Origin of the sequence: Acinetobacter higginsii, assembly GCF_000369525.1 — a bacterium.
GTDB lineage: Bacteria > Pseudomonadota > Gammaproteobacteria > Pseudomonadales > Moraxellaceae > Acinetobacter > Acinetobacter higginsii.
In genome coordinates this window covers 1,652,173-1,767,515 of sequence record NZ_KB850072.1, presented here as the reverse complement: position 1 = coordinate 1,767,515, position 115,343 = coordinate 1,652,173, and the positions used below count along the sequence as shown (strand labels likewise).

The following is a 115,343-nucleotide window of genomic DNA, read 5'->3' as shown; positions in this document are numbered from 1 at the left end:
TAAGACCCGTTTATTTGTACCGTTAACTCGTAATTTTGACACCACTGGCGATTTACAGGCTGTGTATGATTTTAATGCGCAGATTTTTGCCGAAGATCAAGAGATGGTAGAGGCGCAAAAGCCAGAAGAATTACCTTTAGATATTAGTATGGAAGCACATTTTGAAGCAGATCGTTCTTCGACCATGTATCGCCGTATCTTGGCTGAATGGGGTTTAAGCAAACGCTATACGGTTTAGCTTGAATCAATTTGGGATATTTAAGAGATTAAATCAGAGTTATTTATCTTCTATTAAGCCTAAATTGTTTATTTGTATAGGCTTGTATATACAATTGCGCTAAATTCAATATACAATGACTTATAGTATTTAGTATGAGTTTTAGCCAATGTCAAGAGCGACAAAGCAAAACGATTTAGATTTGTCCCTAGAAGAAGATAGTCCTGTTCCTTTGTATTTGCGTGTGAAACAAATGATTTCGCAAAAAATCTATGAAGGAACATGGACCGTCAATAAAAAAATTCCATCAGAAAGTGAATTGGTCAATTTACTCGGCTGCAGCCGCATGACCGTGAATCGTGCCTTGCGCGAACTCACCAGTGAAGGTCTGTTGGTGCGTATCCAAGGTGTTGGTTCTTTTGTTGCAGAAGGACAAGGGCGTACTGCTTTGTTTCATGTCAATAATATTGCCGAAGAAATCATTGCCCGAAATCATAAACATCATGCCGAAGTTTTGGTACTGGAACAGATTGAGGCCAATGCTGAACAAAGTATGCTGATGCAGATTCGAGAAGGGCAAAAGCTATTTCACTCAATCATCGTGCATTATGAAAATGATGTACCTGTTCAGATTGAAGATCGACTGGTCGATCCGATGTTGATCCCAGATTACTTGGCACAAGACTTTAAAAGCATTACACCCAATGCATATTTAATGTCTAAAGCACCGGTGACTGAAGGGGAACATGTGGTGACAGCAATTCTTGCATCAGCACAAGAATGCAAATGGCTGAAAATCAATAAGACCGAACCATGTCTATTGATTCGTCGCAGGACATGGTCGAATAAACAACTCATTTCAAGTGCACGTTTGATTTATCCGGGTAGTCGTTATTATCTGGAAGGTAAGTTTACTCAATGATTCAACACTTAGACATGGCTGACTATAAACAGATGCTGTGGAAGAATGGTGCAGGTTATACCATTGAGCTTGCCCGAAGTGACGGTGACAGTTTGGATACGTTTGATTGGCGTATATCCATGGCGGATGTCAAAACTTCGGGGGATTTTTCCAAGTTTAATGGCATGCAACGCATCCTCACGGTATTGGAAGGTGCTGGCATCGTATTGAATATTGATGATGATTCCGAGCATCTAAAAACCTTAGAATCCGCTCAATTCAGTGGGGATAGCACAACCAGTTGTGAACTAAGTGATGGGCCGATTCGGGACTTTAATCTGATTTATCATCCTGAAAAATGGTGTTCTCACTATCAATGGGTGTGTGAGCCGACTAGTACTGAGATTTTTAGTTCAGCCAATCTGATTTTTATTTTTAATCAGAGTCCAGAACCATTAGAAATTGAAGTGGATCGGCAGGTTTTTTGTTTAGCACACCAGCAAAGTCTTAAAATCGAGCAGCAAAAAGCATTGAAAAAACTGGTTTTAAAATCTGAGCGTTTTAAGCAAGCTTGTCTGATCGAACTCACAAAAATCTAATTTTTTGCAAATTTCACGAAACACATATGACTTCAGGTTGTATGTGTTTTTTATTGCCGATCAAAAAATAAATCTATTTATTTCATAAGTTTGTAATTTATTTTCATAAAAGAATTGAAAAGCATCTTTTCAATATAAAAGTTTTGTGTAGTATATGGATGTATATACAAGTTAATACATTGCTATACAGTAAAGCAGGTTAATTTGCTGATTCAAACTCAATGGAAGGAGTCCGATTGTGACAACAACGACAACAAAATTTCGTGATGTAGAAATTCGCGCACCACGTGGTACAAAGCTCAATGCAAAAAGCTGGTTAACAGAAGCGCCTTTACGCATGCTGATGAACAATCTTGACCCTGATGTTGCAGAGAATCCAAAAGAGCTTGTTGTTTACGGTGGCATTGGTCGTGCTGCACGTAACTGGGAATGTTTTGACAAGATCGTTGAAACGCTAAAGAATTTAGAAACTGATGAAACCTTGTTGGTTCAATCTGGTAAGCCAGTGGGTGTATTTAAAACCCATAAAGACGCACCGCGTGTTTTGATTGCAAACTCGAATCTTGTTCCACATTGGGGAACGTGGGAGCATTTCAATGAATTGGATGCGAAAGGTTTGGCAATGTATGGTCAGATGACAGCGGGTTCTTGGATTTATATTGGTAGCCAAGGCATTGTACAAGGTACCTATGAAACGTTTGTAGAAGCAGGTCGCCAACACTATAACGGTGATTTGACAGGTCGTTGGGTGTTGACTGCTGGTTTAGGTGGTATGGGCGGTGCACAACCTTTAGCTGCAACACTTGCAGGCGCATGCTCACTCAATATCGAATGCCAACAAACCAGTATCGATTTCCGTTTACGTACGCGTTATGTCGATGAGCAAGCAACTGATTTAGATGATGCTTTGGCGCGTATTGAAAAATATACCAAAGAAGGTAAGGCGGTTTCGATTGCACTACATGGCAATGCAGCTGAAATTTTACCTGAATTGGTTCGTCGCGGTGTACATCCAGATATGGTGACTGACCAAACCAGCGCACATGACCCATTAAATGGTTATTTACCAATTGGCTGGACATGGGAAGAGTACCGTCAGCGCGCTAAAACTGAGCCAGAAGTTGTAGTTAAAGCGGCTAAACAATCGATGGCACAGCACGTTCAAGCGATGTTGGATTTCCAAAAAATGGGTGTTCCAACCTTTGACTATGGCAACAACATCCGTCAAATGGCACAAGATGAAGGCGTAGCAAATGCCTTTGATTTCCCTGGCTTCGTTCCTGCCTATATCCGTCCATTGTTCTGTCGTGGTGTTGGTCCATTCCGTTGGGCTGCACTTTCAGGTGATCCAGAAGATATCTATAAGACAGATGCCAAAGTAAAAGAACTCATTCCAGATGATGAACATTTACATCGCTGGTTAGATATGGCGCGTGAACGTATTAGCTTCCAAGGTTTACCAGCGCGTATTTGCTGGGTCGGCTTAGGTTTACGTGCAAAACTCGGTTTGGCATTTAATGAAATGGTGCGTAGTGGTGAACTTTCAGCACCTATCGTGATTGGTCGTGACCATCTGGATTCAGGTTCAGTGTCTAGTCCAAACCGTGAAACAGAATCGATGAAAGATGGTTCAGATGCCGTATCTGACTGGCCGTTATTGAATGCCTTGTTGAATACTGCTGGCGGTGCGACTTGGGTGTCATTACATCACGGTGGTGGTGTAGGTATGGGCTTCTCTCAACACTCAGGTGTAGTGATCGTGTGTGATGGTACAGATGAGGCAGCAGCACGTATTGCACGTGTATTGACCAATGACCCGGCAACAGGGGTAATGCGTCATGCTGATGCAGGTTATGACATTGCGATTGATTGTGCCAAAGAGCAAGGCTTGAACTTGCCGATGATCACACAATAAACAGACAAGGACATTACGATGCTTTTTGCAATTGTGTAAGCGGCATCGTAAGCGAACAATAGAGTGCAAAACAGGACGCCAATAATGGAACTTCTAATTCAACCCGGCAAACTTAGCTTAGCAGATCTGCGCCACGCTTATTTAAATCCAATCAAAGTGAAACTCGATGACAGCGCTTCTGCTGGCATCAATGCGAGTGTTGCTTGTGTCGAACAAATCGTCAACGAAGGCCGTACTGCTTACGGGATCAATACGGGTTTTGGTTTACTTGCATCAACTAAAATTGCACCAGAAGACCTAGAGCAATTACAGCGTTCTTTGGTGCTATCACACGCTGCTGGCGTGGGCGAGCCGCTTGACGATGCGATGGTTCGTCTGATTATGTTGCTCAAAGCAAATAGTTTGGCACGTGGCTTTTCGGGGATTCGCCGTAAAGTAATTGATGCCATTTTGGCGTTGATCAATGCAGAAGTTTATCCGCATATTCCATTAAAAGGTTCTGTTGGTGCTTCAGGTGACTTGGCACCACTGGCACACATGTCTTTGGTGTTATTAGGCGAAAGCAAAGCGCGTTATAAAGGTGAATGGTTACCAGCGGTTGAAGCACTTAAAATTGCGGGTTTAGAGCCAATTTCTTTAGCTGCGAAAGAAGGTTTAGCACTTTTAAACGGGACACAAGTTTCTACAGCATACGCATTACGTGGTTTGTTTGAGGCAGAAGATTTATTTGCTGCTGCAACGGTGTGTGGTGGTTTAAGTGTTGAAGCCATGCTGGGTTCTCGGGCACCATTCGATGCACGTATTCATGAAGTTCGTGGTCAACGTGGCCAAATTGATGTTGCTGCTGCATATCGTGACTTACTGACTGAATCGAGTGAAATTTCACATTCACATGAGGACTGTAGCAAGGTTCAAGACCCATACTCACTGCGTTGCCAACCACAGGTGATGGGTGCTTGCTTGACTCAAATTCGTCAAGCTGCCGAAGTATTAGCAATTGAATCAAATGCGGTATCTGATAACCCATTGGTCTTTGCTGCTGAAGGTGATGTGATTTCAGGTGGTAACTTCCACGCTGAACCAGTGGCAATGGCTGCGGACAACCTTGCATTGGCAATTGCCGAAATTGGTTCACTGTCAGAACGCCGTATTTCGATGATGATGGACCGTCATATGTCACAGCTGCCGCCATTCTTGGTCGCCAATGGTGGAGTCAACTCAGGCTTCATGATTGCTCAAGTAACAGCCGCTGCGTTAGCAAGTGACAATAAAGCACTTGCACATCCTGCCAGTGTTGATAGTTTACCGACCTCTGCAAATCAGGAAGACCATGTTTCTATGGCGCCGAATGCGGGCAAACGTTTGTGGTATATGGCTGACAACGTTCGCGGCATTCTTGCAGTTGAGTGGTTAGGGGCATGTCAGGGTCTTGATTTCCGTGAAGGTTTGAAGAGTTCTCCAAAACTTGAGCGTGCGCGTAAAGTGCTGCGTGACCAAGTGCCTTATTACAGTGAAGATCGTTTCTTTGCGCCAGATATTGAGCAAGCGAGTGAATTGCTTGCAAGTGGCTGCTTGAACGAATTACTCATTCCACAGCTATTACCGAGTTTGTCTGAAGTGTGATCAATAAATCGGTCACATGGAGTGGCCGAATCTAACTAAATTTCCTCAAGGATTGGAGATTATAATGTCACAACACTCCACATTACAGCGGGGGTTAAACACCCGCCATATTCGTTTTTTGGCATTGGGTTCAGCCATTGGGACAGGACTCTTTTACGGTTCGGCAACAGCCATCAAAATGGCAGGTCCGTCTGTATTAATCGCATATATCGTTGCAGGGATTGCAATTTATATCGTGATGCGCGCATTGGGTGAGATGGCTGTACATAATCCAGTATCGGGTTCATTCAGTCACTATGCCTCACAATATATTGGTCCACTTGCAGGTTTTACTACAGGGTGGACCTACGTTTTTGAAATGATCATTGTAGCTTTGGCCGACGTCACTGCTTTCGGGATTTATATGGGGTTTTGGTACCCCGATGTGCCGCGCTGGATCTGGATTCTGTCACTGATCATGTTCCTTGGGGCAATTAACCTGATTCATGTCAAAGTCTTTGGTGAACTGGAATTCTGGCTTTCGATTGTCAAAGTGACGGCGATTGTTGCGATGATTGTCGGTGGTTTAGGTTTAATGTTCTATGGCTTCCATGCGGATCATAGTGGTTTTACCACAGGCATTCAAAACTTATGGATTCACGATGGCTTTATGCCAAATGGTATTGCCGGTTTAGTTGCTTGTTTATCTGTGGTGGTATTCGCGTTTGGTGGGATTGAAATTATCGGGATTACCGCAGGTGAGTCACAAGACCCGAAAACCTCGATTCCTAAAGCAATTAATGCGGTGCCAGTACGTATTCTGTTGTTCTATGTAATGACGATTTTTGTACTGATGTCGATTTTCCCATGGAATCAAATTGGTAGCCAAGGTAGCCCATTTGTACAGATCTTTGAAAATCTTGGGATTGGATCTGCGGCGACTGTTCTCAATATCGTAGTGATTACTGCGGCGATCTCTGCGATCAATAGTGATGTATTTGGTGCTGGGCGTATGCTGTATGGTATGTCGAATCGTGGACAAGCGCCGCAAGTATTCCAAAAAATCTCCAAAAATGGTGTGCCTTGGATGACGGTTGTGGTGATGGCAGGGGTGTTATTGATCGGCGTATTGCTGAACTATCTGATTCCTGAAAATGTATTCATTATCATTGCTTCAATTGCGACCTTTGCTACGGTTTGGGTGTGGTTGATGATTTTACTTGCTCAAGTTGCGATGCGTCGTAAGTTGTCTAAAGCAGAAATCAAAGCCCTCGATTTTCCAGTGATTGGCTGGCCATATGCCCCTGCATTTGCAATTGCATTCATGTTGTTTATTTTGGCGATGATGGGCTATTTCCCAGACTCACGACCTGCAATTTATGTTGGCGCAACCTGGTTAGTTTTACTTTGGATTGCTTATACCATTTGGGTGAAGCCCAAGCAAAACACGGTAAAAGAAAATCAAAGCATGCAACAAAATATCGAAATGGAAAGTTAAATATCAAGCTGCTCAGGTGTTATTCCGCCTGAGCAGTGAGAGGAACTGTGAATGAAAAAGCTTTGGAAAAACTGTCATATCGCCACCATGCAAAATGGGCAATATTCCAGTATTGAACATGCTGCGATGGTCACTTCAGGGCAGCATATCCACTGGATTGGAACATTTGAAGATCTTCCTGCCGATGCTTATTCCGAAACCATTGATTTGAATGGCGCATGGGTCACACCAGGTTTGATTGATTGTCATACCCATAGTGTATTTGGTGGCAACCGTAGTGTTGAGTTTGAAAAACGCCTGCAAGGTGTCAGCTATGCTGAGATCGCAGCCAGCGGTGGTGGGATCGCCAGTACGGTTCGTGCCACGCGTGAAGCCAGTGAACAAGAGTTGCTTGCATCAGCATTGAAACGAGTTCGCTGCTTGCTTAAAGATGGTGTCACTACCATTGAGATTAAGTCAGGTTACGGTCTGGATTATGCCAATGAACGAAAAATGCTGCGTGTGATTCGTCAAATTTCAGATACCTTGCCAATGACCGTTCGTAGTACTTGCTTGGCAGCGCATGCTTTGCCGCCTGAGTACAAAGATCAAAGTGATGCTTATATCGAGCATATCTGCAATGAGATGCTGCCTAAACTGCATCAAGAAGGTTTAGTTGATGCAGTGGATGCCTTTTGTGAATATTTGGCATTTTCGCCAGCTCAAGTCGAACGTCTATTTAAAACAGCCCAGTCTTTAAATCTTCCGATCAAGTTACATGCTGAGCAGCTATCTGCATTGGGTGGATCGAGTTTGGCGGCACGTTATCATGCCTTATCGGCAGATCATTTAGAGTTTATGACTGAGGATGATGTCAAGGCGATGGCCGCTGCTGGAACGGTGGCGGTGTTATTACCGGGCGCATTCTATTTCTTGAGAGAAACCAAATATCCACCTTTAGACAGTTTGCATCAACATGGCGTACGCATTGCGCTATCCAGTGACTTAAATCCAGGCACATCACCAGCCTTATCTTTACGGTTAATGATGAATATGGGGAGTACCTTATTCCGTCTAACACCTGAACAGACTTTGGCGGGTGTGACGACGCATGCGGCACATGCATTGGGTTTACAAGAGACTCACGGCACTTTAGAGACTGGTAAAGTTGCAGACTTTATTGCGTGGGATATTGAGCATCCATCCGAGATTGTTTACTGGTTGGGTGGCGATTTACCGAAGCGGATTATTCAGCATGGCAATGAAATCTCAATCTAACAGCGAAGCTCATTTTTAAAGGACGCTAGACATAATGAATCATTCATTTACATGGCAGGGGCGTAAAGATGGTGAGGGTGCTGAACACTTAAGGATTCACCAAGTCGTCAATACCACACCACGAGCTGATTATGCCTTGATTGGCTTTAGCTCGGATGAGGGCGTTAAGCGTAACAAAGGGCGCTTGGGTGCAGCAGATGCACCTGACAGTATTCGTGCGCAATTGGCTAATTTACCTGTGCATCAACCAGTCACGATTACCGATATTGGCACTGTGGTATGTGACGGCTCCAAACTGGAACAAGCACAGGCTGAATTGGCTGAACAAGTTGAAAGAAGCCTCAAACAGGGCATGAAGCCGATTGTGTTAGGCGGTGGCCATGAGGTGGCTTTTGGTAGCTTCTCAGGTCTGTTTCAATATCTGCAAAATCATGAGCCGAATAAGAAGATCGGCATCATCAATTTCGATGCACATTTCGACTTGCGTGAAGCTGAACAGGTGACTTCTGGCACACCTTTTTTAAATGCAGCAAAACTGTCTGAACAGCATCAACAAGAATTTAATTATTTGTGCATTGGCGTAGCGAAACATTCAAACACCAAGGTTTTATTTGAAACCGCAGATCGGCTGAATTGTACTTATATTTACGATTATGAGTTGCAGCAACAAAATGTTGAAACTTTAATCGAAAAGTTGACAGCTTTTACCGGAAAAGTTGACTATTTGTATATTACAGTTGATCTTGATGTATTTAGTGCTAGCATTGCGCCAGGTGTAAGCGCACCTGCGGTTAAAGGGATTGATTTATCCGTCTTTGACCCATTACTAGAGGCCATTAAGGAAACCGGAAAGATTAAAGTTTTTGATGTGGCGGAATGTAATCCACGGTTTGATTTGGATAGTAGAACTGCCAAATTAGCCGCTTATATAATTTTTAACTACATATTTGATTGATGGATCATGTGAATTCATCAAAAGGTTAAAACATGTCTAATTTATCTTATGTCTCTCAAAATGACGGTCCATGGGCAACTTATCTTGAACAGATCGAGCGTGTTGCTCCATATCTAGATGGTTTAGAAGACTATGTGGACACATTGAAGCGCCCAAAACGTGCTTTGATTGTCGACGTGCCAATTGTTATGGACGATGGCACAATTCGTCATTTTGAAGGTTATCGTGTACAACACAACTTGTCACGTGGTCCGGGTAAAGGCGGTATTCGCTATCACCCAGATGTAGATTTAAATGAAGTAATGGCTCTTTCAGCATGGATGACAATTAAAACTGCGGTGGTAAATTTACCATTCGGCGGTGCAAAAGGTGGCATTCGTGTTGATCCGCGTCAACTTTCACCACGTGAATTAGAACGTTTAACACGTCGCTATACCAGCGAAATCAGCCATATCATTGGCCCACAAAAAGATATTCCTGCACCAGACGTGGGTACCAATCCAAACGTGATGGGTTGGATCATGGATACTTATTCATCTGGTCAAGGTCATACGGTGACGGGTGTTGTAACAGGTAAACCGGTACACCTCGGTGGTTCTCTTGGTCGTATTAAAGCAACAGGCCGTGGTGTATTTATCACAGGTCAACAAGTTGCTGAAAAAATCAAATTACCTTTAGACGGTGCGAAAATTGCGGTTCAAGGTTTTGGTAACGTCGGTAGCGAAGCTGCATATTTGTTTGCAGACTCGAAATCGATCATCGTGACGATTCAAGATCACACAGGTACGATTTTCAACCCTGAAGGGATCGATCTTGCTGCATTAAAAACTCACATGGAAACTCACCAAGGTGTGGGTGGCTTTGCTGGTGCGCAAGTGATTAGTGATGAAGAGTTCTGGAATGTAGAGATGGATATTTTGATTCCTGCTGCATTGGAAAGCCAAATCACAGTTGAACGTGCTCAAAAATTAACTGCAAAGTTAGTGCTTGAAGGTGCGAACGGCCCAACATTCCCTGAAGCAGATGATGTTTTGGTTCAACGTGGTATTACGGTTGTTCCTGATGTAATCTGTAACGCAGGTGGTGTAACCGTATCTTACTTTGAATGGGTTCAAGATATGTCGAGCTACTTCTGGTCTGAAGAAGAAATTAATGAAAGACTGGACAAGTTGATGATTCAAGCCATTAACGATGTATGGCACAAATCAAGCGAAAAAGAATGTACTTTACGTACAGCAGCCTTCATTTTAGGTTGTGAGCGTATCTTAAAAGCACGTAAAGAGCGTGGTATTTTCCCAGGCTAATTTTAGCTGTGCTTTTGAAACGACCTTAAGGTGTAAACTTTAAGGTCGTTTTTTATTGCTGAATCAATCCAGAAAGAAATCTTTTTGTAGCTGGGTGTTGCCACTGACACAGGCATACTGAGCGAAATCAGTGATCCCGATCCGTGCCAGTGCTTGTTCATCTGTGAGGCTTTGTCCCGTTAGTTCACCTTTGACCGTACTGTAAATTGCAAAAGCAGCGTCCGCCATGATCTCCGGTTTACGACTCAATTGACGCGTATTTTCCTCACCTAAGTTCTTCGACACTGCTGCTGTAGCGATATAGGTTTCAGGCCATAGCGTATTACATGAAATACCATAGTGACGAAATTCTTCTGCCATACCCAAAGTTAGGATTGTCATACCATATTTAGACAAGGCATAAGGCGAGAGCATCCCCAACCATTTTGGTGACATATTCACAGGTGGCGATAAGCTTAAAATATGCGGATGTTCAGCTTGTTTGAGATAGGGTAAGACAGCCTGCGTACAAATAAAGGTTGCACGGTGATTAATGCTTTGGATCAGGTCATATTGTTTTAATGAAGTGGCTTCGACACCCGTGAGCGCAATCGCCCCCGCATTATTAATCAGTACATCAATACCACCAAAGTTCTTGGCTGCTTGTTGCATGGCAGCAAGGATCTGCTGTTCATCTCGTACATCTAAAAGTAAGGGCAGTGCTTTGCCACCAGCAGCTTCAATCTCTTCGGCGACGCTATAAATTGTGCCTGTTAATTTGGCTGTTTCCACTTCAGTTTTTGCAGCAATGACAACATTTGCCCCAGCTTGTGCTGCTTTCAGCGCAATGGCTCGGCCAATTCCGCGACTGCCACCAGTAATAAAAATGGTTTTTCCTTGCATATTACTCATGTCGATGTCCTATATTTAATTTTTATCAATATGTCGTTAAATCATAAAAGGATGTGCAAATTTTTCTGGATTGTAGAGCTGTCGTTGTTTGGCAATCTCAACAATGCGATGGCGCAATTGACGTTTGATTACGGCATAGGTTAGGCGATGCTTTTGTGACATTTCTTCTGCAAGCTTAAAGACTTCAGCATTTAATGATTCAGCAGGATGAATCTGATGAACCACATGTGCGTCTAAGCACTCGATTCCTGTCATGGATTTACCTGTTAAGGACATTTCCCAGATCGCATGTTGATTGGGAAGGAGTTGCACAATTTCTGCAATACAGTCGGTAAAAGGAATAGTCAGTTTGACTTCTGGAAAGCAAAAACGTCCTTTGTCTGCCCGCATCAAGCGAAAATCACATGCAGATGCCAAAATTGCACCACCTGCATAAGCATTGCCATTAATTTCCGCAATGACAGGGAGGTTAAGCAAGGCCAAGCGTAGCAGCATATTTTCTAGTTGTGTGGTAAAAGCTTTTTTATCTTGCATGGATTGCTGCATTAACCAAGCAAGGTCTAAGCCATTGCAAAATGTTTTAGGATGGTCGCTTTGAATGACTAGGCAAGCATTATGCGAAGGGCGCTCGATCTCATCAAAGATCTCGATATATTCATTCAGTACATCTTGATTTAAGACATTGTCCTGATCGCCATTGGTTAAGGTGAGAACATAAATAGACTGCTGTTGATCAAGCGTCATGGTGGTCATTGAAGCGCTTCCTCATTCTGCGATGGTTGATTGATTGCAGTCATTATTTCGAATAAAACACTCGCACAATAGGTGTGACTATGCCATATTGATGATCATTTTAGGACAGTGGATGTGCGATGCGAGATCCTTTTGGATTGTTTCAAGAAACCATCTCGGTTTCTTATGCACATCTATTATTAGAAATTGTGCATAATTATGCGATTGATATTGAAATAGTTTTATCTGGCACAGGATTAGTGCTGGCAGAAATGAAACAAGCCGATGCCAAAATGAGTGCACATCAATGGTCAAAACTGGTGGTCAATGCTTTAAGGCTGACGGGAAATCCGCGTTTGGGCATTGAATATGGCTTTAAATTACGCCCCACTTCGCATGGAGCCTTAGGTTTTGCATTTTTGAGCTGCACTGATGTTGAAACTGCATTAACGCTGTGCCAACAGTATTTCTGTACACGAATCCAGAACTTTACCCCTGAATCGTATATTGATGAAGACTTTGTCTATGTCTATTTGGATGGTGTACATCCTGTTAAATTTGGCAATGAGCAGCAATCTGATCAATTACGGCAGTTTATGATTGAAAGTTTGTTATTTGGCGCAATACATTTTTTAGCTTTGTTTTCTGAAAACATTGTTGAACGTTGTGAGGTCTTTGTTGATTGGGCCGATGCACAAAATTATAAACGTATCGATTTATCTCAGATCAAGATTCATTTTAATCAGCAACGCAATGGCCTGCGCTTCCCCAAGCAATATCTGCATTGTAAAAATCCAAATGCTGATCAAGTCGCATTCCAGCAGGCATTATTGTATTGCGAAAATGACAAATTGAAATTACTCAAAGAATCGACGCGTGACCTGCAGAAAAGCATTCGTTCTGAGTTGTTGTATAAAGCTGGCAATACTTATCCGACATTAGCGTTGATTGCACAGCGATTGAATATGTCTGAACGAACCATCAAGCGACATTTGCAGGCACAAGGAACGACGTTCTTGCAGATTTTGGCTGAGGTTCGTTTTAGTCAAGCCAAGAAGTTACTGCAACAACCACAATATAGTATTCAAGATGTTGCAACTCTGGTGGGGTATGAAGAAGCCACTAATTTTATTCGCGCTTTTAAAAAGATGTTTGGGGAAACACCGAGTCAGTATCGGAAAAGCTATTTGTCCAAGGCCGATTCATCCGACATCGCCAACTGAACCGTTTCAATAAAGCGTTTTAACGAATGCTGAATCTGTTCTGTCCATTCGAAGGAACAATTCATACGAATAAAATGTTGATGTGAGGGCAACACATTAAATAAAGGGCTTGGCGCAACACCTACTTGTTGTTGAATCAGCTGTTCATAGACTTGCATACTACTGACTTTATCAGGCAGTTGAATCCAGAGAAAATAGCCACTTGGATAGTTATATACCTTACAGTCTTTCGGTAGATGTTGTTTGAGATATTGAAAGAATTGTTTTTTATTCTTTTCCAAAGCCCGTCTAAGCGTTCTTAAATGCTTTTCATAATGATGATGGGAGAGAAACTCAACCAGTGCATTCTGGATCAGCGCATTGGCTGAAATGGTACTCATCAATTGCAAATGCTGAATATGTTCGGAAAATTTGCCAGCATAGACCCATCCCATACGGAACCCTGAACCCAAGGTTTTGGAAAAAGAAGAGCAGTGCAACACCAGATTCTGCTGATCGAAATACTTCATGGGCAGCGGCTTTTGATTGCCATAAAACAGTTCTTCATAAACATCATCTTCGATCAAATGAATTTGATGTTCATGCAACAGCTTGGCAATTTTATATTTGATCTCATCGCTGACGGTAAAGCCAATCGGGTTATGTGCATTTAACATAAACCAGCACACTTTGATCGGATAGTTTTTAATGACCTGTTCAAAAGCTTCAATATCAAAGCCATGTTGTGGATGTTCTGGGAGGGTAATCACCTTGAGTCCCAAACGTTCAGCTGCCTGCCATGCGCCATAGAAGATGGTTTGCTGCAATAAAATATAATCGCCCGGTTGAGTAATCGCTTGCAGGGAAAGATTCAACGCTTCTAAACCACCAGATGTAATGACAATGTCATTTGCATCGGTTGGAATCCCTTGCATACAATAGCGTTGCGCGATGAGTTTCCTGAGTGCTAAATTCCCAGGCGGTAGGTTGGTGGTCTGATCATAACTATGACGATTACGGGAAAGTTGCCCCATGATCTGAATCAGTTTGGGCGGATAGAGTAACTGACTATCTGGAAATGCAGAGCCTAGTGGGCTGACCTGTTTGGATTGGATCGATTTCAGGTATTTAAACACCAAAGAGTTAATTTCAATTTTGGGGTTTAATGAGACCACCGAATAAGCTTGTGGAATTTGGATATTATTTTGCTCTGCTACAAAATAACCTGACTTTTCTTTTGAATAAATCAATCCTTGCGCTTCCAGTTCTTGGTAAGCGTTCATTACGGTAATTAAGCTAAACCCTGATCGTTGCACTTGCTCACGTAAAGAAGGAAGTTTGCTGTGCGGCTGCCATGATCCATTTTCAATGAGAAGTTTCAGGTTGTGCGCTAATTGTTCTGATTTATACATAAAGTAAAGTGAATCCATCTTGATGGAACAGCTTGGTATGCAAGCTGTTCCATCTCTTTTTTAATAAGCAAACATCAATAGCAGTCTAAAGAGACCTGCAATGATGGCGAGTGCAAAAAATCCAAGTAACCACAGTATTATAAACCATTGCGTTTGGCTTAAATGCAGAGATTTAATTTTCATGCCAAGCTGCTCCTTAGTGATAACCCGTATCTCCAACCCGTACTTTATCTCGAAATACCCAGTACGACAGGATGGTATAGGCGATAATGATTGGGATCAGAATTACCGCACCAACCAATGCAAATTTCTGACTAGAATGCGGTGCCGCTGCTTCCCAAATCGTGACCGATGGTGGAATGATATTCGGCCAGAGGCTGATCACAAATCCAGTAAAGGCCAAGAACACGAGTGCCAAGGTATAAATAAAAGGTTTAAAGTCCTGACGCTCTTTACATGCTTTTAAAATCAAGAATGTAAATAGCAGTACTAAGATGGGTACAGGGCTAAAATACAGCAGATTCGGCAAAGCAAACCAACGCGCTGCAATTTCAGGATGGGTCAGTGGGGTATAGAGACTGACACCTGCAAAAACCACAAATAGCAGCATGATCAGTTTAGGCATCAGTGCATACATCTGATCTCGTAGCTCATGGTCGGTTTTCATAATCAACCAGCCACAACCGAGCGCTGCATACATGGCAACCACACCCAGTCCGGTAAATAAGGCGAAAGGAGTGAACCAATCTAAACCTGAACCTGAGAAAATACCATTGGTGGTTTGGATGCCCTGAATATAAGCGCCTAAAATTACGCCTTGCAGGAAGCTGGATAGAATTGAACCCCAGATAAAGGCTTGATCCCATAAATGTTTGGTGCGATTGGCCTTAAAACGGAATTCAAAGGCAACGCCACGGAAAATCAATGCAATCACCATCAAGGTAATCGGCATATATAAGGCTGAAAGAACGGTTGAATAGACCAATGGGAAGGCCGCAAACAAACCTGCACCACCAAGCACCATCCATGTTTCATTACCATCCCAGACCGGTGCGACAGTATTCATCATCACATCACGTTCTTCACGGCTTTTGATGAAAGGGAACAGAATGCCAATACCGAGATCAAAACCATCCAAAATGACATAGATCAATACACCAAGACCGATAATGCCGACCCAAATCAGAGATAAATCAATCATGGCGGTTCTCCTCTTTGGTCTGGTCTTGTTGGTCAATGCTTTCATCGACCGCACTTAATGGACGCATTGGGGTCTTGAAGTGACCATGGCCAGCTGGCTCAAGATCAATCGCTTCAATAAATTCAGGACCTTTTTTCAATAGTTTCAGCATGTAGTAAATACCGCTACCAAACACGATGGCATAGACCACCACGAAAATGATCAAACTGATACCGACTTGATCGGCAGTCACGGTATGCGACAAACCATCTTTGGTACGCATCACCCCATAAATCACCCAAGGTTGACGGCCAACTTCAGTCGTCACCCATCCCGCCAGTAAGGCAATATAGCCTGTAGGCCCCATGACAAAAGCGAATTTATGAAACCAAGATGATCCATAAAGCTTGCCTTTTTTACGCAGCCATAAGGCAACGAAAGAGAGCAGCACCATTAACATGCCAAGTCCGACCATGACACGGAAACTCCAAAACACAATGGTTGAGTTTGGTCGGTCTTCTGGGGCGAAGTCTTTTAAGCCTTTGACTGTACCATCCATAGAATGAGTCAAAATCAGACTGCCTAGATTTGGAATCGCAATTGCATATTTGGTACGTTCTTCTTGCATATCTGGAATGCCAAATAAGTACAGTGGCATTCCTTCATCATAATTGGTCTCCCAATGACCTTCCATTGCGGCCAATTTTGCCGGCTGATGCTTCAAGGTATTTAAGCCATGATTATCACCAATCACCACTTGCAAGCAGGAAGTGACCAGCACCATCCAAAGCCCCATTGAAAATGATTTTTTGATCAGTTCATCACGACGGCCTTTGATCAGATGCCATGCTGCAGTACCCACCACAAGTAAGGAAGACACTAAAAATGCAGCAGCGGCCATATGGGCAAAGCGATAAGGGAAGGAGGGATTAAATACGATCGCCCACCAATCGGTTGGAATAATGATGCCATTCTCGATCGTAAAACCTTGCGGTGTCTGCATCCAACTGTTGGAGGAGAGAATCCAGAACATGGAAATACAGGTGCCGATGGCAACCATCAAGGTGGCAAAGAAATGGGCTTTGGGGCTAACTCGTCCCCAACCAAACAGCATGATGCCCAAGAAGCCCGCTTCCAAGAAGAAAGCACTCAATACTTCATAAGTGAGCAAAGGGCCAGTCACGCTTCCCGCAATACGGGAAAATTCACTCCAGTTGGTACCAAACTGGTAGCTCATCACTACGCCAGATACCACACCCATCCCAAAGGCAACCGCAAAGATTTTGATCCAGAATTTGAATAAATCTTTATAAATGGGGTTTTGAGTACGCAGCCATTTCCATTCCAACATGGCAAGAAAACAGGCGAGACCAATCGAGGTGGCGGGAAAGATAATGTGAAATGAAACAGTAAACGCAAACTGTATTCGGGCTAATTCTAAAGCAGTGAGACCGAGATCCATATATCCTCTCCTATAACAGACCAGCAAAAGCAGTCGCTAGGAAAATGTGAAAGAACGGACTTAAATGTTTGAAAATAAGCAGAACCTGAAAAAGCTGTGGCTTGGATATTTAAAAGCGATTTAAGTTTTATTCATCATCCAATATTCTGTTGTATATGAGTAGGTACAATTTCTTTTTGTTTTTTTATAACAGATGGGGTGTCCATAAATGATCTGTTATATTTTTTTAGCGAAACTCTGTAGCTATTCAGTTGTTTGTACCTGATTCAAAATAGCATCAAGCAACGATGCAGTGTGTTAAATATTGATCAAGCATTGTAAGTCGTTTGAATGACACTAATTCGGACTGAATGGCGTATGACTATGTTTATCACTAAAGAACTTAATGCGTTGACTCAGCTTTTTCAAAGCAAAGTGCCTTCGCAAGCAGTACAACAACAGCTAAGTCTTGAATATGTAAATCTTGAAGCAACCTTATTAAGAGGCAAGGTACTGAGAGATTTTTCTAAGGAGAAGGTCGCTTATATTGCTCAAGCTGAAATAGTGGAAAATGACAATAATCTCGCCTATTTATTTGCACCATTTATGATTGCCAATTTAAATCAGCCGGTGATTTATACCACGCCAGTCTCGTCCTCTGTACTTAAGATATTGAATCAATACTATCAAGCCGATAAAAGCGTCAATCTTAAAATCGAAGATGTGATTCATAGCCTAAAACTGTATATCGAGCTGGTCGATGATGCAAAAGCAGAGCAAGATTTTCTGTTCCGTTGTTTAGTCAAGGCACTGTGTCGTACAGATGTTTTTCATATTTTTTTGGTCACGCATTTATCCTTAGATCAGCAACAGATTCAGATCCTAGAAGAGTATTTTGATGTAAAAATTGATGTGATTGATGCTGATCGTAGGCCAAGCATGCTCAATGATGAATTGATTAATACGCGCAAACTGCTATTTAAAAACAAAGATGAAGCACATAAAAACCTGTGTACTTTGTTTTCCAGTCTTAATGCAAATCTAGTCGCGAAGATTGGTCAGTTTAGCCCAGCCCAAGCGGCTCATTTAATCGAGGATATGTTCTATTCGGAACATATTTTTGAAAAGTTATCGGTCTATGCCGAATACATGCAAACCCGTATTCAAAATGGCGCTAGTTTTAAGGCTTTATCCACCATGTAATTGTTATGAATTAAGTTTTAGTCTTTCAATAGGAGCAGAGCTCATGTCTCAACAGCAATCAAAATTCCCATACCTTGCGGTTGGAATCAGTATTTTATTGGGTTGTTTATTCTTAGTCTTTTTCTTTCTGGCTGTGAGCAACCAACCTGATTATATGCCATCGCAACAGAAGCAAAATGCTGCTCATGTACAATCAACAGTTCAATCAAATAAATAACTATTTTTTAATCCGAAGCTTGTTTTTTCTCTCTTACTGGTGATTTTGAGCACTTGCCAGTAAGTTTTTTTTGTTTTGGGCTTGGTTGTAATTGTTAAAATCAAGAGAGATTTTAACGCTCTAATTGATCGAATGAGACAAATCAAGAATAGAAAAGAAGCACAATTCATGTTAATCCTATCTGTAGCAAATGTTAAAAAATAGCTCAGATGAGGGCAACATGATGGATAACTCAGAACAAACCATTCATAAGCAAGAAAATACCAGTTTTGCCAGAATTGAACCCTATACCCAACCCGCAGGTGGATGGGGCGCATTACTGAGTGTCGCCCGAAACCTAAAAAGACAAGATATTTTAAAAAAAGGTTCAATCACCTTACTCAATATTAATCAGCCGACTGGTTTTGACTGTCCGGGCTGTGCATGGCCTGAGAAGAAAGATGCGCATGCCTTTAACTTCTGTGAAAACGGTGCCAAGGCTGTGGCTTTCGAAGCAACCAGTAAAACGGTAACACCTGAATTTTTTGCACAGCATACCGTGAGCTGGCTCGCTGAACAGAATGATTTCTATCTGGAAGATTTGGGTCGTTTAACTGACCCGATGCGTTATGACCCAGTCTCGGATAAATATGTACCGATTTCTTGGGATGAAGCTTTTCAGTTAATTGCCAAACATCTACAGGCGCTTGATCATCCTGATCAAGCTGCATTTTATACCTCTGGTCGTGCCAGCAATGAAGCGGCTTTTTTGTACCAATTATTTGTCCGCAGCTTCGGGACCAATAATTTTCCAGACTGTTCCAATATGTGCCACGAAACCACCAGTGTTGGCTTAAAAGATGCGATTGGTTTAGGTAAGGGCACGGTCATTTTGGATGATTTCGATCAGGCAGATGCCATTTTTAGCTTTGGGCATAATCCAGGCACCAACCATCCACGGATGTTGGCAACCTTAAGAGAGGTTTCGCGTCGTGGTGGTAATATTGTTGCCATTAATCCTATTAAAGAGCGTGGTTTAGAGCGTTTTCAAGACCCACAAGCGCCGCTAGAAATGATGACCAATGGCAGTACTCCAATCAGCCGTTATTATTTCCAGCCCAAAATTGGGGGGGACTATGCGCTGATGTTTGGGGTGATGAAGCATTTACTGGAATGGGATAAAAAGGCGCTTGCGAAAGGAAAAGCAAGCGTTTTTGATCGTAGCTTCATTGAAATGAATACCATTGGTTTTGATGAGATGCTGGCGGAGATAGATCGTACTGAATGGTCTGAAATTCATAAACATACTGGACTTTCACCTGAGCATTTAGAATCGATTGCCAAGATGTATATGGATGCAAAAACTGCTATTTTTTGTTGGGGGATGGGTATTACCCAACACCGTCATGGTACAGCCAATATTCATATGTTGGCGAACTTGATGCTGGCACGAGGACATATTGGTCGTCCAGGGGCTGGTCTTTGTCCAGTGCGTGGGCACAGTAATGTGCAAGGCGACCGAACCATGGGAATTAATGAAAACCCAAGTGATGCCTTGCTAGATAGTATTGATCGGGTATTTGGCATCAAGTCACCGCGTAAACATGGTTTTGGTGTGGTCGATACCATTAAGGCTATGTATGAAGGTGATGTAAAAGTCTTTATTGGTTTGGGCGGAAACTTTGCGGTCGCAACGCCTGATACACCTTATACCCAAGAAGCATTACGCCGTTGTAACTTAACCGTTAACATTACTACCAAGTTGAATCGTAGCCATCTGGTCTGTGGCAAAGATGCGTTGATGCTACCTTGCTTAGGGCGTACCGAAATAGATATGCAAGTGCATGGCGCACAAGCAATTTCGGTGGAAGATTCGATGTCGAATGTGCATCTTTCAGCAGGACGTAATCCACCGATCTCTGAAAATATCTTGTCTGAACCCGATATTGTGGCGCGTATGGCAGAAGCAGCATTGCCTGAAAGTAAGGTGAAATGGCGTTGGTATATCGAAAGTTATGACCGTATCCGTGATTCGATTGCCGATGTTTTTGATGAATTTCATGATTTCAATCAACGGGTCTATCAACCAAGTGGTTTCCATTTGGAGCATCCTGCCAATCAGCATGTCTGGAATACACCAAGTGGTAAAGCCCAGTTTTTGATTACACCACTGGCCGAAGTTTACGAAGATAAAGAAAATCAATATGCGGCTGCTTATAGTGAACAGCAGGTGTATACCTTGATGACCACTCGTTCGCATGACCAGTACAACACCACGTTATATGGTTTGGATGACCGTTATCGCGGTGTATTCGGGCAACGCCGTGTGTTGTTTATGAATCAAACCGATATTGATGCAGCAGGCTTTGAAGCAGACCAATGGGTTGATATTGAGAGTGTATTCTCGGATGGTGTGAAACGGATTGTACATAGTTTCCGTATCGTACCGTATAACATTCCACAAGGTAGTCTGGCGGCTTATTATCCAGAAACCAATCCCTTAGTGGCTTTGGGTAGCCATGACAAATACGCCAAAATTCCAGCGTCTAAAAGCATCCCTGTGATTTTGCATGCAGGTAATGCACCAGCACATTTTAATTTGAATGTTGAAGTTGACCCTGAGCATGCCAATGAACGCGTGAGTAACGCATAGCTGATTGGAAATCTATTTTTTCGAATCAGTGATGCAAATGAGGTAAGTGTGGACACAAAAACACGAGGTTATGAAACGATGCAAGTGCATCGTTTCCATCGCGAGATTTCTGAAAATGAACTGGATTATATTGTTCAGGAGTATCCTGTTGCCTTAATTTATAATGGTATTTCGCATGCCGTCATGATGGCAACACCATCGGATCTAGAGGTCTTTGCCAAAGGCTTTAGTCTCTCGGAAGGAATATTACAAAATTTAAGCGAGTTGTATTCACTCGATATTCGTCAAAATGAATTGGGGGTTGAAGTGGACATGACCATTTCATCCCGTGCTTTCATGGCTTTAAAAGCGCATCGACGTATGATGGTCGGGCGTACAGGTTGTGGTTTATGTGGTATTGAAAGTCTAAAGCAACTCTATGCAAATCTACCTGCGGTCAGTACCCATGTTTCTTCAACATGGTTAAGCCAAATTCCAAATGCAATTGCACAATTAAAAGTCAGACAAAAAATTACTGAACTGACCGGTGGAGCACACGCCGCAGCATGGGTCGTGAAAGGTCAGATCGTAGCGTTATTTGAAGATGTTGGTCGGCATAATGCTCTAGATAAATTATTGGGGTACTTGGCTGAACAGAAAATGGATGTTGCGGAGGGTTTTGTGGTGATGACCAGTCGTGCCAGTTATGAGTTGATCCGCAAATGTGTGCAATCCAATATTGCTCTATTGGCGACCATTTCTGCACCCACCAGTATGGCGATTGAAATGGCAAAACAATTAAATCTCACCTTAGCCAGTTTTTGCCGCGGTGAGAGCTTTGTTTTATATACTGAATAATGGTAAAAATTTGTGATTTGGCTGATCTCTAATGCATTGATTTGTGTAGGATATGAGCATTAAGTTTTTTTATTCCCAAATATTATGAATACACCTTTAAGACCTCAGCCTGTGATCAATAATCTTTCAGGTGAAAATGCTTTATTTATCGTACTCGGAATCAATAGTAATCCTGATCATTCAGGGGTAATTGATTTTCTTGCGAATTTTTCCGCATTGGTACGCAGTCTGACCAATCGTTTTCCGAATAGTAATTTTAGTGCCTCTGTAGGGATTGGTTCGAATGCCTGGGACTTACTGTTTCCTGAGTTAAATAAACCGAAAGAGCTTGCGCCATTTCAGGAAATCAAAGGGCCAAAATATACCGCCGTTGCAACAGCTGGGGATTTGTTTTTTCATATTCGCGCCAATCAAATGGCGATCTGCTATGAACTTGCCTCGATTTTGCATGAGCAACTCAAAGAGGATACCTATCCAATTAGCGAGACCAAAGGCTTTCGTTACTTTGATGGTCGTGCCATTCTTGGTTTTGTGGATGGTACAGAGAATCCTGAGCATGAAATTGCCAAAGAAATCGCCTATGTTGGTTCGGAAGATGCTGAATTTCTTGGCGGCAGTTATGTGTTTATCCAAAAATACCTGCATAACATGGAGATGTGGAAAGGGCTGACCACAGAACAGCAGGAGAAAGTGATTGGTCGTAAAAAGTATGATGATGTGGAGCTAGGGGATGATGTCAAGCCGCTCAATGCCCATAACGTTGTCAGTAAAGCCCATGATGCAGAGGGCAATGAGTTGAAAATTCTCAGAGCCAATATGCCGTTTTCAAATCCGTCTGAGGGGGAATACGGTACCTTCTTTATCGGTTATTCACGCTCTTTTAATATCACCAAAACCATGCTTGAAAATATGTTCCTTGGCAAGGAAAATGGTCATGTCGACCGCCTACTTGATTTTAGTACCGCTGTTTCAGGTAGCCTATTCTTTGTACCGACCTTTGATTTTCTCGAAGATTTAGGCGAATAAGTTTAATCCGCTGAAATCAATCGGTTTATTTCAGCGGAAAATCTTTATTGGCTTATCAGATATTGTTGCAACGGGTCACGGAATTGATCTGGAATACGACCTGATTTTTGCGTGCTGAAATCAAAATACACCTGAACCGCTTTGCCACGTGCAACGCAGTGCTCATTTTGCCAAGCTTCATGCGCCACAATAAAAGAAGAATTGCCGATATGTTCAATCCATGTTTTGATTTCGATATCCGCGCCGTAATAGATTTGTGCAACAAAATCAACTTCAACCCGAGCGAGAATCAAAGGTAGATTTTTGATTTCCATACTTGGGTTGAATAAGCGAAAAACAGGTTCACGTGCAGTTTCAAACCAGCCTGTAATGACAGTATTGTTGATATGTCCAAAAGCATCGGTTTCATAGAATCTGGGTGTAATCGAAAGTGTAAACATAGATCAACTGTTATTTTTCATTTAAAGCTCAATACTATAAGGGCTGAATATGTAAAAATCAGCCCCAATAACAGACTTAAGCGTTTATGAATGCTGGGATAGCCCACCGCCTAAAGCTTTATACAATTCAATCTGATTATTTAACTTGCTTTGTTCAAGCATCAGTAAGCCTTGTTGGGCTGCATAAGCAGAACGTTGTGCATCCAACACGGTTAGATAACTGTCAATCCCTGCTCTAAATCGGGCGGTGGATAATTTATAAGTGGTATCGGTTGCAGCAACCAAACGGCGTTGTGCCGCTAAACGCTCGTCAATATGGGCATGTGCAGCCAACGCATCATTGACCTCACGAAAAGCGGATTGAATGGCTTTTTCATAATCTGCCAGTGCAATTTGTTGTTCAGTTTCTGAAATTTTAATATTGGCTTTACGCGTCCCCCAATCGAAAATAGGCAGGTCGATACTTGGTCCAACTGACCAAGCAAAGCCACCTGATTTAAATAAATCTTTAAGTTCGGTTGAGGCATAGCCAGCTGAACCTGTCAGGCTAATCGTAGGGAACATACGTGCTTTGGCTGCGCCAATATTGGCTCCAGCAGCACGTAATTGATATTCAGTCGCTTTGAGGTCGGGGCGGTTATTCAGTAAGTCACTGCTTAAGCCAGTTGCAAATGTGGTTTCAGTACTAATCATTTTTACGGCTTGATTCGGCAAGAGATTTTGAGGAACTGATTGACCAGCCAATAGATCCAGTAAGTTTTGTGCTTGTGCCACTTGAGTTTTATAGGCGGCAACATCATTTCGTGCAGTCTCAACTGAAATTTGTGCCTGACGCAGTGGAACCTCGCTATCAATACCGACATCAAAACGTTTTTTGTTCAGGTTATAGGAATCAAGTTGTGCTTTTAAGGTTTGTTCTGCAAGATTAAGGTTGGCCTGAGCAAAGGCATAATCTAACCAAGCTTGTGAGACTTGACTGACTAAACTGATCTGTGTGGCTTCTCTGGCACTTTGGGTCGCAAAGTAATTATTTAAGGCCACATCTTTTAAGCTTTTGACTCGGCCCCAAAAATCCAGTTCATAAGCCGTCATTCCTAGTCCAACTTGAAAAGTTGAATAAGGATTGTTTGGGTTCGCAGATGGATTCACCTGTCGAACAGCACTGCCATTTGCTCCAATAGTAGGTAACTGGTCATTTTTACTGATCTGATATTGCTGTTGGGCACGCTGAATATTGAGTGTTGCAGTACGTAAATCACGGTTGTTATTTAAGCTGATTTCAATCACTTGTAATAAACGTGGGTCAGAAAAAAATTGTTGATAACCTTGATTGGCAATCGAATTTCCAGTTGTGGTTTGAGAAAAATTTTGTGGAATATCCGATTTGATCACAGGTTTTGGTGCCTGCAGATTCATACATGCAGTTAAGGCAATCGAAAGCGTAGAGACAAGCAGGCCACGAGATAAGACAGTCGCTTTAGACATGGTCTTCTCCAAATAAGATGAGGATAGATACTGAGGAGGAGTCAGAGGAAACCCATTGATTCCCTCTGCTCTATGTCATTTAAGATGGATTTTTTTGTTTCGATGAAAACAGCTTTTCAACTGTACCCAGAATGAAAATAAAGAACACTGGGACAAAGAAAATTGCCAGAATCGTCGCTGAAATCATGCCGCCAAATACACCTGTACCTAAGGCATGCTGTGTTTCTGAACTTGCCCCTGAGGCGATGACCAATGGAATGACACCACAAGTAAAGGCTAAGGAGGTCATCAGAATCGGGCGTAAACGAAGTTTTGCTGCGGCAACGGTGGCCTCGACTAAACTCATGCCTTCTTCTTTCAGCATCTTGGCAAATTCAACAATCAGAATCGCGTTCTTGGCAGATAAACCAATAATGGTAATCAGACCAATTTTAAAGAACACATCATTCATCAAGCCTCGAGACATAATCGCAACCACTGCGCCAAAAATACCTAAAGGGACGACCAGCATCACTGAAAGCGGAATTGCCCAACTTTCATAAAGTGCAGCCAGAACAAGGAATACCACGAGCATTGATAGCGCCAGCAGGAAGGCCATTTGTGATTCAGATTGCTTTTCCTGTAAGGAAATACCCGTCCATTCATAGCCGATGCCTTTTGGCAATTTGGCAATCAGGTTTTCCATTTCGCGCATGGCATCGCCTGATGACGTATCGAAGTTTGGGATACCTGCAATACTCAACGATGGGCGACCGTTATAGCGGTTATATTGCTGTGGCGCTTTATTCCACTGCGGTGTGACCACTTCAGATAGCGAGACCAATTGACCATTTGAGCCCATCACTTTCAGATTCAAAATATCTTTGAGTTGCATTCGTGATTTGGCATCGACCTGTACAATGACTTGTTGCATACGTCCCTGATTTGGGAAGTCATTGATATACATCGAACCCATTGACGTTGAAATGATGTCAGAAACGTCAGAGAATTTCACACCAAGAACATTCAATTTCGCACGGTCAATTTTTAAAGAAATATTGTCACCTTGCGGTAAGCCTTCATTCCAAACCATATAGAACTTTTTGTTCTTGGCAGCCATTTCCATGAGCTGGTCTTGTGCAGCTAAAAGTGCAGGCATGCCCAAGTTGGCACGGTCTTGCAAGCGTAAGCTAAAGCCAGAAAAAGTCCCAAGTTCATCAATGGCAGGTGGTAATACCGCCATTGTTGCACCTTCTTTACTGTGCGCCATGCTGGCATTAACGGCATTGGTCATTTCAGTTGCTGTTGACGTACGGTCTTTAAAGTCGGTTAATGTGGTAAAAGCAACAGCTACGTTTTGGCCCGCGCCACTAAAGCCCCAACCCATGATGGTCGTGTTACTTTTAACATTTGGATTGTCTTTTAGACTGCTTTCAAACTCATTGACGACGCCTCGCGTTCTTTCAGCCGTGGCATCAGAAGGCAACTGGAACGAAGTCAGGAACCAGCCTTGGTCTTCTTCTGGCATAAAGGCGGTTGGCCAGTATTTCATGCCTGCAAAAGTAAGACCTGTAATGACCACAAAGATCACCATCATTGGAATACTATGTTTAATCACTTTAAGCAGGATCAATTCATACTTTTTAGTGACTTTATCGAAGCTGCGATCAAACCATGCAAAAAAGCCTTTCTTCTGATGGTGGCCATCAATTGGTTTAAGAATCGTGGCACACAATGCAGGCGTTAAGATTAATGCCAATAATGCTGAGAACAGAATTGAGACTGACATGGTTAAGGTAAATTGTTGATAGATAATACCGACCGAACCACTGGCAAAGGCCATCGGTAAGAACACTGCTGCCAAGACTAAGGTAATCCCAATAATCGGACTGGTAATTTCCTTCATTGCCTTGGACGTTGCTTCTTTTGGAGACAGTCCTTCAGTCGCCATAATTCGTTCAACGTTTTCGACCACCACAATTGCATCATCGACGATGATACCAATCGCAAGCACCATACCAAACATGGTCAGTACGTTAATCGAGAAACCTGCCAGTAGCATCACCGCAAATGTACCGAGTAGTGCAATCGGTGCAACAATGGCTGGAATCAGGGTATAACGAACATTATGCAAGAATAAATACATCACAATGAAAACCAGTACCATGGCTTCAAGTAAGGTATGAATCACTTTTTCAATCGAAATTTTTACAAAAGGTGCGGTGTCATAAGGAATACTGAACTGCATACCTTCAGGTAAATTGAGTTTTAATTCTTCAATCTTGGCTCTGACACCTTCCGCTGTTTTGACAGCATTGGCACCAGGACTGAGCTGAATCGCAGCAGCCGTTGCAGGTTTGCCATCTTCTAAAATGGCAAAGTTATAGGCCTGTGAACCCATTTCAACTTCAGCCACATCAGAAAGTTTAATCACGCTACCGCTGGTTTTACTTTTTAGGCTGATATTTTTAAATTGTTCAACATCGCCTAATTGACCTTGTGCCGATAGTGGGACGGTAATCAATTGACCTTTTGCTGCAGGGAGATCACCTAATCGTCCTGGTGCGATCTCGACGTTATTTTCACGGATGGCATTATTAACGTCACTGATCGATAAACCATATGACACCAATTTATTGGGATCAACCCAAATACGCATGGCTTTTTCAGCACCGAAGGATTGAACTTTACCAACGCCTTCAACACGTTTAAGTTCTTCGACTACGTTACGAACTAGATAATCACTGAGATCAACTTCGGAATACTGTCCATTGGGTGAATTGATTCCGACCAACATCAAGAATCCCGATGACGATGCCTCAACTTGCAAGCCTTGTTGACGAACCACTTGCGGTAACCGTGCTTCAATGGCTTTGATTTTGTTTTGTACATCAACCTGTGCCATATCCACATCTGTACCCGGTTTAAAGGTCGCAGAAATCTCCGCAGTACCTGAGGTATCTGTAGTTGAGCTATAATACAGCAGGTTTTTTACCCCTGACATTTCACGCTCAATTAAGGTAACTACGCTGTCATTAATGGTCTTGGGTGTAGCACCTGGATAAGTCGCACTAATATTGACTTGTGGTGGTGCAACACTTGGAAAGCGGGCAATCGGCAATTTCGGAATACTGAGTACCCCAAATAAAATAATGAAAATCGCAATCACCCATGCGAAAACAGGGCGGCGAATGAAGAATTGTGACATCATCATTGAGCTCCTTGTGGTGCAGGTACTTTCCACGTGCTTATTTCAAGTTTTTGATTGGGCTGAATACGATCAACACCTTCCACAACGATTTTGTCGCCTGTTTTAAGGCCTTTATTGGCGATGTAGAACTGATCATATTGTTGTCCCAGTTCAATCGGGCGAATATCAGCGGAACCTTTGGCATTGATCACATAGACTTGCGGGTCGCCATTGATATTGCGTTGAATTGCTTGAGCAGGGACAAGCAAAGCTTGAGGTACTGAAGCCCGGTCGATATTGACGCGGACATACATGCCTGGGAGAAGTTTTCGTTCAGGATTCTGAACTTCGATACGGATGGTGACATCACCTGTTTCAGGGTCAACATTAATGTCCTCAAATAGCATTTTGGCAGTGACGTTATACGCTTGACCATGGCTATTAGAAATACGTACAGTTTTTTCATTATTGGCAGACAACTCACCACTTTGTAGCGCAGCTTGCAAACGTTCGTATTCACTAATCGACTGTTTTACATCAACATAGACTTTATCGATCTGCTGTACCGTTGCCATAGTATTGGCATCACCTTGGCTGACCAATGCACCTTCAGTCACAAAAGATTGCCCAATACGGCCCGAAATCGGGGCACGAACAGTGGCATATTGAAGGTTCAGGTTTTGACGGGTAAGTAAGGCTTTCATTTGCGCAACATCTGCTAAGGCCTGACGATATTGAGCTTGTGCATTACTGACTTCTTGCTTACTGATCGCATTACTTGGAAGTAATTGCTCATAGCGCTCTAGCTGAACTTTTAAACGAACCACTTCAGCTTCGGCCTTATTGAGGGAGGCCTGATTACTATTCACATCAGCCTGAAAAGTTTCCGCGTTAATTTTATAAAGTGCTTGACCTGCTTTAACTTCACTGCCTTGTTTAAATAGCACTTTTTCAATAATGCCACCGACTTGTGGGCGAATTTCAGCAGTTCGGAAAGCCTGTACCCGTGCTGGCAAATTTTCGCTAAAGTTCACCGATTGCGGCTGAATATTTAAAACGCTCACTTTAGCAGGGGGTGTTTCTGCTGGCTTTGCCTCCTCAGAACCACAGCCTTGTAGCACAAGTCCGATAGATAAAAATAATGGAAGTAATAGATGCTTTTGCATTCTGTCCAAACCTTGGGAGTTTTTGATGCTGGCATTATTTTCGAACTTTGTGTAACGATCATCGCTGAAGTGTGGAAAAAGTGTGGAGATCAACAGATAAATCATCGTATGATGAATCGATTGTTTTATTGATCTAAATCCTTATGTTTGAGCACTCTTTTTCTTTCGATTGCCATGACAAACTTATTCTTGTGGTAGAGGATGAGTATGATATTGGGGACATCATTGAGCACTATCTTAAGCGTGAAGGGATGCGCGTGATTCGGGCAATGAATGGTAAACAGGCGATTGAAATCCATGCTACACAAACAATCGATCTGATAGTGTTGGATATTAAATTACCTGAACTGAATGGCTGGGAAGTATTAAGCAAAATTCGGCAAAAGGCGCAAACCCCCGTGATTATGCTCACCGCATTGGATCAGGAAATTGATAAAGTCATGGCATTACGGATCGGTGCCGATGATTTTGTCGTCAAACCATTCAATCCGAATGAGGTGGTGGCGCGTGTTCAAGCGGTGCTGCGACGCGCTCAGCAAAGCCAGCAGGCACCCAATAAAAATCTAAGTTATAAAAATATTGAAATTAATACCGATATTCATAGTGTCTATATTCATCAGCAGCATAAGAAGGTGATGGTGAATTTAACCCTGACTGAATATAAAATCTTGCTACAAATGATTGATCATCCTCATAAAGTCTTTACCCGAAGTGAACTGCTGAATCATTGCCTACCTGATAGTGATGCCTTGGAGCGCACCGTTGATAGTCATGTCAGTAAGCTGAGAAAAAAACTGGAAGAACACGGCTTGCAACAGATGTTGATTAACGTGCGTGGGGTCGGTTATCGCCTCGATCATCCTGTGGAATGAGCATGTTTTGAATGTTGATGGCTTTAATTTAAGTTATCAGATTTGCTCTTCTGTGATCTGAAGGAAGTAAATAAATGTTTGAATCCATTTTTAATCTTTGTCCAATATTCTTTACCCAATAAGGCAATTACGATTAACAGCAGAATTTCACCCCCAATCGCCATTGCTGTCATGATCAACGCTTTATGGGGAATGTCTAAGAATGGAATAATGGGAAAGGCAAGCCAGTAAGCGATGACAATGCTCAACAGAACGAAGCCAATTTTTTTACGTAGATTGAGTTTTGGTTTTTGCATTTTGGTCACATCAATAAAATTTTGATGCTGCTATTTTTGGAAAGGTTTGATGATGAATGATCTTGAATGTGTGGAAAAAGTGTGTAAATCACTAAAAAAATCAGCGTATCATGTGAAAAATTTAGGTTAATTGATTGGAAAAATCCAATGAAGAATAAGTCAGGTATTAGTAAACAGTTGTTTATCGCATTAAGTATCGTGAACTTAAGTGTGACGCTGTTTTCTATTTTGCTTGGCTATTTTATTTATAACTATGCGATTGATGTGGGTTGGATCACGTTGAGTTCCTTGCAGGAAGATTGGACCGAATTTCATTTTGTCGACTGGATTTGGCTATCTACAGTGATTTTTTGTGGGGGTGTCATTTCCATTATTATCGGAATGCATTTGGCCCAGCGTTTTATTAAGCCGATTAATTTCTTGGCAGATGCAGCAAAGAAAATCAGTCAGGGTGATCTGTCCGCACGGGCAGATGATAGTCAAATTCACTCCACTGAAATCGCTGAGTTGATGCAGAATTTTAATCATATGGCGCAGCAACTAGAAAGCTCGGTTGAAAATGCACAGGTCTGGAATGCCGCAATTGCACATGAATTGAGAACACCAATCACGATTTTGCAAGGCCGCTTACAAGGCGTTTTAGATGGGGTGTTTCAACCTGATGAAGCATTGTTTAAAAGCTTGCTCAATCAGGTGGAGGGATTATCACATTTGGTTGAAGACCTGCGGACACTCAGTTTGGTGGAAAATCAGCAGCTGAGATTAAATTATGAAAAGATTGATTTTAAATTGCATGCGGAGAAAGTTTTAAAGCTGTTCGAAGATCGCTTGGCAAAAGCTCAACTTATTCCTGTATTGGAGGTCAGCGCCACATTTATAAATTGTGATCGTCGGCGTATCGAGCAGGTTCTGATTGCCTTGATTGAAAATGCAATTCGCTATGCCAATGCAGGCACATTAAAAATTTCCTCAAAGCAAGTCTCGGATGAATGGATCTTACAAATCGAGGATGAAGGCCCAGGTATTGCTGAAGAATATCAACAGGATTTATTCAATCCTTTCTTTAGATTGGAACAGTCTAGAAATAAAGAGTTTGGTGGGACTGGCTTAGGTTTGGCAGTTGTACATGCGATTGTCATTGCGCATAAAGGTGCAATCGAATATAGCAACCCGAATCACAATAGTGTGTTTACGATTTATCTGCCTGTTCACGTTTAATCTAAGTGATTTAGGCGATTGTTAGTGTTCGACTATGCTCATAAATATCTGCTATGAATAAAAGAAGAGGTGTTGATTTAGCACCACCTGCTCAACAGAATCGTGCTGTTGCTGAAACATTGATAAAATTAATAATTTTTAATTGATTGATATTTATAAATAAAAAACATGGCATTCAATTTGTATTAACCACAGTGAAAGATAAATTGTGTTTAACAACAAATTTGGAGCAAAACATGAGTAGAAAAATTCGATTAGGTGCATTTATTCCCGCTACTGGACAACATGTCGCTGCATGGCGACATCCTGAATCGCAACCGACCAAAGCAGTGGATTTTGATTTTATTAAAGAGCAGGTACAACTTGCTGAAAAAGGCTTATTTGATGCCTATTTCTTGGCAGATGGTCTCGCCGTTAATTTCGGACAAGCTGAGAAAACAGGCTATAGCGATAAAGTAGCGGGCTTTGAACCTGTCACCTTGTTCGCAGCTTTATCAACGGTGACCAAACATATTGGTTTTATTGCAACTGCATCAACCACCTATGAAGAACCGTATTTATTGGCGCGTAAATTTGCTTCTTTGGACCATCTCAGCCATGGTCGAGCAGGATGGAATGTGGTGACCTCTGCTTCGGAAGCTGCCGCGGCTAACTTCGGTTATGAACAACAAATTCCACATGCAGAGCGTTATGAGCGCGCACAGGAATATGTTGATCTGATTAAAAAACTGTGGGACAGCTGGGAAGATGATGCTTTTATTCATGATAAGGCATCAGGTGTATTTTATGATCCTGAGAAAGTTCATAATCCGAATCACAAAGGTAAATACTATGCGGTGAAAGGTGCCTTGAATGTACCTCGTACACCACAAGGTTATCCAGTGATTGTACAAGCGGGACAGTCAGGGCCAGGACGTGATCTTGCAGCGCGTTATGCCGAAGTCATTTTTACCGCCAATCAAAAGCTGGAAGATGCGCAAGAGTTTTATCGTGATGTAAAAAGTCGTTTGGCCAAATATGGACGTTCAGCCGATGAACTTTTAATTTTACCAGGCGTTTCTGCGTTTGTAGGTCGTACTGAAGAAGAAGCGCGTGCCAAATACCAACAGCTTACGGATTTGATTCATCCAGAAGCAGGGCTTGCCTTGTTGAGTGGCTTAAGTGGCGGCTTTGATTTTTCAGGCTATGATTTGGATGGTCCATTTCCTGAATTGGGTGAAGGCCAAGGCATGGTGAGTCGTCCTGCTCTAATTGCAGATATTGCCAAGAAAAACAATTTCAGTATCCGTCAACTGTATGAATGGGTGGCGGGTGCACGTGGCCATTGGCAACTGATTGGCACACCTGAACAGATTGTAGATCAATTACAACAATGGTTTGAAAATGAAGCCGCGGATGGTTTTAATATTTTGCCACCAAGTACACCTGCTGGGTTAAACGATTTTGTTGAATTGATTGTGCCAGAGCTACAACGCCGTGGCCTGTTCCGTACTGAATATGAAGGCACGACCTTACGTGAAAACCTAGGTTTGGCACGTCCAGAAAATCAATATGTCATTGCTCGACAGGCTGAAAAAAACAAAGCCAGTTAAAATCATGTTAAAACTAAATCATGAATCAAAGTAACAAGAGTGACTTTTAAGCGGTCACTCTTGTGTCATCAAAATTGAATTGAGTGAAAAATGCAATATAGAAAATTAGGTCAAACTGATATTGATGTTAGTGTCATCGCCCTCGGCACCATGACTTGGGGCGAGCAGAATTCTGAATCCGAAGCGCATGAGCAGTTGGATTATGCAGTGGAGTGTGGCGTAAATCTGATTGATACGGCTGAAATGTATCCTGTACCACCGAAACCAGAAACCCAAGGCTTAACTGAACAATATATTGGGACATGGTTAAAGCAGTCACAGAAACGAGACCAAGTGCTGATCGCAACCAAAGTGGTAGGCCGTTCAGGGAAATTAACCCAAGCCTCGCATTTTCGTTCAGGTCAAACTAAGTTAGATCGAGCCAATATTGAAACTGCACTACATGATAGTCTGAAACGTTTACAGACGGATTATGTTGATCTATATCAGCTTCATTGGCCTGATCGCAGTACCAATCATTTTGGTGAATTGGGCTATACGCATGTTGAAAATGAAGAAACGGTTCCAATTGTAGAAACCTTGACAGTTTTGTCCGATTTGATTCGAGCAGGCAAGATCCGACATATTGGCTTATCCAATGAAACACCCTGGGGCGTGAGTCAGTTTTTAAAGTATTCCGAAACATTGGACTTAGCGCGGGTTGTTTCCATCCAAAATCCATATAACTTATTGAACCGTAGTTTTGAAATTGGCAATGCCGAAATCGCCATACGAGAACAGGTCGGATTACTGGCTTACTCACCTTTGGCTTTTGGTGCTTTGACCGGTAAATACTTAGATGGTGCACAACCAGCAGGCGCACGTTTAAGCTTATGGGAACGCTTTGCCCGTTATAAAGGGCAAGCCTCTGAAGATGCAATTCGTCGTTATGTAGCATTGGCCAAACAATATGATTTAGATCCTGCCCAATTGGCTTTAGCCTATGTAAATAGTCGCCGTTTTGTCACCAGTAATATTATTGGGGCGACCAATTTAACTCAGCTTAAAACCAATATTGAAAGTATTGACCTACAGTTAACTGATGAGGTCATTCAGGGAATTGAGCAAATCCATCAAGCCCATCCTAATCCCGCACCTTAAGGCATAGATAATCTCCTATAATTTAACTTTGGTTTTGTTCAGGACAGTTGAGTCAATCCAACTGTCTTTTTTTATTTTTAGAACAAAGCGACTGAGTCTCTATATCAAAAAATAAGAAATAGAAACCTTGAAATGTGCTGTTTTGGTATAAGCAGGGTGTTGGAAAATCAACAGTGCTTCAACAGAGAGAAGTGGATGTGTTTTTATAAATATCAATATAAAACAATTGCTTAATAATTGGCATGCTGCTTGCAAAGATCAAAGTATATAAATCAAAGATTGATTTTATGCAGGCTGAGGAGCACAGGATGAAGATGTTGCGTTGTTGTATGGAAAGTTAATTTCTCTCTCATTTTTTAATTCATTTAGTTCGAATCTTTTTCGGTGTGATTGCTTATTCAGTCACACATAGGATTTTTTTACTCAAATTTTATGGTTTTAGTTTTAGGGGTTTTATTGGTGAAAAAACATTATCTCTCTTTATCGATTGCTTTGAGCATTGCAACACTGTTGGGAAGCGGCACAGCTCAAGCAGCAGAAGATATTGATACAACATTAGCGCAATTACAGGCGCAATTGACTGCTCTACAGCAGCAGCTCAATGCATTAAAGCAAAAGAAGCAAGCTTCAACGGAGCTGAGTGAGACAGCGCAACTTACAGCCCAAGATGATGCATCGGCAGAGGCTCAGGAAGAAAATACGGAGCATAGTTTTGCGACTCAAAGTGAGCTGGCAGGTTTCCGAAGTGATTTAGAAAACTATAAATATGATCAATCACGCCAATATGAGCGGACTTCGGTGAAGTCGACACGAGATGCAACTTTATATGGAACTGTGCAAGTTCGGGCACAGGCTCAGAGTCAAGACACGGCTTCTGGAAATCCAGCGCCCGTTACCCCACGTCGCAATACTTTTGATGTACCAACCGCTTTATTCGGGGTCAGAGGAAATTTATATAAAGACTATAAGGAGGGGAAAAATCTCGATTACCAACTTTCTTTTAGTTATGGCAAACGTGTCGGGACAGCAGGCAGTGCCAGTGATCTGAATCTGGCAGATGCATTCTTGCGCTATAACTTCACCTCGACCAATGGGGGACCAGAAGTTCCGCGTTTGAATGTGACTTTTGGTCAGCAATTGATTCCATTTGGTCTAGATCCGCAATCACCTGAGGATTTACGACCGACCATTAATGTTGCAACAGGATTGGCGCAATTGGGTCTATTCAATCGCCAGACTGGTCTGATTGTGCGTGGTGATGTCAAACCATTTGTTGATTATTCATCAAACTATCGTGCACCGTTATTTGAGTATGCTTTGGGTGTGGTCAATGGCAATGGCACCAATAAAGTCGATGACAATGACAAGAAAGATTATATCGGACGGGTCGCATTTACCTTACCTGTTGATTATGCCAGTTGGTTCCGTGAGTTGAAATTTGGTGCTTCCTATCTCAAAGGCAGTAAAAACGTTATCGCAGGCAGTAATGTTCTCGATGGTAACGGTCGCAATGATCGTCTGGGCTTCGATATCTACTATAACCACGCACCGTTTGGCGTGACTTATGAATATGTCAAAGGACTCAGTGATTATGCAACTGCAACAGGTTCAACCTCAGAAGTAAAGTCTGAAGGGCATACCGCAACCTTGTTTTATACCTTTGGTGATCAATTTTATAACAGCGTGAAATCCGTCGCCAAGTTTGATGATTTCTGGCCGAAATCAATTCAGAGCTTCTATCGCTATGACAGCTACAACCCAAATAAAGGCGCAGATGTCGTTTGGATTTCAGGTCATGGCTTAGGCAAAGTCGATATTCATACCTTGGGGCTAAATTTCTTCTTCGCACAAACCACCAAATTCCAATTAGGGCTGAATCGCTGGAGCTATGACCACGAGACAACTGCGCAGAAAGACTTCTCGGAAGTACAAGCGCAATTCCAATACACCTTTTAATTTTCCAATATGAGTAATGACACAATGAAATTTTTGACGAAACATTTATTTATTGGTGCAGCGGCAGGTTTGCTGGTTGCCACCAGTTTCTCAGCTTTTGCTGAAACCAATCCCACAGAAATCCGACTGGGAGTTCCCGGTGCAGGCGTAGGCGGAAAACCTAAAGTCGGAGGAAGTGCTTATGCAAGTGCCAATCTACGCGGCATTTTGGAAAAAGAATTTGCCAAAGATGGCATCAAGGTGAAATGGTCATTTTTTCCGGGTGCAGGACCCGCGCTAAATGAAGCTTTAGCCAATAAAAAGGTCGATTTTGGGATTGGACATGGTGATCTACCTTCGATTGTCGGACGTTCAACGGGTTTGAAATCCAAACTTTTATTTGTGACTGGGCGTTTTGGACCTGTGTATTTTGCAGTTCCATCTGATTCAGGTGCGAAAAGTCTGGCGGATTTAAAAGGCAAAACCATTTCTGTCTTTAAGGGCACTAACCAACAGCTAATCCTCGGCCGTTTATTACGGAAATATGGTTTCACTGAAAAAGATTTCCGTGTGATTAGTCAGGACTTTTATTCAGCTCAAACCTCACTGTCTACAGGTGATATTGATGGTTTGATTACCAGTCCTTGGACATTAGAAGCACGTGGTGTGGCAAAGCGTATTTTAGAAGTACGTAAAGATCCAAATCTGAATGGCCCATTGGTGGCATGGGTGAGCGAGGATTTTGAGAAGAAATACCCACAAATTGTGCAACGCGTTGTGACCACATTTATTAAAGATAACGTGTGGAGTTCCGATGAAAAGAATCGTGATACCCAGTACAAGTTATGGGCTCAAAGTGGCGTGCCTTATCTAGACTATAAAAAAGACTGGGATGATTACTCGCTGAAAGACCGTAACTCACCATATTTTGATGATTATGCAGTGAATTCTTTAAAGAAATCGGTTCAGCAATCAATTGATTACAAGCTGATTCGCCGTCCAGTGGATGTGGATTCTTGGATTGAACCGAAGTATCTGAACACCGCGATTCAAGAACTCAAACTAGAAAACTTCTGGCCAAAATTTGATGTAAATGGCAACCGTAAAAAGTAATTGTGATTTGGGTTAGGCCAAGGGCGTGTATGCCTTTGGCAAGCCAGTTTATTTGTCCACCATTTTAGGAATGACCTATGCGTCAGGAATCGGTTGCTCAGGTTGAACTGGGTCAAGGGCACTTTGTATGGGGCTTTATTGGCTTGGCATTGTGTGCAGGCTTGGGCATTGGAATTGCGAAAATCGTCACTTCTTTATATGCGGTGCAGCTAGCTGCGAATGAGTTTGAAATGGGACTGATTGCCGCAGTACAGAGTTTAGGTATTTTGCTGATCGGATTGCCAATTGGCCTGTTAGTACAACGCTATGGACCTAAGACAATGTTTGTATTAGGAAGTTTTCTCGCAGCGCTGGTGTATGTCACGGTGCCATTTTATCCAGCGGTTTGGTCTCTGATTTTAGCTACTTTCTTGGTTGGGTTATGCATGCCGATGCGGTTTGTTTCACTCAATACAGTCTATATGCAGCATTTAAAAAGCATAGGGGCTGCTCGGGCGGGATGGTTTAGAGGCACGCATATGATGGGGTTCTTTCTGGTTGGCCCTTTACTGGCAGTGAGCTTAGTAACTGCGGTGGGATTCTCAGGTGCGTTTTGGTGGATTGCTGGACTTTTTCTTTTACCGATATTGTTTGCACCCTTGGCCTTTGGCGCAAGCCCAACAGGAATTAGTCAGGCAGAGCAAGATGAGGCATTTAGCCTTGCTGTTATTGCCAAGCAATTGGTTTTATTAAAGCAAGATCAGGCTTTACGCCGCACCAGTTTGATTGAAATGGCGAGCAATGCGGTGATGGCGTACTACGGCTTTTTCATTATTGTTATTGCAATCAAGGATTTTGGCTTGAGTGAAACGATTGCTGCCAGTTTGGTAACGCTACAAGGAGCTGTGTTTGTCGTAGCCTTATTTACGACGGGAGCTTTGCTGACACGATGGGGAATAAAACGCTTTTATCAAACGGGTTTTGCTTTTGTTGCGGTGGCATCTGTGATGCTGGGCATACCTAAAATTTCCGTGCTGCTTTGGGTGGGTGCTGTGATTCTGGGCTTGGGTCTCGCGATGCTGCATATCGTCAATTTCACCATGTTTGCCAATGTGGGTGAACGCTTGGGAATGGCAAAGGTTTCAGGATTAACCGCGATGGCAGGACCCGCAGGTGCGTTATTGGGAAGTATTGTGGGAGGCTGGTTTGGTCACTATTGGGGCTTACAGTCGATGTTTCTTATTTCAGCGGTTTTATTTGGCGGGCTGATCGGTTTTTCTCAGAAACTTACACAAGTTTTTATAGCACCGCCGCTAGAGATTGAAATGTATTCGGAAATAGAGGGTCAATAAAATGAGTAGTATCGAAACTCAATTAGAAAATGAACACACTTGGCAGCGAATCAATTTAGCCCCTTATTTCAAGCAAATTGGCCTATGGGCAGTTCGTATTGTATTGGCTTTGGTTTTACCTGCGATTGCATTGGCGGTTTGGCATTATGCCTTTCAGAAGCAATGGTTACCTGAACAAATTTTGCCTAGCCCAGCCTTAGTTTGGCAAACCACGTTGGAGCTCATAGATACGCATGAGTTACAGGATAATTTATGGATCAGCTTAAAACGGGTTGCTTGGAGTGTCTTGGTCGGGGGCAGCATCGGTTTGTTCTTAGGTTTCCTGATCGGATTATCACGTATAGCACACAAGTTTATTTACCCCACTTTTAATCTGATTGCGCAATTTCCAGTGATCGGCTGGATTCCATTACTGATGATTTTTCTGGGGATTGATGAAAGTCTAAAAATTGCAGCGATTTCACTGGCGGTATTTGTTCCTGTGCTCGTTGCGACCTATCGCAGTGTCTTGAATGTACCTCCGCATTTATTAGAAGTCTCTCAGGTGTATCGCTTTAGTGCGTGGCAGCGATTTCGCCGTGTCATTTTGCCTTCTGCTTTGCCCAATATTGTCAGTGGTTTACGCCAAGGGATTATGCAGGCATGGCTGTCACTGGTTTTTGTCGAGCTATTAGCCAGTAGTGAAGGGATTGGTTACTTGATTGTGTGGGGACGGCAGTTGATCCAACCCGATATTATTTTCATGGCTGTCATTGTGATCGGGATTGTTGGTTTTGTTTTAGATCATATTTTGGGCTGGGTTGAACGCTGGTTTAGCCATTGGCAACGCAGTGCATTTTAAAGGGGGATTGAATATGTCTACTAGGTCTACATCAAAACCAAGATTTAATTTTAATTATTTAAACGTTTACGGCTTGGTGCTCCCGATTGCGTTCATTGTATTGTGGGCGATCGCATCCAAGTTGAATTGGGTCAATCCTAAACTCATTCCAGCACCATTTGAGGTGGTGCAGATTGCAATTCATCAATTTCAGCAGCAAGAGTTTTGGACAGGTTTAGGTGCAAGTCTGTTACGTGATCTGACGGGTTTTGTCTTGGGCAGTATTCTAGCCATTACTTTTGGCATTATCGTAGGGGTCTCACGCTGGGCCAATTATTTATTTTTACCTAGTTTTAATGTATTACGACAGGTTTCTTTGTTTGCTTGGTTACCGTTAATCACCACCTTTTTAGATTATGGCAATAGCGCAAAAATCTTATTTATTGTGCTTTCCGTCTTTTATACAGTGGCCTTACATACCATCGATGGGGTAAGACAAATTCCATTGCATCAATACGAAGTTGCCAAAGTCTATCAATTCAATGCTTGGCAGACCTTGAGCAAATTGATTTTACCTGCGGCAGCCAGCCAAATCTTTTTAGGATTACAACTGGGGTTGATTTTCGCTTGGGTGGCGACCATCGGGGCAGAGTTTCTGTTAGCTAACTATGGTGTTGGACTAGGAAATATTGTGATTCGTGGGCGGGCTGCTTTAGATGTTGGTCTGATTGTATTTGGTTTAATTGTGATTGGTTTTATCGGTGTGGCGTGGAATAGCTTAGCCAATTTAGCTGAGCGTCGTATTTTGGTTTGGCGACGTTAGGAGAATAATAAAATGAAACAACAGAATTTTCGGCAGTTTTTCAAACGTCGCTTTAAATCGCTTGGGCAGCTCAGTGTATTCAGTTTAATGGCACTCAGTCTCATTGCATGTAGTAAACAATCTGACACTCCAGCCAATCAGGTACATGAACTCCGCTATCAATCCTTAACCAGTGTGGTGTCATTGCCTGAGCTGGCTGAAGACTTGGGTTATTTAGGTGACTTAAAGTTGAAATATGTGGGGAGCGTGCAAGGTGGTCCGCAGGACTTACAAGCATTAACCACGGGTGATGTAGATGTGGCAACTGCTTTTGATGGTGCAATCATTAAGCTTGCTGCGGCAGGGATTAAGATCAAAGCAGTGGTTGCCTCCTATGGCAGTGATGACAAAAGCTGGGTGGGCTATTACGTCCCGAATAATAGTCAGATTCATTCAGCGCGTGATTTGATCGGCAAAAAAGTGGCAGTAAACACTTTGGGTGCACATTATGAATTTGTTTTAAAAGACTATTTAGCTCGCCAAGGTTTAAGTAATGATGAAATCAATCAAGTTGAATTCGTAGTGTTGCCTCCCACCAATACCGAACAGGCTTTACGTGCTGGACAGGTAGATGCTGCAGCACTGGTTTCTATTTTCCAAGACAAGGCCTTGGAACGCGGTGGTCTCAGAAAACTGGTCTCAGATACGGATCTGTATGGCAGTTTTACCGCAGGCAGTTATGTCTTTACCGAGAAATTTATTCAACAACATCCTGAAGTGGTCAAGCAATTTGTCACAGGTGTTGCCAAAGCTGTGGAATGGACTAAGCAAACACCTCGTGAACAAATCTTAGCCCGCTTTAAAAGCATTATTGAAAAAAGAAAACGCAATGAAAGCGATGTATTGATGCAGTACTGGCGCAGCTATGGCGTAGTGAGCCAAAGTGGATTGTTAAACGCAGCGCAATATCAACGTTGGATTGACCTATTTGAGAAACGTGGAGAGTTCAAACCTAATCAGGTCAAGGCAGATGCCTTATTTACCAACCAATTTAATCCCTACGCCAGTGAAAATAAAAATCTAGCTGACGATCAGCGCAGTAAGGAGCATAGCCAATGAGCACAAAATTAAAAATTGAAAATGTTTATAAGTCTTTTGCTGCCAAAAAAGTCAAAGGAGCAAAAGTCCAAGCAGAAGATTTTGTAGCGGTTGAAAATCTGTCTTTAGACGTGAAGGCGGGTGAGTTTGTCGCCATTGTTGGTCCTAGTGGATGCGGCAAATCAACTTTGCTGGATCTTTTGGCCGGTTTAACTACACCAAGTTCAGGTCAAATCACTATTGATGGGCAAGCGATTAAAAAACCGGGGTTGGATCGCGGTATCGTCTTTCAGCAATACGCTTTATTTCCGTGGTTAACGGCCCTAGAAAATATTGAGTTTGGCTTGGATGCAAAAGGTGTTGATAAACAACAGCGTTATCAAACGGCAAAGTATTTCCTAAATTTAGTGGGGCTTGCGGAGTTTGAACATCATTATCCCAATGAACTTTCAGGTGGCATGAAGCAGCGGGTCGCAATTGCACGTAGTCTGGCCTATGACCCAGACATTCTATTGATGGATGAACCTTTTGCCGCACTCGATGCACAGACCCGTGAAACCTTACAGGCTGAATTGGTCAAAATCTGGCAACAGACTCAGAAGACCATCATTTTTATCACCCATAGTATTGATGAAGCCATTTATTTGGGGCAGCGCATTGCCATCATGACCTCACGTCCGGGGCGAATCAAACAGGTGATTGAAGTTCCTGCTGAGCTACGAAGCGATCAGGAGGATGTACGTTCCAGCCCAGAATTCAGCCAACTGCGTCATCAGATTTGGAGCTTGTTACGTGAAGAAGTATTGAAAGCCCAAGAGCAGGAAAAACAGAAGCAGTTGGTTGCTTAAGCACAGTGTATTTTAAAAATTAACAAGAAGTAGAGGTGATTATGTCGAGTACAAAAGAGACATTAACGTTTCCAAAAACAATTCAGTCTAGTTCAATTTCTTCTCCACCTAAGATCAGTTCTTTGGGGGATGGTTTTAATCTAAGTTGGCTTTCCACAAGTTTTAAACGATCAGCTGCGATTTTACTCTTTTTAGCCATCTGGGAAATCGTACCGCGGATTGGTTTGGTCGATTCCGCTTTCTTGCCAGCATTTTCTACCGTGTTGCTCAGTGGTTGGGGCTTGATTCAAAATGGTCAATTATTAACACATTTGCAAGCCAGTTTGATTCGTTCACTCAGTGGCTTTATTTTTGCGATCATTGTCGCGATTCCTTTGGGGCTGGCAATTGGTTGGTACACACGCTTTTCCGAATTTCTGAGCCCTTTATTGGAAGTGTTCCGCAACACGGCTGCATTAGCTTTATTGCCTGTGTTTATTCTTTTTCTTGGGATTGGTGAAAGTTCGAAAATTGCATTGGTGACCTATGCCTGCACATGGCCAATTTTGCTGAACACGATTAGTGGTGTTCGAAATGTCGATCCATTGTTGATCAAGTCTGCACGAACCATGGGGCTGAGTTCGATTCAGTTATTCCGTAAAGTGATTTTACCCGCAGCGATTCCAACGATTTTTGTAGGTGTACGTTTGGCAGGTTCATTCTCGGTGCTGATGTTAATTGCCGCAGAAATGGTTGGGGCAAAAGCAGGTCTGGGTTATCTGATTAATTATGCGCAATATAACTTCCAGATCCCCGAAATGTTCTTTGGCATCATTAGTATTACCACCATTGGCTTGCTGTTTAATTACAGCCTGCTTGCGATTGAAAAACGTTTAACCGCGTGGAAAATCGAACGCTAGTCAGGAGTACATTGACATGTTGAAGCAAGGCTGGGGAAAGCATCTATGTGATCTGAGTTGTATGGTGACAATGTCACTCATCTTATTGGGATGTACAAAACCAGCATCGAAACTGACTACAGTGGATGGACTCGAATCTTTAGAGTTTAAATACCTCGGTTCGCCAGGCATCGTTACTCCCTTAGAGCTGGCCGAAGATTTGGGTTATCTTGAGCCAATTAAATTGAGCTATCAGGGCGTTTCTACAGGCGGGCCGCAGGGCATTCAATCTGCTTTGTCAGGTGATAGTGATATTAGTAGTCCAAGTTTTGCAGGCTCCGCCGTTAAAATGGTCGCCAGTGGCGTGCCCGGCACTGTTGTGATTGCTGCCTATGGTACTTTCGATGATCCTTTTGCTGGCTATTATGTTCTTGAAAATAGTCCAATTCATTCAGCCAGAGACTTAATTGGTAAAAAGGTCGGCACTAATATTCTAGGCGCACAAGTGGAATATATGCTCAAGACGTACTTAAAAAAAGGAGGACTCAGCCCTGAGGAAATCAATCAGGTCACGCTGGTGGTATTGCCTCCAGGTTCTTCAGAGCAAGCACTAAGAAATGGTCATGTAGATTTAGCACCATTGACAGGCCCATCAATTGAACGAGGTGGTGTACGTCGTCTTTATCGTGATTATGACCTCGTTTGCGATCTGACGACTGGAACTTATGTTATGGCAAATCGCTATGTAGCTGAACATCCGAATACTACCCGTAAAGTGGTCACAGGCATTGCCAAAGCGATTGAATGGTCTAGGCAACAACCGAGGGATCAGGTGATCGCACGCTTCGAGCAGATTTTGGAGAGGCGTAAACGCCCTGAAAATAATGCCATGTTAAAATATTGGACACAGTGGGGAATTCCAAGTACTGCTGGAAAATTTAAAAATGATGATTTTAAAATATGGGTGGATAATTTAATTGAAGAAGGTCAGTTAAAACAAAATCAGATTGATTATAAAAAGATATATAGCAATCAATATAATGAATATAGCCAAAATTAATTATCTTTGTGGTTTGATTAACTGACGTTTGTTTCTATTTTAATAAATGGAAATAACAAAGGTGAATTACTGATTTCTATTTGAGCAAATAGTCATGCAAGATAACTTCTCTTTTAGAACAATAGGGAAGTAAATGCATGTCATTCATTACTTATCCACAAAATCAGACTTTAACGCGTACTGAGCGTGCCACAGCAATGGTTTTTGAAGATCAAAAATCAAGAGATTTGCTGGATCGTATTGAACAGATTGCACCAAGCGAGGCCAGCGTCCTGATTATTGGCAATACTGGGACGGGGAAAGAACTGGTTGCCCGTCAGGTGCATATGATGAGCCAGCGTAGTCGTGGTCCTTTTGTGGCAGTAAATTGTGGTGCATTTACAGAATCATTGGCGGAAAGTGAACTTTTCGGACATGAAAAAGGTGCATTTACTGGTGCGATCAATAGCAAGGCGGGTTGGTTTGAAGCGGCGAATCACGGCACATTGTTTTTGGATGAAGTCGGTGATTTATCTCCTGCGATGCAGGTGAAATTGTTACGGGTCTTGCAAGAGCGTGAAATTGTTCGCGTCGGTTCACTCAAGCCAATTAAGCTGAATGTACGTGTCATTGCCGCAACCAATGTCCATCTCGATGAGGCAGTTCAAGCTGGTAAGTTTCGTGAAGATTTATTCTATCGTCTGAATGTGGCATTGCTGAAAGTGTCACCCTTGGCAGAACGTCCAGGGGACATTCTGCCGTTGGCTAATTTTTTTATTGCCCAATATTGCAAGCGTTTGGGTTATCCCATTGCGACACTGAGTCCAAGCGCAGTTCAGAAACTATTGACCTATGGCTATCCCGGTAATATTCGAGAATTGGAAAATGCTATTCATCATGCCTTACTGGTCTGCAAGAACCATCAAATTCAACCTACGGATTTCTGCTTTGCATCCTTATCCAGTAGCCTGAATTTACGACAAATTTCTGACTTGGAAAAAAGTACGCAAACCATTCCACGAACAGATTTATTGCCTAAACAAATGTTGCAGCATGCACTTCTGAATTTATTTGAGTCCTCCCATGCCTTGAAAAATGAAAATCTTGATCGCTTGATTGAGGAAGCCACGATTCGTATTGCTTATGAATATTGCCATCGTAATCAGGTGCAAACGGCAAAGCTTTTAGGGATTAGTCGCAATATCGTGCGTGCACGATTGGTCAAATACGGCTTAGTGGGAAACGATAAAGTAGTCAATATTATGTTGGAAGAGTTATTGGGCTAGTTGTATTCAATAATCAGGTGACAGAAGTTCACCTTTTTATTGGTTGGAAATTACTTTTCTAAAAAAATAATAATCAATGATTGAAAATAAATATAATTTTTTAATCAAAAAATATTCAAAAATAATAGTTCTAAATATTTATGCTTTGCCTAATATGGTGGTACACAATTTAATAAACAGATGCAAAGTGGTGAAAGATGAGTATTCCTCAAATTAATGTGCGTAATCAATTTCGTGGTGTGGTTAAAGAGATTATTGAAGGAAGTGTAGTTTCTGAGGTGGATGTAGAAACACCTGCGGGAGTTTTTACTTCAGTGATTACGACACGATCAGTGAAAAATCTAAATTTAGAATTAGGTAGTGAAGTCATTGTTTTAATTAAGTCTACAGAAGTTGCTTTGGCAAAACTATAGGAAGTTATATCGAAAATATAGTAAAGATTGATCTTATTATATTTTTGATTTCTATTTTAGGGGGCTAAAATGACATCATTAAATGTTGGTTCAGTAAAAATTAATCATCTCAATAAATCATATGGACAGTACCAAGAACATGCCTTAACCGTATTGGATGATATTTCTTTAGAGATTAAAGCGGGGGAATTTGTCAGTATCGTTGGCAGTAGTGGCTGCGGGAAATCAACTTTATTACGTTTACTCGTCGGCTTGGATGATCAATTTGAAGGTAAGATTCTAGTCGATGGACAACCGATTCAAGGCACCAGTCTAGAGCGAGGTATTGTCTTTCAAGATCATCGATTATTTCCTTGGTTGAACGTACAAGATAACATTCGGGTTGCATTGTTAAATCGTAAATTAACGGTTGCTGAACAGAATCAGTTGATTGATGAACATATTGAATTGGTCGGTTTGACTAAGTTTAAAGACGCTTATCCAGCACAGCTTTCAGGGGGCATGAGTCAACGTGTTGCGATTGCGAGAAGTCTGATTAATCGACCTAAAATTTTGTTGCTAGATGAACCTTTTGGCGCACTAGATGCACTGACACGTGCCAATCTACAAAAGGAATTACAACGGATCTGGCAAACCGAAAAAATTACCATGATTATCGTGACGCATGATGTGGAAGAGGCGGTTTTCCTCGGTGATCGTGTTGTGGTGATGCAACCGAATCCAGGTCGAATCAAACGAATTGTTCCTGTTCATTTACCACACCCACGTGTTCGTGAAGATGTCCGACTTGCTGCGATTAGAAATGATATTTTGACTGATTTTAGTCATGCAGTCGAAGATCATTTAGTTATTCCTGTTGTTAACGATTTTAATCAGTTTCAGTTTGCTTGGTAATCCCAGGAAAGCTGAATTTTATAATCATAAAAATAAATAAATTAATATAAAAATATTGGTTCTTATATTTCACGGTTTGCATATATTTAACTAGATCACTAATTTTTGTGATTGGGGAATCATGAATAAAGCTTGATGCTTTGAAAAATATAATGAATGATCTATAGGAAAGAAAATGACCGTACTCACACAGCTTTCAGCCGCGATCGAAAATGCACCACGTTGGCATGAATACAAGAAACATAGTTTAGATACCGTGCAAATCACACCAATCGAAGGCGCATTGGGAGCAATTGTGACTGGATTAGATGCTAGCAAGCCACAAAGTGGAGAAGTGATTCTCAAGCTGAAAAAAGCGTTGCATGAACATTTAATTCTGGTTTTCAAGGCGCAAGACTTGCAAGACAATGACTTACTTGCTTTTGCCAGTTACTTTGGTGGAATTTTCCGTCCACCAACAGATGTACCTGTATTGGCAACGCGCAACGATACCAATGCACCACCTGATATAGTGCCGGTATCCAATGCGGTTGGAGAAGGTGATTATACCGGTCATGGCGAACTCACCCCGCATAGTGACCATCACTGGACACCACAGCCTTCTAGTGGATCCTTGCTTTACGCAATTGAACTTCCAAAAGATGGCGGTGCAACCAGTTGGTATAATACGGTACAAGCCTATGAAGACCTTGATCAGGAAACTAAAGATGAGATCGAAGGGCTGCAACTGATTACGTATAATCCATTTTTACGCTTAAAGGATAAAAGCCCGATTCCAAAATATCGCTTTTCTGATCAACCGATATTAGGCGCTGCATTCCCGCATCCATTAGTTCGTACCCATTCTGAAAGTGGCCGTCGTGGTATTTATCTGGATGCACAGACTGAAGTTGAAGTTGTAGGCTATGACGATCAAAAGGGTGCTGCACTGATTGAACGCTTAAGAGCGCACATTGTGCAACCTCAATATCGTTATGAACATCAGTGGGAAATTGGGGATATTGTCTATTGGGACAATCAGTTGACCTTGCACTCACGTACTGCATTTCCTGCAGAACAGCGTCGTTTATTGAAACGAGTCAGTCTAGCGGGTGCAAGACCCTTTTAAGATTTGAGCAGCCAGCATACGCTGGCTTTTTTATGGCTCTGCTTTGGCCAACTCGGCTTCAATATAACTAATAATCATGGTACTTAAACCTTTAACCATTTCATCAAAGCTAATTTGTGGATTGGGTAAGATCAAATGACGAGCGACATTGAAAATACTACTATTAATACTGATATAAGCTGTCACGCTAAGATTATTGACCTTTAGGTAACGAGGGTGGCGAATCATATACTTCATCAAGACTTCCATCAGTGCCATCTCAATTTGGCCTATATATTTTTCATATTTGAGTTCTGTCGCATAGCGTAGGCAGATCAGATAGCGGTCATCATCACGTGTAAGCAGATCACGGAAGGTATAGAAAATCATCTCAAATAAGGGCTCTAGCTCTTGTTCGATCATGATTGGTGTCAGTTCTTTTACCATGTCCAAAACTTCTTTGACGAAGGTTCTTGCCATGGCGTCATAAATTTCTTCTTTATTTTTAAAATACTCATATAAAGAGCCAACACTGACCCCTGCAATATCTGCAATATGCCGAGTGGTGGTGCCGCTGGTCCCGTTGGTTGCAACGGCAATAAAGCCTGCTTCAATAATCGTATCTACAGTCACTTTAGAACGTGACTGACGTGGTTTGCGAGTTGCCATAATGCTTTATTATTAAAATCCGAACATAACGTCAGATTAGCATGTCACTGAAAGTGAGGAAAGTGGCAATAAATTAATCCGAACAAATAAAATTACTCTCGTCGTCATATTCTTTTTTGATTTGTAATAATTCTACTTATCAGGCAGATGTTTTATATATAAACAAGGCATTTATTAAGAATTTAATTTATTTATGTTTTTGATATATATGGTTAAATTTAATTAAAAAGTGGTATTGATACACACTTAAAAATAAGAAAATTGATCTTGTATTGATCTCTTAAAGTTAAAAAATAGTTGCATAAATTACCCGAATTGAATCCGAACATAAGATCGGTTTAAAGTAATTTCATATCAGGATCAGGTTCAAAAAAATCTCCCGAATATTTTTTCAGACTTCTCAAATGAGGAGAAGGATGAAAAGAGATGAACCCGATGCAACGCATGTCAAAGGGCAAATGACGCTCAAGTGAAGTAGGTAGGTGTAGCCATGATTAGCAGCACATTAAAGAAAGGTTTAAGTTTATTTAAATCTAACCCAATAACTGAGCAAATTGATTTTGCGAGTAAAAAAAGTATTCCAATTCGTCACTTGGCCATCGGATTTGAAGGGAAACAAGTTGATCTCTCATTCTATATGAATAATCAATTCGCTACGATTTTCTTCGCGACCCTGTCAGTATTTTTAACTTATGGCGAAGACTTGGTGATTGAAACAGCACGTCACCACCGTGATCAATTGAAAGACCCGATCTTAAGACAGCGTGTGACTTCATTAATTGGTCAGGAAGCAATTCACTCCAAACTACATAATGAGTTTAATGATGCAATTGTTGAACTGGATTATCCAGTAAGACTCTATCGTTTCTTGGGTGAACAATTTTTTGATCACATTTTCTTGAAATTCCCTCAACCTTTGAAGCTGTCATTGATGGCTGGGATTGAGCATTTTACCGCTGTACTGGCAGAGTACATGATGGCGCATGAGCAGAATTTCTATTTCTCTGATGATGCGAAAACACGTGCACTATGGATGTGGCATATGCTTGAAGAATCAGAGCATAAAGATGTTGCCTATGATGTCTATCAAACACTGAATGGTAACTATGCCTTACGGATATCAGGTTTCTTGCTTGCTTATTTCACCATTCTTGGATTGATCCCATTTTCGGCAACCATGGTACCTATCTTACGTAAGCCACAAGAAATGTTGACTTCGAAATTCTGGAAAGATGCACGACGTGGTGTCAAGCTGATCTTTAGTCCGAATGATGGCGTTTTTGGAAGTACTCAGGGTCGTATTTTTGATTATTTACGCACTGATTTTCATCCAAATGATCATGATGCGACAGCTTATTTTGAATACTACGAAAAGAAACTTTTATCCGAGGGCGGTGCATTGCATCCATTCTTTGTGAAAGAGTTTACGCCTAAGGTACAAGCGGCTTAATTGTTGAATCATAGGTAAGCAATATGTTGTGAAATAAAGCTAATAAGTTGGCAAAAAAGCTCAATGTCTTATGAGCAGTTTGGTTCTTGTTGCCGTTATTTTGCTCATGCACTATGCAAATAACTATTCTCAGCTGACCCGTGTATGGGGGCATCCCAACTTAAAGTTGAAGAATTGAAGTTGTTAAAGTTGCAGAAATAATCTTATAGACAACTTTACGATTTTTGATGGATGCATTGCTGTCTGATTTTATTTTTACTCTCTCTATGGGAATTAAGACATGGTCGCTCAAGTTCTTCGAAATGTCTTCTCAGACAAACTCAGTACCAAATATCAGGGCATTATTCAAAATCTTGCGAATAAGTCACCGATTCCAATTCGCCATTTTGATTTCAAATTCAACCCAGCAGAATTGGATGAAAGATTCTTTTTAAATAAAGAGCTTGCCACCTCTTATTTTCATGCTTTATCCATCTTTCTCACTTTTGGTGAAGATGTAGTAATTGATACTGCACGTCATCATCGTGATTTTATTGAAGATCCGATTTTAAAACAACGACTCACATCTTTGATTGGACAAGAAGCGATTCATTCAAAAATCCACAATCAGTTTAATGATGAAGTCTTGAAAGAAAATGGTTATCCAGTTGAGTTGCTGCGTGCTATCGCAGGGAAAGTTTTCGAATACGGCATCTATAAACTTCCACAGTCGTTACAGCTTTCATTGATGGCAGGCATTGAACATTACACCGCTGTACTTGCCGAATTCATGATGCAGCACGAAGAATACCTGTTGGGTTCTCAAGACGAAAGACAGCGTGCCATGTGGATGTGGCACATGTTAGAAGAGTCTGAGCATAAAGATATTGCGTACGATGTCTTCCTTGAACTTTCAGGCAATTACTGGCTCAGAATCACAGGCTTCTTGTTGGCAAGCTTAACGATTCTTGGCGGGGTGTCATTGGGTGGTTATCTAATGCCGTTTGTACGTAAGCCAAGTAACCTGATTAATCCTCGTTATATGAAAGATATTGTGGAAAGCACAGCTTTACTGTTCGGTAGCGAGCGTGGCGTATTTGGAAGTAGCTTTATGCACATTCTTGAATATTTACGTCCAAGTTTTCATCCCAATGACCATGATACCACTGCGTATATGGCGTATTACAAAGAACGTTTATTAAACCCTGAAACAGGTTTATTAAGTCCTTATTTCCTTAAAGAGTTTGTACCCCCTGTACGTGTAGCAACTGCATAACTTGGTCCATATCAATACGAAAAATTGGAAAACAAAGATGAAATTATTCGGGAAAAAATCCAAGCCAAGCCAAAAAGCATTTGCTGTGGTAACTGGTGCAGGAAGTGGGATTGGTCGTAGTTTTGCACTTGAACTGGCAAAACGTGGCGGCACAGTGGTGTGTTCGGACATTAACCTTGATGCAGCAAAAGAAACGGTTAGTTTAGTTGAGGCCCTTGGAGCCAAAGCCTTTGCTGTGCAATGTGATGTGGCCAAAGAAGAGCAAGTTAATCAATTGGCAGAACAGGCCGAACAATTGATGCAGAATCCAGTCACCTTGGTGATTAATAATGCAGGGATTGGTCTAGGCGGCAAGTTTGATGAAATGTCTTCTGAAGATTGGCATTGGTGCATGAATATTAATTTATGGGGTGTGATCCACGGCTGCCGTGCTTTTGTACCGAAGTTTAAACAACTTGGACATGGTGCCATTATTAATGTGGCTTCCGCTGCATCTTATACTGCAGCACCAGAAATGACCGTCTATAACGTATCTAAAGCAGGTGTTCGCGCCTTGTCAGAAACACTTTCGGCTGAACTGCGAAAATCGAATATCAAGGTCAATGTGCTTTGTCCAACCTTAGTACCGACCAATATCATTAAAAATGGCAAAGTCCCGCATAAAGGGCTTTTGGATTATGCCTTAACTAATTTGGCTTTTACCACCAGTGACAAGGTGGCCAAACTGACCTTGGATCGTTTGGATAAAGGTGAGCTTTATACCATTCCACAAATCGATGCCAAGTTATTTTGGCTAATGAAACGTACTGCGCCGAATTTGTATGCAAAATTCTTAGGCACATCGTACCGATTTATGAAGTAATTGCCTCGGATAAAAGATTTTAAATACTGAAATAAGATGAAATTCGATTAGCAGTAGGCTTATTTCAGTTGTATGAATAAAGGATATTTTTAAATGACAGCTCAAGCAAAAAAATTAAACTCAGCTGAAGGAAAGGCTTTACCACAACACATCTATGATAGTTTTATCGTAGGCGCGGGGATTTCGGGTATTGCAACTGCAATTCGTCTTGATCAAGTGGGTTATAGCAACTACAAGATCATTGAGAAAGCGACACGCGTAGGGGGAACTTGGCGCGAAAATACCTATCCAGGTTGTGGCTGTGATGTACCATCGGCGTTGTATTCATATTCATTTGCACCAAGTGCAAAATGGAGTCATTTGTTCGCTCGTCAGCCAGAGATTCTGAGCTATTTAGAAGAAGTGAGCGAAAACTTTAACATCAGCTCAAAAATTGAATTTGGTACAGAGCTATTGAATGCAGCATGGGATAAAGAGTGTAATCTATGGGTGATTGATACCAATAAAGGTCAAAACTTATCCAGAACTGTGGTTTTTGCAACGGGTCCAATTACCGAGGCGCAAATTCCAAAACTTGAAGGGTTGGAAACCTTTAAAGGTGAAATGTTCCATTCTGCGAAATGGAACCATGATTACGATCTAACTGGCAAGCGTATTGCTGTGATTGGAACAGGAGCTTCTGCGATTCAGTTTGTTCCTCAGATTCAGCCTTTGGCGAAAGAATTGTATGTCTATCAACGTACAGCTCCTTGGGTGGTACCAAAGCCCGACACTGATTTAGGTGATGTTAGTAAAGCCTTGATTGAAAAATTCCCATTGATTCAAAAGACATGGCGTCAAACGGTTGCTCAGTCTTTAAATGCGATCAATTTTGGTTTACGTAACCCAGCAGTACTCAAGCCTGTTGGAGAGTTGGCGAAATTGATTTTACGTTTCCAAATTGAAGATCCTGAATTACGTAAAAACGTAACTCCGAACTTTACTATTGGTTGTAAACGTCTTTTATTCGCTAACAACTACTATCCAGCCTTACAGCAGCCGAATACCAAACTGATTCCACATGGATTGGTGAAAGTAGAAGGTAATACTGTGGTGTCTGCGAATGGTGAACGTCATGAAGTCGATGTGATTATTTGGGGAACAGGCTTCGAAGTATCGCATCCACCGATTGGTAAACGCGTATCAAATGAGAAAGGTGAATGTCTGAATGATCTTTGGAAAAGTAGTTCACCAGAAGCTTATTTGGGTACCAGCATTGAAAATGTCCCGAATGCTTTCTTGGTTTTAGGACCAAATGTCTTGGTGTATGACTCCTTCATTGGTTTGGCTGAAGCACAACTTGATTATATTGTGGATGGTCTACTCAAAATTAGAGACAAAGGCATCGCCAAGCTGAACATCAAGCCTGAAGTGATCAAGCATCATAATGAGCTCGTGCAAAAACATCTTAAAACTACCGTGTTTAATGCCGGTGGATGTAAGAGTTACTACTTAGATGCCAATGGCCGTAACTTTGCTGCATGGCCGTGGTCATTGAAAAAGTTAAAGCAACGTTTGAAACGTATGGACTTAAATGATTATCAAGTGACGTATCAAACTGAAAAAACTAAATAATTTTTAATTTGGTCATTAATAAGCAGTAAATTTTGTCTAGCGATGGAATTTGCTGCTTATTTTTTGCAAGATAGTAATAAAAATGGGGAATCAAAATGAAAGAAGGACAATCGAGTCGTACGGCTGAAGCAGCTGCAGCATTACGTGCCAATCATTTTCAAAATGCTGAAAATCCAGTCTTTTCCGACCCTTTTGCTTTTGAGTTAACCAGTACGGGCTGGAAGAAACTGTTAACCACTTCGTTAACTGTGAAAGTGATAAATTCATCGGTGTTTAACCGTACTTTTGGCTTATTGACTGGACAGGTGGTTGGGCGTTCACGCTACGCCGAAGATCAGCTCCAGGCAGCGATTGAGCGGGGCGTAACACAATATGTATTGATCGGGGCAGGATTAGATTCATTTATCCTGCGACAATCACAGCAGTATCCGCAGCTGAAGATTTATGAAGTTGACCATCCAGATACCCAAGCAGCAAAACAACGCAAATTACGCCAATATGGCACACTTCCAGCGAATGTTGAATTTGTTGCAATCGATTTTGAAAAAGAATCGATTGCAGATGCTTTAACAAGAAGTACCTTTAAGCAGGATCAAGCTGCATTTTTCTCATGGTTAGGGACGACTCATTATCTAGAACCAGCAACGACCTTAAATACTTTGGCAAGTATTTGTCAGATAGCAGCAGAGGGAAGTGAAGTGGTCTTGGATTACTCGGTTGACTATCGAGAGTTGGAGGGCATAGAGCGTTTAGGCACCTTGTTTGTGTCGCAATTTACTCGGTTTTTAAAAGAACCCTTAAAAGGGCAATTTAGACCAAAGACACTGCATCAGGCAGTAGAACAAATGGGGTATATCGTTACTGAGGATTTATCAGGTGATGGTTTAAGTGATCGTTATTTTCATGCACGGTCAGATCATATCCGCCATACTGTTGCAACGCATATGCTGCACTTGCGATTAATGTGAGCTTGGTTCAGTAATAAATGAGTTGATACGAAAAACCCCTTAAATCCGAACTTAAGAATTTAAGGGGCTGTTGATTAACGGCGTTGGTTATAAACAGCCAAAGCTGCAGGTAAGTTTTTACGCATATCACCAATACGTTGAGTATTTGATGGGTGAGTTGATAAGAATGAACCACCACCAGCGCCATCTAAACGATTCATTTTTTCCCATAGACTAATTGCTGCATTCGGGTTATAGCCTGCTTTCGCCATGAGCATTAAACCACCATAATCGGCACGGCTCTCTAAATTACGTGAGTATGGTAAGCCGATCCCCACTTGACTGCCTAAATCGATTGCTGCGCTGCCTAGATCACCTATGCTGCTACCTGCATACGATTTACCAATGCCAATCGCAAGATTTGTTAAAGCTTGAGCACCAATTTTACTTTTGGCATGTTCTTCGAGCGCATGGGTCATTTCATGGCCCATTACCGCAGCAATTTCATCATTGGTTAAATTAAGCTTGTTCACAATCCCTGTATAGAAAACAACTTTACCACCTGGTGCTACATAGGCATTAACAGTATCCGATTTGAGTACTGCAAGTTGCCATTGAAAACGTTGACCAGTCTGGTTCATTTGATCAGCATACGGTTTTAAGCGATTAAATACAGTATTGATACGCTGATAAGTACTTGAACTACTATCCAGTTGGTTCTTAGCACGTGCTTCTTGCGTCATTTTTGCGAAGCTCTGTGCAGATTGAGCATTTAAAGTTGCGCTATCTGCGCCAGCCATGTCCGCGAAAGATGCGCAGCCAGAAATTGTCATTACGGTCATAGCACAAAGGCTTAAAGCTAATTTCTTCATACTTATTCTCTCCAAATCAGTATCTTATGAATATAGTCTTGATTAGGGTGGATTATAGAAAATGTTGGCAGCAGTTAATATTCTGAATATCTCTATAATCATTGTAATTATGTAATCAGTAAGGCTTATTCTTTGTTAAAAAATGAAAGCCAGTGACGAGCACTGGCTTTGTTTAAGAGTTAATTCGATCTTAGATCAAATTAGTCTTCGTCATCGTATTCTTCTTCTGTAAAATTATTTTCTTCTAAAGAAGCATCAAAAATTAAGATAGCTTTACCATCAGTTTGAATCATACCTTGATCTTCAAGTGTCTTGAGGACACGTCCAACCATTTCGCGAGAGCAACCCACGATACGACCAATCTCTTGGCGGGTGATACGAATCTGACGACCATTTGGCAAAATCATTGCTTCAGGTTGAGCCGATAAGTCAATTAAACAACGCGCAATACGACCTGATACATCAATGAAGGCTAGATCAGTGACTTTACGTGTTGTATTTTTAAGACGACGGACCAGTTGAGCAAACACAGCGTAACTTAGATCTGGGTATTGTTTACTTAACTCGTGGAAATTGTCGTAAGAGATTTCTGCAATTTCACAGACATCTCGTGTACGTACTTCTGCAGTACGTTGAGGGTTCTTTTCAAAAAGCCCCATTTCACCAAAAAAATCGCCTGGGTTTAGGTAGGCAACTACAATTTCACGTTCGTCATCTTCACGTAAGATAATTGACACTGAACCTTTTAATATTAAATACAGTGATTTTGATTCCGTTCCAGCGTCAACAATCGTGGTGCGTTTAGGGTATCTATTAATATGAGCACGTTTTAGCAAAGCTTTAACTGATTCAGGTAGTTGACCTGGAGATAAAGCATCAGTGCTAAGTTGTGAAAAATTTGAAGTCATGCTTAAAATTTCCGAATTTGGATAAAACCGATCGCACAGGCCCTTGGTAGAGCCTTTTCTACACAGAAGAGATGAAATTCCTTATCAACTCATTTTATGTTAGTGTACAAGAACAGAGTAAATTTATAACGTTTTTCGGGTAGTTGCAATGCAAACAAGTGTACATTGGTTAGAGAATGTTGCTTTTGAGGCAAAATCAGAAAGTGGCCACACTTTGGTGATGGATGGTTCTGCTGAATATGGGGGTGAAAACCGTGGTCCACGTCCTATGGAATTGATTTTAATGGGACTTGGTGGGTGTGCTTCGTTTGATATTGTGACCATTTTAAAGAAATCTCGCCAAGATGTGACGGATGTTGTATGTCAGCTCAAAGCTGAAAGAGCAGACTCCATTCCTGCAGTGTTCACTAAAATCCATTTGCATTTCGTGGTGACAGGTAAAGCAGTGAAAAGTAAGCAAGTTGAAAAAGCTGTTGAACTCTCTGCAGAAAAATATTGTTCAGCCAGTAAAATGCTTTCAGATGGCGGTGTTGAAATTACTCATGATTTTGAAATTGTTGAAGCTGCTTAAACAATAAATTATTAAGTTTTTCTAAAAAGTGATCTATTTTTATAGATCACTTTTCTTTATAAGCTTTTCTTTTTATTTTAGAAATAATTGTGGATCTACTCGCGCATTATTCAGGCTCATTCCCCAGTGTAAATGTGGTCCAGTGACTCGACCGGTTTTACCAACCAATCCCAGTGTTTCACCCTGATGAATCTGCTGTCCCTTTACGACATTAATTTTACTCAAATGACAGAACATACTGATTAAGCCTTGGCCATGATCAATCAGTACCGTATTGCCATTAAAGAAATAGTTTCCTGTTTGTACGACGACCCCATCAGCAGGCGCTACTACTTTTTGTCCAACAGGCGCAGGAATGTCTAAACCGGAGTGAGGAGCTCGTTCTTCGCCATTGAAAAAGCGTTTTCTGCCAAATGAATTACTAAATTTACCTGCCGTAGGTCGAATAAAGTTAGGAAACTGGGTCCAGTGGCTTTGGGAAAAAGAGCTATAAATATCATTTTGCTCTTTTGCTTCTTGAGCATAACGGTCGAGTTGATCTTGACTAGGATTGACATAGTCTTGGTTTTTAACCGTTAAACGTTGTTCGGCATATTGATAAGGCTTTACTTCGATTTGAATTGGTGTGGTATTGCTTGTTAAGGTCAAGCCACCTAAGGGAGCGGAAAGTGGAATGCCAAACACGGCATAGCGTTGTGTCCCTTGTTGTGTAATCAAGACGGGTTTTTGTTCATAAAAAACTTGTGTGGTGTTTGCTGGAAGCGGGATCACAGCAACACCACCAGCACGTCTTGAGTCCTGTGGTAGTTGTGCAAAAGTAGCATGAAGTGGAAGCAGGGAAGCAACACTGAGCAAAATTGTTTTTAGAGACATGATGGGCATTTTTAATTGAAGCAAAGGGTTAAACTAAAAGGTTCACCTTAAAATCACAATAAGGATTTTGTGCAAAACCGAATAGACAGAAAAATTATACAAAATATACTTGAAATGGATCGTTTATACACCCATATTAATACTGAGTTTTATTTCTTTAATTTTTTATAAAATATTGAAAAATATATAAATTTTATTTGAAATTTTAAAAAGCGTTCCCATCTAAGTGATAAGTTAAGAATTTGTTGTGAGGAATAACAAGAATGCGATTTGAAAAATTTACAAACCGTTTACAGCAAGCACTCTCAGACGCGCAATCATTGGCAATGGGTCAGGATCATACTGCGATTGCAGGGATTCATATTTTGTCGACTCTTTTGAAAGAACCTGCCAATCTGAGTTTATTGCAACAAGCGGGCGCACGTTTACCAGAGTTAAAGCAAAAACTTGAACAAGCGTTAGAGAATGCACCAACGTTGGCGAATCCTACTGGTGATATCAATTTGAATCCTGAAGCGGTAAAGGCACTGAATTTAGCTGACCGCTATGCACAAAAAGCAGGTGATGAATTTTTATCAACCGATTGGGTGTTGTTGGGGCTGACAGAAACAGGTGAAACCAAAAGCATTTTAAATAGTGTTGGTGTAACACCAGAAAGCTTACGCAAAGTAATTGAAAATATTCGAGGAAATGACAAAGTTATGAGCAATAATCACGAAGATCAACGTGACTCACTCAATAAATATACCATTGACTTAACTGAGCGTGCTTTAGCGGGCAAGCTCGATCCTGTGATTGGTCGTGATGATGAAATTCGTCGTACCATTCAGGTTTTATCACGTCGTACCAAAAACAATCCTGTCCTGATTGGTGAACCAGGGGTAGGTAAAACCGCAATTGTGGAAGGTTTAGCACAACGTATCGTCAATGGTGAAGTGCCTGAAGGCTTGAAGAATAAGCGTGTACTGTCATTAGACTTGGGCTCATTGCTTGCAGGTGCAAAATATCGTGGTGAGTTTGAAGAGCGTTTAAAAGCGGTTCTCAAAGACCTTGCTAAACATGAAGGTGAGATCATCCTGTTTATTGATGAGTTACATACTCTCGTCGGTGCTGGTAAGGGTGATGGCGCAATGGATGCAGGTAATATGTTGAAACCTGCTTTAGCGCGTGGTGAATTGCGCTGTGTGGGTGCAACAACATTGGATGAATATCGTCAATACATCGAGAAAGATGCCGCACTTGAACGCCGTTTCCAAAAAGTGCTCGTTGATGAGCCGAGTGTAGAAGATACTATTGCGATCTTACGTGGTCTAAAAGAAAAATATGCAACCCATCATGGGGTGCAAATTTTAGACTCAGCCATTATTGCTGCGGCGAAAATGTCACATCGTTATATCACGGATCGTCAATTACCTGACAAGGCTATTGATCTGATTGATGAAGCGGCATCGCGGATCAAAATGGAAATCGACTCCAAACCTGAAGCTCTGGATAAACTTGATCGTCGATTAATCCAACTGAAAATGCAATTGGAAGCGGTGAAAAAAGATGAAGATGCTGGTAGTAAAGCCGAGGTCAATCATCTTGAACATCAAATTGCTGAAAAGCAAAAAGAGTACAACGATCTAGAAGAGATCTGGAAAGCTGAAAAAACGCTGGTTGAAGGTGATAAAAAAGCACAAGTTGAACTGGATCAAGCACGTGTTGCTTTAGAAAAAGCAAAACGAGAAGGTGATTTGGCGGAAGCTGCACGTTTGCAATATGGCGTGATTCCAGAGTTACAGAAACGCTTGGAACAAGCCGAGGTTGCTGAGGAAAATGAAGAGCCGAAACTGATTCGTACCAAAGTGACTGAGAATGAAATTGCTGAAGTGGTCAGTGCGGCAACTGGTATCCCAGTGGCGAAAATGTTGCAGGGTGAACGTGAAAAACTGCTGAATATGGAAGAGTTCTTGCATAACCGTGTGGTTGGACAAGATGAAGCAGTGGTTGCTGTTTCCAATGCGGTCCGTCGTTCACGTGCGGGCTTATCTGACCCGAATCGTCCAAGTGGCTCATTCTTGTTCCTTGGACCAACAGGTGTGGGTAAAACTGAGTTGACTAAAGCATTGGCAAACTTCTTGTTTGACAGTGATGACGCGATGATCCGTATTGATATGTCTGAGTTCATGGAAAAACATTCGGTCAGTCGTTTGGTCGGTGCGCCTCCGGGCTATGTTGGTTATGAAGAAGGTGGTGTGCTCACTGAAGCTGTACGCCGTAAACCTTACAGTGTGGTGTTATTTGATGAGGTGGAAAAAGCGCATCCAGATGTATTTAACATCCTGCTACAGGTGTTAGATGATGGGCGCTTAACCGACTCGCAAGGTCGTGTGATCGACTTTAAAAATACGGTGATTGTGATGACCTCGAACCTTGGTTCACAAGATGTGCGTGAACTGGGTGAAGGCGCAACCGATGACGAGGTTCGTGCTGTGGTTATGAATGCTGTTACACAGCATTTCCGTCCAGAGTTTATTAACCGTATTGATGAGTTGGTGGTTTTCCATTCACTGCAAAAGGCACAAATTCGTGGTATTGCGGATATTCAGTTAGATCGTTTACGTTCACGTTTGAGCGATCGTGATATGGGCTTAACTGTGGATGATAGCGCTTTTGATCTATTGATCGATGCTGGTTTTGACCCTGTATACGGTGCACGTCCATTAAAACGTGCGATTCAGCAACAAGTGGAGAATAACTTGGCTCAGAAAATCTTATCTGGGGAATTCCAGCCGGGGGATAACATTTTAATCAAAGGTGAAAGTGGTCATCTGGTCTTTGATAAAATGAAACTGAGTTAAGCGAAATTTGAACGTTTGGCTAAAAAGATGGTGATGAAAATCACCATCTTTTTTTGTATCAGTGCAACTGGTCAGATTTTTGCAGGAATATTACCAATAACATTGCGACTTTGTGAAAAACTTGATAGTTTCGGAACAAATAAGAAAAAAATTCAGGATGAATTGCAATGGAAAAGAACAGACATCATTGCACAAATGCTTGTGTAATTTTGTTGATGACTGCCTTATCTTCAATGGTGCATGCCGCACAACCATTGAGTGAAGGGACGCTCGCCTTACAAACTGCTATGCTGAATAATGCACTTCCCAGTATTCTCATTAAAGCGCAACAAGATGCCTTAAAGCCTGAAGAAGAACGTTGGCGTTCACAACGGATCTTGAGTGATAAATACTTGGGTGATATTCGTGTCAGTACGATCTTAGGAGGCGTTTTATCACCTCATGAAGAGCAGAAGAAAGTGTTGGCTGTTGATAATCGAGATAAGCGGGCTGCGACCATCAAACCACATGAACAGCCACCTGATCGCTACATGATTTATGAGTTCGAGTCAGGCAATGTTCATGTGACTTATAACGATGACGTAAAAGCCGAGCTAGTGATTAAATAGCAGGGTGTTGAATTTTCCAAGCACGATGAATTTTTTGATTCCGTTTAAAATCTGGACCAATCGTTTCAGAGGTGATTTCTTCAACCTGATACATCGCCTCAATTTCTTCATCTAACTCAAATCCACGATAGTTATTTGAGAAGTATAGGGTTCCATCACTGGTTAAGCGATTCATGGCACGTTTAAGAAGTGAAACGTGGTCACGTTGTACGTCGAAGGTTCCATAGAACTTCTTTGAGTTCGAGAAGGTTGGTGGGTCAATGAAAATCAAGTCATATTGCTCATGACCTTCTTTTAGCCATTCAAAGCAATCACTTGCAAAGAACATATGCTGTTCATCTGCATGATCGACAGTCAAACCATTGAGTACAAAGTTTTCTTTCGACCAATTTAAGTAAGTATTGGATAAATCGACACTGGTCGTACTTGCTGCACCACCTAAAGCGGCATGTAGACTTGCTGTAGAAGTGTAGCTATAAAGATTTAAGAAATGCTTGCCTCGCGCTTCTTTGGCAATTCTTAAACGCATCTGACGATGGTCCAAGAATAACCCCGTATCCAAATAATCAGTCAAATTTACCAAGATACGTGCTTTGCCTTCCTGAACGATAAAACGTTTAGAGGCAGTACTCTGTTTCGTGTATTGGTTTGCACCTGCTTGTTTTGCACGTGTTTTAATAAAGATGGCATCACGACCTAAACCGGTCACAGCACGGATGGCAGCAAGAGCAAGGTTGAAACGTTTTTTTGCTTTTTCTGGATCAATGGTTTTTGGTGGCGCGTATTCTTGAACATGCAAACGATCGCCATATAAGTCGACTGCGACGTTAAAGTCAGGCAAATCGGCATCATATAAACGTAAACAGAAGACATTTTCTTTGACTGCCCATTTTTTCAATGTTTGCATATTTTTTTGCAAGCGATTGGTAAAGTCTTCGGCACCTTCAATTTTTTCAAACTGTTGTGGCTGCCAAGTGGCAAGGAAAGGTTGTGTCACTGTTGCAGGTTTAACGGTACCAAAACGGATATAAATTGGTAATTTACCATTCATTAAACGTAAGGTTTGAGGATCGTTAATAGCAAGTACATCTGCTTGTTCAATTTGTGCCGCAATGACAGCCACAGACTGATTTGGGAAATTCTTTTGTAACAGTCCAGATAAACCTAGATAAAATGCACGACTAGAGGCTTTATCACCTAAACGTTCGCCATAAGGAGGATTTGTAACGATAAATGCTTTTTTACCTTCGGCATGGAAGTTATCCCAATCGGCCAAGGTACGTTCTTCAATCTGAATTTGATCAAGTAATTTTTCGAAACCAGCCGCAATGATGTTTTGACGCGTTGCTTTTACGGCTTCCCAATCAGCATCATAAGCATAGAATTTAGGTAGTGGCTGTTCTAAAGCCTTTTCATGACGTTCAGCAGCTTCAGCTTTTAATCTTAACCAAAGTTCATGGTCATGACCATGCCAACCATTAAAGCCAAAACGACGCACTAAGCCTGGTGCACGGTCTGTTAAAATGAGTAGAGATTCGATAATAAATGTGCCTGAACCACACATTGGGTCAAGAATAATATCTGGTTGGTATTTTGATAATTGGGCTTTTTGTAGAATCGCTGCTGCCAAGTTTTCTTTAATGGGTGCATCGGTCATATAGCGTCGGTAGCCGCGCTTATGTAAAGAATCACCAGATAAGTCTAAGCAATAAGTATGTTCAGTTTTACCTGCTAGAGCGTATAGGGTAATTTCAGGCTGCTTGATATCAATGCTCGGACGCTTACCAACGGCTTCCATAAAGGAATCCACTACACCATCTTTAACTCGTAGGGTCGCGAACTGTGTATTGACCTTGATTTCACGTTCAACATGTAAGCGGACTGCAAAGGTACTTTGTGGTGCAAAAATCAGTGACCAGTCAAAGCTAATCGCGCCTTCATAGAGTTCTTCAGCTACATCACGTGCATCATGGGTATGTTCAAGTTCATGGGTATGAATCGGTAAAAGCACGCGAGAGGCAAGGCGTGACCACATACAAACCCGATATGCATTTTCAAGTGTGCCTTTAAACACTAAACGCCCAGCAAAACGTTGGATATTTTGAATGCCTAAATCTTCAAGCTCTTGTTGTAATAAGGTTTCAAGCCCGTCTGCACAGGTCACCCAATAGTCTGTTAGACGTTGTTTAGCATTCATTCAAATTTCCAAAAACATTTTTAGCAATCGCATATTTTAACTGATTTTTGCTTGCTCTGTCGGTGCATATTTGTGTGATTGTCAGCTTTATTCTGCATTAATCGATATTTTTTGAATAATTTTATCTGTGTTTGGGTGATTCAAAAATGTGATCAAGTGCATTTTTATTTTTTATTTTAATAGTTGGTACAGCTTTTGCTTTTCTCTTGATGAATTATCAGTAAATATTTCTCCCAATGATGTGAGGACTTTATGAAAGAAAGCATGAATAACGAAGTATTGGTCAATGCTGAAGCTTTTACGATTGCAACTCAAATGTATGTCCGTTTAAGACGTGTCTGTGGTCGTGTGATCGATGTAATGTATCTCGTTAACAATAAAGATTATGCCAAGCATGTGCTGGATATCGCCTTAACAACTCAGGACCCAGAGTTGGAACGTTTTGTACATCGTTTAAGCCCATTGATTGATTTATATCCTGAGCCAAATCCATTGGTGGTGGAGACAAAAACTGCGACTGAGAAACAACCGGCTGAGATTTTGGAAACTTATTCCATGGAAGTTACCGATGAAGAAATTTATCAAGCACAGGTACATCATCACTATATTGGTGCATTAAGGTAAATTATAAGTCATTAAAAAATAGAATATTAAAAGGATGTAGAGATGATGCTTACATCCTTATCTTTATTTTGGAGTATTTGTATTGGATCAATATTCAGAATCTATGTTCTGATATTGAATAAAAATAAGATCATGGAAAAGATCTAAAAGATTTTTACTTAAGTGCTGAAAAGTTCAACTGCGAATGAAATCCAAAGTCTGTATAATGCGTTAACTTAACGTGTTAGGAATCTCTTATGCACTTGGCGGCATTGCATACTTTGAGTCAGATCCAGCTCAATCAACAAGGAAATCTCAAGCACTTTTTAACAATTGAAGGTCTTTCTAAAGAAACCTTAACCAAGATTCTAGATACAGCGCAAAGCTTTTTAGATGAAAATAATAACTTGATCAATCGTCCGTTGCTTGAAGGACTGACGGTGATGAATCTTTTCTTTGAAAACTCCACTCGTACCCGTACTACGTTTGAGGCTGCAGCAAAGCGTTTGTCTGCCAATGTCTTAAATATTGATATTGCACGTTCAAGCACCTCTAAAGGTGAAACGCTACGTGATACGCTTTGGAATTTGGAAGCGATGGCAGCAGATATCTTCGTGGTACGTCATTCATCTTCTGGTGCAGCACACTTTATTGCCAAAGATGTGTGCCCTAAAGTTGCCATTATCAATGCAGGTGATGGTCGTCATGCGCATCCTACCCAAGCCATGCTGGATATGTTGACCATCCGTCGTGAGACCAAAAAGCCTTTTGAAGAATTAACGGTTGCGATTATTGGGGACATTAAACATTCGCGTGTTGCGCGCTCGAATGTGGCGGCATTGCAAACATTGGGTTGTAAAGACATTCGTGTGATTGCGCCAAATACCTTATTGCCAGTGGCCTTTGATGAATATGGCGAACATGTACGTCTGTTTAACAAAATGGATGAAGGCGTAAAAGACTGTGATGTGATTATTGCCTTACGTATTCAAAATGAACGTATTGATTCACCTGCATTATCTTCACAAGCTGAATTCTATAAAATGTACGGCTTAAACAAAGAGCGTTTAGCTTTGGCTAAGCCTGATTGCATCGTGATGCATCCGGGGCCAATGAACCGTGGAGTTGAAATTGATTCAAGCGTTGCTGATGGTGATCAATCTGTTATTTTGAAGCAAGTCACCAATGGTATTGCAGTTCGTATGGCAGTGTTGGCACTTGCGATGCAAGGGCAGTTACAAGAACAAGGTTTAATTGAAGCGGTTGCGCTGTAAAGGATAGATCACATGAGTATTGTAAAAATTGAAAATGTCCGTGTGCTCGATCCAATTCAAAAAACTGATCAAGTCAAAACGGTATATATCGAAAACGGTAAGTTGGTTGATGCAATAGATCAAGTCGATGAAACGATTGATGGCCAAGGCAAATGGTTAATGCCAACCATGGTTGATCTTTGTGCACGTCTACGTGAACCAGGGCAACAACAGCATGGAACCTTAAAGTCAGAAGGTAAAGCGGCGCGTGCCAATGGTATTTTGCATGTGATAACACCACCTGATTCAAAACCAATTGTTCAAGATAATGGCGCTTTAATTCATGGCTTGATTGAAAAAGCACAATTGGATGGCGGCATTTATCTACAAATTATCGGTGCGCAGACTCAAGGTCTGAATGGCAAACAACCTGCCAATATGGCGGGATTGAAGAAGGGTGGATGTACAGCGGTTTCAAATGCCAATGCAAGCTTTGAAAATGATGATGTGGTCATTCGTACTCTGGAATATGCAGCAGGTTTGGGCTTGACGGTCGTGTTCTATGCAGAAGAACCACAAATTGCCAAAGATGGCTGTGCACACGAAGGCTTTATTGCTTCTCGTCAAGGTTTACCCATGATTCCTGCGATTGCTGAAACTGTTGCGATTGCCAAATACTTGATCATGATTGAAGCAACTGGCGTGAAAGCACACTTTGGTTTGTTGTCTTGTGGTGCTTCGGTTGATTTGATCCGTGCAGCAAAAGCCAAAGGTTTACCTGTCACTGCCGATGTTGCAATGCATCAGTTACATCTAACTGAGCAACTGACCGATGGTTTTAACTCACTTGCCCATGTACGCCCACCGTTACGTTCTGAGCAAGATAAAGCATTATTGCGCCAAGGTGTGAAAGAAGGCGTGATTGATGCAATCTGTACCCATCATGAACCCCTTAGTAGCTCAGCGAAAATGGCTCCATTTGCTGAAACACAGCCAGGGATTACTGCTTTTGATACCTATGTCGGTTTAGGTGTGCAGTTGATTCAAGAAGGTGTGTTTGAACCTTTGGAATGGGTGGAGAAAGTCACCTCTATTCCAGCACAAGTGGCCAATATGACGGATCGTTGGTTGCAAGAAGCCGGTTGGGTTTTGATTGATCCAGAACTACAGTGGACGGTGTCTAAAGACAGCATCCTGTCTCAAGGTAAAAATACGCCATTACTTGGTCAACAGCTGACAGGTAAGGTGATGACGACCTTCGCATAAATGATATGCAAACGGCAGAATAGGGCGATCAAGTCTTATTCTGCTTTGTAAAGTGTGATGTAGATATTGTATTTAAATTTTACAAAGCTGATAAAAATAAAAAAATTAGATTAAAGTAAGAAAATAAATGAGATGTGCTTTACATAAAATTATAAAAAATGAGAATTAAACAATTGAAATAATTGGAGCTAAATCATATGGCTATTCACCCAATGGAGCTGCTTAAGCAAAAAGTATCCTCTATTATTGTCAATGATCAAACATGTCTAGTAAATGAAAAAAATGATGTTTTATCAAGATTTTATCCTATTTTTTTGCATCGTTTTTTACAGAAACCAGAACTTGTTGATCAGTTAAAAGAGAAGCTGACACCTTCTGTTTTTGACCTGATGGAAGAAAATGAAAAAGTAAAAAATGCATTACTGTTAAGGTTGGCAGCAGGTAAAGTTTCGGTTGCAGAGGTAGAAATCACATTAAATCGAGCGATCCCGAAGAGTCTAGCAGTACTTTCAAATGAAATCGGAAATGATGCAATTAGCATTATTCATTACCTTCGTGAACATCAAGAATCGATAAATGGACTGTTGCCAAATTGGTCGGAGGAGGTGCTTGCTCTATTAGATGAAGTTCCAAGCGTAGCAGTGTCATTAGAAGAAATTACTGAGCCGGTTGAGATAGCGCCTGAAAAGAAATCTTATCGTTTATTTCCGTTTCTTACACTCATTTTTGCGAGTTTTTCCTTGCTGTTTCTATATCAATTAAGCAAGTAAAATGCCTTATTATGAAGATGAAATTATTCCTTATCGCACAATTTATAACTCAACTGAATGATGATCTAAAGCGATTTGGCTTTTTCTCGGTTTTGTAAAGTGTGATGTAAGTATTGTATTTAAATGATATAAAAACGAATAAAAAACACACAAATGATTAGAATGAAAAAGCTTCAGTTTGCTTGTACTTCGCATTTTTCTTAAGCGATCTGAATATTATAAATTTAATGTGTTGGAGAGAATAACAATGTCAATAAACCCAATAGAACTGTTAAAGCAGAAAGTGACCTCTGTGCTTGTGAGTGGTCAAGATGGATTGGCGAACGAAAAAAGTGCGCTGTTATCTAAGTTTTACCCGATTTTTCTTTCGATTTTAGCTGCAAAACCTGAATTAATTCAGAAACTAAAAGAGTCAATTTCACCTTCCTTATTCGATTTATTTGGTCATAATGATCAAGTTAAAAATGCATTATTATCCAACCTCGCAGGTGGTCAGCTTCCCATAGCTGAAGCAGAGCAAACATTAAACCAAGCGCTTCCAGTCAGCCTTGCTGCTTTAACCAGTGAAGCGGGTAATGATACCCAAAGCATTGTTAATTATTTAAAACAGCATGCTGATTCAATTCGTGCGCTGTTACCTGCATGGGCGGTAGGTTTGCTTGCACCTTTAGGTCTCGTTTCGAGTGCTACAGCCTCCACAACGAGCTTAGCCAGTGCGACCGCGACGACAGGAAGTAAGTCACGTGCTTGGCTACCGATTGTCGCACTGATTATTTTGGCATTGTTGGTCGCATGGTTGTGGAAGTCATGTCAACATAAACAAATGGAAGTACCTGTAAGTAATGAGGATTCACCGGCATCACAAGTCGGTACGATGATTGCGCCGGCGAGCTTGGCATTAACCACCGATGCTAATGGTCATGTTGCACAGTGTCAGGTCATGGTTGGTGATCAAGGGTTCCTTGCCAGTATTCAGGCCAAAGTCAAAGAAGTTTTTTCTTCTAATCAGGACTGTACGGTAGATACAGCAGGTACGGCTGCAACACATGCAGGCTCGTTTACTGATCAAGCAGGACTGGCAGGTGTTTTGGGATTACTTAAAGGGGTTCCAAATGTTTCCTTGGAATGGGTAGGTGATAAGATCACCTTAAAAGGTGCAGATGCAGCTAAACTCAATGAGCTGCTTGGCAAGATTAAAGGATTAGTACCAAATACCGAGGTGGTTGTCGAAGCACCTGTTAGTGCTGCTGATTCGGTAAGTAATAGTCTAAATGCAGCACAGGATGCATTGGCAAGCATTGATGCCAACCAGGTTGATATTAACGCCGTGATTAAAGCACTCAATCTACAGATTATTAATTTCTCAACGGGATCCAACCAGATTCCAGATGAAAACAAAGCAATCTTGGATAAAGCCGCTGGCTTAATGAAAAATACCAAAGATGCAAAACTGACCGTTGCGGGTTATACCGATTCAACAGGTAATGCCAATAGCAATAAAACGCTATCACAAAAACGTGCACAGGCGGTGGTTGATTATTTAGTTAGTCAAGGCGTGGATGTGGCACAACTCACAGCAGTGGGACATGGTGCAGATAACCCTGTTGCAGATAATACAACTGAGGAAGGGCGTTTTAAAAATCGTCGTATTGAGTTTTCAATTACTCCTTAATTGATGGTTTGTTGAAGTTCTAAAGGAGTTATTGAGAAAATAACTCCTTTTATTTTAATTGTTTATTTGAGTGAATATGATTTTAAATGCGAACACCTAAATAAAGTCAAATAAAAGACTCGAAAGTATGGATTTAAATTGAGTAGAATACGCGCGAAAAACAAGATAACAGAGCACTAATATGAATAAGTTTTTTATATTCACAACATTAACCGCAGCAGTGTTATTAACAGGGTGTGATAAGTTCAAACCGAAAGATAAAGTTGAAAATACGGATGCGGCAGTCGCTGAGTGGAGTTGTACTAATCAAGATAACTTGAATAATATTCAAGCGGCACTCAAAAAAGATTATTTAAAACAAATCGAGCGTAGTCTAAGAGAAAGTCAGTATCAGGCAGACTATGATGTTCTGGACAAAATCAATAAAGGTCTGAAATTCGAAATTAAAAATGTGCGTACCTTAGATGCAGCAGAAGGCGAGCAAGCATCAAAAACACAATTGAGCTGTGAAAGTCAGTTAATTGTTCAATTCCCGAAAGGCTTACAAAAGCGTGCGGAGAATGCTTATGCTGAGCAGCAAAAAAATTGTGAAGAGTGTGAAGGCGATTATAGCGCCAGTACTTTAGGTGATTATTTTGCCGATAATGAATATTCTCTGACTTTAGAAGATGACAAGCTCAAAGGTAGCTTTTTCTATGACATCACCAAGACCGACAAAGATGGTTTAGTGTTTAATATTCCTGATCAAAATGCAGTGATTGATGGTGTGGTCTTTATGGCGACCAAAGCTGTGCAATATGTGGCTTATTTAAAAGAAAACCGCTTGATTGAACAAAGCAATGAGCAAGCTCAGCAGCAATATGATGCAGAAGAGTCGGCACAAATGGGCTTGGCTCAAAAAGCAATGGATATTCGCAAGAAAGAGTTGGATGCTGAAAAAGCACAGCAGGTTGAACGCTTAAATCAAACTTGGGACAAGTTTAGTCCAGAGCAAAAAGCACAGTTGCAGCAAGACCAGTCTGATTGGTTTGAAAAACGTGATGTTGATTGTAAGGTACTTGCTCAAAAGCATGTATCTGATATTCCTGAAAAAGACTTGGAAACTTATCAAAAGCAATCACGCTATTGGAATGATGCAATGCGTCAACAAGATCAAGATATGCAGTACACCAAGTGCTTCACCCAACGTACCATTGAGCGCATTGTCTATCTCAATAATGTCAATTAAGTAAGCAACAGCAAGAAGGACGAATTGATTCGTCCTTTTTTTATTGGCATGCTTAGCACAGCGATGGTTTTAAGATAAATATTATGCGAATTACATTGATTGGAGCAGGTCGTGTTGCAACCCATTTGGCCAAAGTATTGCAGTTGCAGCATCAGGTTGTACAAATCTTTAGTCGGAATCTACAACATGCTCAGACCCTTGCAGACCAAGTCAATGCCCAAGCAATTGACGATGTGCAACAGTTGGATGCGCAAACCGATTTGGTGATTATTGCAGTCAGTGATCAGGCGATTCGCAACGTGATTGATTCGATTGCGCCCCATCTTGCTGAAAATCTGATTGTACATACTTCGGGAAGTACTGCTTTATCGATACTGGAACAAAGACATCCACGCGTGGGTGTGTTCTATCCTCTGCAAACCTTTAGTATGGAAAGGGATGTGAATTGGGCAGATACCCCTTTATTTGTGGAGGCAGTACAGCAACAGGACTTAACCTTATTAACCGAATTAGCCAACAGTTTAAGCCAACGTGTCTACCAATATAGTTCTACACAACGTTTGACCTTGCATTTAGCGGCGGTATTTGCTTGCAATTTTAGTAATTATTGTTATGACATGGCGAAGCAGATCGTTGATGCAGAGCAGGTTGATTTTAGTTTGCTCTACCCACTGATTTTAGAGACCGCAAATAAAGCCACAGCCAATCATCCCAAGGATATGCAGACAGGCCCAGCGATGCGCGGTGACCAAAATATATTAAGTATGCATAGCCAATTATTGGCAGATTCTAATCGCTCAGACTTGCAGAATATCTATGGTCTTATCAGTCAATCTATTTTAAAACGCCATCATTAAATCGATTTAACAATAATTATACAAAATAGACAAATCAGTCTGTTTTGTATACCATGGCTAAAATTTGATTTAATTTTATATAAAAAGATGTTGGTTAATATATTTCAAGCTTTAGACAATTTAGGTTTGACTGCACAAAAACGTGCAATTCATATTCAATTTTCCAATCAAAATTTAAATACTCAAGTCTTTCTACAACGTATTGATGGTCAGCATCAACTGAATGACGGATTTAAGGCAGAACTGATTTGCCTGTCGACCAATGCGACCATTCCTCTGAAACAATTTATTGGTAGCCAAGCAGCAATTGATAGCGTGACCGATCAAGGTCAACTCACTCGCGTCACAGGGATTATTACTCAAGCCTTACAAGGGCAATCAGACGGTAGCCTGACCGTATATAAGCTAACCTTAGAAGATCCAACTGCACTGTGGAAGCAACGCCGTAACAGCCGCGTGTTTATGAACAAGAGCGTGCGTGATGTGGTGGAAATCATCTTCAAAGAGTGGCAACAAAAAAGTCCCTTATTTGCCTCCAGCTTAACGCTTGATTTAAGCGGATTGAGCCAAGATTACGATGTTCGTCCCTTTATCATGCAACATTCGGAAGTTGATTACGACTTCCTGACGCGTTTGCTACGTAGTGAATCGATTAACTGGCTCATTGATGAAGCTGAACGAACAGTTCCGCAAAGCAGTGCCGCGATTCAGCCGCAAAAACTGCGTCTGATTGATGATAATAGCCAATACCAAGCTTTAGAGCGTCGACAGATCCGTTACCACCGTAGCAGTGCCACGGAACAATACGACAGCATGACCAGTTTGGTCGGACAACGTTCATTACAACCGAGCAGCGTGCATGTACAACGCTGGCAAGCCGATGCACTGGAACAAGAAGATGGAGCAGGCAGTGTACAGAGCACGCATAAACACAGCGAACAACATGACAATGCCAGTCTTGGTCTAGAACAGGCATGGCACTTTTCACCCGCATGGATGCAAGACCTGAATGGGGAAGATGGTGCAACCCCATCGGGCAATACACAGATCGAAAAACTGAATCGGAACTTGGGTCAATACTACGACTTACAATCCAAACAATTTACAGCCCATAGCACCGTGCGAGATACCCATGTCGGTTACTGGTTTGAATTGGCTGAACATCCTGAAATTGATCAACACGATGGCGCAGACAAAGAATTCTTGATCACAGGTAAAAACTTCTATAACCAAAATAATTTGCCTAAAGATTTGCAGCAACAGATCCAACAGCTATTAGCACAAAGTAACTGGCAAGTAAAAGAGAGTGACGAACGCCAAGCCAATCAACTGACATTGCAACGCCGCAGCATTAAAACCGTTCCTGAATTTAACCCATTACAACACCGCTCAACAGCGTCACCACAACGTGCCAAAGTGGTTGGGCCAAGCGGCGAAGAAATCTATGTGGATGAATGGGGACGAATTAAAGTCCGTTTCCTGTTTACCCGCAATGACGACCATAGCCATGATGGTGGTGCAGGTGCCAATGACAACGACACCGATTCTGCTTGGGTGGATGTACTGACCCCTTGGGCAGGTGAAGGCTATGGCGCACGCTTCCTGCCGCGTATTGATGAAATCGTAGTCATCGACTTCTTTGATGGCAATATCGACCGTCCATTTGTGGTGGGAAGAATTCATGAAGGCCATCGTAGCCCAACCAAATTCGACCATGCAGGCAAGCTGCCTGACACCAAGAAACTAGCAGGGATCAAATCGAAAGAATATCAGGGCGAAGGTTTTAACCAACTACGCTTTGATGACACCACAGGTCAGATCAGTGCCCAGTTGCAAAGCAGTCATGCAGCCAGTCAACTCAATCTCGGCAAACTGAGTCACCCTAAAGCAACCGCAGAAAGTGAAGATCGGGGTGAAGGCTTTGAACTGCGTACTGACCAATGGGGAGCCGTGCGTGCTGGCGAAGGTTTACTATTTTCCACGCATAAACAGGATCAAGCCCAAGGTGAACATCTGGATGCCCAAGTTGCTAAACAGCAGCTAGAGGGCAATCAAAACAATGCCAAAGCCTTAAGTGAAGTGGCTAAGAATCAGCAGACTGATGAAATAGAATCGCTGGATCAGTTGAAAGCTTTTGCAGAAGAAATTGAATCTGATATTGCCAAGTTTAATAAGGCAATGTTGTTACTCAGTTCGCCAGAGGGCATTGCTCTGAGTACCAATGAAGATATTCATTTATCTGCCGATGGGCAAATCAATCAGTTTGCAGGTGACAGTATCAATCTGAGTACGCAAAAGAACATGATTAGTCATGCTCAAGACAGAATCAGTCTTTTTGCCGCACAGAATGGGATTAAACAGGTGGCGGCCAAAGGCAAGTATGAGGTGCAGGCACAGTCGGATGGCATGGATTTACTTGCCAAGCAAGGGATTCAGATTATTTCAACTGAAGATCGTATTGAGATCAGCAGTCCGAAAGAGATTGTGATTACTGCGGGTGGTTCTCAAATTAAGCTGGATGGTTCGGGTATTTTTCCAACCACAGGTGGCAAGTTTGAAGTGAAGGCAGGGCAGCATTTATTTATGGGAGGAGCGAAGGTTAATTCTGAAATTATCAGTTTTCCTGAAGCAATTACAAAAAAATTTACAAAAAAATTTGTCGCAAGAAATGAGGTAGGTTCCCCAATGTCGAATATAAAATATATGGCATTTTTTGAAGATGGCAATATTGAGCTGGGCCAAACAAATAGTAAGGGTGAAACGAAAGTATTTCAGACTGAAACCCAACAAAAAATTTATATACATTTTGATACAGATTTTGATTCAAACGTAGACTTTAGAGAAGAATAGTAGATATGAGTTATTCAGCTAAATTTATTGTTAGATATAGACACCAATCTGGTCATTGGGCAAATTTTGATGGTGCTAAATATAGAATAGTGTCTAGTAATGGAAAAGTTTTACATGATGGCTTAACAACGAACTCAGATGGGGAGACTATTGTAGTTCAAACCTTTAAAAAAGAACTTATACGAATAGAGTTATTCAACCTAAAGAAAAATGAATATGAATTACCAGCAGATGAGGTTAGGAATTGTTCAGTTGAAACAAAAGAAAGAATGGCAACAGGAGTGGTTAATGTTGTTAAAGGATACTTTCAAGTTAAATTTAAATCACCTCATGGGATTAATTTAGAAAAAAATATAAAATATTCTTTCGAATTTAAACCAACTGGATATAAATCTGTATCTACTTCTTTGTGGGGACTAAACAATGGATTGACTAAATCTTACGATACGGATGGGCCAGGAATGCTAGAAGGGGGATATCCAAGATTAATAAAAAGCCATTTTAAAAAATTATTCGAAGATACAAATCCGTTGGTAAGAATACATCTAACTGTGAATAAAGCAGGAGATAAAGTCGCTACATCTTTTTCTCAAAGAGTGATTCCACTTGGTTCAAAATTTGAACATAGAGAAATAGATTTAGGGAAGGTTTTTTGGGAAGACAAAACACAAGATGCAAGTAAAAATAGCCAAACTATAGCAAACAGACTGAAAGATTATAGAAAGGTTGTTCTTAACATTATAAAACAAGCTGGTGTTACTTATGTGGTTGAGCGATTGGATAAAGGTGAAATAATAGCACCCTCTTTACAACCTCAAAATGCAATTACATGGCAAGATGGCAGAGAGGTTACAATTCAGATTCCTAAAAAATTTAAAGGAACATTAATAATCAGAAATCTTAAAAATAAAAATTTGATTGGGAAAATAAATGTTGGTAAGTTTGGTAATGAGAATGAGCCAATTATTTTTGGAATCAATAAATTTGCATTACCTAAAAAGAGTGAGGCATCTGGTACTAAAAAACTGAAAGAAGACGCAAAGCAAGGTGCTAACGATATAGGACGACAGAAGGAAGAATTCTTTACTTATATGATTTCAACAAATTGTAAAGATCAAGTTTTTAAAAACAACTATGATTTAGACGATTTAAGGAAGTGTTCTGATCGGGAATTTTCTATCATCGTAAATGCTATCTTTACAAATTTTGTTTGGGATAATGGGGTCGTTCCAATTTTTGCTTCAATAAGTTCAGGATCAAAAGATATAGCAAATAATGTTTATTCACAAGCAATGAGAGATCAATACATTGATAAATATCTCATCCCATTTTTTAGAAATATAGGTGTGGCAGCAAAAGATATTTTAATAGCAATTAAAATAAGAAATGGCAGTGTAATGATTTTTTTCTTGGGTTTAGCTCATTTAAGATATCAAATGAATATGACTGCAATAAGACAGTTTAATAAAAAAATTGTAATGAATAGTATTCCTGTTAAAGAACCCATAACTTGGAAATCAATTAAGGCAGGTGCTATAGTTGGAGTAGTCATTACTTCAACTTCAGAAATAATAGAATATTTTTCTACAGATAGTATGCATCGAGATTTTACAAATTTGTTAGCTACTTTGACAGGCATTGCAATTAAAGCAATTGTTGGGACTGTTATAACGACTTTATTAACATCAGCAGCATTAGCATTCTTTGTTGGTGCAACAGCTCCATTTCTTGCTGTGGTCGGAGTAGGACTAGTGATAGGGTTTGTGATAGGTTTTATGCTAGATTCGTTGGACTCATATTATTTGAATATGACGGGGACGATAAAAGATGTATTTAATAGAGTTCAGAATAATATTTCAAACTGTGCTAAGTTTTTGATTGAAGCAATTAGTAAGGCTAGTGGCATAAATTATACAGTTCCAAGTTGGATTTTAAACTAGGTGTTAAATGAAAAAATATGAATTAATTAACAAGTCTTTCCTTGCTTTATTAATATTTATTGTCCCTTTAAGTTTGATTTATATTTCCTCTAATTCAATTTTTTATTTATTTTTCTTCTTGTTTTTTGGAGTGGTTTTTACTTTTTTAGGAAGAGCTTCTTTAGATAGGAGTGGGCAGGAATACTTTATGTATGTCATATTGAATGCAGCTGTCTTGCTGTTTTTCTGTGTCTTTACGCTTATTTTGTCTTTGAAAAATTATGCAATATTTATTTTTCTCCCTTTGTTTGTATATTTTATTTTGGATTACATTTTCTTTGAAATTAAACTGAAAAAAATTTTAATGGACTTTTTAAAGGAGGATTGTTTGGTTTCTGATAATAATTATGATGATTTTTCAAGTGACTTTGAACTTAAGCATGGAAAGGTTTGGGGTGTGGGGCTTGGAATGTTTACTATAGTTTATGTCATATATATGTTCGTGGTTGGACCATACTTCTTTATTTTTAAATTTAAAAATTATTTTGATGTGGATAATATTGTAATGGGGTGGAAGGTTGGCTTTATTGTATATGCTTTAGTTCTTTTACTTTTAATATTGTGGGAATATACATTTAAAAGATTGATTTTTTTTAAAAGACTGCTTTCAGATTAAATTTTAAATGACAAAAAAAATAAAGGAACAGCACGGGTTGCTTCTTTTGTCATGGCACTCGAAGCAATTAATTTAATGTTCCAGCTCAGCAAACCAATGACAACTTTAGATCAGAAGCTACAAATATGGGGAGGAGCATGTGGCTTAATCACTGCCAGTTTGGAATTGGTTGGCGTTGTTACTGCAACAACGAAAAATGCAACACATCACGCAATCAAATTCGCTGCTAACAGTTTTGCAATTGTAGGGAGTGTTTTATTTGCAATTTATGATTTTAAATGAGCATTTGAAAATTGGAAAAAAGATAAATTTCTAGCCTTTATTTATGGTGGACGTAGTCTGGCATATTTTGGTTTAGCGCTTAATTACACTAAAATTTCTATAGATTTCTTACAGAAAATTGGAACATTAACAAATCGGGCTGCCTTGATTCGTTTTTCAGGAGTACTTGTACGTCTACCAGTTTATCGTTTTTTAGCATTTTTCGGTACTGTAGTTTGGTTAGCTCGATTCAATATTGCTATTTTAGGTTTAACGGCAGTTGAAATTATTTATAAAGCATACTTTTCAGATAATGCCTTAGAGAGTTGGTGTAGAAAATCATCTTTTGGTATTGATGTAGTGAATTTTGAGAATGAAGCAAAAGAGCTAGAAGTTTTTAATCAGGCATTTGTAGAGGTTGTTGGATTATAAATATGAAAGTGAAATATGGCATAGTAAGAGAGCTCCAATTTGTTGATGCAATAGTTGGTGAGTTACCAAAGTTGAGATCGCAAGCAACAGCTTTAGTGTCGATGTTCGCTGAATCTGGGGGAATGGGTGCAGCAGCAACATTGGCAGGTGTAAATGGTCTACCTGGATATTATCTTCATTTCTATATTGATGATAATGAATTTTATGCAGCTTTTACAGGGGTTTTTTTTCAAGAGGGCGAAAACGTTTATGTAGTTTATGATGAAGTGGTTAAACAGAATTTTAATGTTTTAGCGATTATGAATAAAAATAATCATTTGCTAGGTATGGTAGTTCCATTTGGACATACTGTGGTTATGTCAGATAAAGCCCATAATCGAAATACAATTTTTATGGCAGTTGGTAGTATTACATTGTTTTTTATTACTTCACTTTTTTTTGATATCGAAGATTGTTCATTTTATTTTTTATGGTAGTAATATCGATAATATGGGGTGGCGTGATTTGGTTAATGGGTCAAAGCATTAAAAAACAATTTAGAGGTTATGCAGAAGAATCAGAACGGATTTATAAAATATTAGGTGTTACAGATTTAACCGCCTTGGAAAAAACAGGCATGCAGGCTTATATAGACTCAAATAACCGTATGTATGACGATGTTTATAATTATACACAGTTTTTAGATTACGATCCTCAGCCATTAGTAGATGTAAGATCTGATGAAAGTCATCTACGGTAAAGTTCAAAAACTCCAATGTATTGATGCAATTGTTGGTGAATTACCAAAGCTGAGATCACAAGCAACTACCACAGCTTTAGTGTCAATGTTTGCTGAATCTGGAGGAATGGGTGCAGCAGCAACTTTAGCCGGGGTAAATGGATTTCCAGGTTACTATATTCATTTTTATATTGATGATATTGAATTTTACGCAGCCTTTACGGGCATCTTTTTTAACGAAGGTGAAAGCATTTATGTTGTTTATGATGAAGGAGTTAAACAAAATTTTAATGTTTTAGCGATTATGAATAAAAATAACCATTTATTAGGCATGGTTGTTCCTTTTGGTCATACAGTAGCAATGTCGAATAAGGCTCATAATAAAAGCAATTTAATAATGGCAATACTAACTGCTTTAATTAGTATAATTATAATTTTTCTTTTAGGCGCAAAAGACATAGATATATATATGTATATAATATTTTGCTCAATAACAGTAATATCGTTTATTGGTTATGCTGTTAAGAAAAAATTTAGAGGGTATGCAGAGGAGTCAGAACGAATTTATAAAATATTAGGTATTAATGATATTGATGCTTTAAATGCAGAAATTAATAAGAATCATCTGAAGCCATACGAAGATAAAGAAACTAATCGTATCTATGATGATGTTCATAATTATACTGAATTTTTAAACTATGATCCTCAGCCACTAGTAGATGTAAGAACTGATGAAAGTCATCTACGGTAAAGTCCAAAAACTCCAATGTGTTGACGCAATTATTGGCCAATTACCTAAACTGAGATCACAGGCAACTACGGCACTAGTATCAATTTTTGCTGAATCTGGAGGAATGGGTGCAGCAGCAACTTTAGCTGGGGTGAATGGATTTCCAGGTTACTATATTCATTTCTATATTGATGATGTTGAGTTTTATGCGGCATTTACAGGCATCTTTTTCCAAGAGGGAGAAGATATCTATGTAGTTTATGACGAGGATGTTAAACAGAATTTTAATGTTCTGGCGATTCTGAATAAGAATAATCATTTATTGGGTATGGTCGTTCCTTTTGGGCATACTACCGAAATGTCAGATAAAGCCCATAATAAGAATGCATTAATGATGGGAGGGATTACAGCAATAGGAATGTCAATTGTCTTCTTTTCCCTAGGAGCAAGAGAAATCTATATATATACAATTACTATTATTATTTCTCTAGTTATGATGTTGTTAATTGGACATAGCGTTAAAAAACAATTTAGAGGCTATGCAGAGGAATCTGAACGAATTTATAAAGTATTAGGTATTAATGATGTTGATGCTTTAAATGCAGAGATTAATAAGAATCATCTGAAGCCATACAAAGATAAAGAAACTGATCGTATCTATGATGATGTTCATAATTATACTGAATTTTTAAATTATGATCCTCAGCCGCTAGTAGATGTAGATATAAAGAAATAAAATTTGAAATAATTAATATTTTATTTCTTTTCTGATGTCTAAATTTTTTTGTAATTGAGCCATGTTTTTATTTTTAAATTTGGAAGTGATTTTGATGTAAGTAATATGTTAATTGGATAGAAAGTTATTTTTGTTGTTTATGCTTTGGCTTTTTATTTTTAATATTTGGTCTTACACATATAAAAGACTTATTTTTCAATATGTTGTTATCTAATTGATTTTTTTTAATGCAATAATGTGATGGATTTAGATGAAAGTTGTTTACGGTAAAATTAAAAATCTTCAGTATGTTGATGCAATTATAAGTGAGCTCCCTAAACCAAAAAAAGTTAGAGCACAAGCTGGAGCTACAGCATTGGTATCGATTTTTTCTGAGTCTGGAGGGATGGGTGCTGCTGCTACCTTGGGTGGAGCAAATGGCGAACCAGGTTATTATATTTATTTCTGTATTGATCATATCAATTTTTATGCCGCGCTTACTTCTGTCTTCTTTAAAGAAGATGAAGACGTATATGTCGTTTATGATGAAAATGTGGAAGGTGACATTAATGTCTTAGCAGTTATGAATAAAAATAATAATTTATTAGGCATATCTTTGCCTTTTGGAGAAACGGTGGAAATGGTAACAAATAGCCACAGCCCCAAGAATTTGGCTGTTGTTGCATCGGGAATGTCAATATTCATGCTTATAATATCATTGTTCTTGACTGATAACGGCACTATTAATGTAGACATAATGGATTATGTCTTTTTATATGCATGTATTTTAGTTTTACCATTTGTTGTGATATTTGGGATAGGGGCGAGTGCGAAAAAAGAGTTACTCCGTTATGCTCTCATATCGGATCAAATTTATAAGTTGTTAGGAGTAAAAGACTTAAAAGTATTTGAGAAAAGGGATCTTACATTAGCTTATCATGATGTTGAGAATAGACAGTTATGTAAGGATATACATGATTACACCCAGTTTTTAGATTACGATCCTCAGCCACTAGTAGATGTAAAGACTAATTGAGTCATATAAAATCTATAAATAAATGAGAAGAAGTAAAAAGCCACTAAAAAATTAGTGGCTTTTGTGAAACTAAATCAACTTATTTAATTTTCTTAAAGATAAAGTCATTAATTTTATGACCAGATTCAAGACCGCGACGCTCGAATTTGGTGACTGGACGCCATTCTGGGCGAGGGTAGCTATTACCTTTACCTGCCAAGTTTTCCATATCTGGACGGTTATCTAGGATATCAAGCATCCATTCTGCATATGGTTCCCAGTCAGTTGCTGAGTGGAATGTACCACCAAGCTCAAGCTTCTGTTCAACCAGCTGCATACGTTCATGAATCACGAAACGGCGTTTAAAGTGACGCTTCTTCTGCCAAGGATCTGGGAAATAAAGCTGTACACAGTTAATGCTGTTGTCTGGCATTTCACGTAATACTTGGATTGCATCAGCATCCAGTACAAACAGGTTCTTTAAGCCCGCCATACCGGCTTCGTAAACACACTGTGCAATACCAGGTACGTGCACTTCGATACCGACAAAGTTACGTTCAGGATTAGCTTTCGCCATTAACACCAAAGAGCGACCCATACCAAAACCGATTTCAACGGTTAATGGGCGTTCAGGATGTTCAAAATGCTGGCGTAAATCACCAACAGGGTATTCCAAAATTAAATCACGATAATCTTCTAAAGCAGTACGTTGTGAAGTATTGAGCGGAGCTGAACGACGCATAAACGTCACAATTTCACGGTGCTCAGGCAAATTGTCGAGTTCCGTAATTTGCGTTTCTAACTGATCGTTTGACATGATTCTGGAGATATAAATATAGAAATGCCGTATTTTAAGTGTTCAGGTGGTCAAGTCAAACTTTAAGTGATTTTATTTAGCCGATCATTTCTAAAATTGCTTAAAATTTGTCAAAAAATCTTCATGTAGCTGTCACAGAAATTGCATAGCCTAATTACAATTTTAACACTAAGTAAAAAACCATGAACAATTTTAAATACCATTCGATCGCCATTTGTTTAGGCCTGTTAGGTGCATCTTCACTCTTTTCTGCTGCACATGCACAACTGATGTTTAGCCAGTATGTCGATGGCAGCAGCAATAAAAAGGGACTGGAAATTTATAACCCCGATGCCACAACGGTGAATTTAGCCGATTATGAAATCCAGCAGTTCAACAATGGCGGTACAGTTAAAACCGCGGCTTTTCCTTTACAAGGTAGCTTGGCCAGTAAACAAAGATTCCTGATTGGTCGTTCAGAATTACAAGCGCAATTGGGGGATAAAGTTAATCAAGTAGCAGGATTATCTTTTAATGGTGACGATGCGATTGTGTTGCTTTATCGCGGTACGTCAGTAGATCGTTTTGGTCGTATTGGTGAGCGTCCAACGGCAGGTTGGGGTACAACGGTATTCAGTACTGCGAATAGCTTTAAACGCATTCAAACAGATAATCCTGTAGTGAGTGTTGATCCGACCAGTCCATTTGATCTCGACCAATCTTGGCAGGCATGGACAGATCGAAATGATTTTTCGAATTTAACAGGTTCAACGACCACACCGCCTGTAGATGCAGTCAGCTGTAGCAGTAGCGATACACCGATTGCCAGTCTTACGCAATCGACTCAAAATCAAAATTATACTATTCGTGGTGTAATCACGGCGGACTATCGTTATAGCAATGGTTTCTCAGGTTTCTATGTACAAACCCCTGATAGCAAAGCTACGCCAAATGTCAGCAATGCGATTTTTGTCTATATTCCTGCAAGCAGTGTAGTCAAAGGTGGGCAGGTTGGTGATGAAGTCATCCTACGTGGTCGTTTAACCAGTTATCAAAACCAACTTCAATTGGATCAATTGCAGCAGGATATTAAGACCTGTAACCAGAACATGGCATCGCTGATCCAACCACTGGACTTGAACTTGCCATTTAGCAGTTTGACCGATACCGCAGGGAATTCACCTAAGCGTTACCAAGGGATGTTGGTGAAATTACCGCAAACGTTGACGGTAAGTGAAAACTATAATTTTGGTCGTTATGGCGAACTTTCTCTAAGCCTTGGCCGTTTATTTATTCCGACCAATCTTTATCCTGCACTTTCAAATGAAGCCAAGGCTTTAGCGCAACAAAATCTACTTTCTAAGATTATCTTTGATGATGGTTATAACAATCAAAACCGTGCACCGTGGTTGCCACAAAACTTTAGTGCGTTGAATACGCTACGTTCGGGCTATCAGTTAAAGAACGCACAAGGTATTTTAGAATATCGTTTTAATGCTTGGCGTGTACAACCGATTGCAGGGGCAAACTTGCCAGAAGTAGTGACTACGACCAATCCGCGTCCAACAATTACCGCTAAACAAAGCAAACATATTCGTGCTGCGGCATTTAACGTGCTGAACTATGACAATGGCAAGAATGGTTTCCCAACGGAACGTGGTGCCAACAGTCAGGCTGAATTTGATAAGCAACATGCCAAAATCGTCAATGCATTAAAATCAATCGATGCAGATGTGTATGGTTTGATGGAAATTGCCAATAATGGTTATGGCAGTGATAGTGCAGTTGCTAACTTGACTAAAGCTTTAGGGCCAGACTGGAAATATGTGATTCCAGAAGGACTCAATCAGCTCGGTACTGATGTGATTGCGGTTGCCATTATCTATAACAGTAAACGTGTTCAGCCAGTGAATAAGCCTGCGGTATTGGATTTAGGGGATAAAAGCCGTTCGACCATCGCACAATCCTTCAAACCTGTACAGGGCGGACAAATCTTTACAGTGATTCCAAATCATCTTAAATCGAAGAGCTGTCGAGGTGTCGATGAAAACTCTCTGGATGCAGATCAACGCGATGGTCAGGGCTGCTGGAACCCGACCCGAGTGAAAGCGGTTGAGCAACTCACCCAATGGATTGCCAAGAATCCAACCCAAGTGAAGAATCCGAATATCTTACTGTTAGGTGATATGAACAGTTATGCCAAAGAAGATCCAATCTTAAGTTTTGAGAAAGCCAACTATAAAGTTTTGCTCAATGACAGCAAAGTCGGTGAGGGTAATAAAGCTTATAGCTATGTCTTTGGTGTGGCGAGTGATGCAGATGGTTATGGTGGTGCAGGTAACCTTGATCATGCCATTGCCGATGCCAATCTGTATAAACGTGTAATCAAGACTTTTGCATGGCATATCAATGCCGATGAGCCAACAGTATTGGACTATAACGAAGAATATAAAACCGATGAGCAAAAGGCCTTGTTCTTCTCGGCAGATGCTTATCGTTCTTCAGATCATGACCCTGTGATTGTTGATTTGGATATGAAAAGTTCGGATTCTCAACTTGAACCAAATAATCCGAAGAATATCATCGTTGAATTTTTAAACTCATTATTTGAATGGTTAGGCAAACTTTTTGGTCGAGCGTAATCTGATTTCCGTGATATTGTTTGGTTTGTTTTTTCATAAATTAATCAATCGTCACGGAATATAACTTGCAAGGCAGAAAAAAATTCATTAATAGTAGTGGTGTAGATGTTCTTAGCATGAAAGCTATTATAAATTTTGGTTATTTCTGTTCTCGAGTTTCGTAGGAACGTTCTAGGGCATAAGTTGTTAGATAACAAGGATCAATTATGAAGTTGTATTATTCACCTGGTGCATGCTCATTGGCAGCCCATATTATTTTAAATGAAATAAATGTCGATTTTGATTTAGAACGAGTTGATCTAAAAACACATAAAACTTCAAAAGGTGCAGATTATTACGAGATTAATCCAAAAGGCTATGTACCTGCTTTGGAAATTAATCCAGGTTTAATTTTAACTGAAAATGTGGCAATTTTACCGTTTTTAGCACAGCATGATCCAAAACAGGATTTAATCCCACCATCGGGGATGGGGCGTGCTAAAGTCCTAGAGTGGTTAGGCTATTTGAACTCAGAATTGCATGATGCTTATTCTGTATTCTTTAGCGGTAAACTCACTGATGATGAGAAAACCAAAGCCTATGCAGAAGTTGATCGTTTGCTTAAGTATATCGACAACTATTTAGCTGAATCGGATTGTGATTATTTGGTCGATGATAACTTTGGTCCTGCGGATGCGTATTTATTCGTGCTCACTAACTGGTCAAATCACATTGAGCATGACTTAACGCCTTATATCAATATTATTGCATTGCGTAATAAAGTGGCTGAACGTCAGTCTGTACAAATTGCGATGCGTGATGAAGGTTTATTAAGTTAATTCAGACCAATAAAAAAGCCTCTGTAAACAGAGGCTTTTTTATTTCAACTCAATTATTGCTGAGCTTTTTCTTTCACATCAGCAGCAGTTGATTCTACAGCGCCTGCAACTTTAGCTGTTGCATCACGTGCCGCAGCCTCAGTTTTAGCAGCAGCTTCAGCCGTTGCAGTTGCAGTGTGATCAGCAGCAGCATCAATTTGATCACCAGCAGTATCTACAGCAGTTGCAACATTGCTCGCAGCCGCATCAGCCGCATTTTGAACGTCAGCGCCAGCTTGATCAGCAGCATGCTCTAAATGCTCACCCGTGGTTGCACCAGTTTCAGGTGCTTTATCTTTATTACAGCCTACAAGCGCAACAGTAGCAGCAAGACCTAATGCAACAAGTAATTTATTCATTGTCTATTTCCTTTTCTTTGTGGCATCCAATCGGATATGGATACCGAAAATATAAACATAAACTTGATGAATAATAAAGTTGAAAATTTGTTGATAACTTGTAAAAACACGCACTTACATCGGAAAATGTAAGTGCGTGCACATGTTCTGAGTAGACTTATACGCCAGAACGGATCATATAATCAAAAGCAGACAGCGATGCTTTGGCGCCTTCACCTGTGGCAATGATGATTTGCTTGTACGGTACTGTCGTACAGTCACCTGCGGCAAAGACACCTTTGACATTGGTTTCGTTGCGATCATTAATCACAATCTCACCACGGTTGCTGAGTTCAACTGCGCTGTTCTTTAAGAAATCCGTGTTTGGCAATAAACCAATTTGTACGAAGATCCCTGCAAGTTCAACGGTGTGTTCAACATCAGTGGTACGATCTTTATATTTCAATGCTGTCACTTGAGCACCATCACCCACTACTTCAGTACTGAGTGCATTTAAGATGACAGTGGTATTTGGCAAGCTATTTAATTTGTCTTGCAATACTTGGTCTGCACGAAGTTTGATATCAAATTCAACCAAAGTCACATGCTCAACAATCCCTGCAAGGTCAATCGCTGCTTCGACACCAGAGTTACCTCCACCAATCACCGCAACGCGTTTGCCTTTGAATAATGGACCATCACAGTGTGGGCAGTAAGCCACACCACGAGTACGGTATTCAGCTTCACCTGGTACATTCATTTCTCTCCAACGTGCACCTGTAGACAGGATGATGGTTTTCGATTCAAGCTTGGCACCATTTTCCAGTTCAACCTCAACCAAACCATTAGCAGTTTGATCTGCACCAGTGATCTTGCTGACACGTTGCAAGTTCATGATATCGACACCGTATTCACGGACATGGGCTTCCATGTCTTGAGCGAACTGAGGACCTACAGTTTTTTGTACTGTGGTGAAGTTCTCAATGTCCATGGTATCCATCACTTGACCGCCAAAACGTTCAGCCACGATACCCGTTTTGATGCCTTTACGTGCTGCATAGATCGCCGCTGTACCACCTGCAGGCCCACCACCAATCACCAACACATCAAATGCATCTTTGGCATTGATTGCGGCTGCATCTTTCTCAGCTGAATTGCTATCCAACTTGGCAACGATTTCTTCCAAAGTCATACGACCTTGACCAATATGTTGGTTGTCTTGGAACACCATAGGTACAGCTAAGATTTTGCGTTCTTCAACTTCGTCTTGGAAGAAAGCACCATCAATCATGGTTGCTGTAGTATTTGGATTGTTAATCGCAATCAAGTTTAAAGCTTGAACCACATCTGGACAGTTATGGCAGCTGAGCGATACAAACACATCAAAGTTCGCTGTTAAGTTTAAGCCTTTGATCTGAGTGAGTACTTCATCAGAGACTTTAGGCGCATAACCTGATACTTGTAATAATGCCAAGATCAAAGAAGTAAACTCATGTCCCATCGGTAAGCCAGCAAAGAACACACGTGGTTGTTCACCAGCTTTGGCCACACCGAAACTAGGACGGCGAGCGTTTGAACCGTCAAAACGCGCCGTAACTTGGTCAGAAAGTTCAGCAATTTCAGTCACGAGTTCTTTAATTTTTTCTGCTTTGTCGGAGTCATCTAAAGCAGCAACCAACTCGATTGGACTTTCTAAACGTTCTAAGTAAGCTTTTAATTGAGTTTTAATATTTTGATCTAACATGTATTTCTCCAAACGCTAAGACTTTTAAATCAGCTAAATTCATTCAATGAGGCTATAGTACGCAAAAGTACTGAATAGGTAAAACAGTATGTTTTTATGAGTTTGATCGGTTTTTTGAATTTTTAATAAATTTACTATTTTTTGAACATTTCTTTCACAAAAAATTTGAGTACAATCAAAGTTGTTATATAACTGCAATCATTTCGTGGCATAAATTAAGGGTAAGTAATATGACCTTACAACGTGGCATTTATCAACACTATAAAGGTCAGCTGTATCAAGTGTTTAATGTGGCTCGTCATAGTGAAACCGAAGAGGAATTGGTGGTCTATCAATGCTTATATGGTGATTACTCAATGTGGGTACGTCCATTGGCAATGTTTAGCGAAACCGTTCAGCTCGATGATGGTCAAATTCTGCCACGCTTTAAACTAATACAAACGACTTAAATTAAATACACTTTGCATAAGCGTAGTTGGGGGATCAGATATGACCAGCACTGTATTTTTAAAACGTATCTCTGATTTATATGATGAGTTTAAACAACATGATGCTCGACAGTCTGATCGTTTAAGACGCTACCGAAATATTGAAGCTGAGTCAGCTAAGCTACTTGCGATGTTGGTTCGTACTCAACGATCAAAACGGATTCTAGAAATTGGGACATCTACAGGCTATTCAACACTTTGGCTGGCGGAAGCAGGTAAAAGCGTCGGTGGGGCTGTACAAACCCTAGAAATTAATGCCTTTCGCAGTGCGCAAGCAAAAAAATATGCGGAAGAATTTGGCTTGGAGCCGTTTATTGATTTTTGGGTGGGAGATGCTGCTGATTATCTGGCCCAAGCGGTTGAACCTTATGATTTGATTCTACTGGATGCTGAACGTGGTAGTTATGTGAGCTACTGGCAAGACTTAAAGCGTTTATTGCAGTCTTCGGGAAGTACTTTAATTGTTGATAATGTCATTTCTCATGCAGCAGAGGTGAAGGAATTCCTCGAACTGATTAAAGATGATGAAGATTACATGAGTACCATTCTGCCGATTGGTGCAGGTTTATGTATGGTGGTGTTGAAGTGAATTGATTTTACTGTGATGGTGTAGTCGATATGCTTGAGGGCTACAGCCAATCACTTTATTAAATGCACGGGTGAAATTGGCAGGATTAGAATAACCCAGCTCATAGGCAATATGGGTAATGGTAAAGCTAGAATTTTCTAATAACTCAATCGCACGTTCAGTGCTGATCAGCTGTTTTAACGCTTGAAATTCAACCCCTTGTTGCTGCAAATAGCGTTGCAAGGTTTTAGTGGAAATATTTAAGACTTTGGCACATTCCATGAGTGTTGGGACTTGATTGGCTTGTCGTAACATCATGCTGACCCATTCAACAATTTCTCCTTGATGATAGATCTTCTGGATTTGTTCCTGACAGCGTTGTTCAACTATTTTTAAACTATGTGCATCTGCCAAAGGTAAGGGTAGTGCTAATTGTTGCTGATCAATCACTACGCGGATACCTGCAAGCCAGGTATAGTTAAAATGGAAATTGGCTTTCACCAAGGATAAATAACGCTCTTGATAGCTCGGCTCTGGAACACTCAAATAGACTTGGTAGCGTTGTAATTGCTGGCCTGCCAATTCTAATAGGCTGTAGTAGAACGCTACGGCAATCGCTTCAATATGAAAGGCCAAACATTGCTTATTCATCTGCAAAATTGGTTCAAATAACAGTTCAACTTTTTGTGAGCCTGTTGGAAACTGAATACTCAGCTTAAAACTGGGCATAATCAGTCTAAAATATTGTGCAATCAGCCTAAGTGCATGTTCTAGATTAGGACTGGTCATCAGTGCATAGCCGACGAGACTATGTGAGCTGAGCTTTATATTTTTACCCAGTTCAAAGGCCAAGTCTTGGGTATTGGGCAGACTTAAACCAATCTCAATGAATTGTTCAATTTGCCGAATCGATAATAATTCTGTTTTTGCCAGTTCTCGCTGCACAGCTATCAACAAATCATTATCGTATTGATGCGTACCGATTAAAATTTCAATCAGTCGTAAATAATAACGTGATGGAATAACTGGGATCTGCTGCTTTTGCACAAGAAAAACTCAGTAAAGTCTTAAAATGATAATAGCAAGTCTTAAAATGATAATATAGAGGACCGGTGAAGGGGCACAATCAATTCAAGCAAAACATTTTGTGTTTGATTGAGGAATTTCTAATGAATATGCATACTCAACTGGATGTCGAGCAAGCGACAACAACATTTAAGGATAAGAAACGTCATTTATGGCTATTGGGTTTGGCTGTACCGACCATTGCAATGGGTGGTTTGGCGGGTTATCAATTTGGCCCTAAAAAAACGAAAAAGTTCTTCGCTTCATTTGGGCCATTATTTATTCATGGCGTGATTCCAACATTAGATAAATTGATTGGTGAAGACACCGAAAACCCGCCATTAGATGCAATCGCAGATTTAGAAGCTGATCCCTATTACGCTAGAATTGTTAAACTTTTTATTCCTTTACAATACGCGACCAATATTTATGGGGCCTATTTAGCCAGTCGTAAAGACACCCCAGTTGCAGATCAAGTGTTATTGGGAACTTTGGTGGGCATGGTCAATGGAATTGCCATTAATACTGCACATGAACTGAGCCATAAGAGCGGACGTTTAGAGCATTATCTTTCGCATTTGGCTTTAGCACCCTCGGGTTATAACCATTTCCGTATTGAACACCCGTATGGACACCACCGTCGCGTTGCAACACCTGAAGATCCAGCATCTTCACAATTTGGCGAAAGCTTTTGGAGGTTTTTACCGCGTACTGTGATTGGCAGCTTTAAATCGGCGATCGAAATTGAGAAAAACCGTTTAGAACGTAAGAAACTGCCTTTCCTCTGTAAGGAAAATGAGTTAATTCATGGCTGGGCGATGTCTGCTGTATATCATGCCGCCATGTTTAGCAAGTTTGGTATGCATTCAGTCCCGTTCCAAGTCACGCAAGCAGCTTATGCGATTACCTTGTTTGAATCAGTAAATTATATTGAACATTATGGTTTAAAGCGTGCAAAGAAAGAAAATGGCCAATATGAACGGACTTTGCCAGAACATAGCTGGAATAATAATAATGTCGTGACCAATTTGTTCTTGTATCAATTACAACGTCATTCGGATCATCACGCCAATCCGACTCGAAGCTTTCAAACCTTACGTCACTTTCAAGATGCGCCGCAGTTACCCGCAGGTTATGGTGCCATGATTCTGCCAGCATTTATTCCATCTTGGTGGTCAAAAATTATGGATGATCGAGTGGTGCAACACTATAAAGGTAATTTGGACAGAATAAATGTCCATCCTGAAGCCAAACAGAAGATGTTAGAGAAATATGCTGAACAGCAAGATGCTGCTTAAAGCTGAAGTGAGATACAACGAAAATCAGCCCAATCGGGCTGATTTTTTGTTTTTTAAGCTGAAATACAGAGTCGTTTAAAATGCAGATCAAATTCTAGATATTTATGCACAAAGGCAGTTTTATCATTGGTGCGAAGTAAATTATTGTAGATAAACTCTGGAACGGGATGATAAAGCTCACCTGAGCCATTGCTATAGAAAATTTTTAAATAGCGTGAAGAAACATCATATTTCCAAGAGGTTACAACAACTGGTTTTTCCATATATTTGTCCCCATTTTGATTTGATCTTTTAGTACATGGTTAATAACTCTGGTGTTCTATTCTTTGACAGTACTCCAACTGTAACCGTCTGACAATTCATAAATGAAGCTTGCTATAAATTTATAAGTATAAGAATTGTAAAAAAATAGCTATAAATTTTGGGTGTGAAATAGGGCTTGGATTGATAAAAATAATCAATAAAAAACCACCCTAAAAAGGGTGGTTTCAAACCAATTGGTCTAATCTAAATAATTAGATTTTACCAACTAAGTCGATAGATGGAGCAAGCGTAGCTTCGCCTTCTTTCCATTTAGCTGGGCAAACTTCACCTGGGTGAGCGTGAACATATTGAGCAGCTTTAACTTTACGAAGAAGTTCAGAAGCATCACGACCGATACCACCAGCGTTGATTTCAACGATTTGGATTTTGCCTTCTGGATCGATTACGAAAGTACCACGGTCAGCAAGACCAGCAGCTTCGATTAATACGTCGAAGTTTTTAGAAAGTGTCCAAGTTGGGTCACCGATCAATGGGTATTGGATTTTACCAATAACTTCTGAAGTGTCGTGCCAAGCTTTGTGCGTGAAGTGAGTGTCAGTAGACACGCCATAGATTTCAACGCCTAATTTTTGGAATTCAGCATAGTTGTCAGCAAGGTCGCCTAACTCAGTTGGACATACGAAAGTGAAGTCAGCTGGGTAGAAGAATACAACAGACCATTTGCCTTTAAGATCAGCTTCAGATACGTCAACAAATTGACCGTTGTGGTACGCAGTTGCTTTAAATGGTTTAACTTCAGTATTAATTAAGCTCATCATTGTCTCCATGATTGAGGTTTTATTGAGAGGCTAACGCCTTACTTGTTTACGTGGTCAAGAATAAATAATTTTTAGTTATTGGGGAAATAGTATTTTTACATGACTAAAATCGGAAAATTGAATAACTCAATAAAAACGACTTTCACCCAAGAATATCTGTCCTATTTGACTGCATCGAGATGAAGCAAACATGACAAAAGATCCAGAACTAATGTGCATAACAACATGAAGTCTACGCCATCAAAATTCAAGGGTAAAATTGAAAAAATCTAAAATTATATAAAAAACGGAGATATACGATTAAATATTCGACGTGTATCTGTTTCATTTAGAAAGCTATCTGGTCGTGATCCTGAGTTGTTGAGATAGATTTACAAAAGAAAAAACTCGAATGCGATAAGGAGAATAGTAATTAGTTTGATGAGATTATTGATTTGTTGCTATAAAAATACAGGGTTTATTTGGCAGGAGTGAAGGAATGGAATCATATAACGGTCTAGTCAATGTTACACAAGCAAAAAATTATCTCCCAAAAGAGGGCGCAATATTTATTCCAAATTGTCAGGCAGTTGATTTATTCTCATGTTTGATGATTGTATTGGATGCAAAACAAAGTCAGCACGAAATAAGAGAAGGCGCTATTTTCGTCCCCAAAGTATTAAAAGGAAAAGGTTATCAGCACTGGTTACAGGTCTCGACTTTTCTTAATCTTGTCGTTGATATTGATCCAAACCAAGTCAGTGAATCAAAATTAAGGTCTATTTTTATTGTTTCAGCCTCGGATGAGTAATGATTTAACTTAATTCAAGACCTGAATTTTTACTGATAAGCCTCAGTGGTGGCTAATGTCTAGAAAAGCTTTCTTTGCATAGCAAGGGTTTAAGGCGTAAAATAGTCGATTATTTAATTTTTCAGGAAAGCTGTTCAGTGCAGAGTCATTTAAATGTAGATCAATTGGTTATGGCTCGTGACCGTCACCGTTTAAATCGACTGCGCAAAGATAAAAAAACAGAAACAGCGGAAATTGAAAAACTATTTGAACAGTCTAACCATAAAGTCAAAAAACGCTTAGCGCGTATTCCCAAGATCAAGCTGAATCAAGACCTGCCTGTCACTCAATACGCAGATCGTTTAATTGAGGCGATTCAAAAGCATCAGGTGATTATTGTTGCTGGTGAAACGGGTTCAGGTAAAACCACACAGCTTCCACAAATCGTGATGCTGGCAGGTCGTGGACTCACGGGGATGATTGGTCATACTCAGCCACGTCGATTGGCTGCTCGAAGTGTCTCACAACGTATTGCGGAAGAAGTGGGCGAGAAGCTTGGTGAATCAATTGGCTTTAAGATTCGTTTTAATGAACAAGGCTCGCAAGACTCAATCGTCCGTTTGATGACCGATGGTATTTTATTGGCTGAATTGACCAATGACCGTTTTTTATCAAAATACGATACCATCATTATTGATGAAGCACATGAACGTTCACTCAATATTGACTTCATTATGGGCTATCTCAAGCAGCTTTTGCCAAAACGCCCTGATTTAAAAGTCATCGTGACCTCGGCGACTCTGGATGTAAACCGTTTTAGCCAGTATTTTTATGACGCGCCTATTTTTGAAGTAGAAGGCCGTAGTTTTCCTGTTGAACTACGTTATCGTCCAATCTCTGAGCTAAGTATTGTCGGTAGTGATGACGACGAGTTTGATGATTTTGAAGAAAATCTACCACGTGCAGTGGTGCAGGCAGTAGAAGAGTGTTTTGCCGATGCTGAAGCAAAAGGTCATCCTGAATATGCGGATATTTTAATTTTTGCCAGTACCGAGCAGGAAATCCGTGAATTACAGGAAACGCTGCAAAAATATGGTCCTCGTCATACTGAGGTATTGCCTTTATATGCGCGTTTGGCTCTAGCAGAACAGCAAAAGATTTTTAGTCCAAGTGGCAAAGGTCGACGCATTATTATTGCGACCAACGTGGCTGAAACTGCATTGACGGTTCCGAATATTCGCTATGTGATTGACAGCGGTTTTGCTCGTATCTCGCGTTATAACTACCGTTCTCGGGTACAGCGCTTACCGATTGAAGCGATTTCACAAGCTGCAGCCAACCAGCGTAAAGGCCGCTGTGGTCGTATTGCTGCGGGTGTATGTATTCGTCTATACAGTGAAGAAGACTTTTTAAGTCGTCCTGAGTTTACTGAACCTGAAATTAAACGGACCAACTTAGCCTCTGTTATTTTGCAAATGCAAAGCTTGGGTTTAGGTAATCTAGAAGATTTTGATTTTATTGAGCCACCTGATTTCCGTTTGGTGAATGACGGACGTAAGCTCTTGGTTGAGTTAGGTGCATTAACAGAGAAAAAAGCCCCTCTTTCTCAAAGAGGGGTTGGGGGAGATTCATCTATAGATAATCCCCCTCAATCCCCCTTTACTAAAGGGGGAAGTCGAGATAGCTTAACCAAAGTCGGTCAAATGATGGCGCGTATGCCAATTGACCCACGTTTAGCACGTATGTTGGTTGGCGGGGCTCATTTTGGTGTGCTCAAAGAAACTCTGATTATTGTCAGTGCCTTAGCCATTCAAGATCCACGTGAACGTCCTGCGGATAAGCAAATGCAGGCCGATCAAAAACATGCCTTGTTTAAAGAAGCAGACTCAGATTTTTTATTCTATTTAAAACTTTGGAATACGCTGCAAACCAGTCCCGAAACACAAACTGAAAATAAGCGTCGTCAATTTGCACGTCAGCACTTTTTAAGTTGGTTACGCCTTCGTGAGTGGAAGCAAACCCATCAGCAATTGGTTGAATTGGCAGAGGGTTTAAAACTTAGTTTTAATGAAAAATCAGCCAACTATGAAAACCTACATCGTGCCTTACTCACGGGCTTACTTTCATTTATTGCAAATAAAACCGATGAACGTAATACCTTTATGGCAGTGCGCCAACAGAAGGCTAAAGTTTTTCCTGCCAGTACCTTACACAAGACCAATACCGCTTGGGTCATGGCATTTGAGATGGTGGAAACCTCACAAGTGTATTTACGGACTTTGGCAAAAATTGATCCTGAATGGATTCTATTGGCTGCGCGTGATTTATTGAAATATCACTATTTTGAACCACATTGGTCGAAAAAAGCGGGTATTGTTAATGCTTATGCGCAGATCTCTCTGTTTGGTTTGATTATTGAGCCGAAAAGATTAATCAATTTTGAAAAAGTGGACCAACCTGCGGCACATGAAATCTTTTTACGTGATGCATTAACAACTGGTAATTTAGGTATTACGCCGCCATTTTTAAAACATAACTTACTCAAACTTGAAGAAGTTGAACGGGTTGAAGATAAATTACGTCGCCGTGATTTGGTGGTGGATGAAGAGACCATTTACCAGTTCTATGCAGAGAAAGTGCCAGAAGAAATTGCCAGTCGCAGCAGTTTTGAAGATTGGCGTGCAACCATTGAGTCAGAGCATCCGCGCTATTTATTTGTAGATGATGATGCGTTATGGATGAATGATCGTCCAACGACGCAACAATTCCCAGATTATTTGCATAATGGACAACTGCGACTTGCTGCCAGCTATCGTTTTGACCCGAGCCATGATGAAGATGGTGCAACCGTTAAAATTCCAGTGCAGGCTTTACCGCAAGTGGATGAAAATCAGTGGTCATGGGGCATTCCAGGGTGGCGTCAGGATTTAATTGAAGCCTTATTAAAAGCATTACCAAAAGACAAGCGTCGCAATTTGGTGCCGATCCCAGATACAGCGAAAAAGCTCATGCAGGGGATTGATGCAGTTCATCTGCGTGAACATTTATTTAGCTATTTGGCGTTTGCTTTACGCGGTGAGCAGATTACGGAAAAAGATTTTTCTTTTGAGCGCATTGATCAGTATCTGATACCGTTTATCAAAGTGGTAGATGAAAAAGGCAAGTTGATCGCACAAGGGCGTGATCTGGATGAGTTGAAAGCACGTTGTCGGGTAGAAACTCATCGTCCAGTGAAACAGCAACAAGGTGAGTTCCAGATCTTCCCTGAAAATTTTGTATTCGAAGCATCGCAAAAAGTAACAGGTGTTGTGATCAAGCAGTATCAAGCTTTGGTACCAACCAAGTCATTTGCTGAGCTTGAAGCCAAAGATGAATCTGGCGTGGTGATTCAAACCTTTAATGATCAGGATGAAGCGATTAAGCAACATCGAGAAGGGGTGATTCGCTTGGTGCATATGCAGCTAGGGGATTTAATCCGTCAATTGAAAAAGCAGATTTCTAAACCTTTGGCTCTCGCTTATTCACCGTTGGGTGATCGTGCCAAGCTAGAACAAATGCTGGTCTATGCAACCTTACAAGTTTCAATTCAAGAGCTACCAAAAAATGCGGCCGAGTTTCAACAGTTACTCACTGAAACTAAAAAGCAATTTTTAGCAAATGGTCAACAGACATTAAGTGATTTAACTGAAATATTTACTCAATGGCAGCAGATTCGCCGTGAGTTATTGGTGTTGGATCAGACCATCTTTGGTCGAAGTGTCGATGACATTGAAGATCAACTTGATTTAATGTCATTAGCAAACTTTGTTTATAGCCGTCCTGCTGAAATTTGGCAGGAATACCCGCGTTATTTAAAAGCATTGCTATTGCGTTTAGATCGGTTGCCCAATAATCTACAACGAGACCTTGCTGCAATTGATGATGTCGATCCATGGATGGACAAAGTATTTAAATTTAAAAATGATCCTAAAATCAAAGAACTGTATTTGATGTTGGAAGAATTCAGAATTTCTTTGTTTTCTCAGCCGATGAAAACAAAGCTGCCTATTTCACCAACTAGATTACAAAAACTATGGGATCGATTAGCAATCGGTTAAACTGAGAAATATGAAAGTTAGAAGCATTCTTTACAGGAGTTTTACATGGGCATCCGTATAACAGGTACAGGTTTATTCCACCCAACCGAATCTATTTCCAATGAAGAGTTGGTTGAAAGTTTAAATGCTTATGTAGAACAGTATAACCAAGATAACGCAGCGCAAATTGAAGCTGGCGAAATTGAAGCACTTCGTGGTTCAAGCCCTGAATTTATTGAGAAAGCATCGGGTATTCAACGCCGTTATGTGGTCGAAAAATCAGGTATTCTTGATCCGACACGTTTACGTCCGCGCTTGCAAGAGCGTAGTAATGATGAACTTTCACTTCAAGCAGAGTGGGGTGTTATTGCTGCTAAGCAGGCGATGGAAAATGCAGGTGTTACCGCAGAAGATATCGACGTTGTAATTTTGGCATGTTCAAATATGCAACGTGCCTACCCAGCAGTTGCGATTGAAATCCAGTCTGCATTAGGCATTCAAGGCTATGCCTATGACATGAATGTGGCATGTTCTGCTGCAACGTTTGGTTTGAAACAAGCCTATGATGCAGTGAAATGTGGCGCACGTCGTGTGCTCTTGCTCAATGTTGAAATTACATCAGGTCATTTAGACTATCGTACACGTGATGCACACTTTATCTTTGGTGATGTTGCGACAGCATCAATTATTGAAGAAACTGAAACCAAATCGGGTTATGAAATCTTAGATATCCATTTGTTTACCCAGTTCTCAAATAATATCCGTAACAATTTTGGTTTCTTAAACCGTAGTGAAGATGCAGTTGTTGACGACAAGTTATTCCGTCAAGATGGGCGTAAAGTCTTTAAAGAAGTTTGTCCACTAGTTGCGAAAATCATTACCGCACAATTGGAAAAACTTGAATTAAGCGCTGAACAAATCAAACGTTTCTGGTTGCACCAAGCTAATGCCAATATGAATGAACTGATTTTGAAATTGGTTGTCGGTAAAGAGGCTGATTTAGAGCGTGCACCGATCATTTTGGATGAGTTTGCCAATACCTCATCTGCAGGTGTGATTATTGCGATGCATCGTACTGGTGAGCAGGTCAATGATGGTGAATATGCCGTGATCTCTTCATTCGGTGCTGGTTATTCTGTCGGTTCGATTGTAGTACAAAAGCATATTGCTTAAGCTTTTGTTCTAATCATAAAAAACACCACAATTGTGGTGTTTTTTATTGCTCATTAAAAGTTAAGCTTCAATCGCTTGAACTGCAATTTTCTTGGCAGGATCGACTTTACGGCGTACTGCTGGAACAGGTTCACCATGGTATTGGCGATCAGCAAAGTAGCTAGAGCGAACCATTGGTGCAGACCAGATATTTCTAAAACCAAGTTTACGACCATGCTCAGCATAACGCTCGAATTCTTCTGGCGTTACAAAGCGGTCAATCGGCGCATGTTGCTTAGATGGCTGTAGATATTGACCAATGGTAATGTAGTCAACATCATGTGCTCTAAGGTCATCGAGCAGGGCAATCACTTCTTCTTCAGTTTCACCGATACCGACCATCAAACCACATTTGGTTGGGACATCAGGGCAGTATTCTTTAAACATTTTTAACAGCGTTAAAGAGTGCTGATAATCAGAACCTGGACGCATCGCTTTATACAAACGTGGCACAGTTTCAATGTTGTGGTTGAATACATCTGGCGGACATTCAGTCATGATGCGTAAGGCAATATCCATACGACCACGGAAGTCAGGTACTAGAATTTCCAATAAGGTTTTTGGGCTTAATGCACGGGCTTCTTTGATACAATCAACGAAGTGTTGCGCACCACCATCCAAAAGGTCGTCACGGTCAACCGAGGTAATCACGGCATATTTGAGGCCGAGATTGGAAATGGTTTCTGCCATGTGGCGTGGTTCATCTGGATCTAGAGCATTTGGGCGACCATGTGCAACGTCACAGAATGGACAGCGACGTGTACAGATATCACCCATGATCATGAAGGTTGCTGTACCACCACCGAAACATTCTGGTAGGTTTGGGCAAGCCGCTTCTTCACATACGGTATGCAGTTTTTGCGAGCGCAAGGTTGTTTTGATACGCTGAACTTCTTCTGGAGCGGTCATCTTGACTCGAATCCAGTCAGGTTTGCGAGGTACTTCAACCGTAGGGATAACTTTTACAGGAATTCTCGCGACTTTTTCCGCGCCACGAAGTTTTATACCCTGTTCAGGTTTACGGTGTTCAGACATATAATTTCTACAGCCTTTGACTTGAGATATCCTGTTATTATAGTCAAATTTACCGTAATAAAGCATGAAAAGTGGTATTCATTTTGAAAATGTAAATATATAAAAATATATAGTTGTGAAATACATCATCTGGCTGCATATTGGTTATCATATATATAGCAAAACGGTTAAGAGACAAAGGAGCTTTGAATGCCACGTAAGAAAGAGGTCGTTGGTGGGAATATTGTCAAATATGATGCAGTAATTCTCGGTTCTGGCCCAGCTGGTGAAGGCGCGGCAATGAAGCTTGCAAAAGCAGGTAAGCGTGTTGCAATCGTTGATGTTCGTGATCAACTCGGTGGTAACTGCGCACACGTAGGCACAATTCCAAGTAAAGCTTTACGTCAAACAGTTTCAAGTATTATTCGTTATCAACGTGACCCAATGTTTCAAAAAGTAGGTGAGTGGAAACAATTCACCATGAAACAGGTACTACGTAATGCGCATAAAGTCATTCAACAGCAGGTTGATACGCATACACGTTTTTATGATCGCAATAAAATCGAAGTTTTCCACGGTCGCGCGTATATCCAAGATAAAAACACCGTACTGATTTTTGGTCAGGATGGCATCAAAGATACCATTATTTGCAAGCAAATCGTGATTGCAACAGGTAGCCGTCCATACCAACCGAAAGGTTTAGATTTCAATCATCCGCGCGTATTTGATTCGGACAAGATTCTTGATCTTGATTATTCTATCCAAAAAATCATCATTTATGGTGCGGGCGTAATTGGTTGCGAATACGCTTCTATTTTTATTGGACTCGATCATAAAGTTGATTTGATCAATACCCAGCAAAAGCTTTTAAGCTACCTTGATGATGAAATTGCCGATGCATTGTCATATCACTTACGTGAACAAGGCGTATTGATTCGTCACAATGAGCAAATTGATCGTTTAGAAACTTTTGATGATCATGTGGTCTTACATTTACTCAGCGGTAAGAAGATCAAGGCAGATGCGATCTTATGGTGTAATGGCCGTTCAGGTAATACCGATGGTCTAGGCTTGGAAAATGTGGGCTTAGTACCGAATGGTCGTGGTCAATTGATGGTGAATGATCAATATCAAACTGAAGCTGAAAATATTTATGCTGCAGGTGATGTGATTGGTTGGCCATCATTGGCGTCAGCTGCGTATGACCAAGGTCGTTGCGCAGGTGCAAACATGGTAGGCGAAAAGAATGTGAAGCCAATCCGTGATGTACCAACAGGTATTTATACCATTCCAGAGATTTCTTCAATTGGTAAGACTGAGCAAGAACTGACTGAAGAGAAAGTACCATATGAAGTGGGGCAAGCATCTTTCCGTCATTTGGCACGTGCACAGATTACTGGTGATACTGTGGGTGAATTAAAGATTCTGTTCAATCGTGATACTTTGGAAGTCTTGGGTATTCACTGTTTTGGTAACAATGCAGCAGAGATTATTCACATTGGGCAAGTGGTGATGCACAGTCCAAACAATACCTTGAAGTATTTCGTAGAAACGACATTCAACTATCCAACCATGGCTGAAGCCTATCGTGTTGCGGCTTTGAATGGTATGAATCGACTATTCTAAATGTGATAGACGTTGTATGATCAAAATGCCAATCAATTCGATTGGCATTTTGCTATTTTGCGTCTGATAAAAGGTAAGTATGAAAACTCAAAAAAATAATCTGATCATTATTGCGATCATTGTGTTGATTGCAGCTTATTTTGGCTTTGATTTAAAGCAAAAACAAAATACAAATAGTCATTCACCGACTACAAATAACAATATGTCTGTAGATGATCAGCACAAGATCATGCAAGCCTATCAGCAGCAGCGAAGTAATGTGCAAGTTCAAGCACAAGGTGTTGTGAAAGCGATTTTGCCAGATGACAATGAGGGTTCAAGACATCAGAAAATGATTCTTAAACTGAAGAATGGTTTAACAGTATTGATCGCACACAACATTGATTTAGCCCCAAGAGTCGAAGGGTTGAAAAAAGGTGATACAGTTGAGTTTTTTGGTGAATATGAATACAGCCAAAAAGGTGGTGTCATTCATTGGACTCATCATGATCCGCGTGGAAAACACATCGATGGTTGGTTGAAATACCAAGGGAAAATCTATCAATAACAGTTTCCCTTGGCTGGTTGCTTGCAAGATGTGCGCTAAATTAGCTTGTAAGCGCTGATTTTTGACGAATTTTCCATTTAGGTAGGACTTTAGCTAAATAAGCGTCCATGCACCATACAGGGCCAATCAGAAGGAATTGTAAATCTTTAAAGAATGAAGGTTTCTTGCCCTCAACTTTATGCCCATAAAATTGTCCAATCCACGCGATCACAAAAACACCGATATAGAATCCAACACCCACAGGTAGGATTACAATTAGCCATGCCATGACGGCTAATAAAGCAGCCATTGCAATTGCAAGTACGATGTCTAGACGTGCATAAAACACCAAAGTTAAAACTAGCAATAGCGCGGTGAGTAAGGTGCTAAAGTGCGCCAGAATCCCAATAATAGAAAATAGAATGGCAGGAACACAGACCCAGTGGATTTTTTTGTTGGTTTGGTTTTGGTGGCTGTCACTATATTCATCAAACCATTCGTCAATCGATTTCACAGCGCGCTCCTTGCAGTATTCATTTTTATTTATTCAATATACCGAAGAATAGGATAGGGCGTAAAGCATTAACAAATGTAATAGATAAAAATAAAAAAGCCGCAATAAGCGGCTTTTCAGTTATGGTCTTAATGATTAAGAATTAGGACCATCAACACGTTCAATGCTCACATTGCCCGTACCTGAACTAGACATACCAAGTTGCTTTGCAGCGCCATAAGATAAATCTAATACACGGTTACCATGAAATGGACCACGATCGTTAACTTTTACAACAACACTTTTGCCATTGTCTTTGTTTGTTACACGGATATAACAGTTCAAAGGAAGGCTACGGTGAGCAGCAGTCATAGCATTCATATCGAATGTTTCACCGCTTGCTGTTTTGCGACCATGGAATTGACGACCATACCATGATGCAACGCCACTTTGGCTGAATTTACGAACGGTGTTCGAAGCAACAGTATTCAGTTTTTCAATCACTGAAGGCTCTTCTGCTGGGATATCGATCTTAGCAGCGATCGTTTGGCGACGTACTTTGTCACCTGAACTCTCAGTGATTGAAAGACTATTAACGTTTGAAAAACGAGAATTAAAATTTTGAGAATCTTTGCTTAGTACGCGGGCAGCCAAGTTAGAACCTTCAACATCATTGGTTAATGATGAAGACTGTACCATTTCAGCATGTAACGGGCTTAAACTTAAGCCTGCCGTCAGCGCTATAATATATTTTAGCGAAAACTGCATTGTATAAACTCCTAGAGAACATGCTTTTCTATTTCAATAAAAACACCTTGAAATATAGTGCACATGTCTAATTATTCACTTTTGCAATTACTTTATCTTGCGGCGATAATATTCATCACTTACGAAGTGTGTCTAGTCCTTAACGATAAATAGTTACAAAAAGGGCAAAAACTTACAGTTTCTGATTAAAAAATAATCAATATTGTAACAACTTATAAATTTTGCTGATTAAGTGTACTTTTTTAATAAAAAATTTATTGACTTTTCATAATGTTGTAAAAAAGCTAGCCTATCGGCTAGCTACTTCGGTGCCTAATAACCATACAGCAGTTGCATACATGCGACTCTTGTTGTAGGTCGTAATGACTTGGAAATTTGGATAAGTAATATAGTAAATTGGACCAAATTGGTCTTGTAATTGAATAACATTGACTAAATCAAGATCATCAATTTTTACCAAAGGGTCAATTGGTGCGACTCCCAATTTTTTCAATTCACCATAAGGAACTGGCTGGGTCAAATCTTTAGCAATCACGCTATCTGGATTGTTACCTAAGTAGCGAGCAGGGAAGCCAATTGGACGATCTCGCTGCCAACCGTGTTGAGCTAAATAGTTGGCAATTGAACCAATTGCATCAGCAGCAGAGTTTCTTAAATCGATATGTCCGTTACCATCGTAATCCACGCCTAATTTTTGAATATTGCTTGGCATGAATTGCGGGTAACCAATCGCACCTGCATAAGAACCCACGATACTGTTGGTTGGATAGCCTTCTTTATATGTCCATGAAATTAATGCAGCCAATTCATCGCTAAAGTAGTCAGCACGACGAGGGTAACCAAAGGCAAGCGTTGCTAAGGCGTCTCTAGTGATGAAAGAGCCTTTATTGGCACCATAGCCCGTTTCTACACCTAAAATGCCGAGAATCACTGATTTAGGCACACCATACTGCTGTTCAGCACGATTCAGTACGTCTTCATATTGGCTTTTAAAACGTGCACCACGTTGAATGGTACCTTCAACTAAAAACATTGAACGATATTGATACCAAGGTTTACTTTCACCAGGGCGAGTCATGATGTTCAAAATATTAGGTAAATTACGCGCACCGCTCATCGCAGCATCGATTTGTTCGCTGCTTAAGCCGTAGGTTGTCATTGCCTTTTGTTTGAAAGCAAAGTAATTGGGGTGATTGTAAAATTCATTTGCTTGTGCCCAATTACTGCTCAAGAATAAACCAGCACTTAAAGTTAAAAATTTAAAAGTTTTATTCAAAGTAGGAAGAAACATAAGTTTATAAAATTCCTCATTATCGATGTGTATGAATAGACATAACCAGTCCAAAAGTTGACATAAGGGTAATAATTGCAGTTCCGCCATAACTCATGAACGGCAAAGGCACACCTACTACAGGTAAAATACCACTGACCATGCCTGCATTTACAAATACATAAACAAAAAATGACAAACCAAAGGCACCAGCAACCAAACGACCATAGTTATGAAAGCTTTGTAAGCCAATCTGGAATGTTCTAAAAATAATTGCACAATAGAGAAGAATCAGCAGTGTAACGCCAATCAAGCCAAATTCTTCTGAATAGGCGGCAATAATAAAGTCAGTATGACCTTCAGGTAAAAAGTGTAAGTGGGATTGAGTTCCCTCTAAAAAGCCTTTACCTGAAAAGCCACCAGAACCGATTGCAGTTTTAGACTGAATAATGTTCCAACCTGTACCTAGAGCATCAGCTTCTGGGTTAAATAAAGTCAAAACACGTTGGCGCTGATAGTCGTGTAGTAAAAATTCCCATGCGATCGGAATAATGACACCTGCTACACCCGCTGCACCTGCAATCAATTTCCATGATAAGCCACTGAGGAAAAGCACGAAAATCCCACTGGCGAGTACCAATAAGGAGGTGCCTAAGTCGGGTTGTTCAGCAATGAGGAGAAAAGGCACCACAATCAGCAATAAAGACAGAATGACTTGTGAGAAGCTTGGCGGCAGAGCTTTACGTGACAAGAACCACGCTACCATCATCGGCATACCAATTTTCATAAACTCACTGGGTTGCACGCTACCAAAGCCGGGGATGTCAATCCAACGCTGAGCACCCATACGAACTTCACCAAAAATCACCACTGCAAGCAGCGACAGCACTCCAAATACATAAAAGTAGGGAGAAAATGCTTGATACACTTTTGGTGGGATCTGAGCCAAACTAAACATGACCACGAAACCGATACCAAAGCTCATGGCTTGTTTACTTACAAGCCCAACGTCTTGTGCAGATGCACTATATAAGACCGTGAGCCCTAGTATGGCATTGAGAATCAGAAATAGACAAAGCCATGGGTCGATATGCAGTTGTTGCCAACGAGAAGGCTGATTGGCTGTGCTCAAGCCATCACGAGGTGCTTGACGTAAAAATTTGTATTGCGGGCTTGGAGACATGCGATTCTAAATCAGGTAAATCAACGCTTCGCGAATGCTAACATAAACGCTGATTTAGACAATGCAAATTTAGAAATTGTGACATTTATAAGAGATTAATTTGGCATAAAAAAAGCGACGATTTGGCAATCGTCGCTTTCTCAGCATTCTAGGCTTATTTTTGTACCAAAAGTTGGTCGAAGTGTTTGGTAAAGACTTCAAGTTCCACTTGGCTTAAGCTAGGAATCAATTTCTTAATCACGATATGAACAGCAGTTTCTACACCACTGGTCGCAACGCTGGCTACGCCACGTTTCACCATACCCAGACCAAGTGTTTTGTTGAATTCAGTCATAAAGTGATGGATGAGGGCATCAGCAAAAGATTTAAACTGCTTTGTTAAAGCATCACGTTGTTCTTTACCGTTTCCAGCAGCAACTTCTGCAAAACTCTTTTTCATCTCTGCAACAAGGCTATCTGGTAATACAGTACCGATACGTTGCTTACCTTCATTATCAATGAATAAGCTCTTTTCCATGAATGCTAATGATTCAAGCACTTGTTCATTTGAAGCTTTACCTAATAGCTGCTTCATCAAGGTTTCAACAATGCCGCGAATTTTAATTGCAAGACCTTCAGTCGTATCACGTTTGTCACTTGGTGGAAATTGTTGAACCAAGTGAACCAACATAGTGTCAATTAACTCATCAGTTAGCTGTAGAGAAATTTTGTCGCGTAAAGGGTATTGAGGCTCTTTACTGTCACGGTTGGCTTGTGCAAGTTGAATGTCCTGACTCAAACTTGCTGACGGAAGAATCCCGAAATAACTGGTCATTGAAGAACGTCCTCTATATCAAATTTATTCGTTTTATTGTCGTGCCAAGCGAATTGGCTCGGGCATCCATGACAAATCTGATACTCGGCATGGGTTAATATCCAAGCCCCCACGGCGAGTATAAGTTGCATAGACCATCAGTTTTTCTGGTTTTAACAGTTGCCAAATATCCGCAAATATTTGCTCAACACATTGTTCATGGAAACCATTATGCTGACGGTACGAGATAATATAAGCTAAAATGCTGCGATAACAAGGTTTTTTACCTTGCAAACGAATAAAAACCGTGCCCCAGTCGGGCTGACCCGTCACTGGACAGTTGCTTCTCAATAAATGTGAATACAGCTCGATTTCAACTTCATCTTCTACAGATGTATCTAACTGCAATAAAGTCGAATCAGGATGTTCTGATAAACGCTCAGGAATGAGATCGTCAATACAGATCCCTTTAGGTTTAGAAATCTCTAAATCATCAACTTGGAACAGTTGTAATTCAACTTTTGCACCCGCAGCATTGGATAAATCACGCTCAACGGTTTCAACAAAGGCTTGCTGAGACTCAAATTGGGTGAAGTTCATGCTGTTGAAATAAAGTTTAAGTGACTTTGATTCAATTAAATTGGGTGAGTGAGCTGGTAGGGTCAAACGACCAATAGCCACTTGCGGTAAACCGAAGCTGTTCAGCCATGAAATTTCAAATACATGCCACCAGTCTTTACCCTGCGTAATTCCGTCAACATGTAAATACTGTTGACGTGACTCGGCACGAGCAATCGGAAATAAAACATCGGGTTGATATTGAGTTGGGTATTGGGTGTCTTTACCCAATAAAGAATGTTCAACACTCATTCACGCATTCCTGAACCACGAGCTAATAAATGATAGGCAATTGCATAGAGGACAACACAGCATAGCGTCACAATGCCTAAAGAGAAGGATACATTGACATCACTATGGCCTAAGATACCGTAACGGAAGGCATTGACCATATATACAATTGGATTAACTAAAGAGACGTTTTGCCAAAATGGACTGAGTGCACTAATGGCATAGAACACACCACCTAAATAGGTGAGTGGTGTCAATACGAAAGTCGGGATAATTGAAATATCATCGAAGGACTTGGCATAGACCGCATTGATGAAACCGCCTAATGAAAATAATAATGAAGTAATGATGACGGTATATATAGTCACAAATACATTATAAATTTCTAAGTGAGTAAAGAATAGGCTCATTATCGTGACGATTAAACCGACCAACACCCCACGGCTAACACCACCAATCACATAACCCCATAAGATTAAGTGTAAGGGTACTGGGCTCATAATGAGTTCTTCAATACTTTTCTGGAATTTGGCACTAAAGAAACTTGAGGAAACGTTAGCATAGCTGTTGGTGATCACGGCCATCATAATTAAACCGGGCACAATAAACTGCATATAGCTAAAGCCGCCCATTTCACCTATACGTGAGCCGACCAAGTTGCCAAAAATCACGAAGTACAAACTCATGGTAATTGCTGGTGGAAGTAAGGTTTGTGGCCAAATACGCATAAAGCGACGAATTTCTTTAACCACTAAAGTCCAGAGCGCGGTTTGTAATTGACTGAAATTCATTGATCCGCTCCTGCAAGATTTTTCTCGACCATTTTCACGAACAATTCTTCTAAGCGATTCGATTTATTACGCATACTGCTGACTTGGATATTCTGTGACTGTAACAGCAAGAACAGGTCATTCATGCTATGCGCTTTATCCATTGTCACTTCTAGGGTAACTGGATCAATCAGATTAAATTTAAAACCGATAATATTCAGGTCAAAAGTTTCGATTGGCTCGGCTAAATCACAGATAAACGATTCTTCATTCAGTTGATTAAGGAAACCTTTCATCGAGGTATCTTCTTTAATCACACCGCGGTCAATGATTGCGATGCGACGGCACAGCATTTCTGCTTCTTCTAAATAGTGTGTTGTGAGAATGATGGATGTGCCATTTTCATTCATTTCGGTGAGGAAGTCCCACATCGAACGACGTAACTCAATATCAACGCCAGCTGTCGGTTCATCGAGGATCAGCAGTTTAGGTTCATGCATCATCGCACGTGCAATCATCAAACGGCGTTTCATACCACCAGAGAGCATACGCGATTGAATATTACGTTTTTCCCATAAGCCAAGCTTTTCTAAATAATGTTCAGCACGTTGTTCGGCCAATTTTTTCGGAATGCCGTAATAACCCGCTTGGGTCACTAAAATATCGAAAGTTTTTTCGAATTGACCAAAGTTAAATTCTTGAGGAACAACACCAAGACATTGTTTTGCATGTGAGGGATGGGTATCTAAGTTATGCCCAAAAATCTCAACTGAACCAGATGTTTTTTTGGTTAAAGAGCTGATGATACCAATCGTTGTCGATTTTCCTGCACCATTAGGTCCTAATAATGCATAGAATTCACCTTCAGGTACGGTAAGGTCGATCCCTTTTAACGCCTGAAAACCATTACGATAAGTTTTGGACAAACCGCTCAACACCAAAGCATCAGTCATAAACGTCTCACGTTGTTAAATAGAACGGGTATTTTGAGCGATATGAAAAAATAAACCAAGTAGAAAAATAGGTTTATGGCGTGTTAAAAACAGAACGATTATAAAAAATAAGAGGGTATAGCGAAGGGAGGGAGATGCAATGGTGCGCTCAGCGGGACTCGAACCCACGCCACAGGCTTCGGAGACCTGTACTCTATCCAGTTGAGCTATGAGCGCATATATGCGTGCCACATCATAGGCAAAAAATACAGGCAGGTAAATATATACCTTTCAATAAAGGTACTTCTTGTTTATTAAAACATCAATTTTATTCTCAACTTATCGAGATTCTGCATATTCAACTATAAATGCTGCACTGAATAATTGATCAACTTTAAAGTTTGATTCAGTTGAGCCGGTGGAATCCGTGATTCTTGCAAGGACGTAATCCATTGCATTTGGCAGGCCTTCAGTTGTTGTAAAGAACTAATCGACTGAATTTTCTGTATCAACGGACGCGCCATCAGACCGCAATAGGTCGTGAGTGTTTGAATCATGACTTGCTGGATTTCAACAAAAGGTAATTTTTCTAACTCAAGTATTTCAGGTTCGATTTCTGGTTTTAGTTCAACCTCAATCGGTTTTGGTGCGATTGTTTCTTGTGCTGTAACGGGCTCTGATGTTGTTTTGAGATCATGAGCTTTTAGTTCGGGCACTAGATTTTCTTTTTGAACAATAGGTGTTGCTTGTTCAGCCAGTAGACCCATATCAATCAGTTGTTGAACCAGTTCAGTCGGTGCAATCCTTTCCTTATAGTCTTGATCCAGCTCTTTAAAATCTTCATGATCAATTAAAAGTAGTAGACGACGTTGACGTGCAGTCAATGCAATACTACGTTCTTGTAGGGCAGTTTGCCCAAGCTCGGTTTTAAAAAAATGTGACATCTCTTAATCTCCCCCAAATCAAGATCTAGACGGAGATTAAGATAAGGTTAAAAAATGACAATAATGTTAACAATTTATTAAATATCATTGCCTTGTTAAAAGTAAGTGGCAAATAAGCTAAAAATTGAGAACTTTATCCCTTATTTCACTCATTTAGTTTCTAAGGCTTTGCGTAAATACGGGTCAAGATCATCCTGACGCATTAGCCATTGAATGTAATCAGCAGGGAGGTCCTGAATGGCAGTACCTTTATGCTTACCAAAAGTAATGCTTTTAGGAATACGGGCGTCTTCAGAAGCAAGATAAAGTTGTTCAATATTTTGAATGTTAAGCTGATGAATAATATGCATCAGAATGTTGGCGGTTAAGATAATGTCTGCATCGGCTCGATGTGCACCTTTCAACATTTCCCGTGCTTTATCACTACCTTTTGAAATCAAATAAATCAGAGCAGAAATATTATGTGCCTCTGCATCTTCCCAAACACGGCGGGCTAAAGCCAAGGTACAAATCGGTTTTAACTTTGAGGTGTCTACGCCACAACGTGCAATTGCGGCAATATCATAATCAACATTGTGGCCAATAATATAAGTGGTCTGAGCAGGAAGTTGAAACTCATTATAAAATGGTTGGTCAATTAGATCTGATTCTAAAATATGGTGTACCGCCATCGCAGCAAATGAAATGGGCTGGCCAACTTGATAAAGCTGATCAAAAATTTGTTTTTTATAGAGACTGAGTTTGCCATTTTCAATTTCAATCGGGGCATAGGCAATTTCAATCGGCAAACCATTCAGTGTATGTGTTTCAGTATCTAAGATGATTGCTTGCATAAAACTAACCTAGCTTGAGTTGAGTGTGCGAATATCTTACAAGAAATTCATAGTCAGCAGTGCTGAATGAAGGGGATGCGATTTAATTTTCTAGTTATCAAAAAGAGTTTGAATAAATAAACAGCAAAATAAAAAAATACTTGAACAATTTGATATTAAGCGCATCCTTATGGAAGTAATTGCCTTAGTAAAAGAAATACTAAGCACTAAAATGAAAACGATAATAATCAGGGAAACATGACATGAATATGAAATTATTAACGGTTGCACTGCTGAGCTCAAGTGTGTTGCTTACAGCTTGTAATGATGATGACGACAATATTTCGTTTGTACCTAAGCCACAAATTCCAGAAAATAATATTAAAAATCCAGTGGTGGGTATTCCTGTCGCTTATACCAAAACAGATTTTAGCGCCGTGGCTGCTGAAAGTTCGGTCATGACGTATAAAATGCTAGGACAAAATGGTAAAGAGACCATGGCAACCAGTTTATTGTTTGTCCCTGGTGGACCAACGCCAGCAGGTGGCTGGAAAATTGTTGCTTGGGCGCATGGTACAACAGGGGTTGCAGATCAATGTGCACCGAGTCGTAATGAGACTAATCCTGCTATTAAAGATATGATTAGCCAATTTCTGGCAGCCGGTTATGTGGTGGTTGCACCTGACTATGAGGGTTTAGGAGAGCCAAGTGGTCGCGAACTTCATCCTTTCTTGAATGTTAAAAGTGAGGCATATTCAATTACCGATGCAGTGGTTGCTGCACGCTATTATTTAGCAGGGCAAGGTAAACTGCTTTCACGTCAATGGATGACCGTTGGGCACTCTCAAGGTGGGCAAGCCGCATTAGGTGCAGCTCAATATCAAAGTCGTGCTAAGCTTGACTATAAAGGGACGATTGCTGTTGCACCTGCCTCTAATTTAGCTGCGATTTTAGTCAATGGTAATGCGTCAGTTGAGAATGCACCTTTAGCGCAAAAAATTGCGATGTACGCACAGTTAGATACATATACTGCATTGATCACAGCTGGGCTTAGAAATAGTGCGCCTGCTTTAACTTATCGAGATGTATTTAAAGTTCCTACAGATGATGTGGCAAGTAAAGCTGAAAGCTTATGCGCTAGTGGCGACAAAAGTTTAGGGCAGGCTTTTGTCCAAAGTATGGGGATTTATGCTGCAAGCCATAATAATAGTCTAGATGGTTACCCGCGAACTCAAACTAACTTTATGGGAATTCCTGTGATAAAAACATTCTTGGATACAGATTCCCAGCCAGCTCAAGTGAAGTTGAATCAACCTGTCACTATTTATCAGGGCGACAAAGATACAACTGTTCCTAAAGCTGTAACAGATGTGTTGGTCACAACTGCTCAAAATAAAGGATCAAAAATCCAATATATTACCAATGCAGAGTGGGACCATAGTACTGCCTATGAGGCGAATATTGTGAATATTGTGGATGATGTAAAAACGAAAATGCCTGCCAATAATTAAGAGACCAGAGGAGCCCGATTTTCCGTTTTGAGAAGATTGGGCTTTTTCAATTTTAGCCTCTAATATATAAAAATGTATAAAAAATAGCTTGTTGATTTTGGCTTATCAAAACCATTGCTAGGAATGAATAAAATTCACGAATAATTAAATAAATATCAATCTGTGAAACCATAAACTTCGTGCTACAATATGCACCAATCTTTAGCACGGCTTAAAAGCCCTAATATATAGGACCCTCCGCTAATGTTTGCCAATATTTCTATTGCTGAATTTGATCCAGAATTAGCTCAAGCGATTGCTTCTGAAGGCGTACGCCAAGAAGCGCATATTGAGTTAATCGCATCTGAAAACTATTGCTCACCAGCTGTAATGGAAGCACAGGGATCAAAACTTACGAATAAATATGCAGAAGGCTATCCTGGCAAACGCTACTACGGCGGTTGTGAATATGTGGATGTGATTGAACAACTTGCGATTGATCGCGCTAAAGAGTTGTTTGGTGCTGACTATGCAAACGTTCAACCACATGCGGGTTCACAAGCAAACTCTGCGGTTTATCTCGCGCTTCTTAACCCAGGTGATACTGTTCTTGGTATGAGCTTGGCTCACGGTGGTCACTTGACTCACGGTGCTAAAGTAAGCTTCTCTGGTAAAACCTATAACGCTGTTCAGTATGGTTTGAATACTGAAACTGGCGAAATTGATTATGAAGAAGTAGAGCGTTTAGCGTTGGAACACAAGCCACGCATGATCGTTGCTGGTTTCTCTGCTTATAGCCAAATCGTTGATTGGCAGCGTTTCCGTGACATCGCAGACAAAGTAGGTGCATACCTTTTTGTTGATATGGCGCATGTTGCTGGTTTAGTTGCTGCTGGTGTTTATCCTAACCCAGTGCAAATTGCAGACGTAACGACAACAACGACGCATAAAACACTTCGTGGTCCACGTTCTGGTTTAATCCTTGCGAAAGCAAATGAAGAAATCGAAAAGAAACTTCAATCAGCTGTATTCCCAGGCAACCAAGGTGGTCCTTTGATGCATGCAATTGCTGCTAAAGCAATCTGTTTCAAAGAAGCAATGTCTGATGAGTTTAAAACTTACCAACAACAAGTGGTGAAAAATGCTCAAGCTATGGCTGAAGTATTAATTTCACGTGGTTTTGATGTTGTTTCTGGTGGTACAGAAAACCATTTATTCTTATTGTCTTTGATTAAACAAGACGTAACGGGTAAAGAGGTTGATGCTTGGTTAGGTGCAGCTCATATTACAGTAAACAAAAATGCGGTTCCAAATGATCCACGTTCTCCGTTCGTAACTTCTGGTATTCGTATTGGTACGCCAGCAGTGACGACTCGCGGTTTCGGTGAAGCTGAAGTACGTGAGCTTGCAGGTTGGATCGCTGACGTGATCGACAGCAAAGGTGACGAGAAAGTTATCGCTGACGTAAAAGCTAAAGTTGAAGCTGTTTGTGCAAAATTCCCAGTATATGCAAACTAATTTGTATATCTAAAAAAGCGCCGTAAGGCGCTTTTTTTATGGATAAAGAAAACCTAAAAGTATCAATCATTCCAATTTCACAGCATCAAATTGGTGCTTTCTTTTTAAAAGCGCACCTAGAACAATCTAAAAATGATCATTTTAGTATTACGAATATGGAAAATCGTATTACTAAACTGGCATGTCTTTTGCTTCATACAATACAGATAAAGTTGTCTAGGGTTCCGATGTGTCCGTAGGGAGACATGACTGGTCCGAGAGATAACGGTTCGATAGAACTACACGGAGGGATAAAAGCCCGGGAGGACAGGCATATCGCCATAACGAGGTTAAGCATCCGCAAGAGGTTTGTTATGAATCAATCGTTCTATCACGACAATAAAATACTGTGGGAAGAAACACTACCGGGTGGGCATCACTGGTCTGGTCGCATTCAACGTGGTGCAGTTTTGCAGTTTGAAGCACTGGAACATCGTGCCAATGTGTCTTTGTTCTGTGTCAATGCCGATGACAAGTTGGAGCGCTTTAATATGCCGGATAGTTTGAAAGCACAACATACGGCTTTTCTCTCGACAGGGCATGTTTTGTATTCTGATTTGGGTCGTGTGATGGCCTCCATTGTTCAAGATCAACATGGCTGGAATGATGTGTTTTGTGGTCCGAGTACGGCACAGCATATTGCACAACATTTTGGTCAGAAAAACTTTCAGGATGCTCGTAATGACATGCATCAAAATGGTCTAGATAGTTTATTGGTGGAATTGACCAAGTTTGGTCTAGGCCAAGCGGATTTGAGTGCGACGGTAAATTTATTTTCAAAAGTCCAGCCTGATGATCATGGCCGATTAAGCTACATCACAGACGATAATCAAAATCAAAAGATTGAACTGCGCTTTGAAATGGATTGTCTCGTATTTCTTTCTGCGGCACCACATCCACTCGATTCATCTGCACCTTATCAACCTGCCGATATCCAACTTCGTCTTTTCAAAGCCAATGCCTTAACTGAACAGGATGTCTGTCGGGATTCATGTGCTCAAAATCAACGTGGTTTTGCCAATAACACACGCTATTACGCATTGTCGAACTAAGATGGGGAGCGAGAAAATGACAGCATCAGCAAAGATAGAACAGATTGTTTTAGATGAGATTTGTCTTGCAGGCGAAGCGTGGATGGGTGAGGTGAAGCAAGGTCAGTACTTCCGCATTATTGATCTGGAAGGCAACCAAGCCGTTGATACCTTATTTATCAGTGCCAACAATGCCGAAGAGCGCTATAGCGCAACCGATACCTTGGCACAAAATCAGCAGCTTTATCTGGAAAAAGGCACAACCTTATTTAGTAATTTTGCCCGCCCAATTGCCACTATTATCGATGACAATTGCGGCAGACATGACACCTTAGGTGGGGCATGTTCATGTGAAAGCAATACGGTACGTTATGCACACGATAAATATTCGATGCACAGTTGCCGTAATAATTTTATGTACGCCTTGGCACAGCATCCGATTGCCAAAAAGCATCAGCTCAATGTCCGTCATATTGGACCCAATATTAACTTTTTTATGAATGTACCAGTAACCGCTGAAGGTCATTTAAAGTTTGAAGATGGGGTGTCTGCACCGGGTAAATATGTGGAGATCAAAGCGGAAATGGATCTGATCATTCTGATTTCGAATTGTCCGCAATTGAATAATCCTTGTAATGCCTATAACCCGACCAAAATTCAACTTGTTATACGTGACGCGTGAGGTGACATAATGTTTAAAAAAGTACTCATTGCCAATCGTGGTGCGATTGCCTGTCGTGTCATTCGTAGTTTAAAGAAACTTGGGATTCAATCTGTTGCGGTTTATTCCGAAGCGGATCGGGATTCCTTACACGTCAGTTTAGCTGATGAAGCGATTTTTATTGGTGATTCAACTGCACAGCAAAGCTATCTTAATATTGAAAAAATTCTGGCTGCAGCACAGCATACTGGGGCCGAAGCGATTCATCCTGGTTATGGTTTTTTATCGGAAAATGCTGCATTTTGTGATCTATGCGAGCAACAGGGCATCACCTTTATTGGTCCGACTTCACAGCAAATGCGCGATTTTGGTCTAAAACATACCGCACGTGAATTGGCAATTCAAAACAATGTACCCTTGCTACCGGGTAGTCAGTTGCTTATCGACTTGGATGATGCTTTGCTTCAGGCTAGCCAGATTGGTTATCCCGTGATGCTGAAAAGCACCGCAGGCGGTGGCGGTATTGGTATGCGTCTGGTGTGGAAAGAACAGGAATTAAAAGAAGCCTATCAAACCGTTTCCTATCTGGCACAAGCCAATTTTAAAGATGCGGGATTGTATCTGGAAAAGTTTGTCGAAAATGCGCGTCATATTGAGGTACAAATTTTCGGTGATGGTCAGGGTCATGTCATTGCACTGGGTGAGCGTGATTGTTCCGTACAACGCCGTAATCAAAAGGTGATTGAGGAAACACCTGCACCACATTTGAATGAAGAGCAACGTAGGTATATTCAACAGGTCGCCATTCAACTGATGCAGTCAGTGCAGTATCGTTCCGCGGGTACAGTTGAATTTGTGATGGATACCGACACACAACAGTTTTACTTTCTGGAAGTGAATACACGCTTGCAAGTGGAACATGGAGTGACGGAACAGGTTTATGGCGTTGATCTGGTCGAATGGATGGTGACCTTGGCCAGTGGGGATTGGCAAGCACCGCAACAGATTGCGCCACCCAAAGGCCATTCGATTCAAGTGCGTTTATATGCCGAAGATCCGATTAAGAACTTTCAACCTAGCGCAGGCTTATTGACCAGTGTCAAATTTGATGC

106 protein-coding genes, 1 tRNA gene and 1 riboswitch (2 of these 108 only partly in view) are annotated in these 115,343 nt (G+C 40.7%); of the genes, 73 read left to right on the top strand and 34 right to left on the bottom strand.

Annotated elements, in window-relative coordinates; all coding sequences use genetic code 11:
* The 9 genes from F902_RS14460 to F902_RS14420 all read left to right on the top strand — a co-directional run.
* Positions 1-238 carry the final stretch of an aromatic ring-hydroxylating oxygenase subunit alpha gene (locus F902_RS14460; RefSeq protein ID WP_005204532.1) on the top strand. It extends 818 nt beyond the left edge of the window, so 238 of the gene's 1,056 nt are visible here — the last part of the coding sequence; the start codon falls outside the window, past its left edge; it ends in the stop codon at positions 236-238.
* A gap of 148 nt (positions 239-386) precedes the next feature.
* Entirely contained in the window at positions 387-1,139 is a 753-nt protein-coding gene (gene hutC / locus F902_RS14455; RefSeq protein ID WP_005204531.1) for a histidine utilization repressor, read from the top strand.
* The gene (locus F902_RS14450; protein WP_005204528.1) at positions 1,136-1,717 is read left to right on the top strand and encodes a HutD/Ves family protein; all 582 of its coding nucleotides are present in this window, start codon (positions 1,136-1,138) and stop codon (positions 1,715-1,717) included. The genes hutC and F902_RS14450 overlap by 4 nt, the downstream gene beginning before the upstream one ends.
* 238 nt (positions 1,718-1,955) lie before the next feature.
* On the top strand, positions 1,956-3,632 hold the full coding sequence (gene hutU / locus F902_RS14445) for a urocanate hydratase (RefSeq protein ID WP_005204526.1): 1,677 nt from the start codon (positions 1,956-1,958) through the stop codon (positions 3,630-3,632).
* Between the two features lie 84 nt (positions 3,633-3,716).
* Entirely contained in the window at positions 3,717-5,255 is a 1,539-nt protein-coding gene (gene hutH / locus F902_RS14440) for a histidine ammonia-lyase (protein WP_004806245.1), read from the top strand.
* Positions 5,256-5,319: 64 nt separating this feature from the next.
* Complete coding sequence (locus tag F902_RS14435; RefSeq protein WP_005204523.1) at positions 5,320-6,732, top strand: amino acid permease; 1,413 nt, start codon at positions 5,320-5,322, stop codon at positions 6,730-6,732.
* A 51-nt stretch (positions 6,733-6,783) separates the two neighbouring features.
* Entirely contained in the window at positions 6,784-7,989 is a 1,206-nt protein-coding gene (hutI, locus tag F902_RS14430) for an imidazolonepropionase (RefSeq protein ID WP_005204520.1), read from the top strand.
* Between the two features lie 34 nt (positions 7,990-8,023).
* Positions 8,024-8,944 (top strand): formimidoylglutamase, encoded by a 921-nt coding sequence (gene hutG / locus F902_RS14425; protein ID WP_005204519.1) that lies wholly within the window; start codon positions 8,024-8,026, stop codon positions 8,942-8,944.
* Between the two features lie 32 nt (positions 8,945-8,976).
* Positions 8,977-10,248 carry a Glu/Leu/Phe/Val family dehydrogenase gene (locus F902_RS14420; protein ID WP_004654197.1) on the top strand — a complete coding sequence of 424 codons (1,272 nt, stop codon included), beginning with the start codon at positions 8,977-8,979 and terminating at the stop codon, positions 10,246-10,248.
* Between the two features lie 63 nt (positions 10,249-10,311).
* Here the strand turns inward: F902_RS14420 and F902_RS14415 are convergent, their stop codons facing one another.
* Both F902_RS14415 and F902_RS14410 read right to left on the bottom strand, forming a co-directional pair.
* The gene (locus F902_RS14415; RefSeq protein WP_005204518.1) at positions 10,312-11,139 is read right to left on the bottom strand and encodes an SDR family oxidoreductase; all 828 of its coding nucleotides are present in this window, start codon (positions 11,137-11,139) and stop codon (positions 10,312-10,314) included.
* A 36-nt stretch (positions 11,140-11,175) separates the two neighbouring features.
* On the bottom strand, positions 11,176-11,892 hold the full coding sequence (locus tag F902_RS14410; RefSeq protein ID WP_005204517.1) for an enoyl-CoA hydratase/isomerase family protein: 717 nt from the start codon (positions 11,890-11,892) through the stop codon (positions 11,176-11,178).
* A gap of 119 nt (positions 11,893-12,011) precedes the next feature.
* On the opposite strand from F902_RS14410, the gene F902_RS14405 reads away from it, so the two are divergent.
* Positions 12,012-13,094, top strand: a complete 1,083-nt coding sequence (locus F902_RS14405; RefSeq protein ID WP_005204516.1) for a helix-turn-helix transcriptional regulator — start codon at positions 12,012-12,014, stop codon at positions 13,092-13,094.
* Here the strand turns inward: F902_RS14405 and F902_RS14400 are convergent.
* From F902_RS14400 to F902_RS14390, 4 genes are read right to left on the bottom strand one after another with little or no spacing between them, the layout of a single operon-like run.
* Complete coding sequence (locus F902_RS14400; RefSeq protein ID WP_017402352.1) at positions 13,055-14,485, bottom strand: aminotransferase-like domain-containing protein; 1,431 nt, start codon at positions 14,483-14,485, stop codon at positions 13,055-13,057. The two genes, F902_RS14405 and F902_RS14400, sit on opposite strands and share 40 nt — an antisense overlap.
* A 60-nt stretch (positions 14,486-14,545) precedes the next feature.
* A complete protein-coding gene (locus F902_RS22995) occupies positions 14,546-14,668 on the bottom strand; it encodes a hypothetical protein (protein ID WP_004654187.1) in 123 nt (40 codons plus the stop codon).
* A gap of 13 nt (positions 14,669-14,681) precedes the next feature.
* Positions 14,682-15,686, bottom strand: coding sequence for a cytochrome d ubiquinol oxidase subunit II (cydB, locus tag F902_RS14395; RefSeq protein ID WP_004806263.1), 1,005 nt, complete (start codon positions 15,684-15,686; stop codon positions 14,682-14,684).
* Complete coding sequence (locus tag F902_RS14390) at positions 15,679-17,127, bottom strand: cytochrome ubiquinol oxidase subunit I (protein ID WP_005204514.1); 1,449 nt, start codon at positions 17,125-17,127, stop codon at positions 15,679-15,681. Before F902_RS14390 ends, cydB begins: the two co-directional genes overlap by 8 nt.
* Positions 17,128-17,490: 363 nt before the next feature.
* Here F902_RS14390 and F902_RS14385 point away from each other — a divergent pair, with 363 nt between their 5' ends.
* From F902_RS14385 to F902_RS14370, 5 genes are all read left to right on the top strand, one after another.
* Positions 17,491-18,309 carry a hypothetical protein gene (locus tag F902_RS14385; RefSeq protein WP_017402353.1) on the top strand — a complete coding sequence of 273 codons (819 nt, stop codon included), beginning with the start codon at positions 17,491-17,493 and terminating at the stop codon, positions 18,307-18,309.
* A gap of 43 nt (positions 18,310-18,352) precedes the next feature.
* Entirely contained in the window at positions 18,353-18,526 is a 174-nt protein-coding gene (locus F902_RS22685; RefSeq protein ID WP_005204510.1) for a cbb3-type cytochrome oxidase assembly protein, read from the top strand.
* A gap of 223 nt (positions 18,527-18,749) precedes the next feature.
* A complete protein-coding gene (locus tag F902_RS14380; RefSeq protein WP_026057559.1) occupies positions 18,750-21,158 on the top strand; it encodes an FdhF/YdeP family oxidoreductase in 2,409 nt (802 codons plus the stop codon).
* Between the two features lie 48 nt (positions 21,159-21,206).
* The gene (gene fdhD, locus F902_RS14375; protein ID WP_017402356.1) at positions 21,207-21,995 is read left to right on the top strand and encodes a formate dehydrogenase accessory sulfurtransferase FdhD; all 789 of its coding nucleotides are present in this window, start codon (positions 21,207-21,209) and stop codon (positions 21,993-21,995) included.
* An 84-nt stretch (positions 21,996-22,079) separates the two neighbouring features.
* The gene (locus F902_RS14370) at positions 22,080-23,021 is read left to right on the top strand and encodes a Dyp-type peroxidase (protein ID WP_005204502.1); all 942 of its coding nucleotides are present in this window, start codon (positions 22,080-22,082) and stop codon (positions 23,019-23,021) included.
* Positions 23,022-23,065: 44 nt separating this feature from the next.
* On the opposite strand, the gene F902_RS14365 is transcribed toward F902_RS14370, so the two are convergent.
* The 4 genes from F902_RS14365 to F902_RS14350 all read right to left on the bottom strand — a co-directional run bounded on the left by F902_RS14365 (position 23,066) and on the right by F902_RS14350 (position 29,281).
* Positions 23,066-23,461 (bottom strand): acyl-CoA thioesterase, encoded by a 396-nt coding sequence (locus tag F902_RS14365; protein WP_005204501.1) that lies wholly within the window; start codon positions 23,459-23,461, stop codon positions 23,066-23,068.
* Between the two features lie 84 nt (positions 23,462-23,545).
* Positions 23,546-24,946: an AdeC/AdeK/OprM family multidrug efflux complex outer membrane factor gene (gene adeC, locus F902_RS14360; protein ID WP_005204499.1), complete on the bottom strand. Its 1,401-nt coding sequence runs from the start codon at positions 24,944-24,946 to the stop codon at positions 23,546-23,548.
* Positions 24,947-25,025: 79 nt separating this feature from the next.
* Positions 25,026-28,136 (bottom strand): efflux RND transporter permease subunit, encoded by a 3,111-nt coding sequence (locus F902_RS14355; protein WP_005204497.1) that lies wholly within the window; start codon positions 28,134-28,136, stop codon positions 25,026-25,028.
* Positions 28,136-29,281, bottom strand: a complete 1,146-nt coding sequence (locus F902_RS14350) for an efflux RND transporter periplasmic adaptor subunit (protein ID WP_005204496.1) — start codon at positions 29,279-29,281, stop codon at positions 28,136-28,138. The genes F902_RS14355 and F902_RS14350 overlap by 1 nt, the downstream gene beginning before the upstream one ends.
* Positions 29,282-29,424: 143 nt before the next feature.
* On the opposite strand from F902_RS14350, the gene adeR reads away from it, so the two are divergent.
* Entirely contained in the window at positions 29,425-30,153 is a 729-nt protein-coding gene (gene adeR, locus F902_RS14345; protein WP_005204494.1) for an efflux system response regulator transcription factor AdeR, read from the top strand.
* A gap of 23 nt (positions 30,154-30,176) precedes the next feature.
* Here adeR and F902_RS14340 read toward each other — a convergent pair whose 3' ends face one another.
* Complete coding sequence (locus tag F902_RS14340) at positions 30,177-30,449, bottom strand: transporter suffix domain-containing protein (protein ID WP_005204492.1); 273 nt, start codon at positions 30,447-30,449, stop codon at positions 30,177-30,179.
* Positions 30,450-30,596: 147 nt separating this feature from the next.
* Here F902_RS14340 and adeS point away from each other — a divergent pair, with 147 nt between their 5' ends.
* From adeS to F902_RS14260, 16 genes are all read left to right on the top strand, one after another.
* A complete protein-coding gene (gene adeS / locus F902_RS14335) occupies positions 30,597-31,667 on the top strand; it encodes a two-component sensor histidine kinase AdeS (protein WP_005204490.1) in 1,071 nt (356 codons plus the stop codon).
* 236 nt (positions 31,668-31,903) lie between these two features.
* Positions 31,904-33,259: an LLM class flavin-dependent oxidoreductase gene (locus F902_RS14330; RefSeq protein ID WP_005204488.1), complete on the top strand. Its 1,356-nt coding sequence runs from the start codon at positions 31,904-31,906 to the stop codon at positions 33,257-33,259.
* A 90-nt stretch (positions 33,260-33,349) separates the two neighbouring features.
* Positions 33,350-34,399 carry an NADP(H)-dependent aldo-keto reductase gene (locus F902_RS14325; RefSeq protein WP_005204485.1) on the top strand — a complete coding sequence of 350 codons (1,050 nt, stop codon included), beginning with the start codon at positions 33,350-33,352 and terminating at the stop codon, positions 34,397-34,399.
* A 432-nt stretch (positions 34,400-34,831) separates the two neighbouring features.
* Entirely contained in the window at positions 34,832-36,355 is a 1,524-nt protein-coding gene (locus tag F902_RS14320; protein ID WP_005204482.1) for a porin family protein, read from the top strand.
* Positions 36,356-36,379: 24 nt separating this feature from the next.
* A complete protein-coding gene (locus tag F902_RS14315; RefSeq protein WP_004806296.1) occupies positions 36,380-37,447 on the top strand; it encodes an ABC transporter substrate-binding protein in 1,068 nt (355 codons plus the stop codon).
* Positions 37,448-37,524: 77 nt separating this feature from the next.
* Positions 37,525-38,778 carry an MFS transporter gene (locus F902_RS14310; RefSeq protein WP_005204481.1) on the top strand — a complete coding sequence of 418 codons (1,254 nt, stop codon included), beginning with the start codon at positions 37,525-37,527 and terminating at the stop codon, positions 38,776-38,778.
* 1 nt (position 38,779) lies between these two features.
* Positions 38,780-39,619, top strand: a complete 840-nt coding sequence (locus tag F902_RS14305) for an ABC transporter permease (RefSeq protein WP_005204480.1) — start codon at positions 38,780-38,782, stop codon at positions 39,617-39,619.
* A 13-nt stretch (positions 39,620-39,632) separates the two neighbouring features.
* Positions 39,633-40,421 carry an ABC transporter permease gene (locus tag F902_RS14300; RefSeq protein ID WP_005204478.1) on the top strand — a complete coding sequence of 263 codons (789 nt, stop codon included), beginning with the start codon at positions 39,633-39,635 and terminating at the stop codon, positions 40,419-40,421.
* A gap of 12 nt (positions 40,422-40,433) precedes the next feature.
* Complete coding sequence (locus tag F902_RS14295) at positions 40,434-41,519, top strand: ABC transporter substrate-binding protein (RefSeq protein WP_005204476.1); 1,086 nt, start codon at positions 40,434-40,436, stop codon at positions 41,517-41,519.
* Positions 41,516-42,346 (top strand): ABC transporter ATP-binding protein, encoded by an 831-nt coding sequence (locus F902_RS14290; RefSeq protein WP_005204473.1) that lies wholly within the window; start codon positions 41,516-41,518, stop codon positions 42,344-42,346. The genes F902_RS14295 and F902_RS14290 overlap by 4 nt, the downstream gene beginning before the upstream one ends.
* 41 nt (positions 42,347-42,387) lie before the next feature.
* A complete protein-coding gene (locus F902_RS14285; RefSeq protein WP_005204470.1) occupies positions 42,388-43,245 on the top strand; it encodes an ABC transporter permease in 858 nt (285 codons plus the stop codon).
* 16 nt (positions 43,246-43,261) lie between these two features.
* Positions 43,262-44,284: an ABC transporter substrate-binding protein gene (locus tag F902_RS14280; protein ID WP_005204468.1), complete on the top strand. Its 1,023-nt coding sequence runs from the start codon at positions 43,262-43,264 to the stop codon at positions 44,282-44,284.
* Positions 44,285-44,421: 137 nt separating this feature from the next.
* Complete coding sequence (locus F902_RS14275) at positions 44,422-45,549, top strand: sigma-54 interaction domain-containing protein (protein WP_005187522.1); 1,128 nt, start codon at positions 44,422-44,424, stop codon at positions 45,547-45,549.
* 197 nt (positions 45,550-45,746) lie between these two features.
* Entirely contained in the window at positions 45,747-45,962 is a 216-nt protein-coding gene (locus F902_RS14270) for a TOBE domain-containing protein (protein WP_004654121.1), read from the top strand.
* Positions 45,963-46,031: 69 nt separating this feature from the next.
* Positions 46,032-46,856 (top strand): ABC transporter ATP-binding protein, encoded by an 825-nt coding sequence (locus tag F902_RS14265; RefSeq protein WP_005204466.1) that lies wholly within the window; start codon positions 46,032-46,034, stop codon positions 46,854-46,856.
* A 175-nt stretch (positions 46,857-47,031) separates the two neighbouring features.
* Positions 47,032-47,964 (top strand): TauD/TfdA dioxygenase family protein, encoded by a 933-nt coding sequence (locus tag F902_RS14260; protein ID WP_005187531.1) that lies wholly within the window; start codon positions 47,032-47,034, stop codon positions 47,962-47,964.
* 30 nt (positions 47,965-47,994) lie between these two features.
* Here the strand turns inward: F902_RS14260 and F902_RS14255 are convergent, their stop codons facing one another.
* Positions 47,995-48,612 (bottom strand): TetR/AcrR family transcriptional regulator, encoded by a 618-nt coding sequence (locus tag F902_RS14255; RefSeq protein WP_005204464.1) that lies wholly within the window; start codon positions 48,610-48,612, stop codon positions 47,995-47,997.
* Positions 48,613-49,102: 490 nt separating this feature from the next.
* Between F902_RS14255 and F902_RS14250 the strand changes: the two genes are divergently transcribed.
* The 5 genes from F902_RS14250 (at position 49,103) to F902_RS14230 (ending at position 54,761) form a co-directional block, all read left to right on the top strand.
* A complete protein-coding gene (locus F902_RS14250) occupies positions 49,103-50,062 on the top strand; it encodes a metal-dependent hydrolase (RefSeq protein ID WP_005204462.1) in 960 nt (319 codons plus the stop codon).
* Between the two features lie 280 nt (positions 50,063-50,342).
* On the top strand, positions 50,343-51,317 hold the full coding sequence (locus F902_RS14245; protein WP_005204460.1) for a metal-dependent hydrolase: 975 nt from the start codon (positions 50,343-50,345) through the stop codon (positions 51,315-51,317).
* Positions 51,318-51,354: 37 nt separating this feature from the next.
* Positions 51,355-52,179 carry an SDR family NAD(P)-dependent oxidoreductase gene (locus F902_RS14240; RefSeq protein ID WP_005204459.1) on the top strand — a complete coding sequence of 275 codons (825 nt, stop codon included), beginning with the start codon at positions 51,355-51,357 and terminating at the stop codon, positions 52,177-52,179.
* Positions 52,180-52,272: 93 nt separating this feature from the next.
* A complete protein-coding gene (locus tag F902_RS14235; RefSeq protein ID WP_005204456.1) occupies positions 52,273-53,793 on the top strand; it encodes a flavin-containing monooxygenase in 1,521 nt (506 codons plus the stop codon).
* A gap of 95 nt (positions 53,794-53,888) precedes the next feature.
* A complete protein-coding gene (locus tag F902_RS14230; RefSeq protein ID WP_005204454.1) occupies positions 53,889-54,761 on the top strand; it encodes a class I SAM-dependent methyltransferase in 873 nt (290 codons plus the stop codon).
* Between the two features lie 74 nt (positions 54,762-54,835).
* Here F902_RS14230 and F902_RS14225 read toward each other — a convergent pair whose 3' ends face one another.
* Together F902_RS14225 and crp are read right to left on the bottom strand one after the other, a co-directional pair.
* Complete coding sequence (locus F902_RS14225; protein WP_004806331.1) at positions 54,836-55,612, bottom strand: M48 family metallopeptidase; 777 nt, start codon at positions 55,610-55,612, stop codon at positions 54,836-54,838.
* Positions 55,613-55,812: 200 nt separating this feature from the next.
* Positions 55,813-56,520, bottom strand: a complete 708-nt coding sequence (gene crp / locus F902_RS14220; RefSeq protein ID WP_004806333.1) for a cAMP-activated global transcriptional regulator CRP — start codon at positions 56,518-56,520, stop codon at positions 55,813-55,815.
* Positions 56,521-56,668: 148 nt separating this feature from the next.
* On the opposite strand from crp, the gene F902_RS14215 reads away from it, so the two are divergent.
* Positions 56,669-57,091: an OsmC family protein gene (locus tag F902_RS14215; RefSeq protein WP_005204451.1), complete on the top strand. Its 423-nt coding sequence runs from the start codon at positions 56,669-56,671 to the stop codon at positions 57,089-57,091.
* A gap of 72 nt (positions 57,092-57,163) precedes the next feature.
* Here F902_RS14215 and F902_RS14210 read toward each other — a convergent pair whose 3' ends face one another.
* Positions 57,164-57,964, bottom strand: coding sequence for a peptidoglycan DD-metalloendopeptidase family protein (locus tag F902_RS14210; RefSeq protein WP_005204449.1), 801 nt, complete (start codon positions 57,962-57,964; stop codon positions 57,164-57,166).
* A gap of 263 nt (positions 57,965-58,227) precedes the next feature.
* Between F902_RS14210 and clpB the strand changes: the two genes are divergently transcribed.
* Genes clpB through F902_RS14200 form a run of 3 tightly spaced genes read left to right on the top strand, consistent with a single transcriptional unit; the run spans position 58,228 to position 61,415 of the window.
* Positions 58,228-60,807 carry an ATP-dependent chaperone ClpB gene (gene clpB / locus F902_RS14205; RefSeq protein WP_004806339.1) on the top strand — a complete coding sequence of 860 codons (2,580 nt, stop codon included), beginning with the start codon at positions 58,228-58,230 and terminating at the stop codon, positions 60,805-60,807.
* Between the two features lie 27 nt (positions 60,808-60,834).
* Positions 60,835-61,014 (top strand): hypothetical protein, encoded by a 180-nt coding sequence (locus F902_RS22680; RefSeq protein ID WP_017402360.1) that lies wholly within the window; start codon positions 60,835-60,837, stop codon positions 61,012-61,014.
* Positions 60,975-61,415, top strand: coding sequence for a hypothetical protein (locus tag F902_RS14200; protein ID WP_004806342.1), 441 nt, complete (start codon positions 60,975-60,977; stop codon positions 61,413-61,415). Before F902_RS22680 ends, F902_RS14200 begins: the two co-directional genes overlap by 40 nt.
* Here F902_RS14200 and rlmKL read toward each other — a convergent pair.
* Entirely contained in the window at positions 61,408-63,612 is a 2,205-nt protein-coding gene (gene rlmKL, locus F902_RS14195) for a bifunctional 23S rRNA (guanine(2069)-N(7))-methyltransferase RlmK/23S rRNA (guanine(2445)-N(2))-methyltransferase RlmL (RefSeq protein ID WP_005204447.1), read from the bottom strand. The two genes, F902_RS14200 and rlmKL, sit on opposite strands and share 8 nt — an antisense overlap.
* Before the next feature lie 252 nt (positions 63,613-63,864).
* Here rlmKL and F902_RS14190 point away from each other — a divergent pair, with 252 nt between their 5' ends.
* From F902_RS14190 to F902_RS14110, 17 genes are all read left to right on the top strand, one after another.
* A complete protein-coding gene (locus tag F902_RS14190) occupies positions 63,865-64,236 on the top strand; it encodes a hypothetical protein (protein ID WP_004806346.1) in 372 nt (123 codons plus the stop codon).
* 236 nt (positions 64,237-64,472) lie between these two features.
* Positions 64,473-65,489 carry an aspartate carbamoyltransferase catalytic subunit gene (locus F902_RS14185; protein ID WP_005204445.1) on the top strand — a complete coding sequence of 339 codons (1,017 nt, stop codon included), beginning with the start codon at positions 64,473-64,475 and terminating at the stop codon, positions 65,487-65,489.
* Between the two features lie 12 nt (positions 65,490-65,501).
* Complete coding sequence (locus F902_RS14180) at positions 65,502-66,734, top strand: dihydroorotase (protein ID WP_005204443.1); 1,233 nt, start codon at positions 65,502-65,504, stop codon at positions 66,732-66,734.
* 197 nt (positions 66,735-66,931) lie between these two features.
* On the top strand, positions 66,932-67,504 hold the full coding sequence (locus F902_RS14175; RefSeq protein WP_004806349.1) for a hypothetical protein: 573 nt from the start codon (positions 66,932-66,934) through the stop codon (positions 67,502-67,504).
* A gap of 247 nt (positions 67,505-67,751) precedes the next feature.
* On the top strand, positions 67,752-69,176 hold the full coding sequence (locus tag F902_RS14170; RefSeq protein WP_005204440.1) for an OmpA family protein: 1,425 nt from the start codon (positions 67,752-67,754) through the stop codon (positions 69,174-69,176).
* 181 nt (positions 69,177-69,357) lie between these two features.
* Positions 69,358-70,404 (top strand): hypothetical protein, encoded by a 1,047-nt coding sequence (locus tag F902_RS14165; protein ID WP_005204439.1) that lies wholly within the window; start codon positions 69,358-69,360, stop codon positions 70,402-70,404.
* Between the two features lie 83 nt (positions 70,405-70,487).
* Entirely contained in the window at positions 70,488-71,261 is a 774-nt protein-coding gene (locus tag F902_RS14160; protein ID WP_005204437.1) for a Rossmann-like and DUF2520 domain-containing protein, read from the top strand.
* 87 nt (positions 71,262-71,348) lie between these two features.
* Positions 71,349-74,111 carry a type VI secretion system Vgr family protein gene (locus F902_RS14155; protein WP_005204434.1) on the top strand — a complete coding sequence of 921 codons (2,763 nt, stop codon included), beginning with the start codon at positions 71,349-71,351 and terminating at the stop codon, positions 74,109-74,111.
* A gap of 5 nt (positions 74,112-74,116) precedes the next feature.
* A complete protein-coding gene (locus F902_RS14150; RefSeq protein WP_005204432.1) occupies positions 74,117-76,051 on the top strand; it encodes a hypothetical protein in 1,935 nt (644 codons plus the stop codon).
* Positions 76,052-76,058: 7 nt separating this feature from the next.
* On the top strand, positions 76,059-76,706 hold the full coding sequence (locus tag F902_RS14145) for a hypothetical protein (protein WP_005204431.1): 648 nt from the start codon (positions 76,059-76,061) through the stop codon (positions 76,704-76,706).
* Positions 76,707-76,757: 51 nt separating this feature from the next.
* Positions 76,758-76,988, top strand: a complete 231-nt coding sequence (locus F902_RS14140) for a hypothetical protein (protein ID WP_005204430.1) — start codon at positions 76,758-76,760, stop codon at positions 76,986-76,988.
* A gap of 144 nt (positions 76,989-77,132) precedes the next feature.
* Positions 77,133-77,399: a hypothetical protein gene (locus tag F902_RS14135; protein ID WP_005204429.1), complete on the top strand. Its 267-nt coding sequence runs from the start codon at positions 77,133-77,135 to the stop codon at positions 77,397-77,399.
* Between the two features lie 2 nt (positions 77,400-77,401).
* Positions 77,402-77,875 (top strand): hypothetical protein, encoded by a 474-nt coding sequence (locus F902_RS14130; RefSeq protein WP_005204428.1) that lies wholly within the window; start codon positions 77,402-77,404, stop codon positions 77,873-77,875.
* Between the two features lie 35 nt (positions 77,876-77,910).
* Positions 77,911-78,138: a hypothetical protein gene (locus F902_RS14125; RefSeq protein WP_228129740.1), complete on the top strand. Its 228-nt coding sequence runs from the start codon at positions 77,911-77,913 to the stop codon at positions 78,136-78,138.
* Entirely contained in the window at positions 78,119-78,868 is a 750-nt protein-coding gene (locus tag F902_RS22910) for a putative type VI secretion system effector (RefSeq protein ID WP_005204426.1), read from the top strand. The genes F902_RS14125 and F902_RS22910 overlap by 20 nt, the downstream gene beginning before the upstream one ends.
* Positions 78,849-79,583 carry a putative type VI secretion system effector gene (locus F902_RS14115; RefSeq protein WP_005204425.1) on the top strand — a complete coding sequence of 245 codons (735 nt, stop codon included), beginning with the start codon at positions 78,849-78,851 and terminating at the stop codon, positions 79,581-79,583. Before F902_RS22910 ends, F902_RS14115 begins: the two co-directional genes overlap by 20 nt.
* A 250-nt stretch (positions 79,584-79,833) precedes the next feature.
* Entirely contained in the window at positions 79,834-80,598 is a 765-nt protein-coding gene (locus F902_RS14110; RefSeq protein WP_005204424.1) for a putative type VI secretion system effector, read from the top strand.
* A gap of 79 nt (positions 80,599-80,677) precedes the next feature.
* Here F902_RS14110 and trmB read toward each other — a convergent pair whose 3' ends face one another.
* On the bottom strand, positions 80,678-81,394 hold the full coding sequence (gene trmB, locus F902_RS14105; RefSeq protein ID WP_004654068.1) for a tRNA (guanosine(46)-N7)-methyltransferase TrmB: 717 nt from the start codon (positions 81,392-81,394) through the stop codon (positions 80,678-80,680).
* Between the two features lie 182 nt (positions 81,395-81,576).
* Here trmB and F902_RS14100 point away from each other — a divergent pair, with 182 nt between their 5' ends.
* Both F902_RS14100 and F902_RS14095 read left to right on the top strand, forming a co-directional pair.
* Positions 81,577-84,015 carry an ExeM/NucH family extracellular endonuclease gene (locus F902_RS14100; protein WP_005204422.1) on the top strand — a complete coding sequence of 813 codons (2,439 nt, stop codon included), beginning with the start codon at positions 81,577-81,579 and terminating at the stop codon, positions 84,013-84,015.
* Positions 84,016-84,221: 206 nt separating this feature from the next.
* Positions 84,222-84,833: a glutathione binding-like protein gene (locus tag F902_RS14095; protein ID WP_004654065.1), complete on the top strand. Its 612-nt coding sequence runs from the start codon at positions 84,222-84,224 to the stop codon at positions 84,831-84,833.
* Positions 84,834-84,886: 53 nt separating this feature from the next.
* Here F902_RS14095 and F902_RS14090 read toward each other — a convergent pair whose 3' ends face one another.
* Together F902_RS14090 and ahpF are read right to left on the bottom strand one after the other, a co-directional pair.
* Positions 84,887-85,231: a hypothetical protein gene (locus tag F902_RS14090; RefSeq protein WP_004806359.1), complete on the bottom strand. Its 345-nt coding sequence runs from the start codon at positions 85,229-85,231 to the stop codon at positions 84,887-84,889.
* Between the two features lie 157 nt (positions 85,232-85,388).
* Positions 85,389-86,954, bottom strand: coding sequence for an alkyl hydroperoxide reductase subunit F (gene ahpF, locus F902_RS14085; protein WP_005204421.1), 1,566 nt, complete (start codon positions 86,952-86,954; stop codon positions 85,389-85,391).
* 230 nt (positions 86,955-87,184) lie between these two features.
* Between ahpF and F902_RS14080 the strand changes: the two genes are divergently transcribed.
* Both F902_RS14080 and F902_RS14075 read left to right on the top strand, forming a co-directional pair.
* Positions 87,185-87,403 (top strand): DUF1653 domain-containing protein, encoded by a 219-nt coding sequence (locus F902_RS14080; RefSeq protein ID WP_005204420.1) that lies wholly within the window; start codon positions 87,185-87,187, stop codon positions 87,401-87,403.
* 40 nt (positions 87,404-87,443) lie between these two features.
* Positions 87,444-88,031, top strand: coding sequence for an O-methyltransferase (locus F902_RS14075; RefSeq protein ID WP_005204419.1), 588 nt, complete (start codon positions 87,444-87,446; stop codon positions 88,029-88,031).
* Here F902_RS14075 and F902_RS14070 read toward each other — a convergent pair.
* The gene (locus tag F902_RS14070) at positions 88,008-89,057 is read right to left on the bottom strand and encodes an AraC family transcriptional regulator (protein ID WP_005204418.1); all 1,050 of its coding nucleotides are present in this window, start codon (positions 89,055-89,057) and stop codon (positions 88,008-88,010) included. The two genes, F902_RS14075 and F902_RS14070, sit on opposite strands and share 24 nt — an antisense overlap.
* 122 nt (positions 89,058-89,179) lie before the next feature.
* On the opposite strand from F902_RS14070, the gene F902_RS14065 reads away from it, so the two are divergent.
* Entirely contained in the window at positions 89,180-90,373 is a 1,194-nt protein-coding gene (locus tag F902_RS14065) for an alkane 1-monooxygenase (RefSeq protein ID WP_005204417.1), read from the top strand.
* Positions 90,374-90,426: 53 nt separating this feature from the next.
* Here the strand turns inward: F902_RS14065 and F902_RS14060 are convergent, their stop codons facing one another.
* Both F902_RS14060 and ahpC read right to left on the bottom strand, forming a co-directional pair.
* Positions 90,427-90,636, bottom strand: coding sequence for a KTSC domain-containing protein (locus tag F902_RS14060; RefSeq protein ID WP_005204416.1), 210 nt, complete (start codon positions 90,634-90,636; stop codon positions 90,427-90,429).
* Between the two features lie 252 nt (positions 90,637-90,888).
* A complete protein-coding gene (ahpC, locus tag F902_RS14055) occupies positions 90,889-91,452 on the bottom strand; it encodes an alkyl hydroperoxide reductase subunit C (protein ID WP_004654049.1) in 564 nt (187 codons plus the stop codon).
* Between the two features lie 481 nt (positions 91,453-91,933).
* Here ahpC and F902_RS14050 point away from each other — a divergent pair, with 481 nt between their 5' ends.
* From F902_RS14050 to F902_RS14040, 3 genes are all read left to right on the top strand, one after another.
* The gene (locus F902_RS14050) at positions 91,934-92,245 is read left to right on the top strand and encodes a hypothetical protein (RefSeq protein ID WP_005204415.1); all 312 of its coding nucleotides are present in this window, start codon (positions 91,934-91,936) and stop codon (positions 92,243-92,245) included.
* Between the two features lie 137 nt (positions 92,246-92,382).
* A complete protein-coding gene (hrpA, locus tag F902_RS14045) occupies positions 92,383-96,321 on the top strand; it encodes an ATP-dependent RNA helicase HrpA (protein WP_005204406.1) in 3,939 nt (1,312 codons plus the stop codon).
* 45 nt (positions 96,322-96,366) lie between these two features.
* Positions 96,367-97,473 carry a beta-ketoacyl-ACP synthase III gene (locus F902_RS14040; RefSeq protein ID WP_004806370.1) on the top strand — a complete coding sequence of 369 codons (1,107 nt, stop codon included), beginning with the start codon at positions 96,367-96,369 and terminating at the stop codon, positions 97,471-97,473.
* 60 nt (positions 97,474-97,533) lie between these two features.
* On the opposite strand, the gene lipA is transcribed toward F902_RS14040, so the two are convergent.
* Positions 97,534-98,547, bottom strand: a complete 1,014-nt coding sequence (lipA, locus tag F902_RS14035; protein WP_016539771.1) for a lipoyl synthase — start codon at positions 98,545-98,547, stop codon at positions 97,534-97,536.
* A gap of 189 nt (positions 98,548-98,736) precedes the next feature.
* On the opposite strand from lipA, the gene sthA reads away from it, so the two are divergent.
* Together sthA and F902_RS14025 are read left to right on the top strand one after the other, a co-directional pair.
* Positions 98,737-100,152, top strand: a complete 1,416-nt coding sequence (gene sthA, locus F902_RS14030; protein ID WP_004806376.1) for a Si-specific NAD(P)(+) transhydrogenase — start codon at positions 98,737-98,739, stop codon at positions 100,150-100,152.
* A 79-nt stretch (positions 100,153-100,231) separates the two neighbouring features.
* Entirely contained in the window at positions 100,232-100,699 is a 468-nt protein-coding gene (locus F902_RS14025; RefSeq protein ID WP_005204404.1) for a DUF3465 domain-containing protein, read from the top strand.
* Between the two features lie 40 nt (positions 100,700-100,739).
* On the opposite strand, the gene F902_RS14020 is transcribed toward F902_RS14025, so the two are convergent.
* The 11 genes from F902_RS14020 to F902_RS13970 form a co-directional block, all read right to left on the bottom strand.
* The gene (locus F902_RS14020; protein ID WP_005204402.1) at positions 100,740-101,192 is read right to left on the bottom strand and encodes an Mpo1 family 2-hydroxy fatty acid dioxygenase; all 453 of its coding nucleotides are present in this window, start codon (positions 101,190-101,192) and stop codon (positions 100,740-100,742) included.
* Between the two features lie 135 nt (positions 101,193-101,327).
* A complete protein-coding gene (locus F902_RS14015; RefSeq protein ID WP_005204400.1) occupies positions 101,328-101,939 on the bottom strand; it encodes a septal ring lytic transglycosylase RlpA family protein in 612 nt (203 codons plus the stop codon).
* 289 nt (positions 101,940-102,228) lie between these two features.
* Complete coding sequence (gene mltB / locus F902_RS14010) at positions 102,229-103,230, bottom strand: lytic murein transglycosylase B (RefSeq protein WP_005204399.1); 1,002 nt, start codon at positions 103,228-103,230, stop codon at positions 102,229-102,231.
* 19 nt (positions 103,231-103,249) lie between these two features.
* Positions 103,250-104,392: a rod shape-determining protein RodA gene (gene rodA / locus F902_RS14005; protein WP_004806385.1), complete on the bottom strand. Its 1,143-nt coding sequence runs from the start codon at positions 104,390-104,392 to the stop codon at positions 103,250-103,252.
* A gap of 154 nt (positions 104,393-104,546) precedes the next feature.
* On the bottom strand, positions 104,547-105,206 hold the full coding sequence (locus tag F902_RS14000; protein WP_005204398.1) for a hypothetical protein: 660 nt from the start codon (positions 105,204-105,206) through the stop codon (positions 104,547-104,549).
* 33 nt (positions 105,207-105,239) lie between these two features.
* Positions 105,240-106,055: an NADPH-dependent 7-cyano-7-deazaguanine reductase QueF gene (queF, locus tag F902_RS13995; protein ID WP_005204397.1), complete on the bottom strand. Its 816-nt coding sequence runs from the start codon at positions 106,053-106,055 to the stop codon at positions 105,240-105,242.
* Positions 106,052-106,825 carry an ABC transporter permease gene (locus tag F902_RS13990; RefSeq protein WP_004654025.1) on the bottom strand — a complete coding sequence of 258 codons (774 nt, stop codon included), beginning with the start codon at positions 106,823-106,825 and terminating at the stop codon, positions 106,052-106,054. The genes queF and F902_RS13990 overlap by 4 nt, the downstream gene beginning before the upstream one ends.
* Positions 106,822-107,757, bottom strand: a complete 936-nt coding sequence (locus tag F902_RS13985) for an ABC transporter ATP-binding protein (protein ID WP_005204396.1) — start codon at positions 107,755-107,757, stop codon at positions 106,822-106,824. Before F902_RS13985 ends, F902_RS13990 begins: the two co-directional genes overlap by 4 nt.
* Before the next feature lie 140 nt (positions 107,758-107,897).
* Positions 107,898-107,973 (bottom strand) — tRNA-Arg (locus F902_RS13980).
* Positions 107,974-108,098: 125 nt separating this feature from the next.
* Positions 108,099-108,680: a hypothetical protein gene (locus F902_RS13975; protein ID WP_005204395.1), complete on the bottom strand. Its 582-nt coding sequence runs from the start codon at positions 108,678-108,680 to the stop codon at positions 108,099-108,101.
* Between the two features lie 149 nt (positions 108,681-108,829).
* Complete coding sequence (locus F902_RS13970; RefSeq protein ID WP_005204394.1) at positions 108,830-109,513, bottom strand: putative quorum-sensing-regulated virulence factor; 684 nt, start codon at positions 109,511-109,513, stop codon at positions 108,830-108,832.
* Positions 109,514-109,755: 242 nt separating this feature from the next.
* On the opposite strand from F902_RS13970, the gene F902_RS13965 reads away from it, so the two are divergent.
* The 5 genes from F902_RS13965 to uca form a co-directional block, all read left to right on the top strand.
* Positions 109,756-111,003 (top strand): alpha/beta hydrolase, encoded by a 1,248-nt coding sequence (locus F902_RS13965; RefSeq protein ID WP_005204393.1) that lies wholly within the window; start codon positions 109,756-109,758, stop codon positions 111,001-111,003.
* 243 nt (positions 111,004-111,246) lie between these two features.
* Positions 111,247-112,500: a serine hydroxymethyltransferase gene (gene glyA / locus F902_RS13960; protein WP_005187674.1), complete on the top strand. Its 1,254-nt coding sequence runs from the start codon at positions 111,247-111,249 to the stop codon at positions 112,498-112,500.
* 205 nt (positions 112,501-112,705) lie between these two features.
* Positions 112,706-112,807: riboswitch (guanidine-I (ykkC/yxkD leader) on the top strand.
* Positions 112,808-112,853: 46 nt separating this feature from the next.
* Positions 112,854-113,591: an urea amidolyase associated protein UAAP1 gene (locus tag F902_RS13950; protein ID WP_005204390.1), complete on the top strand. Its 738-nt coding sequence runs from the start codon at positions 112,854-112,856 to the stop codon at positions 113,589-113,591.
* Between the two features lie 16 nt (positions 113,592-113,607).
* Positions 113,608-114,252 carry an urea amidolyase associated protein UAAP2 gene (locus F902_RS13945; protein WP_005204389.1) on the top strand — a complete coding sequence of 215 codons (645 nt, stop codon included), beginning with the start codon at positions 113,608-113,610 and terminating at the stop codon, positions 114,250-114,252.
* A gap of 9 nt (positions 114,253-114,261) precedes the next feature.
* Positions 114,262-115,343, top strand: the 5' end (the start) of a protein-coding gene (gene uca, locus F902_RS13940) for an urea carboxylase (protein WP_005204388.1). 2,524 nt of this gene lie beyond the right edge of the window; 1,082 of the gene's 3,606 nt are visible here — the first part of the coding sequence; it begins with the start codon at positions 114,262-114,264; the stop codon falls past the right edge of the window.

What these genes read in the sequence shown, in the direction of transcription:
- F902_RS14305 (WP_005204480.1), top strand. Translation starts at nt 38,780, where the DNA reads ATGAGTAGTATCGAAACTCAATTAGAAAATGAACACACTTGGCAGCGA.
- F902_RS14380 (WP_026057559.1), top strand. Translation starts at nt 18,750, where the DNA reads ATGGATAACTCAGAACAAACCATTCATAAGCAAGAAAATACCAGTTTT.
- F902_RS14235 (WP_005204456.1), top strand. Translation starts at nt 52,273, where the DNA reads ATGACAGCTCAAGCAAAAAAATTAAACTCAGCTGAAGGAAAGGCTTTA.
- F902_RS14320 (WP_005204482.1), top strand. Translation starts at nt 34,832, where the DNA reads ATGGTTTTAGTTTTAGGGGTTTTATTGGTGAAAAAACATTATCTCTCT.
- F902_RS22680 (WP_017402360.1), top strand. Translation starts at nt 60,835, where the DNA reads ATGGTGATGAAAATCACCATCTTTTTTTGTATCAGTGCAACTGGTCAG.
- F902_RS14390 (WP_005204514.1), bottom strand. Translation starts at nt 17,127, where the DNA reads ATGGATCTCGGTCTCACTGCTTTAGAATTAGCCCGAATACAGTTTGCG.
- adeC (WP_005204499.1), bottom strand. Translation starts at nt 24,946, where the DNA reads ATGTCTAAAGCGACTGTCTTATCTCGTGGCCTGCTTGTCTCTACGCTT.
- F902_RS14210 (WP_005204449.1), bottom strand. Translation starts at nt 57,964, where the DNA reads ATGTCTCTAAAAACAATTTTGCTCAGTGTTGCTTCCCTGCTTCCACTT.
- F902_RS14280 (WP_005204468.1), top strand. Translation starts at nt 43,262, where the DNA reads ATGTTGAAGCAAGGCTGGGGAAAGCATCTATGTGATCTGAGTTGTATG.
- trmB (WP_004654068.1), bottom strand. Translation starts at nt 81,394, where the DNA reads ATGTCAAACGATCAGTTAGAAACGCAAATTACGGAACTCGACAATTTG.
- F902_RS14185 (WP_005204445.1), top strand. Translation starts at nt 64,473, where the DNA reads ATGCACTTGGCGGCATTGCATACTTTGAGTCAGATCCAGCTCAATCAA.
- F902_RS13985 (WP_005204396.1), bottom strand. Translation starts at nt 107,757, where the DNA reads ATGACTGATGCTTTGGTGTTGAGCGGTTTGTCCAAAACTTATCGTAAT.
- F902_RS14285 (WP_005204470.1), top strand. Translation starts at nt 42,388, where the DNA reads ATGTCGAGTACAAAAGAGACATTAACGTTTCCAAAAACAATTCAGTCT.
- crp (WP_004806333.1), bottom strand. Translation starts at nt 56,520, where the DNA reads ATGACTTCAAATTTTTCACAACTTAGCACTGATGCTTTATCTCCAGGT.
- F902_RS14310 (WP_005204481.1), top strand. Translation starts at nt 37,525, where the DNA reads ATGCGTCAGGAATCGGTTGCTCAGGTTGAACTGGGTCAAGGGCACTTT.
- rodA (WP_004806385.1), bottom strand. Translation starts at nt 104,392, where the DNA reads ATGTCTCCAAGCCCGCAATACAAATTTTTACGTCAAGCACCTCGTGAT.
- glyA (WP_005187674.1), top strand. Translation starts at nt 111,247, where the DNA reads ATGTTTGCCAATATTTCTATTGCTGAATTTGATCCAGAATTAGCTCAA.
- F902_RS14130 (WP_005204428.1), top strand. Translation starts at nt 77,402, where the DNA reads ATGAAAGTGAAATATGGCATAGTAAGAGAGCTCCAATTTGTTGATGCA.
- F902_RS14090 (WP_004806359.1), bottom strand. Translation starts at nt 85,231, where the DNA reads ATGAATAAATTACTTGTTGCATTAGGTCTTGCTGCTACTGTTGCGCTT.
- adeR (WP_005204494.1), top strand. Translation starts at nt 29,425, where the DNA reads ATGTTTGAGCACTCTTTTTCTTTCGATTGCCATGACAAACTTATTCTT.
- F902_RS14450 (WP_005204528.1), top strand. Translation starts at nt 1,136, where the DNA reads ATGATTCAACACTTAGACATGGCTGACTATAAACAGATGCTGTGGAAG.
- F902_RS14155 (WP_005204434.1), top strand. Translation starts at nt 71,349, where the DNA reads ATGTTGGTTAATATATTTCAAGCTTTAGACAATTTAGGTTTGACTGCA.
- F902_RS14040 (WP_004806370.1), top strand. Translation starts at nt 96,367, where the DNA reads ATGGGCATCCGTATAACAGGTACAGGTTTATTCCACCCAACCGAATCT.
- ahpF (WP_005204421.1), bottom strand. Translation starts at nt 86,954, where the DNA reads ATGTTAGATCAAAATATTAAAACTCAATTAAAAGCTTACTTAGAACGT.
- F902_RS14330 (WP_005204488.1), top strand. Translation starts at nt 31,904, where the DNA reads ATGAGTAGAAAAATTCGATTAGGTGCATTTATTCCCGCTACTGGACAA.
- F902_RS14400 (WP_017402352.1), bottom strand. Translation starts at nt 14,485, where the DNA reads ATGTATAAATCAGAACAATTAGCGCACAACCTGAAACTTCTCATTGAA.
- F902_RS14260 (WP_005187531.1), top strand. Translation starts at nt 47,032, where the DNA reads ATGACCGTACTCACACAGCTTTCAGCCGCGATCGAAAATGCACCACGT.
- F902_RS14115 (WP_005204425.1), top strand. Translation starts at nt 78,849, where the DNA reads ATGAAAGTCATCTACGGTAAAGTCCAAAAACTCCAATGTGTTGACGCA.
- ahpC (WP_004654049.1), bottom strand. Translation starts at nt 91,452, where the DNA reads ATGAGCTTAATTAATACTGAAGTTAAACCATTTAAAGCAACTGCGTAC.
- cydB (WP_004806263.1), bottom strand. Translation starts at nt 15,686, where the DNA reads ATGATTGATTTATCTCTGATTTGGGTCGGCATTATCGGTCTTGGTGTA.
- F902_RS14265 (WP_005204466.1), top strand. Translation starts at nt 46,032, where the DNA reads ATGACATCATTAAATGTTGGTTCAGTAAAAATTAATCATCTCAATAAA.
- F902_RS14350 (WP_005204496.1), bottom strand. Translation starts at nt 29,281, where the DNA reads ATGCAAAAGCATCTATTACTTCCATTATTTTTATCTATCGGACTTGTG.
- F902_RS14000 (WP_005204398.1), bottom strand. Translation starts at nt 105,206, where the DNA reads ATGACCAGTTATTTCGGGATTCTTCCGTCAGCAAGTTTGAGTCAGGAC.
- F902_RS14215 (WP_005204451.1), top strand. Translation starts at nt 56,669, where the DNA reads ATGCAAACAAGTGTACATTGGTTAGAGAATGTTGCTTTTGAGGCAAAA.
- F902_RS14125 (WP_228129740.1), top strand. Translation starts at nt 77,911, where the DNA reads ATGGGTCAAAGCATTAAAAAACAATTTAGAGGTTATGCAGAAGAATCA.
- F902_RS22910 (WP_005204426.1), top strand. Translation starts at nt 78,119, where the DNA reads ATGAAAGTCATCTACGGTAAAGTTCAAAAACTCCAATGTATTGATGCA.
- F902_RS14170 (WP_005204440.1), top strand. Translation starts at nt 67,752, where the DNA reads ATGTCAATAAACCCAATAGAACTGTTAAAGCAGAAAGTGACCTCTGTG.
- F902_RS14015 (WP_005204400.1), bottom strand. Translation starts at nt 101,939, where the DNA reads ATGCAGTTTTCGCTAAAATATATTATAGCGCTGACGGCAGGCTTAAGT.
- F902_RS14365 (WP_005204501.1), bottom strand. Translation starts at nt 23,461, where the DNA reads ATGTTTACACTTTCGATTACACCCAGATTCTATGAAACCGATGCTTTT.
- F902_RS14100 (WP_005204422.1), top strand. Translation starts at nt 81,577, where the DNA reads ATGAACAATTTTAAATACCATTCGATCGCCATTTGTTTAGGCCTGTTA.
- F902_RS14300 (WP_005204478.1), top strand. Translation starts at nt 39,633, where the DNA reads ATGTCTACTAGGTCTACATCAAAACCAAGATTTAATTTTAATTATTTA.
- F902_RS14080 (WP_005204420.1), top strand. Translation starts at nt 87,185, where the DNA reads ATGACCTTACAACGTGGCATTTATCAACACTATAAAGGTCAGCTGTAT.
- F902_RS13975 (WP_005204395.1), bottom strand. Translation starts at nt 108,680, where the DNA reads ATGTCACATTTTTTTAAAACCGAGCTTGGGCAAACTGCCCTACAAGAA.
- F902_RS14025 (WP_005204404.1), top strand. Translation starts at nt 100,232, where the DNA reads ATGAAAACTCAAAAAAATAATCTGATCATTATTGCGATCATTGTGTTG.
- F902_RS14240 (WP_005204459.1), top strand. Translation starts at nt 51,355, where the DNA reads ATGAAATTATTCGGGAAAAAATCCAAGCCAAGCCAAAAAGCATTTGCT.
- F902_RS14355 (WP_005204497.1), bottom strand. Translation starts at nt 28,136, where the DNA reads ATGATGTCACAATTCTTCATTCGCCGCCCTGTTTTCGCATGGGTGATT.
- F902_RS13970 (WP_005204394.1), bottom strand. Translation starts at nt 109,513, where the DNA reads ATGCAAGCAATCATCTTAGATACTGAAACACATACACTGAATGGTTTG.
- clpB (WP_004806339.1), top strand. Translation starts at nt 58,228, where the DNA reads ATGCGATTTGAAAAATTTACAAACCGTTTACAGCAAGCACTCTCAGAC.
- F902_RS14270 (WP_004654121.1), top strand. Translation starts at nt 45,747, where the DNA reads ATGAGTATTCCTCAAATTAATGTGCGTAATCAATTTCGTGGTGTGGTT.
- F902_RS14410 (WP_005204517.1), bottom strand. Translation starts at nt 11,892, where the DNA reads ATGACCACCATGACGCTTGATCAACAGCAGTCTATTTATGTTCTCACC.
- F902_RS14325 (WP_005204485.1), top strand. Translation starts at nt 33,350, where the DNA reads ATGCAATATAGAAAATTAGGTCAAACTGATATTGATGTTAGTGTCATC.
- F902_RS14275 (WP_005187522.1), top strand. Translation starts at nt 44,422, where the DNA reads ATGTCATTCATTACTTATCCACAAAATCAGACTTTAACGCGTACTGAG.
- F902_RS14370 (WP_005204502.1), top strand. Translation starts at nt 22,080, where the DNA reads ATGAATACACCTTTAAGACCTCAGCCTGTGATCAATAATCTTTCAGGT.
- F902_RS14230 (WP_005204454.1), top strand. Translation starts at nt 53,889, where the DNA reads ATGAAAGAAGGACAATCGAGTCGTACGGCTGAAGCAGCTGCAGCATTA.
- F902_RS14160 (WP_005204437.1), top strand. Translation starts at nt 70,488, where the DNA reads ATGCGAATTACATTGATTGGAGCAGGTCGTGTTGCAACCCATTTGGCC.
- F902_RS22685 (WP_005204510.1), top strand. Translation starts at nt 18,353, where the DNA reads ATGTCTCAACAGCAATCAAAATTCCCATACCTTGCGGTTGGAATCAGT.
- F902_RS14180 (WP_005204443.1), top strand. Translation starts at nt 65,502, where the DNA reads ATGAGTATTGTAAAAATTGAAAATGTCCGTGTGCTCGATCCAATTCAA.
- F902_RS14110 (WP_005204424.1), top strand. Translation starts at nt 79,834, where the DNA reads ATGAAAGTTGTTTACGGTAAAATTAAAAATCTTCAGTATGTTGATGCA.
- rlmKL (WP_005204447.1), bottom strand. Translation starts at nt 63,612, where the DNA reads ATGAATGCTAAACAACGTCTAACAGACTATTGGGTGACCTGTGCAGAC.
- F902_RS14435 (WP_005204523.1), top strand. Translation starts at nt 5,320, where the DNA reads ATGTCACAACACTCCACATTACAGCGGGGGTTAAACACCCGCCATATT.
- F902_RS14245 (WP_005204460.1), top strand. Translation starts at nt 50,343, where the DNA reads ATGGTCGCTCAAGTTCTTCGAAATGTCTTCTCAGACAAACTCAGTACC.
- queF (WP_005204397.1), bottom strand. Translation starts at nt 106,055, where the DNA reads ATGAGTGTTGAACATTCTTTATTGGGTAAAGACACCCAATACCCAACT.
- F902_RS22995 (WP_004654187.1), bottom strand. Translation starts at nt 14,668, where the DNA reads ATGAAAATTAAATCTCTGCATTTAAGCCAAACGCAATGGTTTATAATA.
- F902_RS14150 (WP_005204432.1), top strand. Translation starts at nt 74,117, where the DNA reads ATGAGTTATTCAGCTAAATTTATTGTTAGATATAGACACCAATCTGGT.
- hutC (WP_005204531.1), top strand. Translation starts at nt 387, where the DNA reads ATGTCAAGAGCGACAAAGCAAAACGATTTAGATTTGTCCCTAGAAGAA.
- F902_RS14075 (WP_005204419.1), top strand. Translation starts at nt 87,444, where the DNA reads ATGACCAGCACTGTATTTTTAAAACGTATCTCTGATTTATATGATGAG.
- F902_RS14385 (WP_017402353.1), top strand. Translation starts at nt 17,491, where the DNA reads ATGTTTATCACTAAAGAACTTAATGCGTTGACTCAGCTTTTTCAAAGC.
- F902_RS13945 (WP_005204389.1), top strand. Translation starts at nt 113,608, where the DNA reads ATGACAGCATCAGCAAAGATAGAACAGATTGTTTTAGATGAGATTTGT.
- F902_RS14405 (WP_005204516.1), top strand. Translation starts at nt 12,012, where the DNA reads ATGCGAGATCCTTTTGGATTGTTTCAAGAAACCATCTCGGTTTCTTAT.
- adeS (WP_005204490.1), top strand. Translation starts at nt 30,597, where the DNA reads ATGAAGAATAAGTCAGGTATTAGTAAACAGTTGTTTATCGCATTAAGT.
- F902_RS13950 (WP_005204390.1), top strand. Translation starts at nt 112,854, where the DNA reads ATGAATCAATCGTTCTATCACGACAATAAAATACTGTGGGAAGAAACA.
- hutH (WP_004806245.1), top strand. Translation starts at nt 3,717, where the DNA reads ATGGAACTTCTAATTCAACCCGGCAAACTTAGCTTAGCAGATCTGCGC.
- F902_RS14200 (WP_004806342.1), top strand. Translation starts at nt 60,975, where the DNA reads ATGGAAAAGAACAGACATCATTGCACAAATGCTTGTGTAATTTTGTTG.
- F902_RS14415 (WP_005204518.1), bottom strand. Translation starts at nt 11,139, where the DNA reads ATGAGTAATATGCAAGGAAAAACCATTTTTATTACTGGTGGCAGTCGC.
- F902_RS14250 (WP_005204462.1), top strand. Translation starts at nt 49,103, where the DNA reads ATGATTAGCAGCACATTAAAGAAAGGTTTAAGTTTATTTAAATCTAAC.
- hutG (WP_005204519.1), top strand. Translation starts at nt 8,024, where the DNA reads ATGAATCATTCATTTACATGGCAGGGGCGTAAAGATGGTGAGGGTGCT.
- F902_RS14175 (WP_004806349.1), top strand. Translation starts at nt 66,932, where the DNA reads ATGGCTATTCACCCAATGGAGCTGCTTAAGCAAAAAGTATCCTCTATT.
- mltB (WP_005204399.1), bottom strand. Translation starts at nt 103,230, where the DNA reads ATGTTTCTTCCTACTTTGAATAAAACTTTTAAATTTTTAACTTTAAGT.
- F902_RS14315 (WP_004806296.1), top strand. Translation starts at nt 36,380, where the DNA reads ATGAAATTTTTGACGAAACATTTATTTATTGGTGCAGCGGCAGGTTTG.
- hutI (WP_005204520.1), top strand. Translation starts at nt 6,784, where the DNA reads ATGAAAAAGCTTTGGAAAAACTGTCATATCGCCACCATGCAAAATGGG.
- F902_RS13965 (WP_005204393.1), top strand. Translation starts at nt 109,756, where the DNA reads ATGAATATGAAATTATTAACGGTTGCACTGCTGAGCTCAAGTGTGTTG.
- F902_RS14065 (WP_005204417.1), top strand. Translation starts at nt 89,180, where the DNA reads ATGAATATGCATACTCAACTGGATGTCGAGCAAGCGACAACAACATTT.
- F902_RS14340 (WP_005204492.1), bottom strand. Translation starts at nt 30,449, where the DNA reads ATGCAAAAACCAAAACTCAATCTACGTAAAAAAATTGGCTTCGTTCTG.
- F902_RS14050 (WP_005204415.1), top strand. Translation starts at nt 91,934, where the DNA reads ATGGAATCATATAACGGTCTAGTCAATGTTACACAAGCAAAAAATTAT.
- lipA (WP_016539771.1), bottom strand. Translation starts at nt 98,547, where the DNA reads ATGTCTGAACACCGTAAACCTGAACAGGGTATAAAACTTCGTGGCGCG.
- F902_RS14225 (WP_004806331.1), bottom strand. Translation starts at nt 55,612, where the DNA reads ATGAAGAAATTAGCTTTAAGCCTTTGTGCTATGACCGTAATGACAATT.
- F902_RS14255 (WP_005204464.1), bottom strand. Translation starts at nt 48,612, where the DNA reads ATGGCAACTCGCAAACCACGTCAGTCACGTTCTAAAGTGACTGTAGAT.
- F902_RS14420 (WP_004654197.1), top strand. Translation starts at nt 8,977, where the DNA reads ATGTCTAATTTATCTTATGTCTCTCAAAATGACGGTCCATGGGCAACT.
- F902_RS14095 (WP_004654065.1), top strand. Translation starts at nt 84,222, where the DNA reads ATGAAGTTGTATTATTCACCTGGTGCATGCTCATTGGCAGCCCATATT.
- F902_RS14295 (WP_005204476.1), top strand. Translation starts at nt 40,434, where the DNA reads ATGAAACAACAGAATTTTCGGCAGTTTTTCAAACGTCGCTTTAAATCG.
- sthA (WP_004806376.1), top strand. Translation starts at nt 98,737, where the DNA reads ATGCCACGTAAGAAAGAGGTCGTTGGTGGGAATATTGTCAAATATGAT.
- F902_RS14290 (WP_005204473.1), top strand. Translation starts at nt 41,516, where the DNA reads ATGAGCACAAAATTAAAAATTGAAAATGTTTATAAGTCTTTTGCTGCC.
- F902_RS14060 (WP_005204416.1), bottom strand. Translation starts at nt 90,636, where the DNA reads ATGGAAAAACCAGTTGTTGTAACCTCTTGGAAATATGATGTTTCTTCA.
- F902_RS13990 (WP_004654025.1), bottom strand. Translation starts at nt 106,825, where the DNA reads ATGAATTTCAGTCAATTACAAACCGCGCTCTGGACTTTAGTGGTTAAA.
- F902_RS14145 (WP_005204431.1), top strand. Translation starts at nt 76,059, where the DNA reads ATGAAAAAATATGAATTAATTAACAAGTCTTTCCTTGCTTTATTAATA.
- F902_RS14165 (WP_005204439.1), top strand. Translation starts at nt 69,358, where the DNA reads ATGAATAAGTTTTTTATATTCACAACATTAACCGCAGCAGTGTTATTA.
- F902_RS14140 (WP_005204430.1), top strand. Translation starts at nt 76,758, where the DNA reads ATGGCACTCGAAGCAATTAATTTAATGTTCCAGCTCAGCAAACCAATG.
- F902_RS14190 (WP_004806346.1), top strand. Translation starts at nt 63,865, where the DNA reads ATGAAAGAAAGCATGAATAACGAAGTATTGGTCAATGCTGAAGCTTTT.